Origin of the sequence: Paenibacillus enshidis (assembly GCF_042136365.1) — a bacterium.
GTDB classification, from domain to species: Bacteria; Bacillota; Bacilli; order Paenibacillales; family Paenibacillaceae; genus Paenibacillus; species Paenibacillus enshidis.
In genome coordinates this window covers 1-115,343 of sequence record NZ_JBHHMI010000008.1, presented here as the reverse complement: position 1 = coordinate 115,343, position 115,343 = coordinate 1, and the positions used below count along the sequence as shown (strand labels likewise).

General features: G+C 48.8%; 114 protein-coding genes, 1 tRNA gene, 2 rRNA genes, 3 pseudogenes and 1 CRISPR repeat array. Of the genes and pseudogenes, 28 read left to right on the top strand and 92 right to left on the bottom strand.

What is annotated here, in order from left to right; genetic code table 11:
• Positions 1-35: 35 nt before the first annotated feature.
• The 13 genes and pseudogenes from cas2 (ACE41H_RS11620) to ACE41H_RS11560 all read right to left on the bottom strand — a co-directional run bounded on the left by cas2 (ACE41H_RS11620) (position 36) and on the right by ACE41H_RS11560 (position 14,455).
• Positions 36-326: a CRISPR-associated endonuclease Cas2 gene (cas2, locus tag ACE41H_RS11620; RefSeq protein ID WP_375355517.1), complete on the bottom strand. Its 291-nt coding sequence runs from the start codon at positions 324-326 to the stop codon at positions 36-38.
• 8 nt (positions 327-334) lie between these two features.
• Positions 335-577, bottom strand: a pseudogene (locus tag ACE41H_RS11615) (subtype I-C CRISPR-associated endonuclease Cas1); the annotation flags it as partial.
• A 206-nt stretch (positions 578-783) separates the two neighbouring features.
• Positions 784-1,395 carry a phosphotransferase gene (locus ACE41H_RS11610; RefSeq protein ID WP_375355414.1) on the bottom strand — a complete coding sequence of 204 codons (612 nt, stop codon included), beginning with the start codon at positions 1,393-1,395 and terminating at the stop codon, positions 784-786.
• Between the two features lie 198 nt (positions 1,396-1,593).
• Positions 1,594-3,188: direct repeats of the CRISPR family, unit length 33 nt; unit sequence ATTTCAATCCACACGCTCCATGAGGAGCGTGAC.
• A gap of 182 nt (positions 3,189-3,370) precedes the next feature.
• Entirely contained in the window at positions 3,371-3,661 is a 291-nt protein-coding gene (cas2, locus tag ACE41H_RS11605) for a CRISPR-associated endonuclease Cas2 (RefSeq protein WP_375355517.1), read from the bottom strand.
• A gap of 8 nt (positions 3,662-3,669) precedes the next feature.
• Complete coding sequence (gene cas1c, locus ACE41H_RS11600; RefSeq protein WP_375355413.1) at positions 3,670-4,701, bottom strand: type I-C CRISPR-associated endonuclease Cas1c; 1,032 nt, start codon at positions 4,699-4,701, stop codon at positions 3,670-3,672.
• Positions 4,698-5,357, bottom strand: a complete 660-nt coding sequence (gene cas4 / locus ACE41H_RS11595; RefSeq protein WP_375355412.1) for a CRISPR-associated protein Cas4 — start codon at positions 5,355-5,357, stop codon at positions 4,698-4,700. The genes cas1c and cas4 overlap by 4 nt, the downstream gene beginning before the upstream one ends.
• Complete coding sequence (cas7c, locus tag ACE41H_RS11590) at positions 5,344-6,210, bottom strand: type I-C CRISPR-associated protein Cas7/Csd2 (RefSeq protein ID WP_375355410.1); 867 nt, start codon at positions 6,208-6,210, stop codon at positions 5,344-5,346. The genes cas4 and cas7c overlap by 14 nt, the downstream gene beginning before the upstream one ends.
• A gap of 15 nt (positions 6,211-6,225) precedes the next feature.
• A complete protein-coding gene (gene cas8c, locus ACE41H_RS11585; RefSeq protein ID WP_375355408.1) occupies positions 6,226-8,148 on the bottom strand; it encodes a type I-C CRISPR-associated protein Cas8c/Csd1 in 1,923 nt (640 codons plus the stop codon).
• Positions 8,149-8,868 (bottom strand): type I-C CRISPR-associated protein Cas5c, encoded by a 720-nt coding sequence (gene cas5c, locus ACE41H_RS11580; RefSeq protein WP_375355407.1) that lies wholly within the window; start codon positions 8,866-8,868, stop codon positions 8,149-8,151. It abuts the gene before it with no gap.
• A gap of 205 nt (positions 8,869-9,073) precedes the next feature.
• Positions 9,074-11,554, bottom strand: a complete 2,481-nt coding sequence (gene cas3 / locus ACE41H_RS11575) for a CRISPR-associated helicase Cas3' (RefSeq protein ID WP_375355406.1) — start codon at positions 11,552-11,554, stop codon at positions 9,074-9,076.
• A gap of 258 nt (positions 11,555-11,812) precedes the next feature.
• Positions 11,813-12,061 carry an SHOCT domain-containing protein gene (locus tag ACE41H_RS11570; RefSeq protein ID WP_375355404.1) on the bottom strand — a complete coding sequence of 83 codons (249 nt, stop codon included), beginning with the start codon at positions 12,059-12,061 and terminating at the stop codon, positions 11,813-11,815.
• Between the two features lie 123 nt (positions 12,062-12,184).
• A complete protein-coding gene (locus ACE41H_RS11565; RefSeq protein WP_375355403.1) occupies positions 12,185-12,880 on the bottom strand; it encodes a response regulator transcription factor in 696 nt (231 codons plus the stop codon).
• A 147-nt stretch (positions 12,881-13,027) separates the two neighbouring features.
• Positions 13,028-14,455, bottom strand: coding sequence for a sensor histidine kinase (locus ACE41H_RS11560; RefSeq protein ID WP_375355402.1), 1,428 nt, complete (start codon positions 14,453-14,455; stop codon positions 13,028-13,030).
• A 187-nt stretch (positions 14,456-14,642) separates the two neighbouring features.
• On the opposite strand from ACE41H_RS11560, the gene ACE41H_RS11555 reads away from it, so the two are divergent.
• On the top strand, positions 14,643-16,220 hold the full coding sequence (locus ACE41H_RS11555) for a multicopper oxidase family protein (RefSeq protein ID WP_375355401.1): 1,578 nt from the start codon (positions 14,643-14,645) through the stop codon (positions 16,218-16,220).
• Between the two features lie 156 nt (positions 16,221-16,376).
• Here the strand turns inward: ACE41H_RS11555 and asnB are convergent, their stop codons facing one another.
• The 9 genes from asnB to ACE41H_RS11510 form a co-directional block, all read right to left on the bottom strand.
• Positions 16,377-18,272, bottom strand: a complete 1,896-nt coding sequence (gene asnB, locus ACE41H_RS11550) for an asparagine synthase (glutamine-hydrolyzing) (RefSeq protein ID WP_375355400.1) — start codon at positions 18,270-18,272, stop codon at positions 16,377-16,379.
• A 506-nt stretch (positions 18,273-18,778) separates the two neighbouring features.
• Positions 18,779-19,657 carry a carbohydrate ABC transporter permease gene (locus ACE41H_RS11545; RefSeq protein ID WP_375355399.1) on the bottom strand — a complete coding sequence of 293 codons (879 nt, stop codon included), beginning with the start codon at positions 19,655-19,657 and terminating at the stop codon, positions 18,779-18,781.
• Between the two features lie 14 nt (positions 19,658-19,671).
• Complete coding sequence (locus tag ACE41H_RS11540) at positions 19,672-20,562, bottom strand: carbohydrate ABC transporter permease (protein ID WP_375355398.1); 891 nt, start codon at positions 20,560-20,562, stop codon at positions 19,672-19,674.
• A gap of 36 nt (positions 20,563-20,598) precedes the next feature.
• A complete protein-coding gene (locus ACE41H_RS11535; protein ID WP_375355397.1) occupies positions 20,599-21,873 on the bottom strand; it encodes an ABC transporter substrate-binding protein in 1,275 nt (424 codons plus the stop codon).
• An 85-nt stretch (positions 21,874-21,958) separates the two neighbouring features.
• Positions 21,959-22,837, bottom strand: coding sequence for a helix-turn-helix transcriptional regulator (locus tag ACE41H_RS11530; protein ID WP_375355396.1), 879 nt, complete (start codon positions 22,835-22,837; stop codon positions 21,959-21,961).
• Between the two features lie 99 nt (positions 22,838-22,936).
• A complete protein-coding gene (locus ACE41H_RS11525) occupies positions 22,937-23,251 on the bottom strand; it encodes a type II toxin-antitoxin system RelE/ParE family toxin (RefSeq protein ID WP_375355395.1) in 315 nt (104 codons plus the stop codon).
• Positions 23,248-23,511, bottom strand: a complete 264-nt coding sequence (locus tag ACE41H_RS11520; RefSeq protein WP_375355394.1) for a type II toxin-antitoxin system Phd/YefM family antitoxin — start codon at positions 23,509-23,511, stop codon at positions 23,248-23,250. Before ACE41H_RS11520 ends, ACE41H_RS11525 begins: the two co-directional genes overlap by 4 nt.
• A gap of 215 nt (positions 23,512-23,726) precedes the next feature.
• Entirely contained in the window at positions 23,727-24,119 is a 393-nt protein-coding gene (locus ACE41H_RS11515) for a hypothetical protein (protein WP_375355393.1), read from the bottom strand.
• A 220-nt stretch (positions 24,120-24,339) separates the two neighbouring features.
• Positions 24,340-25,224 carry an SDR family NAD(P)-dependent oxidoreductase gene (locus tag ACE41H_RS11510; RefSeq protein ID WP_375355392.1) on the bottom strand — a complete coding sequence of 295 codons (885 nt, stop codon included), beginning with the start codon at positions 25,222-25,224 and terminating at the stop codon, positions 24,340-24,342.
• Positions 25,225-25,369: 145 nt separating this feature from the next.
• Between ACE41H_RS11510 and ACE41H_RS11505 the strand changes: the two genes are divergently transcribed.
• Complete coding sequence (locus ACE41H_RS11505) at positions 25,370-25,831, top strand: MarR family winged helix-turn-helix transcriptional regulator (RefSeq protein WP_375355390.1); 462 nt, start codon at positions 25,370-25,372, stop codon at positions 25,829-25,831.
• A gap of 580 nt (positions 25,832-26,411) precedes the next feature.
• Entirely contained in the window at positions 26,412-27,065 is a 654-nt protein-coding gene (locus ACE41H_RS11500) for a transcriptional regulator (RefSeq protein ID WP_375355389.1), read from the top strand.
• A 285-nt stretch (positions 27,066-27,350) separates the two neighbouring features.
• Here ACE41H_RS11500 and ACE41H_RS11495 read toward each other — a convergent pair.
• Positions 27,351-27,423, bottom strand: a tRNA-Ala gene (locus ACE41H_RS11495).
• Between the two features lie 99 nt (positions 27,424-27,522).
• On the bottom strand, positions 27,523-27,990 hold the full coding sequence (gene nrdR / locus ACE41H_RS11490) for a transcriptional regulator NrdR (RefSeq protein WP_375355388.1): 468 nt from the start codon (positions 27,988-27,990) through the stop codon (positions 27,523-27,525).
• A gap of 107 nt (positions 27,991-28,097) precedes the next feature.
• Here nrdR and ACE41H_RS11485 point away from each other — a divergent pair, with 107 nt between their 5' ends.
• Entirely contained in the window at positions 28,098-28,325 is a 228-nt protein-coding gene (locus ACE41H_RS11485; RefSeq protein ID WP_375355386.1) for an alpha/beta-type small acid-soluble spore protein, read from the top strand.
• 59 nt (positions 28,326-28,384) lie between these two features.
• Here the strand turns inward: ACE41H_RS11485 and ACE41H_RS11480 are convergent, their stop codons facing one another.
• The 15 genes from ACE41H_RS11480 to citZ all read right to left on the bottom strand — a co-directional run bounded on the left by ACE41H_RS11480 (position 28,385) and on the right by citZ (position 45,181).
• A complete protein-coding gene (locus tag ACE41H_RS11480) occupies positions 28,385-28,948 on the bottom strand; it encodes a lytic transglycosylase domain-containing protein (protein ID WP_375355384.1) in 564 nt (187 codons plus the stop codon).
• Positions 28,945-29,541, bottom strand: a complete 597-nt coding sequence (coaE, locus tag ACE41H_RS11475) for a dephospho-CoA kinase (RefSeq protein WP_375355383.1) — start codon at positions 29,539-29,541, stop codon at positions 28,945-28,947. Before coaE ends, ACE41H_RS11480 begins: the two co-directional genes overlap by 4 nt.
• Before the next feature lie 18 nt (positions 29,542-29,559).
• Positions 29,560-30,249: a sporulation membrane protein YtaF gene (gene ytaF / locus ACE41H_RS11470; RefSeq protein WP_375355382.1), complete on the bottom strand. Its 690-nt coding sequence runs from the start codon at positions 30,247-30,249 to the stop codon at positions 29,560-29,562.
• 102 nt (positions 30,250-30,351) lie between these two features.
• The gene (gene mutM, locus ACE41H_RS11465) at positions 30,352-31,188 is read right to left on the bottom strand and encodes a DNA-formamidopyrimidine glycosylase (RefSeq protein WP_375355380.1); all 837 of its coding nucleotides are present in this window, start codon (positions 31,186-31,188) and stop codon (positions 30,352-30,354) included.
• 64 nt (positions 31,189-31,252) lie between these two features.
• Positions 31,253-33,904: a DNA polymerase I gene (gene polA, locus ACE41H_RS11460; RefSeq protein WP_375355379.1), complete on the bottom strand. Its 2,652-nt coding sequence runs from the start codon at positions 33,902-33,904 to the stop codon at positions 31,253-31,255.
• Between the two features lie 198 nt (positions 33,905-34,102).
• On the bottom strand, positions 34,103-34,762 hold the full coding sequence (gene phoU, locus ACE41H_RS11455; protein WP_375355378.1) for a phosphate signaling complex protein PhoU: 660 nt from the start codon (positions 34,760-34,762) through the stop codon (positions 34,103-34,105).
• Between the two features lie 28 nt (positions 34,763-34,790).
• Positions 34,791-35,570 (bottom strand): phosphate ABC transporter ATP-binding protein PstB, encoded by a 780-nt coding sequence (gene pstB / locus ACE41H_RS11450; protein ID WP_375355377.1) that lies wholly within the window; start codon positions 35,568-35,570, stop codon positions 34,791-34,793.
• Positions 35,571-35,729: 159 nt separating this feature from the next.
• Positions 35,730-36,908, bottom strand: coding sequence for a methyl-accepting chemotaxis protein (locus ACE41H_RS11445; protein ID WP_375355376.1), 1,179 nt, complete (start codon positions 36,906-36,908; stop codon positions 35,730-35,732).
• A 180-nt stretch (positions 36,909-37,088) separates the two neighbouring features.
• Complete coding sequence (locus ACE41H_RS11440; protein WP_375355374.1) at positions 37,089-37,820, bottom strand: response regulator transcription factor; 732 nt, start codon at positions 37,818-37,820, stop codon at positions 37,089-37,091.
• Positions 37,821-37,925: 105 nt separating this feature from the next.
• Positions 37,926-39,737, bottom strand: a complete 1,812-nt coding sequence (gene pnpS / locus ACE41H_RS11435) for a two-component system histidine kinase PnpS (RefSeq protein ID WP_375355372.1) — start codon at positions 39,735-39,737, stop codon at positions 37,926-37,928.
• Between the two features lie 218 nt (positions 39,738-39,955).
• Entirely contained in the window at positions 39,956-40,825 is an 870-nt protein-coding gene (locus tag ACE41H_RS11430; protein ID WP_375355371.1) for an SDR family oxidoreductase, read from the bottom strand.
• A 265-nt stretch (positions 40,826-41,090) separates the two neighbouring features.
• Positions 41,091-41,513 (bottom strand): hypothetical protein, encoded by a 423-nt coding sequence (locus ACE41H_RS11425; RefSeq protein WP_375355370.1) that lies wholly within the window; start codon positions 41,511-41,513, stop codon positions 41,091-41,093.
• Positions 41,514-41,678: 165 nt separating this feature from the next.
• Positions 41,679-42,620 carry a malate dehydrogenase gene (gene mdh / locus ACE41H_RS11420; RefSeq protein ID WP_375355369.1) on the bottom strand — a complete coding sequence of 314 codons (942 nt, stop codon included), beginning with the start codon at positions 42,618-42,620 and terminating at the stop codon, positions 41,679-41,681.
• 11 nt (positions 42,621-42,631) lie between these two features.
• Entirely contained in the window at positions 42,632-43,924 is a 1,293-nt protein-coding gene (icd, locus tag ACE41H_RS11415) for an NADP-dependent isocitrate dehydrogenase (protein ID WP_375355368.1), read from the bottom strand.
• A gap of 144 nt (positions 43,925-44,068) precedes the next feature.
• Positions 44,069-45,181 carry a citrate synthase gene (gene citZ / locus ACE41H_RS11410; protein WP_375355367.1) on the bottom strand — a complete coding sequence of 371 codons (1,113 nt, stop codon included), beginning with the start codon at positions 45,179-45,181 and terminating at the stop codon, positions 44,069-44,071.
• Positions 45,182-45,494: 313 nt separating this feature from the next.
• On the opposite strand from citZ, the gene ytvI (ACE41H_RS11405) reads away from it, so the two are divergent.
• Positions 45,495-46,613: a sporulation integral membrane protein YtvI gene (gene ytvI / locus ACE41H_RS11405; RefSeq protein WP_375355366.1), complete on the top strand. Its 1,119-nt coding sequence runs from the start codon at positions 45,495-45,497 to the stop codon at positions 46,611-46,613.
• A gap of 33 nt (positions 46,614-46,646) precedes the next feature.
• Here the strand turns inward: ytvI (ACE41H_RS11405) and ACE41H_RS11400 are convergent, their stop codons facing one another.
• From ACE41H_RS11400 to ACE41H_RS11375, 6 genes are all read right to left on the bottom strand, one after another.
• Positions 46,647-47,039, bottom strand: a complete 393-nt coding sequence (locus ACE41H_RS11400) for an FxsA family protein (RefSeq protein ID WP_375355365.1) — start codon at positions 47,037-47,039, stop codon at positions 46,647-46,649.
• 3 nt (positions 47,040-47,042) lie between these two features.
• Positions 47,043-47,519, bottom strand: coding sequence for an acyl-CoA thioesterase (locus tag ACE41H_RS11395; protein WP_375355364.1), 477 nt, complete (start codon positions 47,517-47,519; stop codon positions 47,043-47,045).
• A 301-nt stretch (positions 47,520-47,820) separates the two neighbouring features.
• Complete coding sequence (pstB, locus tag ACE41H_RS11390) at positions 47,821-48,576, bottom strand: phosphate ABC transporter ATP-binding protein PstB (RefSeq protein WP_375355363.1); 756 nt, start codon at positions 48,574-48,576, stop codon at positions 47,821-47,823.
• Between the two features lie 18 nt (positions 48,577-48,594).
• The gene (pstA, locus tag ACE41H_RS11385) at positions 48,595-49,491 is read right to left on the bottom strand and encodes a phosphate ABC transporter permease PstA (RefSeq protein WP_375355362.1); all 897 of its coding nucleotides are present in this window, start codon (positions 49,489-49,491) and stop codon (positions 48,595-48,597) included.
• The gene (pstC, locus tag ACE41H_RS11380) at positions 49,491-50,426 is read right to left on the bottom strand and encodes a phosphate ABC transporter permease subunit PstC (RefSeq protein WP_375355361.1); all 936 of its coding nucleotides are present in this window, start codon (positions 50,424-50,426) and stop codon (positions 49,491-49,493) included. The genes pstA and pstC overlap by 1 nt, the downstream gene beginning before the upstream one ends.
• A gap of 108 nt (positions 50,427-50,534) precedes the next feature.
• On the bottom strand, positions 50,535-51,479 hold the full coding sequence (locus ACE41H_RS11375) for a phosphate ABC transporter substrate-binding protein (protein WP_375355360.1): 945 nt from the start codon (positions 51,477-51,479) through the stop codon (positions 50,535-50,537).
• Between the two features lie 183 nt (positions 51,480-51,662).
• On the opposite strand from ACE41H_RS11375, the gene ACE41H_RS11370 reads away from it, so the two are divergent.
• Positions 51,663-52,550 carry a LysR substrate-binding domain-containing protein gene (locus tag ACE41H_RS11370; RefSeq protein WP_375355359.1) on the top strand — a complete coding sequence of 296 codons (888 nt, stop codon included), beginning with the start codon at positions 51,663-51,665 and terminating at the stop codon, positions 52,548-52,550.
• A 74-nt stretch (positions 52,551-52,624) separates the two neighbouring features.
• On the opposite strand, the pseudogene ACE41H_RS11365 reads toward ACE41H_RS11370, so the two are convergent.
• The 7 genes and pseudogenes from ACE41H_RS11365 to ACE41H_RS11335 all read right to left on the bottom strand — a co-directional run.
• A pseudogene (locus ACE41H_RS11365) lies at positions 52,625-52,888 on the bottom strand (aminoglycoside 6-adenylyltransferase); the annotation flags it as partial.
• 72 nt (positions 52,889-52,960) lie between these two features.
• Entirely contained in the window at positions 52,961-54,376 is a 1,416-nt protein-coding gene (gene pyk, locus ACE41H_RS11360; protein ID WP_375355358.1) for a pyruvate kinase, read from the bottom strand.
• 111 nt (positions 54,377-54,487) lie between these two features.
• On the bottom strand, positions 54,488-55,480 hold the full coding sequence (locus ACE41H_RS11355) for an acetyl-CoA carboxylase carboxyltransferase subunit alpha (RefSeq protein ID WP_375355357.1): 993 nt from the start codon (positions 55,478-55,480) through the stop codon (positions 54,488-54,490).
• Position 55,481: 1 nt separating this feature from the next.
• Positions 55,482-56,375: an acetyl-CoA carboxylase, carboxyltransferase subunit beta gene (gene accD / locus ACE41H_RS11350; RefSeq protein ID WP_375355356.1), complete on the bottom strand. Its 894-nt coding sequence runs from the start codon at positions 56,373-56,375 to the stop codon at positions 55,482-55,484.
• 158 nt (positions 56,376-56,533) lie between these two features.
• The gene (locus ACE41H_RS11345; RefSeq protein ID WP_355318100.1) at positions 56,534-56,722 is read right to left on the bottom strand and encodes a glutamate decarboxylase; all 189 of its coding nucleotides are present in this window, start codon (positions 56,720-56,722) and stop codon (positions 56,534-56,536) included.
• 245 nt (positions 56,723-56,967) lie between these two features.
• On the bottom strand, positions 56,968-57,465 hold the full coding sequence (locus tag ACE41H_RS11340; RefSeq protein WP_375355355.1) for a phosphatidylglycerophosphatase A family protein: 498 nt from the start codon (positions 57,463-57,465) through the stop codon (positions 56,968-56,970).
• A gap of 133 nt (positions 57,466-57,598) precedes the next feature.
• Positions 57,599-61,222 carry a DNA polymerase III subunit alpha gene (locus ACE41H_RS11335; RefSeq protein ID WP_375355354.1) on the bottom strand — a complete coding sequence of 1,208 codons (3,624 nt, stop codon included), beginning with the start codon at positions 61,220-61,222 and terminating at the stop codon, positions 57,599-57,601.
• A gap of 187 nt (positions 61,223-61,409) precedes the next feature.
• Here ACE41H_RS11335 and ACE41H_RS11330 point away from each other — a divergent pair, with 187 nt between their 5' ends.
• Both ACE41H_RS11330 and ACE41H_RS11325 read left to right on the top strand, forming a co-directional pair.
• Entirely contained in the window at positions 61,410-61,736 is a 327-nt protein-coding gene (locus tag ACE41H_RS11330) for a YtrH family sporulation protein (protein WP_375355353.1), read from the top strand.
• 12 nt (positions 61,737-61,748) lie between these two features.
• On the top strand, positions 61,749-62,225 hold the full coding sequence (locus ACE41H_RS11325) for a sporulation membrane protein YtrI (protein ID WP_375355352.1): 477 nt from the start codon (positions 61,749-61,751) through the stop codon (positions 62,223-62,225).
• A 33-nt stretch (positions 62,226-62,258) separates the two neighbouring features.
• On the opposite strand, the gene ACE41H_RS11320 is transcribed toward ACE41H_RS11325, so the two are convergent.
• The 3 genes from ACE41H_RS11320 to ACE41H_RS11310 all read right to left on the bottom strand — a co-directional run bounded on the left by ACE41H_RS11320 (position 62,259) and on the right by ACE41H_RS11310 (position 64,816).
• Positions 62,259-63,593 carry a DRTGG domain-containing protein gene (locus ACE41H_RS11320; RefSeq protein ID WP_375355351.1) on the bottom strand — a complete coding sequence of 445 codons (1,335 nt, stop codon included), beginning with the start codon at positions 63,591-63,593 and terminating at the stop codon, positions 62,259-62,261.
• Positions 63,594-64,019: 426 nt separating this feature from the next.
• Complete coding sequence (locus tag ACE41H_RS11315) at positions 64,020-64,286, bottom strand: hypothetical protein (protein ID WP_375355350.1); 267 nt, start codon at positions 64,284-64,286, stop codon at positions 64,020-64,022.
• 185 nt (positions 64,287-64,471) lie between these two features.
• On the bottom strand, positions 64,472-64,816 hold the full coding sequence (locus tag ACE41H_RS11310; protein ID WP_375355349.1) for a YlbF/YmcA family competence regulator: 345 nt from the start codon (positions 64,814-64,816) through the stop codon (positions 64,472-64,474).
• A 255-nt stretch (positions 64,817-65,071) separates the two neighbouring features.
• Here ACE41H_RS11310 and ACE41H_RS11305 point away from each other — a divergent pair, with 255 nt between their 5' ends.
• From ACE41H_RS11305 to ACE41H_RS11285, 5 genes are all read left to right on the top strand, one after another.
• Positions 65,072-66,439 (top strand): YheC/YheD family endospore coat-associated protein, encoded by a 1,368-nt coding sequence (locus tag ACE41H_RS11305; RefSeq protein WP_375355348.1) that lies wholly within the window; start codon positions 65,072-65,074, stop codon positions 66,437-66,439.
• Between the two features lie 57 nt (positions 66,440-66,496).
• Positions 66,497-67,663, top strand: a complete 1,167-nt coding sequence (locus ACE41H_RS11300) for a YheC/YheD family endospore coat-associated protein (RefSeq protein WP_375355347.1) — start codon at positions 66,497-66,499, stop codon at positions 67,661-67,663.
• 62 nt (positions 67,664-67,725) lie between these two features.
• Positions 67,726-69,096, top strand: coding sequence for a YheC/YheD family protein (locus ACE41H_RS11295; RefSeq protein ID WP_375355346.1), 1,371 nt, complete (start codon positions 67,726-67,728; stop codon positions 69,094-69,096).
• On the top strand, positions 69,093-70,202 hold the full coding sequence (locus ACE41H_RS11290) for a YheC/YheD family endospore coat-associated protein (RefSeq protein ID WP_375355345.1): 1,110 nt from the start codon (positions 69,093-69,095) through the stop codon (positions 70,200-70,202). Before ACE41H_RS11295 ends, ACE41H_RS11290 begins: the two co-directional genes overlap by 4 nt.
• Positions 70,203-70,304: 102 nt before the next feature.
• Complete coding sequence (locus ACE41H_RS11285) at positions 70,305-71,477, top strand: YheC/YheD family endospore coat-associated protein (protein ID WP_375355344.1); 1,173 nt, start codon at positions 70,305-70,307, stop codon at positions 71,475-71,477.
• Between the two features lie 27 nt (positions 71,478-71,504).
• On the opposite strand, the gene ACE41H_RS11280 is transcribed toward ACE41H_RS11285, so the two are convergent.
• From ACE41H_RS11280 to ACE41H_RS11235, 10 genes are all read right to left on the bottom strand, one after another.
• Complete coding sequence (locus ACE41H_RS11280; protein ID WP_375355343.1) at positions 71,505-72,191, bottom strand: HAD family hydrolase; 687 nt, start codon at positions 72,189-72,191, stop codon at positions 71,505-71,507.
• A 100-nt stretch (positions 72,192-72,291) separates the two neighbouring features.
• A complete protein-coding gene (locus ACE41H_RS11275) occupies positions 72,292-73,614 on the bottom strand; it encodes a stalk domain-containing protein (protein WP_375355342.1) in 1,323 nt (440 codons plus the stop codon).
• Positions 73,615-73,863: 249 nt separating this feature from the next.
• Positions 73,864-74,193 carry a hypothetical protein gene (locus tag ACE41H_RS11270; protein WP_375355341.1) on the bottom strand — a complete coding sequence of 110 codons (330 nt, stop codon included), beginning with the start codon at positions 74,191-74,193 and terminating at the stop codon, positions 73,864-73,866.
• Positions 74,194-74,204: 11 nt separating this feature from the next.
• A complete protein-coding gene (locus ACE41H_RS11265; protein WP_375355340.1) occupies positions 74,205-74,477 on the bottom strand; it encodes a GrpB family protein in 273 nt (90 codons plus the stop codon).
• Positions 74,478-74,605: 128 nt separating this feature from the next.
• Entirely contained in the window at positions 74,606-74,746 is a 141-nt protein-coding gene (locus ACE41H_RS11260; RefSeq protein ID WP_375355339.1) for a DUF6886 family protein, read from the bottom strand.
• A gap of 504 nt (positions 74,747-75,250) precedes the next feature.
• Entirely contained in the window at positions 75,251-76,126 is an 876-nt protein-coding gene (locus ACE41H_RS11255) for a metal ABC transporter permease (RefSeq protein WP_375355338.1), read from the bottom strand.
• 1 nt (position 76,127) lies between these two features.
• Positions 76,128-77,042 (bottom strand): metal ABC transporter permease, encoded by a 915-nt coding sequence (locus tag ACE41H_RS11250; RefSeq protein WP_375355337.1) that lies wholly within the window; start codon positions 77,040-77,042, stop codon positions 76,128-76,130.
• Entirely contained in the window at positions 77,039-77,776 is a 738-nt protein-coding gene (locus tag ACE41H_RS11245) for a metal ABC transporter ATP-binding protein (protein WP_375355336.1), read from the bottom strand. Before ACE41H_RS11245 ends, ACE41H_RS11250 begins: the two co-directional genes overlap by 4 nt.
• Before the next feature lies 1 nt (position 77,777).
• Complete coding sequence (locus ACE41H_RS11240) at positions 77,778-78,740, bottom strand: metal ABC transporter solute-binding protein, Zn/Mn family (RefSeq protein ID WP_375355516.1); 963 nt, start codon at positions 78,738-78,740, stop codon at positions 77,778-77,780.
• A gap of 208 nt (positions 78,741-78,948) precedes the next feature.
• Entirely contained in the window at positions 78,949-79,530 is a 582-nt protein-coding gene (locus tag ACE41H_RS11235; protein ID WP_375355335.1) for a CGNR zinc finger domain-containing protein, read from the bottom strand.
• A 172-nt stretch (positions 79,531-79,702) separates the two neighbouring features.
• On the opposite strand from ACE41H_RS11235, the gene ACE41H_RS11230 reads away from it, so the two are divergent.
• Both ACE41H_RS11230 and ACE41H_RS11225 read left to right on the top strand, forming a co-directional pair.
• Complete coding sequence (locus tag ACE41H_RS11230; protein ID WP_375355334.1) at positions 79,703-80,755, top strand: 1-aminocyclopropane-1-carboxylate deaminase/D-cysteine desulfhydrase; 1,053 nt, start codon at positions 79,703-79,705, stop codon at positions 80,753-80,755.
• On the top strand, positions 80,752-81,270 hold the full coding sequence (locus tag ACE41H_RS11225) for a DinB family protein (protein WP_375355333.1): 519 nt from the start codon (positions 80,752-80,754) through the stop codon (positions 81,268-81,270). The genes ACE41H_RS11230 and ACE41H_RS11225 overlap by 4 nt, the downstream gene beginning before the upstream one ends.
• Positions 81,271-81,429: 159 nt before the next feature.
• Here ACE41H_RS11225 and ACE41H_RS11220 read toward each other — a convergent pair whose 3' ends face one another.
• Positions 81,430-81,834, bottom strand: a complete 405-nt coding sequence (locus ACE41H_RS11220; RefSeq protein WP_375355332.1) for a nuclear transport factor 2 family protein — start codon at positions 81,832-81,834, stop codon at positions 81,430-81,432.
• Positions 81,835-81,865: 31 nt separating this feature from the next.
• Complete coding sequence (locus tag ACE41H_RS11215) at positions 81,866-82,102, bottom strand: DinB family protein (RefSeq protein WP_375355331.1); 237 nt, start codon at positions 82,100-82,102, stop codon at positions 81,866-81,868.
• Between the two features lie 212 nt (positions 82,103-82,314).
• On the opposite strand from ACE41H_RS11215, the gene ACE41H_RS11210 reads away from it, so the two are divergent.
• Positions 82,315-83,226, top strand: coding sequence for a LysR family transcriptional regulator (locus tag ACE41H_RS11210; RefSeq protein WP_375355329.1), 912 nt, complete (start codon positions 82,315-82,317; stop codon positions 83,224-83,226).
• Positions 83,227-83,399: 173 nt separating this feature from the next.
• On the opposite strand, the gene ACE41H_RS11205 is transcribed toward ACE41H_RS11210, so the two are convergent.
• From ACE41H_RS11205 to ACE41H_RS11185, 5 genes are all read right to left on the bottom strand, one after another.
• Complete coding sequence (locus tag ACE41H_RS11205; protein ID WP_375355328.1) at positions 83,400-83,615, bottom strand: hypothetical protein; 216 nt, start codon at positions 83,613-83,615, stop codon at positions 83,400-83,402.
• 119 nt (positions 83,616-83,734) lie between these two features.
• Positions 83,735-84,292 carry an RBBP9/YdeN family alpha/beta hydrolase gene (locus tag ACE41H_RS11200; protein WP_375355515.1) on the bottom strand — a complete coding sequence of 186 codons (558 nt, stop codon included), beginning with the start codon at positions 84,290-84,292 and terminating at the stop codon, positions 83,735-83,737.
• Positions 84,293-84,519: 227 nt separating this feature from the next.
• Positions 84,520-85,023 (bottom strand): VanZ family protein, encoded by a 504-nt coding sequence (locus ACE41H_RS11195; RefSeq protein WP_375355327.1) that lies wholly within the window; start codon positions 85,021-85,023, stop codon positions 84,520-84,522.
• A 597-nt stretch (positions 85,024-85,620) separates the two neighbouring features.
• The gene (locus ACE41H_RS11190; RefSeq protein WP_375355326.1) at positions 85,621-86,127 is read right to left on the bottom strand and encodes a hypothetical protein; all 507 of its coding nucleotides are present in this window, start codon (positions 86,125-86,127) and stop codon (positions 85,621-85,623) included.
• A gap of 398 nt (positions 86,128-86,525) precedes the next feature.
• Positions 86,526-87,953, bottom strand: coding sequence for a helix-turn-helix domain-containing protein (locus ACE41H_RS11185; RefSeq protein ID WP_375355325.1), 1,428 nt, complete (start codon positions 87,951-87,953; stop codon positions 86,526-86,528).
• A 213-nt stretch (positions 87,954-88,166) separates the two neighbouring features.
• Here ACE41H_RS11185 and ACE41H_RS11180 point away from each other — a divergent pair.
• Positions 88,167-89,241 (top strand): annotated as a pseudogene (locus ACE41H_RS11180) (SDR family oxidoreductase).
• A gap of 23 nt (positions 89,242-89,264) precedes the next feature.
• Here the strand turns inward: ACE41H_RS11180 and ACE41H_RS11175 are convergent.
• The gene (locus tag ACE41H_RS11175) at positions 89,265-89,654 is read right to left on the bottom strand and encodes a winged helix-turn-helix transcriptional regulator (RefSeq protein WP_375355514.1); all 390 of its coding nucleotides are present in this window, start codon (positions 89,652-89,654) and stop codon (positions 89,265-89,267) included.
• Between the two features lie 209 nt (positions 89,655-89,863).
• On the opposite strand from ACE41H_RS11175, the gene ACE41H_RS11170 reads away from it, so the two are divergent.
• The 3 genes from ACE41H_RS11170 to ACE41H_RS11160 are packed head-to-tail and all read left to right on the top strand — an operon-like array spanning position 89,864 to position 91,474.
• Positions 89,864-90,178 carry a PadR family transcriptional regulator gene (locus ACE41H_RS11170; protein WP_375355324.1) on the top strand — a complete coding sequence of 105 codons (315 nt, stop codon included), beginning with the start codon at positions 89,864-89,866 and terminating at the stop codon, positions 90,176-90,178.
• 18 nt (positions 90,179-90,196) lie between these two features.
• Complete coding sequence (locus ACE41H_RS11165; RefSeq protein ID WP_375355323.1) at positions 90,197-90,841, top strand: hypothetical protein; 645 nt, start codon at positions 90,197-90,199, stop codon at positions 90,839-90,841.
• Positions 90,842-90,862: 21 nt separating this feature from the next.
• On the top strand, positions 90,863-91,474 hold the full coding sequence (locus ACE41H_RS11160) for a DedA family protein (protein ID WP_375355322.1): 612 nt from the start codon (positions 90,863-90,865) through the stop codon (positions 91,472-91,474).
• Between the two features lie 71 nt (positions 91,475-91,545).
• Here ACE41H_RS11160 and ACE41H_RS11155 read toward each other — a convergent pair whose 3' ends face one another.
• A complete protein-coding gene (locus ACE41H_RS11155; protein ID WP_375355321.1) occupies positions 91,546-92,181 on the bottom strand; it encodes a DUF1349 domain-containing protein in 636 nt (211 codons plus the stop codon).
• A 118-nt stretch (positions 92,182-92,299) separates the two neighbouring features.
• On the opposite strand from ACE41H_RS11155, the gene ACE41H_RS11150 reads away from it, so the two are divergent.
• Positions 92,300-92,428 (top strand): DUF6199 family natural product biosynthesis protein, encoded by a 129-nt coding sequence (locus tag ACE41H_RS11150; protein ID WP_375355513.1) that lies wholly within the window; start codon positions 92,300-92,302, stop codon positions 92,426-92,428.
• 480 nt (positions 92,429-92,908) lie between these two features.
• A complete protein-coding gene (locus tag ACE41H_RS11145; RefSeq protein WP_375355319.1) occupies positions 92,909-93,208 on the top strand; it encodes a DUF1259 domain-containing protein in 300 nt (99 codons plus the stop codon).
• 91 nt (positions 93,209-93,299) lie between these two features.
• Here the strand turns inward: ACE41H_RS11145 and ACE41H_RS11140 are convergent, their stop codons facing one another.
• The 8 genes from ACE41H_RS11140 to ACE41H_RS11105 form a co-directional block, all read right to left on the bottom strand.
• Positions 93,300-93,869, bottom strand: a complete 570-nt coding sequence (locus tag ACE41H_RS11140; protein WP_375355317.1) for a manganese catalase family protein — start codon at positions 93,867-93,869, stop codon at positions 93,300-93,302.
• A gap of 30 nt (positions 93,870-93,899) precedes the next feature.
• Entirely contained in the window at positions 93,900-94,187 is a 288-nt protein-coding gene (locus tag ACE41H_RS11135; RefSeq protein ID WP_375355316.1) for a spore coat protein CotJB, read from the bottom strand.
• A gap of 2 nt (positions 94,188-94,189) precedes the next feature.
• Positions 94,190-94,414 carry a spore coat associated protein CotJA gene (locus tag ACE41H_RS11130; RefSeq protein WP_375355512.1) on the bottom strand — a complete coding sequence of 75 codons (225 nt, stop codon included), beginning with the start codon at positions 94,412-94,414 and terminating at the stop codon, positions 94,190-94,192.
• A 236-nt stretch (positions 94,415-94,650) separates the two neighbouring features.
• Positions 94,651-95,682, bottom strand: a complete 1,032-nt coding sequence (gene ytvI, locus ACE41H_RS11125) for a sporulation integral membrane protein YtvI (RefSeq protein WP_375355315.1) — start codon at positions 95,680-95,682, stop codon at positions 94,651-94,653.
• Positions 95,683-95,702: 20 nt separating this feature from the next.
• On the bottom strand, positions 95,703-97,049 hold the full coding sequence (locus ACE41H_RS11120) for a hemolysin family protein (protein ID WP_375355313.1): 1,347 nt from the start codon (positions 97,047-97,049) through the stop codon (positions 95,703-95,705).
• A 154-nt stretch (positions 97,050-97,203) separates the two neighbouring features.
• Entirely contained in the window at positions 97,204-98,337 is a 1,134-nt protein-coding gene (gene yfkAB, locus ACE41H_RS11115) for a radical SAM/CxCxxxxC motif protein YfkAB (RefSeq protein WP_375355311.1), read from the bottom strand.
• A 109-nt stretch (positions 98,338-98,446) separates the two neighbouring features.
• Positions 98,447-99,556: an HD-GYP domain-containing protein gene (locus ACE41H_RS11110; RefSeq protein WP_375355310.1), complete on the bottom strand. Its 1,110-nt coding sequence runs from the start codon at positions 99,554-99,556 to the stop codon at positions 98,447-98,449.
• Between the two features lie 43 nt (positions 99,557-99,599).
• Positions 99,600-101,039: a bifunctional metallophosphatase/5'-nucleotidase gene (locus ACE41H_RS11105; protein ID WP_375355309.1), complete on the bottom strand. Its 1,440-nt coding sequence runs from the start codon at positions 101,037-101,039 to the stop codon at positions 99,600-99,602.
• A 165-nt stretch (positions 101,040-101,204) separates the two neighbouring features.
• Here ACE41H_RS11105 and moaD point away from each other — a divergent pair, with 165 nt between their 5' ends.
• Positions 101,205-101,936 carry a molybdopterin converting factor subunit 1 gene (moaD, locus tag ACE41H_RS11100; RefSeq protein WP_375355308.1) on the top strand — a complete coding sequence of 244 codons (732 nt, stop codon included), beginning with the start codon at positions 101,205-101,207 and terminating at the stop codon, positions 101,934-101,936.
• Positions 101,937-102,015: 79 nt separating this feature from the next.
• Positions 102,016-103,074 carry an HD-GYP domain-containing protein gene (locus tag ACE41H_RS11095; protein WP_375355307.1) on the top strand — a complete coding sequence of 353 codons (1,059 nt, stop codon included), beginning with the start codon at positions 102,016-102,018 and terminating at the stop codon, positions 103,072-103,074.
• 67 nt (positions 103,075-103,141) lie between these two features.
• Here the strand turns inward: ACE41H_RS11095 and sufB are convergent, their stop codons facing one another.
• The 6 genes from sufB to ACE41H_RS11065 form a co-directional block, all read right to left on the bottom strand.
• Positions 103,142-104,539, bottom strand: coding sequence for a Fe-S cluster assembly protein SufB (gene sufB, locus ACE41H_RS11090; RefSeq protein ID WP_375355305.1), 1,398 nt, complete (start codon positions 104,537-104,539; stop codon positions 103,142-103,144).
• Between the two features lie 89 nt (positions 104,540-104,628).
• Positions 104,629-105,051, bottom strand: coding sequence for a Fe-S cluster assembly sulfur transfer protein SufU (gene sufU, locus ACE41H_RS11085; protein ID WP_375355303.1), 423 nt, complete (start codon positions 105,049-105,051; stop codon positions 104,629-104,631).
• The gene (locus tag ACE41H_RS11080; RefSeq protein WP_375355302.1) at positions 105,041-106,264 is read right to left on the bottom strand and encodes a cysteine desulfurase; all 1,224 of its coding nucleotides are present in this window, start codon (positions 106,262-106,264) and stop codon (positions 105,041-105,043) included. Before ACE41H_RS11080 ends, sufU begins: the two co-directional genes overlap by 11 nt.
• Positions 106,261-107,571, bottom strand: a complete 1,311-nt coding sequence (gene sufD, locus ACE41H_RS11075) for a Fe-S cluster assembly protein SufD (RefSeq protein ID WP_375355301.1) — start codon at positions 107,569-107,571, stop codon at positions 106,261-106,263. The genes ACE41H_RS11080 and sufD overlap by 4 nt, the downstream gene beginning before the upstream one ends.
• Positions 107,572-107,594: 23 nt before the next feature.
• On the bottom strand, positions 107,595-108,377 hold the full coding sequence (sufC, locus tag ACE41H_RS11070; protein WP_375355300.1) for a Fe-S cluster assembly ATPase SufC: 783 nt from the start codon (positions 108,375-108,377) through the stop codon (positions 107,595-107,597).
• A 257-nt stretch (positions 108,378-108,634) separates the two neighbouring features.
• Entirely contained in the window at positions 108,635-109,105 is a 471-nt protein-coding gene (locus ACE41H_RS11065; RefSeq protein WP_375355299.1) for a Dps family protein, read from the bottom strand.
• 134 nt (positions 109,106-109,239) lie between these two features.
• On the opposite strand from ACE41H_RS11065, the gene mtnK reads away from it, so the two are divergent.
• Both mtnK and mtnA read left to right on the top strand, forming a co-directional pair.
• Positions 109,240-110,463, top strand: a complete 1,224-nt coding sequence (mtnK, locus tag ACE41H_RS11060) for an S-methyl-5-thioribose kinase (RefSeq protein ID WP_375355298.1) — start codon at positions 109,240-109,242, stop codon at positions 110,461-110,463.
• Positions 110,460-111,533 (top strand): S-methyl-5-thioribose-1-phosphate isomerase, encoded by a 1,074-nt coding sequence (gene mtnA, locus ACE41H_RS11055; RefSeq protein ID WP_375355297.1) that lies wholly within the window; start codon positions 110,460-110,462, stop codon positions 111,531-111,533. The genes mtnK and mtnA overlap by 4 nt, the downstream gene beginning before the upstream one ends.
• Before the next feature lie 76 nt (positions 111,534-111,609).
• On the opposite strand, the gene ACE41H_RS11050 is transcribed toward mtnA, so the two are convergent.
• Positions 111,610-111,912, bottom strand: a complete 303-nt coding sequence (locus ACE41H_RS11050) for a YunC family protein (protein ID WP_375355296.1) — start codon at positions 111,910-111,912, stop codon at positions 111,610-111,612.
• Positions 111,913-112,120: 208 nt separating this feature from the next.
• Here ACE41H_RS11050 and ACE41H_RS11045 point away from each other — a divergent pair, with 208 nt between their 5' ends.
• On the top strand, positions 112,121-112,654 hold the full coding sequence (locus tag ACE41H_RS11045) for a hypothetical protein (RefSeq protein ID WP_375355295.1): 534 nt from the start codon (positions 112,121-112,123) through the stop codon (positions 112,652-112,654).
• 58 nt (positions 112,655-112,712) lie between these two features.
• On the opposite strand, the gene ACE41H_RS11040 is transcribed toward ACE41H_RS11045, so the two are convergent.
• Positions 112,713-113,096 (bottom strand): DUF423 domain-containing protein, encoded by a 384-nt coding sequence (locus ACE41H_RS11040; protein WP_375355294.1) that lies wholly within the window; start codon positions 113,094-113,096, stop codon positions 112,713-112,715.
• A gap of 151 nt (positions 113,097-113,247) precedes the next feature.
• On the opposite strand from ACE41H_RS11040, the gene ACE41H_RS11035 reads away from it, so the two are divergent.
• On the top strand, positions 113,248-114,096 hold the full coding sequence (locus tag ACE41H_RS11035; RefSeq protein ID WP_375355293.1) for a DegV family protein: 849 nt from the start codon (positions 113,248-113,250) through the stop codon (positions 114,094-114,096).
• A 211-nt stretch (positions 114,097-114,307) separates the two neighbouring features.
• Here ACE41H_RS11035 and rrf read toward each other — a convergent pair.
• Both rrf and ACE41H_RS11025 read right to left on the bottom strand, forming a co-directional pair.
• Positions 114,308-114,424 (bottom strand): 5S ribosomal RNA (rrf, locus tag ACE41H_RS11030).
• A gap of 191 nt (positions 114,425-114,615) precedes the next feature.
• Positions 114,616-115,343: ribosomal RNA gene (locus ACE41H_RS11025) — 23S ribosomal RNA — on the bottom strand; the annotation flags it as partial.

Sequence of the window (115,343 nt, the reverse complement as noted above, 5' to 3'; positions counted from 1 at the left end):
TCCCAGGGATTTCATGTGCGCTTCACATTCGCACCTCAGAGAATGAGGGGGCTTTCCATATCATATGACTCTTTCGCTCCCATATGATCAACCTTCGTCTTGTAGTTTTCTCCCAAATTATAGAATCGCAAACTATCCGTATCCTTATCTATCAGCTCTTCCAATTCATACTTCAACTTGCGCAGCTGAGTGGAGTCGAGGATACATTCAAACACCGAGTTTTGCACACGTTGACCGTGGTCTACACATTTCTTGGCTACTTTAGTCAGACGGCGCCTGCCTTCTTTATCCATTGTGCTGACATCATACGTTATCAGAACCAGCAACACAACACCTACTTCCACAAAAATGGCGGATATTCATCAAGATCCCCACGGATATGCCGGGCCAGCAACAAAGCTTGAGCGTAAGGAACAAGACATCAAGGTATTTTTTCATTCAAATAAGGGTGTATGATCTTGTCCTGTTTCCGTTCCTGCCATGCTTTGATCACTACTTTCCTCGTCTCATCTTCCATAATAACAGCGCCGTTCTCCTTTTGGTAGAAGCCCTTGGCATTAATAATCTTCTTATTAATCTATTGGTATTTTCCATCAGGTATTCCCCTATTCTTGGCTTCTGAACTAGGACTGTGAAAACCGGGAAGCTATCGCCGGCGTACTTTGATAAGACTAAATACTTCGTTCCTCAGACTCGAATGGTTCTTCGCACGAGAATACTTCATGGAAAAATCCCTTATAAGGAATTTCTTCTTCAAGGCATTTTATACAATATGACAACTCCTCATCGCACTTCGTCTCTACGCCGTTGTTCCGCATTACTTCGAATGCATCTACAATATTTTCCATTACCGTCGTTGTAATCAAAATGGACCATACCGAAAGACTCAGGGTTCTTGTCCAATCCTTCTAAGGTTTTAAGGAGCCCTGGCATCTTCTCCTTAAGCAAGGATAACGTATCAGGTATCAATTTATCAATATACTCGACATTGTATTTATCAAAAAAACTATACCGGCGATGGACTGGAGCATAACCTTTCGACAATTGATGCAGCTTCCCCAGAACTTTACCGCAGTTATAGTAGTATTCCGTAATAGGAACTCCTTCGCGATACTGATAATGATTTTCCACAAGCATTTTCCCCTTAGCCTTTTCGAACAGGCAGACAAAAAAGGTATGGTTACTATGAGTTATCTCTTCCAGTAGATTCCCCTTCCGGGAGCTGACCACATTCGAGACACTACCGCCATGCTTGAATAGATATTGGATATATTCAACTTCACCCAGCAGATCCTCCCGCCTCCTGTCATTTAGAAAGGCAATTCTGAGTATTTTTGCACTTAGTCTTCCAACTCGTACAACTCTGATATTAGTGGAAGTAAATAAGCTTCGCATATTTCAGCAACCTCATTATGAGTCATACTATCTCCTCCAACTGACTCCATTTTCATCCAAGACGGGAATTTGTCTATATAGCTATATTTCAAGGCTCGTGTTTAAGAAATTTAACTTATAACCTTACCTGCAGTAATTTCATTTAACCTTTTAACCAATAATTGCTCGGGCACTTTTTTTAGTAAGGGACCTAGCAATATTTCAATCCACACGCTCCATGAGGAGCGTGACCCGTACAATACCCGGATATCACCGCACGCTTTTTATTTCAATCCACACGCTCCATGAGGAGCGTGACCGGCCTTCTCACCGCTTCACACCCCCTTTCTGTATACAGTTTCAATCCACACGCTCCATGAGGAGCGTGACGCGAACGGTATAACGGCGCCCTCGTCCGTTTTATCGTTTCAATCCACACGCTCCATGAGGAGCGTGACGGCGATTGATCCGAGCAGCCCGAAGATTCCTATGAGGTTTCAATCCACACGCTCCATGAGGAGCGTGACTGCAAACTCTTCCGCCTGACCCCGATTTTGGTAGTTTCAATCCACACGCTCCATGAGGAGCGTGACGAATCGTCCGGATGCCTGGTTGTGTCTGTCTGGCTGTTTCAATCCACACGCTCCATGAGGAGCGTGACCAAAACGGCTGACATTGTTGGTACCATCGGCGATTTCAATCCACACGCTCCATGAGGAGCGTGACGACGAGGTTTCGGCACGTTTGCATCTGATTGATGATATTTCAATCCACACGCTCCATGAGGAGCGTGACACACAGGCGCGTTGTGGCAGTCATTTTCTCGCGGGATTTCAATCCACACGCTCCATGAGGAGCGTGACAGGGCTGGCGAACATAATCGTCGCACGAATCTTGCATTTCAATCCACACGCTCCATGAGGAGCGTGACGTGGATTCCTAGCGCTTTGGCGAGCGCCTTGATGATTTCAATCCACACGCTCCATGAGGAGCGTGACAACGAGCGAAAGTATCTTGGCATCTTTGACAGACTTATTTCAATCCACACGCTCCATGAGGAGCGTGACCACCAATTCCAAACCTGTCCGCTTACCTGTCACCATTTCAATCCACACGCTCCATGAGGAGCGTGACCGCCCGCTCTCCGCAGCTCTTCCATTTGCTCTTATTTCAATCCACACGCTCCATGAGGAGCGTGACCCGTTGGAACTGCTCGTACATTCGGACCCATTCACGATTTCAATCCACACGCTCCATGAGGAGCGTGACAACCCAATGCAGTGATACTAAAGGACAAGCGGCATACATTTCAATCCACACGCTCCATGAGGAGCGTGACTTGTCCTTTAGTTTGCTGAGGGATGCGACGAGCTATATTTCAATCCACACGCTCCATGAGGAGCGTGACGAGTTCGGCTAATCATGGACTTGTATGTCCATGTGCATTTCAATCCACACGCTCCATGAGGAGCGTGACTGGCTGCTTGTGTCCTGAGCTTTGCAAGGAGCTGCCATTTCAATCCACACGCTCCATGAGGAGCGTGACGTTGTTGCAATTAGGTCCTAAAACGGAACAAGTGATTTCAATCCACACGCTCCATGAGGAGCGTGACGGCAACGTACAAAACGGCTTTCAGGTACTGGCCATTTCAATCCACACGCTCCATGAGGAGCGTGACGCCGAATCCTCATATGAGGAAAAGGCTCGTGCAATATTTCAATCCACACGCTCCATGAGGAGCGTGACAACTCAACTGGATTCGATCCCGTGTGATCGCGTGATTTCAATCCACACGCTCCATGAGGAGCGTGACAGCGAAAATGTAGGGGATTCATCTGCTTTAGGCATGAATCTCCTACAAATCCTTATAAAACAATGCTATAAAAGTTTCAATTCACAGTTGACTTTTCAACATCCAGCTTAAAAGGGGATGGTTTCGACAAATTTCGAGGTGCGAATGTCCCAGGGATTTCATGTGCGCTTCACATTCGCACCTCAGAGAATGAGGGGGCTTTCCATATCATATGACTCTTTCGCTCCCATATGATCAACCTTCGTCTTGTAGTTTTCTCCCAAATTATAGAATCGCAAACTATCCGTATCCTTATCTATCAGCTCTTCCAATTCATACTTCAACTTGCGCAGCTGAGTGGAGTCGAGGATACATTCAAACACCGAGTTTTGCACACGTTGACCGTGGTCTACACATTTCTTGGCTACTTTAGTCAGACGGCGCCTGCCTTCTTTATCCATTGTGCTGACATCATACGTTATCAGAACCAGCAACACAACACCTACTTCCACAAAAATGGCGGATATTCATCGAGATCCCCACGGATATGCCGGGCCAGCAGCAATGCTTGAGCGTAAGGAACGAGGCCCCAAGGTATTTTTTCATTCAAATAAGGGTGTATGATCTTGTCCTGTTTCCGCTCCTGCCACGCCTTGATCACTACTTTTCTCGTCTCATCTTCCATAATAACAGCGCCGTTCTCCTTCCGGTAGAAGCCCTTGGCATTAATGAGCTTCTTATTGATCAGAGAAAGCACAAAACGATCAGCATACACACCCCGCAACTCCTCCATCATATCCAGTGCCAACGACGCACGCCCCGGCTTGTCCCGATGCAAAAAACCAACATACGGATCCAGTCCCACGGATTCGAGCGCCCCCTTCATATCGTTAGAGAGCAGTGTGTATGTAAAAGACAATAACGCGTTAACATTATCCAGCGGCGGGCGTTTGTTGCGGCCATGGAAGAAAAACTGCTCCTTCTGCTGCAAGATCAGATCATCAAACACCGAATTGTATTGAACGGCTGCCGCGCCCTCCAAGCCGCGTAATATATCCAGAGCTTCCACGCCGCGAACCAAGGCCATCATCTCTGTCAGCGAGGCCGTGACCCGCTTCACTCTGTTCGTATCGATACGCAGCGGATAATCTCGAATCGCCCGCTCCAATATCCACTTATGGTTATACAATTTGCCAACGATCATATTTCTTGCCATTAGCGCGCTTTGGCGCTCATCATCCGAAATCCGGTATTGCTCTTTGCGCAGCACGACATTTCCACGATCCTCGCCAATAACGCGCGCCAGAAACCGTCCAGTGCGGGTCATAAAGGTCAGTCCGATATTGCGGGTTGCACAAGCTCCCATCAAAGCCGGACTCACACCTGCATACCCGAATGTGCATACCGCCTCAAAATTGTGCAGCGGAAATCGGCCAATCGCTTTCTCTTCCTGCTTGACTACAATATTCTCACCATCCAGCGACAAGTACGTGTCCGGTATCGTCACAAAAAGAGTATTTAACAGTTTTTTCATTCCTTAATCCTGCTTTCAATATAGCTTGAGACCGTTTTCCGAGCCAGCATCTCCGGCAAACATACCAAATTCAAAGAGCAGCTCTGACAATGAGGCCCTGCCTTTGCTTTTGGTGTATGCTTCCTGTCATAATAATGCCGCATCTCCTGTACACTCTGTTTGACCAGCTCCCGGTCTGCCGCAGTAATGGGCACTTCCACCCGATGCTTGATTTCATCATAATAGAAATAACCCAGCGACAGATCACACACGAGCATCTCTTCCAGACAGATCAATTGGGTAACGAGCTGCGAACGGTCAGAAGCATTGCGCTTGGGCTTGCCTCTCTTATATTCAACGGGATAAGGAAGGTACAAGCCTTCCTCCCCTGCCAAGGGTACGCCTGATGGATCACGGATAAATTCCACCACATCACATATGCCTGTCAGACCAAGCTCTCTGGAGTGGATAGGCATGGCACGAACGATGAGCTTGTCCCCTCTTTTCTCTCGAATCAGCGGCTGATCCGCCTTCTCGTGCAGATGAGAGCCTTCAATAGTCCGGACGTTCTCCGCCCACTGCTGTTCAATATGAATCAACGCCCACTGCCGTCTGCAAAAGTTAAAATGCTGGATACCCGACAGCAGCAGGTAATCGTCTTCGTCATAGACCTTCATACTGCTGGCATTCCAGTCCATCAAGCTGCTGAAGGGTGAAAGTATAATCCTCAAATTTCGTTGCTTGAGCAACATCAGGATTCAGCTTATAGTCAAGCGAACGATGAACCTTGGCCGACGAATATTGACCCAGCTTGCTCTTGTGCTGCCACCAATACAACTGGTGAACCTCCATGCTGCCATCGGGACGTGCGGAGGATGTATCATTTGCGAACAGAGTACGCAACGCTTCCTTCAGTTTCTCGGCATCCTCGATGGTGAAGCCTGTTTTTTCGGCCAATTGCGTATTAATACTGCCATAGAACACATACACGCCAAAATCCACCCGATGCTTCATGCCCATTGTATCCGAGCTTTTCTTGTCGGGGTCCCTCTGCGTGACGGCATTTACACTTTTAGTAATTTGCATGCTGGAAATATCAATGGGATCGATGCTTACAGCAGTATGGATGGATACCGGACCACGAATACCGATCGATACATCCGAATCTTTGAAGGCAAACACTTGACCAAAGCTGCGAACGTCGATCCATGATTTGCAGGCTCCCTGGGCGTAAAGCTCATTGTTCTGCTTTTTCCCTTTGGCAAACTCCTGAATGTCAGAGTTGGCATCCGCGCGATCCTTAATACTGCGATAACCGTCATCGCGCCGTTCATCGGATTGAACAAGTATGGACTCCCCCATATCTTGCCAACGGTTGCGAATCTTTCTTTTGATACACACATCGGAAATTTCACCACGGCCGTCATAGCTTTGGCGAGGGCGATTGCCGTTTAACGGGTCGCCATTGGGATTCGCATTATGGACGGACAAGACAACAGCAAAATCTATTTTATGATCGAGAATAGTCATTGGATTCGCTCCCTATTAATTGTTTTTTTCTTGGTCATCTTGGTTCAAAGCGGCTTGCGCTGCAGTCGCAGCTTCCTTATCTTTCTTGCTCGTGTACAAATCCTGACGTTGACTGTAGAAGCCCAGCAAATAAAGCCCACTCAGCGGTTCGTCGGTAAATTTCTCCATTTTAAATTTAGATCCGACCTCATCAATTAACCCACTGTACCAGGAAGCATCCGTCCCCATCCGCGCCTGATAAGGCTGCAGACTGGACTGAATAATCGCCCACGTTCGTCTCGGATGCCGGGCAAAAGCGTTCATGTACCGTATCGCATTTGTCGCCCGTTTCTCTTCTTTGCCAAGCGCGTTTCTCTCCAGCACATCAGCAATGGCCAGGAGTCGGCCGAACAAGTAGTCACGATCATCTGTTTCTGTATTCAAAGCCACTTTAAAGCCCTCCTTCTCATATTTCTTGTTAATAAGCGCACAAGCAATGCTCAGCGTCTTCTCCCATTCCCAAGGCTCCATACCTGCCGGATTGGAAGCGCGGCTGATTGCGCTGCGTACAATATCAAGCGGAATGCTGCGACGATCCACAATGCAAGGCAACATCCGCTCCATCAGCCCTTTGACCACCTTATCGCTGGCTCTCGGACCGTAAGCGGCAAAAGCGATATCCCTCGTTGCCGGTGCACCGGGGAAGGTGATGATTTTGCCTTCATCACTTTTACGCCGATGCTCCCAGAAACAGGTTTCATGCCAATGTTGCAAATTATCGAGGAACGCCCCCCTCTTCATTTCGTTGTAGTAGACAATAGACATGCGTCCAGGAGTTGCCGCATCGAGAACCATAATGATCACATTGGACTTATAATCGCTCTCATAGCGGTGGCCGTTGATTCCTTTGCGAATCTGATTGGCATACTCCTTATGCGTGCTGTCCCCGCCTGCATCCTCTTCCTCGGACTCTGGGAACAAAGTGAATGCGTCCTCATGCGGGTCCGGGACCTCCAACTGCTCTGTTCCCCATACCAGGAACACCCTTCCATCCTTCTGAACACCCTGCTTCTCGATCAGCCATTTAAGCGCATTATGCGCCTTCTGCGACACATCATAGCTCACGGCTGCCGCTTCGCGGCTCGTCCGGAACCGCCCGCGATAAGTGAAGCCCGTCGAATCATTCGCCGAGATCAGCTTTGATTTGTCTCCCGAATTACGAATCCGACTTGCATGTTTATCTGCATAAGGCAGCCGCTCACCGGTCACATAACATAACTCGATTTCCTGAAGACTTGTATTATAGAATTGAATGAATGACTCTTGAACAGAGCGATCCCTCCACAGCCTCGATTCTGCTTCACCTGGAATTTGTACCGCAAAACGGATGAATGCAGAGCTTTGATCAGAGGCGATCACCTTAAAAATGGTCAGTTGTCCCTTCAGCTCTGCCTCTAACTCTGGTGTCAGCTTATCCCGCAGCCTGTTGTTCTCATCGACCCAAAGCTTTTGATCACGGATCAAATCCGCCATCAACGTCCCTTTACGCAAATACTCGTAGACGCTTTTCACCTTGGGGTGAGAAGACGGCGATTCGCACCATTCACGAAGCTGTGCCATATAATCGGCGTGAGGCGTGCCTTTCACCTCTCCGCAGTAGGTCGTGAAATCGCCAGCTACATAAACGAGTTTATCGAACAGCGGATATGGGACTGGAGCGCTCGTCCGGCTGGCCGAAGCCTCAGTGCAAGGAATAATCGTATTGCTTTCACTTTTATCCACAATCGCGGCATACTGATAGTTCCCGTTTCCATCCAGAAAAACCTCAATATGTGCGCTTTGCGTCGTATGTGATATAGGAATCAGCGCGTATTCACGGTCAAATCGATTTTTCTCGAATTGTCCGATGAGTTCGGCATGGTTCTCATACGTTTGATTCAAATTTGCAAGCCAACTCATTTACACCCTCCCATCTGGAAAACAATCATCGTGTAGTTCATCCGCAGATTGCGTGTTGACTGCGTTGAACGTCTTGACTGAGCCTGCGCCAGTCTTACGAATCATCGTACATTGCTCAGGTCGAATAAACGTAATGATGCCTTTCTCCATTTTGGCGCGCCATAGGCGGATTTCCCGCTCGGTTCGTCCTGTCTCATCCGGATAACTGATGCCATGCACCATCGTGCCAAAGTCGATCTCCGGCACTTCATCGTAAGCCCCTGTTCCCTCATCGAAATCGCATGGCTCTACATAACCTTGGCATTCACGCGTCCCCAGGAAAATATCTCTGCGTCCGCCAACCTGAACACAACGTTTGGCAATGTTATGGTGTTTGAACTCATTACGGTCATGGGCGAGATCCTCTCTAAGCAGGTTGAACTCAAAATGAGCCCTGACTCTGTAGCGAACGTCCCGTAAATATGTGTAATAAGCAAGTGTATTGCCGCCGTTATATTCAATGGGGCGTATGCCTTTGGACTCCGTCTGTATGACGTTCATCACCCGAACTTCATCAATGATCCATGTCAGAGTCGGTTTCCAGTATACGGAAGAAACGATCCCCTTCAGCGATTCATAGGTCGGCACCTGATAACTAAATTTTTCGCCTCCAAGTTTCGTCAGCGGGTCCGTAAATAAGGCATAGTTACCGGATACCTCAAATTCTATTTGATTACGCAATTCGCCTTTCTCCTTTCTTATGTATTATTATTTTAATTTTCAGAACCCTTGAATTCATCTTATAGCATGTTCCAAATAAATACAAGTAAAAAAAATTGCCGGTACATGCTCTTATATGCTAAACTCATTCTGTCGCTGCGAAGCGTGGATTGAAATTTATGAATTATCATTTGAGAACCCGCCATTATAGCGGGTTTTTGAATTTTCACAACACCGCGTCCTGCCATACACCTTCGCCCTCAGACTCTACGCCAAAAAATTCGTTATACGCCGGTTCGCGTAAGGCGAGCACATGACCATGCAATAGCGGATATAAGTCGCCGTTCTTCTCTAGCTTTCTTCTGTCATGATCGTAGATGTTCACGACATACTGCTGCGACTGCTTCAGGAGATCTCCCAGCTTGCGTATATCCAGTTCACCATTCAATTCACCATTCAAATCAGCAATTAGCTTCTTGGCTGCTGCATCATAAGGAACAAGCACCGCTATCGCCCGATTGCTGATCGCTTCGAAATGTTGCTCGGCTGTCGCCAAGGCGGCAGGGGTGATGACGCCGGGAAGCTTGCCATGCTTATTCTTGTAAGCATCCAGATAATAACGATTCGCCCCTAATAGTTGAAACAAATTTTGATCCAGCCGCTTGATCCGATACTGCATTTCATCCTTCATTTGCGCAAAATAGTATTCAAAATATTGCTTAACCGCAGCAGCCGACAGCAGATCATGGCCATAAAGCTCGGGCTGTACCTTGAACTCCGCCAACAGCCGTGTAGTCTGGTCAGCCCCGCATTGAATTTCCTTGAGCTGTTTCAAGCTCTCATCTGCCGATTTGATAATGTACACTTGACGCAATGCATCCTTGCCATGGCGGTTGCACCGCCCCGCTGCCTGAGCGATGGAATCCAGTCCCGCTAACGAGCGCACCACACATTCGAAGCTGATGTCCACCCCGGCTTCAATGAGCTGCGTGCTTACACACACCACCCGTTCCTCGGCCTCAAGCGCTTCCCTCATCTGCTTCAGCACTGCCTTCCGGTGAGCCGCGCACATATTCGTGCTGAGATGGAAGAGCTTAAAACCGCCTTTCCCTAGACCATCATGCTCATGCAGCTCATCGTACAGCTTGCGTGCCGCCGTTTTCGTATTCAGAATGATGAGCGTGCTGTTGACCTCATCCATTCGTTCCAGCACAAACTCGCCCAGTTGATCAGCCTTCCAACCCAGCGGTGTCGTCCGGTCCACAATCTCAACACGCTTGAAGCTTTTGCCTACCTCGGCCAGATTACCGATCATCTCAGGCTGTTCAGATAATCGCAGGCCATGCTTGACGAAATCCAGCGCAGGCTGCGTAGCTGTACATAACAACAAACTCGAATTGCCCAAAATATGCAGGAAATTCAAAGCCGAATTAAAGAGCGAAATACAATGAATAGGAACCGACTGTACTTCATCAAAAATAATGACCGCATTAGACAGCTGATGGAGCCTACGAACATTCCGCGTACCTTTGGCATAGAACGTATTCAGAAATTGCACCATCGTTGTAAAAATAATGGGGCGATCCCAATTGTCTCGAGCGAGCTTCAGCTTTTTCCGGTGAAAGTCGTAGGCCTCATCCTCCATCTCGTCCCTGTCGCTGGAAACGTATGTATCCGCTGCCCGATCCTTCTTGTCTTCATCAATTACATTGGAATGGTGCTCCAGAATCATATCGTCTTCCTTGATGATTTGTCTGATCTCGTCGGCGTTCTGTTCAATAATTGTCGTGTAAGGTACGATATAGATAATTCGTTCCTTGCCATGTTCGATCGCATGCTTTAATGCATATCGCAGGCTCGCCAGTGTCTTGCCACCGCCCGTCGGAATCGACAACGTATAGATGCCAGAAGGTTTAAATGCAAATTCTTCACATTGCCGAGACATTTCACGTCGCAGACGGTTAATAGGATGGTCCGCATTCTTGCCCGTCTCCAGCTTGTGGAGATGCTGCTGTAAAGCGTCGTACGCTCTTCCAAAAAACGCGGCCTGCTCTATGGGCTGTTCCGGCCCCGTCCCCTCTTCAAAAATCCGCGTACTCGTCCGATCCGCATCGATCAGACAACTGAACATATACTTAATGAGCAAGGAAGGCGTAATTTCGGATAACTTATGTTGTTTGACTATACCCAGCAAATGATTGACTTCTGCCGCAGCACTTGCAAAATAACGATCCAACTCTTCCACAGGTACAAGACTCAGAAACTCCCGCTCTGCCTGCTCGTATTCTTTCAATTCCGTCTCAACGACCCTTTTCATAAAAGGCGAAGTCTGCTCTGCACTGACAAAGTCCCGCAACCCTCCATGATGTGAAATGATGCAATTCGCTATCCATTCTGCCGTTGCCTTGTCCAACCCCTTCGTGGAGCCTGCATGATAACGACGATAGATGAATCTGCCTCCGGCAGTGGAATGGTCCACCGAACCTCGCTTGGGCGGCGCATGCGGGTTAGCGGCAGCTTGCTGAATATAATTGTAGAATTCATTCGTATTTTTGCCGAAATCATGCAGCCATCCTGCTATTCCCGCCAGGTGCTTAACTCCGATTTTCCGGCCACGACGCTCGCTGTACTCCTTCACCTCCCGCAAATGTGCCTCGACTGTCTGAATAGTCTTATCCTGCTCACGGATATGCGCGATATAATCCATTTGGCCCCCTATCATAAAACTATTGTCCTACTAAAATAAGGAATATAGTCTTATTGACGTTATTCGACGAACGATGTCGATCTCCTTCCAGAAAGACATTAATTTTGGTAAAAATCTAATGATATATCATTTACTCATAGAAAAAAGCCGCTAAACACAAGGAAATCCTTGTGTTTAGCGGCTTATTAAATTAATTACAAGCAAGGGGTACGCACGGATTTCAAGTTGGGCTACGCACGGAGGCTCAGGTTCAACTCTTCAATACTGGTTTTTGAGCATACTTGCTTTGTGCAGATATTCTTCATCGCTGATTTCTCCATTAGCATAATGCTCTTTAAGAATCATAAGCGGTTGATCTTCGGTTTTGCTTTGTCTCATTAATTTTCGTGTCACAATGTAAACAGTGATTCCTGCACTAATCACCAATAGAAGTAAACCACCAAACATCAAGAAGCACATATTGCTCATCATCGAACCATCCATCATCATGGAATTGTTATTCATCATATCGTTTTCCTCCTCTAAGATTTTAGTCTATACTATAGTCTGAATATGTGTGTAATTTATGAAAAAGATTCGGTATTCTTTAGCTATTAACCAGTCCTGCTTTTTCATAGTTCACCTCATAATTCATGTTAAATTCGCCCACCTGTATCCTACTCCCCATACGGTTTGAATGGGATTATAAGTTAAACCGGCAATCTGAAATTTTTCTCGTATATTTTTGATATGGGTATCTACTACCCTGGGATCTCCAAAAAAATCGTTTCCCCAGAGCTGTTCAACGATAGATGCCCTGGAAAACGTTCTTTGGGGGTTTTGTGCCAAAATCATGACAATATCGTACTCTTTGTGTGTTAATTCCACGGGTAAATTCTTGACTACAACCTGTAATCTCTCCGGGTATATGACTAGATCTAGAAATTCTATTTTTCGTTCTCTCTTGATTGCAGAGGCAGCTTGGTCAGCACGACGAACTAAGGCATAAATTCGTGCAATAAGTTCTTCGGGATCTACAGGTTTAACCACATAATCATCTGCGCCCGTTTGAAATCCTTGCACTTTATCTTTAATATCACTGCGAGCCGTCAGCATAATAATAGGAGTTGTACTGGATTGACGAATTTTTCCACAAACTTGCCATCCGTCCATATCGGGCATCATAATATCCAGTAAAACAACATCAAACTTGTTTTTAGCAAAGAGAGTTAATCCTTCTGTTCCATTATGAGCCTCAGTCACCTCAAAACCCTCTTTGCTCAAAACAATACGTAACAAATTTCGCATATTCCATTCATCATCGATGACTAATATGTTGGGACTCATGTCTACACCGCCTTTTTAGTTGATAACTGGTGCATTGGTGCAATGGTGGGTTTCAACTATAGTTCATTGTTATCCATCTTGCACTCGAAGAAGTATAAACTATATTTATGAAGTTTCTGTGGAGATGGAGGAATCTCCACAGTTAGCTTAGCTGTTCAGATCTCCGATTGGAAACATCACTTTAAAAACAGTACCTCTTCCTACTTGGCTGTCCACCTCAATTTTTCCGCCTTGTAATTGAACCAGATGTTGAACAATCGATAATCCAAGGCCCGTTCCACCGAGCTGCCTGGATCGGGATTTCTCCACCCGATAAAACCGCTCAAAAATATAGGGGAGTTCATCCTTGGGAATACCTGGCCCTGAATCCGATATGGCCACGATACCTTGCCTACCCTCTTGTGTTAATGTAATCCGGATGCTGCCTGTGGCCGTATAGCGAATGGCATTCTCCAATAAGTTCAGGAGAATTTGCTCAAACCGGACAGGGTCAATATAAAAGGAAGATACCTTTTCAAAGTGAGAACTCAACTCCAACTCCTTCTCATGAGCTTTTAATCTGACCTTATCCATAGATTGGCGAATAATCTCTGCCGGATCCGTCAGTTTCATATTTAGTTCAATCTTTCCTTCCTCCATTTTGGCTAATTCAAAGAGGTCATTGATAATGACGGTAAGGCGATGCGACTCTTCAGAAATGATATGTAAGTATTTTTGTTGTTCTGCCTCATCCTCCACATATCCTTTGGATAGAATATTTGCATATCCTTGCATATACGTTACAGGCGTTCGAAGCTCATGTGAAATATTCGCAAAAAACTCCGAGCGAGTATCCCGGTACCGTTTTAATTCCTTCGCCAGATCGTTAATGGCCTGTACTAGCGAGCCAATTTCATCTTTTGACGGAACGTGGAGCTGTGTATCCAATTCTCCCTTGGCAATTTTTCGAGTGGCCTCTTCAATTTTCACTAAGGGATCAGATAATTTTTTTGATAGAATGAAGATACAGCCCAATGCCAATATCAAAGTACCGACTCCTGCCAACACCAACAGCCACCGAATGGTTAAAATGGAGTTTTCCATACTTTCCAGGGAACTAATCACATAGATTCCCTTGATCGTAGAATCTGATGGAATATTCACGGGAATCCCATGCAGCAAATACAGTTGATTCTGATAAATGAATTCCTTCTCAAACTTCCTGCCCTCAAGCAAATCCTCATTGCTCCACACATCTGGCCAATGTTGAACACTTCGGTCATTTCCAGCATCTGATAAATAGGTGAATTCCCCTTTGTTATTTATTAAAAAAATCTCAACCCCAGTAAACTCTTCCATCGTTTCAAATGGGATGATTTGTTCCTCCAGCATGGAGGATAAATGGGCAGCGAGTTCATTGGCTTCTTCATGAGTCTGTGTGGAGTAAAAATTTGTAAAAATCTGATTAATGACAACCCCAAGCAATAATAGGATCACCATAAACAAGCCGAAAATGGTACATCCCCATTTCAAATAGATCCGGTTCCACTTCATTCTGGCATCATCCTTTTCATCTATCCATTCACCAACAACCATACAACGAAGGCACTCTTCGATACAATGCTTAAATTGTTCATGGGACATCGTACTGAAATTATCCAACATTTCAACTTTTGGTATGACAATGAAGGTTGATTTTTTAGGACACTCCATAAATTCCACACAATTGGATGATATTCTTGAGCCAATTACAACTTTACCAAGATCTTAAGGAGAGTAGACAATGAGAAAAAAGTACAAAACATATATGGTTATCGCCGTGATGACCTCGTTATCCCTTCTTTTAGCAGCATGTACAAATGCGGTAACTGGTGGGATGGATCACTCTCAAATGGATATGGGAGACGGAAAAATATCTGCCGAGGACATAAAAAAGAGTAGTGCTCCGCTTGTGGAAACACCACAAGTACTGTCTGGCAACAAAATCAATTTAAGTGCGTCTGAAGGCCAGCTGGATGTAGGCAATGATAAAACGATTCCTGTATACACATTCAACAATTCCATACCCGGACCACAAATCAGAGTCAAAGAGGGAGAAAAAGTATCGATCACCTTGACCAATAATTTACCCGTACCCACGACCATCCATTGGCATGGACTGCCGGTCCCTAATGCCATGGATGGAATCCCAGGAGTGACCCAAAATGCCATCCAACCGGGAGAGGCGTTCACCTATTCTTTTACAGCGACTACCCCAGGAACGTATTGGTACCATTCTCACCAGGATGCCGTCAATCAATTGGATAAAGGCCTCTATGGCAGTTTTGTGGTTGAAGATGCCTCGAAATCCTCGGATCGGGATTTTACGTTGATGCTGGATGAGTGGGCAAGTTCGGGAACGACCAGTATGGACGGGATGAACATGACCGATATGGATGGAATGGACATGTCAAACACAGAGAGTTCAGGAGGCGAAGAAGCTGCTCACGATATGAGTATGTACGATCTGTACACCATTAATGGTAAGACGGGAACCGCTACGCAAACCTTAACAGTTAAGAAAGGAGAAAAAGTACGTCTACGGCTTATCAATGCCGGATTTTTAACCCATCCAATGCACTTGCACGGTCATGATTTCCGTGTTGTTGCTTTGGATGGTCAATCGTTAAATGAGCCTACTGCATTAAAGGATCAATTGATATCCATCGCTCCCGGTGAGCGGTATGATATTGAATTTGTGGCAGACAATCCTGGTGAATGGCTTCTCGAGGAACACGGAGATGATCCAAAGGTTGAGGGCATGCGTGTAAAAATAGCTTATGAAGAACATGATGGGACATCAAACGATGCCGAGAATTCCAGCACGACCTTGCCTACATTTGATATGACTTCTTACGGTAAAGCAGACAAAAAAGGATTGACCCCATATCAATTTTATGATGTGAGATATACGATGGAACTTGGAACGAAAGAGCAGGACGGGGAAACCGTATATACGCTGAATGGCAAGACTTACCCAGATACCGAAAATATTGTTGTTAAAAAGGGAGATAAGGTATTGGTACGTATGGTAAACAATTCAGCAACAGATGATCATCCGATGCACTTGCACGGTCACTTCTTCCAGGTATTAAGTAAAAACGGAACGGATCTCACAGGTTCACGGGTTTTAAAAGATACCGTTAATTTAAAGCCTGGTGAGGAAGTAATCGTAGCCTTTATAGCTGATAACCCAGGAAACTGGATGTTCCATTGTCATGATCTTCATCATGCCTCCGCTGGTATGGTGACAGAAGTAACATACTCCGATTTTAAATCTACATTTGTAAACGATCCGAAAGCTGGGAATAAACCAGAGTAAGATATGGAAGGGGGCTGTCCTAGCCCCCTTTTCAATTTTGTTAAGCCAGAAGATTGCGATTTCCGGTTGTTCTTAGGAATGCTTCGTTCTCGGAGCCGTCTCACCCACGCACGAAAAGAGTGCCCCCGGTCAAGATCCTTTGGGGACACTACAAAATCATGAAATAATCTTTTTCTTAGAAGGAACCGAAAACGATTGTGTTTGATCCTCCATATAAAGCTGGTGCCACATCATAAATACCAGTACGGTCCACAATTTACGGCTCATATCCAATTTTCCTTCCTTATGGATCTCGAGTAATTGAAGAACATATGATTTGTTGATCCATCTATCCACGTCTGCTGTCATGATCAGGTTTTTAGCCCATTCATACCATTCCTTTTTCAGCCATACTCGGGTAGGTACAGGAAACCCGAGTTTTTTTCGCTGCTGCACATCAGGCGGGACTACATCTTTCATCGCTTCCCTGAGCAATATCTTCGTTGCGGCAGGTGTAACTTTATACTTGGTAGGGATTGTTGCAGCCCATTCAAACACTTTGGTATCCACAAAAGGAACACGAAGTTCCAAAGAGTTGGCCATCGACATTTTGTCTGCTTTCATTAAGATATTACCTCTCAGCCAGGTGTGAATATCCACATACTGCATCTGGGTAACTTGATCATACTGTTTAGCTTGTTCATAAAGTGGCTTCGTTACCTGCAGCGTCGAATGACAAGCTCCAGCTTCGGACAGCCATGGGGACAGCACCTGATCCTTTTCGTGGTCCATGAATATTTTCGCATTTCCAAAGAATCGTTCTTCAAGCAAAAGGCTACCTCGTTCCAAAAAGCTCTTACCTTTCATGCCAGCAGGCATCAGTTTGGCAAGATGCCCAACTGCCTTTCGCATACCGACCGGAAGATCTTGAAATATACGCAGTGCATAGGGTTCTTTATAAATATGATAACCCCCAAAAAATTCGTCAGCCCCTTCACCCGAAAATGCCATTTTTACGTGCTGACTAGCCAATCTGGAGACAAAGTAAAGACCGACCGCTGATGGATCTGCTAAAGGCTCGTCCATATGCCATATTAAAGAAGGTAAAATATCCATATACTCTTGAGCATTAATACAAATTTCGTGATGTTCTGTCCCTAAATAAGCCGCCGTTTTCCTGGCCTCCTCCAATTCGCTATATCCCGGCATGTCAAATCCCACCGAAAATGTTTGGGTAGGCTCCAGCCGATGCAGCAGCCCCACTAAGCTTGCGGAATCAATGCCTCCCGATAAAAAAGCGCCTCTGCGGACATCTGAATTTTTGTGTATACGTACAGATTCCGATAATATGGAACGAGTCTCCTCAGCTAAATCGGAGAAGGATCTATTTTCATTCGGAGCAAATTTCACTTCATAATACGGTTTGATGGTCACTCCTTTTTCCTGGATAATCATATAATGACCAGCTTTCAGTTTATAAATCCCTTTAAACATAGTCGCTGGTTCAGGCACATATTGAAACGTAAGATAGTGATATAACGCATTCTCATCGACTTCCCGATCCATCCTACCGGAAGCCAGTAATGATTTTATTTCGGACCCCACCATATAACCAAATACATTCTCACTGTAATATACAGGTTTAATGCCAAATTGATCCCGTGCCACAAAGAGAAGCTCTTTTTTTCGATCCCATATCGAGAATCCAAACATCCCCCGCAAATAGTTTACACATTCAAATCCAACTTCCTCATACAACCGAAGCAGTACTTCCGTATCTGAATGGGTATGAAAGATATGCCCCTTTTGTACCAACCAATCCTTTAACTCTTTATAGTTATAGATCTCCCCATTGAAGACAAGCCAAATATCCTGATTATGATTTGTCATGGGCTGAGCCCCGTGCTCGATATCCAGTATGCTCAGTCTTCGAAAACCCAAACCGATGTGATCATGGATATACAGATCCTCATCATCAGGGCCACGATGGGCGATTATATCCGTCATCTTTTGTAGCATATTTCTATTTACAGGCACTTGATATTTGTTAAATAGGCTTACGAATCCACACATTAGGCATAATCTCCTCTAATCAATATGGCAAGATTGTACCCGTAAATTATGTGGAATGTGTGAAGTAAGCTTCATTGTCTATGATATATATCATGGAAAAAGCGACAATTAATTCAAAAATTACTGACAAAGATATTAAGACGGAATGCTATTAAATAATCAGTTTCCCGACATATATAAACTACAATTTGTAGTTTAATAGCTAAAAAAAGAAGGCGGCTACGAGCAGCCGCTTCCAACAATGACACTGAGTATCAGCACTATGAGAGATGAGATCAGCAACGGCATCACCTCTAGTACCGGAATACTACTTCTTCTTACGCCATTCATTTAAGCGGGCCTGCAGGAGATTCATGAGTTCAGGATCAGCTTCCTGTACCGCATCAACCATATGGTTCACGATTAAGTCGCCATAATCATGAATCAGTCCCTCAGTAACTTGCCAGATTGCAGGAATGCTTCGTTCTTGGAGCGCCTCGGTAGCGCCCAAGAGGGAACCCGAGTCGCTACCCCTTCACCGCCCCTAGTGCCACACTGCCGATAATTTGCCTGGAGAAAACCGCAAACACAATAATGATCGGCACAATGGAGATCGCAACGCCCAAATAAAGCAGCCCATAATCCATCCCGTAGTATCCTTGAACAAGCGCGACCAGCACGGGAAGCGGGTATTTCTCCAGCGAAAAGAACAGCACCAGCGGTGTAAGAAAATTGTTCCAGGAGCCGATAAACGTAAATATGCCCAGAGCTGCAATGGCAGGGCCCAGAATGGGCAGCACAATGTGATTAAAGGTTCTGAACTCCCCGGCGCTGTCCACCCTGGCGGATTCAATAATTTCGTCCGGGACACTGCTGTCGATAAACTGTTTGATAAAAAATACATTGAAAGCGTGTGCCGCAGCTGGCAAAATAAGCGCCGTATAGCTGTCGAGCAGGCCCAGTGTGCTGAACAGGCGATACATCCCGATGAGAGCCAGTTGCCCCGGCACCATCATGGTCGCAAGGAGAAACAGGAACAGCCAGTTCCGTCCCTTGAATTTGTACTTGGCGAACCCGTAAGCCGTCAACGCGCCGATATACAAGGACAGAACGGTCGAGGCCCCGGCAATAAACAGGCTGTTGGCAAAGCCGCGCCAAATATTGATTTTGGAAGCCATATTGGCATAGTTTTCGATGAGAAACTGTCCCGGAAGAAATGTAAATGTTGATGCGATTGTAGCATTGTTATGGGTGGCGTAAATGATCATCAAATAAAACGGAATGATACACAGGATGGCAAGCCCGATAAGAAAAATATATATGAGCACTTTACCGGCCGTCAGCCGCTTGGCGCTTGCTGCACTCTGATAAACCGGGCTTTGCTCCAGCGTTTTGGCAGTTTGCATACAATCCCCCTCCCTTATGATCTGCTTTTCCGCTGCGTCATGACAAAAGACACGACGGAGAGCAAAATAATGATGACGAACAGACAAAATGCAATCGCCGCTCCGTAACCGAATCTCGTGCTTTGGAATGCGACGTTATACAGATACATAATGCTTGTCATCGCCGCCCGGTCCGGGCCTCCCGTCCCGTTCGTCAGGGTGAACGGCTGATCAAAGATCTGGATGCCCCCAATGATCGAGGTAATAATCTGAAACAGGATGATGGGCCGTAGCATCGGAACGACAATATGCAGGAAAATATGCTTTTTCCGCGCGCCGTCGATAGCAGCCGCTTCCTGCAGAGCCGGGTCGATGCCCTGCAGACCCGCAAGATAGATAACCATGGAATAGCCGAAATATTGAAAAAACAGAATGGCAGACACAATAAGTCGCATGAACCAAGGATCATTTTTCCAGTTGATCGGTTCATGAATCAATCCTGTTTGCACAAGAAAATGATTCAAGCCCCCCGACTGCCAGTCAAAAATGAGACTGACGAGCAAGCCGAGCGAAGCCGCCGTAACGATGTTGGGAAAGAAATACACCGCTCTAAAGAAGTCCCTGCCCTTCAGGAGCTTGTCATTAAGGATAAAAGCAAGCACAAGCGATACTGTAAGCTGTGGCACGACGGAAATACCCCAGATAAACAGCGTGTTAAACAGCGTTTTATAAAACAGCGGGTCCTGTAGAACCGCAACATAATTGCCGAGACCGACGAATTGGGGCGAAGTGATCCCATCCCAGTTGGTAAAGCTGATATACAGGGAATACAGGATCGGATAGAGTCCAAATATGAGGAAGATGATGAAAAAAGGAGCGATAAAGTAATAACCGTAATGGTCCTTGCGTATGGATTTGGCAAACATGGATTTGTACCCCCATCATCGGATTCGAATGGCCGTCTACTTGACCTCAAGCTCGGGAAATCTTAATTTCACGTCGCGTTTGATCCTCTCTACCGCTTCTTCTTTCGTCCGGATGTCGTTGTTGAGATACAACTGGAGCACATTTTTGAATATATCGTTGTTAATGATCGTGTCGTATTTGGTCCTTTCGTATACGGGAACCTTTCTTGCTGCTTCCGAGAAGAATTCGAAATGGCTCTGTCCCCCCAAGTAATCCGAGGTTACTGTCTGCGCAAGCCGGTCATTGACGATCATATTGCTTGTAAAATAATCCTGCTCCCTGGCCAGCTCGGACAGAAATTCATGATCGAAGTTATAAAACTTGATGAATTTCCAGGCGAGATCCTTTTTGTCACTGTTGCTGTACATCGAGATATAGGTTCCTCCCGCGCTGAAACCCGTCGGACCTTGGGCCAGTCCCCATAACCCTGCCGTGTCCGGCGCATTCGCCTTGAACGTATACTGGAGCGCCCAGGTGGCGCCGGGATAGAACATGACTCCGCCATTTTGCATGGACGCGGCCACACCTGCGCCGCCATCCTCAAATTCGGCCAGCACCTTCCGCTGCCTTGCCTCCCGCACCAGGTCAAGCACCTGTAAATATTTCTCGTCCATCACAAATTTGCCGTCTTTCACCCACGGAATTCCGTCATACGAGTTCAAAATCGCATTCCAGTTGGTCAGCGCATGGACTTTATTTCCACTTTCCTGCTGCACACGCTCGCCGATCTCGAATATTTTGTCCCATGTATCGATTTGTGCGCTGACCTTTTCGGGATCATCTGTCCCCAAGTACTGTTTGGCCAAATCGCGCCGGTAATAAATGGCTCCAGGAGTGGCCTGATAACCGATGGCTTTTACATTGCCCTTACTGTCCTTTTCATTGCCTTGCACAAACGGATACTGCTCAGGCAGCAAATCGTCCGCCTTGTACGGGGCCTCCGACAGGTTCTGCAGATAAGGAACATCGATCATTTCCCTGATGTTGGCGTTCTCGATCATGAACACATCAGGCGCTTTGGAACGGGTCTGCAAAGCGGATTTCAATTTGGTGATATAAAAATTGCCCGGGATATTCACAAAATTCACCTTGATATCCGGGTATTTTTGCTCAAACTTCTCAATCGCATAACCGGCCTCATCGGTAAAACTCCATACGGTAATCTCGTTGTCGGCCTCGTCTGCCATAGCCTGAAGCTGGCAGCCGGATAACACAACAGCTATGCCTAGAAGCAGCACAAGCGGAAAATAGTTCAGTCCAAACCTCTTCATGAGCGCCCTCCCCTATTAAGTAAACGCTTACAATTTATTCGATTATATTGATTTTGAAGAGGGCTTTCTCCTCAAATATTGTTATTCATCCATCATATTTTGCGTTCATGGTCTTGTGTTTCTTCCGGAATTCGGTCGGCGTGCAGTCATTGTATTTTTTGAAAAGGCGGTTATAGGAATTCATATTGTTGAAGCCATGATCGATGGCAATGTCGAGGATGGAGGACTCGCTGAACAGCAGCGCCCACTCCGATTTAATGATCCGAAGATGATTGAGGTACTCCATCAAAGTAACTCCCTTGATGTCCTTGAACAGCTTGCACATATAAAATTTGCTGAATTTGATATGCTCTGCAATGTGCTCCAGCTTAATCGATTCAGAATAATGCTGCTCCAGGTAGCTGCATACGGCTTCGATGAACTCAAACTTTTTGGCAGGCATAGCTTGTAATCCGTGATCCGCTGCTTCAGCGCAGGGTGCTTTTGTTCTTAGCAGGCACACGATCAGATCGTATAATCTTGCAATCATGGCCCACCTGTATCCGGCATCCCGGTTTTTGGCTTCAGCCGAGAGCGCATCGATACAGTGCTTCATCTCCCATTCCTTACTCAAGCATGCGGGCATGACCGCTGTTTTGTTAAAAAGCTTCTTCGTATCCAGCAGATCATGCTCGGCAATAAAGCTGCCGGAGATCAGCTCCATGCGAAACAAAATAATCGTCAGCTTTTCCGTTCCAGGCAGAAAATAATGCACATCCCCTGGCCTGATGATCATCCCGTCCCCCTGCTCCAGCTCATACACCTGATTGTAGACGCCGATACGCCCCCTTTTCCCACGGACGAACACCATTTCAACCTCTTCATGCCAATGAGCGGCAAAGCTAAACTGCTCGCCTGTATGAATAACGTGTATAGGAAAACCTTCCGGCATATGACCTGTTTCCAGAAAAGTCGGTACAGCCATCTAATCCATCCTTTCTTGTTTTGTGCGTAAAAGAGAAAAGCCAATAAACACCAAAAAGGTTCAAGTGTTTATTGGCTTCTACGAATATGCCGCTGTCATCTACAATATTCTGTTCCACTCCCGCTTGCCATAAAGAATCCTAATGACCGTTACTGAGCTATTCGTCTCATCAATTACATAAAAAACAATATATTTTTCAACTAATAACATACGGATTCCTTGTGAAGCTAACCTACCATCCTTAACTAAAGCGTACCTAAAAGGGGATTTTTCCAATTCGAGTATCGCTGACGAGATTTTTGCAATCCATTTTTGTGCAGTCGCGGGCTCTTTCAATTCCAAAGCAATATATTTGGCAATTTCCCGTAAATCATGTTCAGCTGGTTCAGTAATAAAAATATTATAGGTGTTCACTTTATGACATCCTTTTGAATATCGTCAACAGCGTCCCTAAAAGGTCTCACTTTGTTTTCTTTTCTGGCATTCGTTCCCTCATCAAGCAACTTGTATAGCTCGAATTTGCCGACAAGCTTCTCATATGACTCTATACTCATAACGGCCAAATCACCTTGACCATTCTTCGTAATATAAACAGGCTCTTCGTATTGGTGGCAAAATTCGGAAATTTCATTATATTTATTCCTTAAATCTGAACTCGGTCTGATGGTGGGCATTTCATCACCTCACTAATTGGTATCGTTATTATATCTAAATAACGATACGCACGCAATAACTCTGAACCGTTTCTGAAACACGCACCGACATCCACCCGGATGAAGCTGTCGCGCTCGGTGCCTCTGTGCAGGCAGGTCTGAAGTCCGGAGTATGGAGCTTATGTAAAACCAGGAAAGCTCAAGTAAACGAGCTTTCCTGGTTTTTGGTGTTCGTATTAGGCAGACACTGCGCGAACCTGAGCGAAGCTCACAAAAACGATAGATCCTGCTGTCAGACCAGAGGTAAGTGGAGTCGTTACCGTAGCCTCAAATCCATTGCCATCCACACTGATGATACGTCCTTGAAATGAGGTGCCGTCCAGAATCACCGTTACCGGTATACTTGCAAGAGCCCAAGCATACAAGCGTTGCTGTATCGACGGTCCTGTAAAGGGCCGCGAAGAACCCGATTGCTGTTGAGCAGGACTATAGACGTTTTGGTTTTGGTTTTGGTTGTAGTACGGAGCGCTCCCGAAACACTTGATTTTAACACTTCCTTTTGCCTTAACTTTCTTATTAGCCTGTCTCACAATTTGACTATAGTTTTTGACACGCATTTTTCTTGCCATAGTATTTCTGCCTCCCTTTATTTGAGATATTGTATTCTATGGCAATAGGACAAGAGAGTCTTGGACAAATTATAGTAGAAAATAGTGGAATTTCAAATAATAGATATAGATTCCCGATAATCGCGAACTATATTCCGCCACAGCCGGGATCATCTACACAGATCTTGTGCAAATTTCCGATGGATAGTTATTTGGTAATCCCATCTCCTGGCTATTACTATTAAATCACCGTTTCAAGGAAACCCTTTTGCTGAAGCAAATCAATGGTAGCTTTCCACAATTTATTTTGCATGGAAATATCGGCGCCAGGATGTACAGGTGTTATAACATGCCCGGACCCAACATTGAAGTATCCTCCTGTCACGTTCTGATACTCTGGATCAACAATTAACCGGGTAATAATGTCGGCCCCTCTCCGTGGATCACCAATATGCAAAAACTTCAATATTCGCTCAAGCATGGCTGCAAACCAGAGTTCGCGTCCGAGACCTGTAACATTAAACCCAGGATTCAGCGCATTTACGTTTATCCCTGCTCCTTCCCATTGTCGTGCCAGAGCGCCGGTAAACATAATGTTTAACAGTTTGGTTTTACCATATATAGCAGACGAGCCTCTGGCCGTAAAAGGAGAAACATCCGTTAAATCCTCAGGGATTGTAAGTTCCCCATGGTTCCGTGATGCCTCGGAGGCAACATTGACAACTCTAGCATTCCCCGCTGCACGCAAAGAATGGTATAGAGTGTGCGTGAATAACCAAGGTGCCAAATAGTTTACGGCTATCATCTCAGCAAATCCTTCGGACGTTACCCTTTGTTCAAACGCATGCACTCCCGCATTATTCACAAGCACGTCTATTCTCGGGTATGCAGCCGATATCTCCTGACCCATTCGTTTGACATCCTTCATCAAGGACAAATCTCCGTAAAAAAAGTCAACTGATGCTGAAGGCATCTGTTCATGTATCATTTTCCCGGTTGCTTCAGCACGCTCCCTGCTTCTGGCTGTCAAAACAAGATGGACCCCACGCTTGGCCATTTCAACCGCCACGATCTGCCCCAGACCACTTGTGGCTCCGGTGATTACAATCATCGGTTTTGTCGTCATTAGACTGCTCCTTTCCCGTAATTCCGCCTTAAGCTTTGACTTATGGCGGACACCTTTATATAATTGACATAAATCAACTATATTGAATTGATTGATATATGTCAACTAATTAAATTATACAAATTGCAGAGGTTAGGTGAAACAGATGAATGAAGATCAATATAAAAATACGCGGCGCACACATTTGGAGCTGCTGCTCGGTGAACAACTCAATGCCTTAATTACTTCAATGCACGCGCTAAATGTAAAAATCGCCGCACGGTTTGATCCTTCCCTGCAGCCTGCCGCTTTCCATCTTGTCCGTTGGCTTTATTCATACGGACCTACGAGCGCCTCTGTATTGGCGGAGGCAACAGCTATGGACCGCAGCTCCGTCAGCCGCCTCGTCAAACAGCTGGAGCAGTTGGAGTATGTGAAAAGGGAATCCTCTCCCGAGGATCGCCGGGGAATATTTCTGTCCCTCACGGATCTGGGGCGGGAAAAAACGAAAGAAGCTCTTAAGGAAAAGGAAATCGCCTATTTTGAACGCATTTCCAAATGGAATGAAGATCAGCTTGAATATTTTATCGACATGCTCAAGGATTTTAATGGATTGGATAGGTCATAAGCAAAAAGCGCGGGGGCAAATCATCGAAAGTGCCACCGCTCATCCATTGTGGTTAGTCGCACTATCCAGGTTATAGTACATTTTAACGGTTACCGCAGCGGTTATTACAAGATAATAATCGCTTCTGAAAATCTAACGGTTCTGGTTGACGTTATTTGAGCAAATATGGAGTGTTCTTTAGTGAAAACAGCCAGATAAGCTCGCTGGTAACCTTTAGAATTTGAAACGGAGCATTTTGAGCTGAATAAGCGCTGTTACACCCGTTATAGTTTGAAAGCAACTTTAGGGCGGCGGCACGTAGATGATTTAGCAAAGCACCTCATAACTGAATTGTGAAGTGCCCCCTTCATTCCCCGTCTAGGGAGATCGGGCTCTGGCCTGACATGTAAGCGCTCTCCCGTTATGGTTAGCTGTACTATTCAAAAGAAATTTGTTCACTTGAAGATTCTTTCTGGTTATGCTACATTGTAATCAAATTACGGTGTGAAGCACATACCGCTTCAATACGTCTTGTTCATCAGAGCATTGACGTATTAAAGCGGTTTTTATTTTTGAATTAATCGGATCGGATGTGAATTCTATGAGCATATTTGATGAAGTTTATCAGAAATGGATGGAACAGCAGATTGCTGAAGAGAAAAGCCCCAGAAGGCGGGAAATGCTGCGAAAGGGATTAAGCCGCGGATCGATCGATTTTTTGCGCTTGATCTGGTTTCCTGTTATAGGCAGTCTGAATCACTTATACCCAGAATACGAGATCAGGGACTTTAATAATGGATATCGCTATCTTGACTTTGCGTACTTGCCCGGCAATGTCAAAGGTTGTATTGAAATTCAGGACTATCGAAGTCACGCCAGAGATATTGAGGTTAGTCGATTCAAGGATTTGTGCATGAAGCAATCCCTACTGGTTCTTGATGATTGGCTCTTCCTTCCAATCGCTTATTTGTCAATTCGGGATGACCCAGGGGTCTGCAAGCAGCTCGTTCTTTCCTTCGTTGGAAAGTTTCTAGCCAGCTCTGTGCCGTCCGGACTCGGCTGGGCGGAAGCCGAAACCTTGCGGTTTGCTCACAGACTGCTGCGTCCTTTTACGCCAGTCGAGTTATCAGGCCATTTGCTGCTTTCAGAACACCGCGTCAGAGTTATTCTTCGCGGCCTGATCGAGAAGAAACTGCTTGAGGTGGCAAGTGGAAAACAGCGATATCGCTCTTACCGACTTACGGTAATAAAGTGAATACAGTGCGATATTTTTTAACGGTTGTCCCTGCGGTTATGGCAGAGCAATAATCGCTTTTGAAAATCTAACGGTTCTGGTTGACGTTATTTGCGCAAATATGGAGAGTTCTTATTGAAAACAGCCAGATAAGCTCGCTGGTAACCTTTAGAATTTGAAACGAGGCATTTTGAGCTGAATAAGCGCTGTCACACCCGTTATAGTATGAGAGCAACAATCGAGCTGCTCGCAGATGATTTAACAAAGAAACCTCATAACCGAATTGGTCATGAGGTTCTTTAATTATGGAGCCTAGGGGGATCGAACCCCTGACCTCATCGCTGCCAGCGATGCGCTCTCCCAGCTGAGCTAAGGCCCCAAATTCTTATTCAATTTGTCATCCGCTTGCGGCGACTCCTATATCATATAAAATTCAAGCCCCACTGTCAATACTTTTTTCACCGCCTGAGGCCGACGTTTATTCGTCGGCCGTGTCCTTGGAGAGTAGTGTTTTCAGTTCCTTCATGAACATATTGATGTCCTTGAACTGGCGGTATACCGATGCAAAACGGACATAGGCCACCTCATCCACCGGGTACAGCTGCTCCATGACCAGCTCGCCGATATTACGGCTTTCCACCTCGGCTGCTGCGGTATTGCGCAGCGAATTCTCCACCTGTGAAACGATCCGCTCCAGATGCTCAACAGAGACCGGCCGCTTCTCACAAGCCCGGATAAGACCACGCAGTATTTTGTCGCGGCTGAATTCCTCACGGCTGCCGTCCTTCTTAATGACCATCAGCGGTGTTTCCTCCACCATTTCGAAGGTGGTAAATCGCCGGCTGCATTGCTCGCATTCACGGCGGCGACGTATGGATTTATTCTCATTCGCTGGTCTTGAGTCCAGCACTTTGGTGCCTGCATAGCCGCAAAATGGACATTTCATAAAAACTCGCTCACTTCCTTTTACCAATAACTTCCCTGCTATCAGGAGTAATAAAATCTGTCTGTCTACACATAATACTTGTACCAACACGGAGGAGGTGAACAGCAATGGGACAAGGTGGTAACAATGGAAACTCCAACAACCTGGTGGTGAAACAAGCTTCCGGTGCGTTGGAACAGCTTAAATACGAGGTTGCTCAGGAACTTGGTATCGCTATTCCACAAGACGGCTACCAAGGTAACATGACTTCTTACGAGAACGGTTCGATCGGGGGTTTCATCACGAAACGTCTGGTGACAATCGCTGAGCAGCAACTGGCAGGTCAATTTCGTTAATTCTTAACCTCTTAAAACGGCGGGACAGGTCAAACGGCTTGTCCCGTCATTTTCCTCCATTAAAAGTGACCGTATATTTTCGTGTACTGTCTGTAATAATGGATGACCCGTTGTACATAATGCCTTGTTTCCCCGAACGGAATCTGCTTGATCGTCTGTTCCCTGCCGTCCCAAGTCCCCTCCCGCAGCCATTCTTTGACCTTTCCGGGGCCTGCGTTATAAGCGGCGATCATCGCTACCGGATTATTCTGAAACTGTTCTCCCAGCCTGTGTACATACCAGGTACCGAGCTTTATATTCATATCAGGCTCGTCCCTTATGAGTTCAAGCGAACTCTTGGGAACACCTGTTGTATCCATGATCCATTGCGCCGTGTCCGGCATCAGCTGCATCAGACCAAGCGCTCCCCTGCGTGATTCCCTGCTTGTCTCATAATTAGTCTCCACACGGATAATAGAGGCAATAAGGAATGGGTCCACATCATACATTTCGGCATGCTCTCTGATTTCATCCTTGTAATGAATCGGATAAAACCAGGACATCCAATTGGAGCTGAGAAATAAAAAAAGCACAAAAGCAACAAACAAAACAAGCAGAACCCTTTTTTTACGCATAATCGTCATGAAAATACCTTCCGCTCACACAACTCATCCAACTGCCGTTCTGTAGAGGCCATATCACGGCTGTTATCGACTACGATATCCGCCAGACGTTTCTTCTCCTCAATCGGCATCTGTGCATCAAGCCTTTGGCTGGCTTGCTCCTCCGTCAGTCCGTCACGCTCCATCAGCCTTTTCAATTGAACTTCCCGCGGAACGTAAACAACCAGAACCTTATGAAAAAGCTTGTCCAGCCCGGACTCATACAGAAGCGGAATATCCACAACGATTAGCTTGTCCGGAAACTCCGTCTCATAAGCATTCATCCGCCGTAAGATCTCCTGCCGAATGGCAGGATGGGTAATATCATTCAACGCTTGGCGCTCTGTGGGATTGGCAAATACAATCGCTCCCAGCTTCTTGCGATGCAGCGTACCGTCTTGATTCAATACTTCTTGCCCGAAATGACGGACAACAGCTTCCAGCACAGGATGCCCCGGAAGCATCACTTCCCGGGCAATGGCATCGGCATCGACCAGCAGCGCACCCTTGGCTGCCAGCAGCGCCGATACCGTGCTCTTCCCGGTGGCAATGCCTCCGGTCAAACCAATAATCATGTATTCACCCGCTTTCGGCTATAACAATTTCATCATGCCCATAATAATTAGCAGTAATGCAGGCAGTACGCTGAATACCTTCATAAAGCGGAATGCCGCCAAACGGAAACCCGCCTTCATGCCCATGATCAAAAACAGACCGCTGAATACTGCTATGGTTAGCGCCGTGAGCAGCGAATTGTAGCCCAGCATGGCCGCTCCCAAACCGGCTCCGAAGGAATCGAGGGATAAGGCCATTCCTAGCCATATCGCTTCTTGCGCAGAGATGCTTCCGGACCGGTCCGTATCGGCAGCAGACGGGCTGCGCAGAATATGAATGACCAGCCCGATTTTGCGCAGCTCCATGGAGAACAGCATTTTACCCGAACCCTCAGCAGCTTCGCTTTCCAATTCCTTTTCGTGCAGGATGGCTTCCCTTGCCTCTTCCTTATTGGCCCCGCTTTGTACCGAATGGATCAGCGACCAGCAGCCGATGCCGATCAGAATGACAGCGCCGAGAAGTGATGTAAAGACCGGCGATAAAAACCGCATCAGCAGCGTTCCGGCCTGCATGGACACCATAATAATCAAGCCGGAGCAAAGGCAAATGATCAGAATGGAGCCTATCGGTATCCTCATCTTCCTCAGCCCGTATGTAACCCCTACACCAAAGCTGTCCAAACTTAACGCAAAGGCAAGCAGCAGCAGGGAAAACCATGCAAATTCCACTTCCGATAACCTCCCTGTGACGGAGCCGGCTCTTTTCAGGTCCGGTCTCACGCTCTCATATCTCAGGGATAGTATATGGGGTGGGTATGCGGGAAGTGCATGCTACATTGCTGGCACAGGCTGACAGACAGGACAGTAATGAGTTCCCCGCCCGGCAACGACGGTTTTCTCTACGGCCGTCCCGCAGCGGACGCAAGGCTCCGCTTTTCGTCCATAAATTTGCAGCTGATGCTGAAAGGAGCCGGATTGTCCCTGTCCGTTCACATAGGATTTGACGGAAGATCCGCCGGCAGCTACAGAGTTGGACAGTGTGTCCACAATAGCCATGTGCAGCCGGGTGATTTGCTCCATACTGAGCGATTTGGCCGGTTGGGCAGGATGGATACCCGCACGGAACAACGATTCATCTACATAGATATTCCCGATTCCTACGATATATGACTGATTCAGCAACGCGGCTTTGATCGAAGTCGCCCTGCTTCCTACCGCACTACGCAGCGCCTCTGCGGTAAAAGCTTCTTCCAGCGGCTCGATGCCCAGTTTGTGCAGCGGTGCTGAAACCAGGTCTTCGCCGGTTTTGAACAAATGCATCGTGCCAAATTGTCTGACATCTTTATACCTCAGTTCGGTCCCATCCGTAAAATGAAAGATGACATGCGTATGCTTCTCTACAGGCTCATTCTGATGATAAAGCCCATACCGTCCTTCCATCCGCAAATGGGACACCAAGACCAGCCCGTCCAGCAAAATACGCAGAAATTTGCCACGCCGCTCCACAGCGGTCACGGTATGCCCGGCAAGCTCCATGGCAAATGCGTGAATATCGTCAGGCCGCTGGATAATACGCGGCAAATGCACGGTTACTTGTTCGATTTGCTTTCCTGCAACAAGCTCGTTTAACGTTCTTTTGACTGTTTCCACTTCCGGCAGTTCCGGCATGTTGACTTCACCTCATGCTTTATTATAACGAAGAACCGCCTTTATGTTGAGCAGCCCGTACCGTTTATTTCGCTTCATACCAGTTGCTGCCGTAGCTTACCTCCGCTTTCAGCGGCACCAACAGCTTCAGCGCCGATTCCATGATCGACGGAACCAGTTCCTTCATCATTTCCAGTTCATCCTCCGGCACCTCAAATACAAGCTCATCATGAACCTGCAGCAGCATGCGGCTGCGCAGCTTGCGCTCACTCATCGCCTGGTCCATATGCACCATGGCCAGCTTGATAATGTCGGCTGCGGTTCCCTGGATCGGCGTATTCATGGCTGTCCGCTCGGCGAAGGAACGGAGATTGAAATTGCTCGCATTGATTTCAGGCAGGTACCGTCTGCGTTCCAGCAGCGTTTTCACGTAGCCGTCACGCTTGGCGTCCTTTACAATCTCGTCCATATAACGGCGTACGCCCTGAAACACATCAAAATATTGATCGATGAACCTGGATGCTTCCTTCCTCGTAATGTTCAGATTCTGGGAGAGGCCGTAATCACTGATCCCGTACACGATGCCGAAATTAACAGCCTTCGCGGAACGCCTCATATTGGCATCAACCGTTTCCGGGGCAACGCCGAATACGTCCGAGGCCGTTTTGGTGTGAATGTCCATGTCATTCTGAAAAGCTTCCTTGAGCCGTTCATCATCGGAGATATGCGCCAATACACGAAGCTCAATCTGGGAATAGTCTGCCGCCAGAATCAACCAGCCGGGTTCGGAAGGAACGAATACTTTACGAAGCTTCCTGCCTTCTTCCAGACGAATCGGAATGTTCTGCAGATTGGGGTATTGGCTGCTGAGCCGCCCAGTCGCTGCGACTGTCTGACGGAAATACGTATGCACCCGGCCTGTTTTGTCCGAAATTTCCTTGAGCAGCCCTTCCACATAGGTAGATTGCAGCTTGGCAATCGTACGATATTGTAAAATATTTTGCACAACATCGTGGTAAGGTGCCAGCTTCTCCAGCACTTCAGCATCCGTTGAATAACCCGTTTTCGTCTTTTTGACGACAGGCAGCCCCAGCTTGTCAAACAGAATCTCTCCGAGCTGCTTCGGCGAGTTCAGATTAAACTCCACCCCGGCAAGCTCATAAATTTCTTGAACCAGCCTTGCAATCTGCTCTTCGAATTCCTTGCCCAGCGCTTTAAGCTCGTCCACATTGACCAGAACCCCCTGCTTCTCCATATCGGCAAGGATTCGCGAGAGCGGCATTTCCAGCCCGAAGAACAGCTCCTTCATTTCATTCTCTTCGAGCTGCTTCTGCTGAGATGGAATCAGCTCCTGTATAACCGCCGCTTTGCGCGCAAGGTGATCTGCCAGAACATCCTCCTCGGGCACCTTGTACTTAGCCCCTTTACCGAAAACTTCCTCATCCGGACGTATGGACGGCAGGCCGTATTTGGCAGCAAGCCCGGTCAGCGTCTGATTGGCATCTGTCGGATCAAGCAGATACCCTGCGAGCTGAACGTCAAATTCGGCACCCGCAAATTCAACTCCATGCCAGTGCAGGGCCAGGTCGGCCCGGTGCAGGTCATATCCCCGTTTTTTGCGTTGCGGATTGGACAGCCAGGAACGAATCGAACCTGCCTCCTGCGAAGCCATCAGTTCAAACGGGATGAAGAATTGACGATCCAGTGTGCCCAACACCAGCGCAATAACCTGCGCCTGATGAGGGTTGTCTCCGTAGGTTTCGACGTGGACGACCTCAACGGCATCCAGTGCTTTTTCCACTTCTTCAAGGTTGTCTTCGCGGACAATCAGCACGTCCGCAACCGCCTCTGCCATGTCTGCGGAGCTGCCGCTTTCAGCGGACAGGGACAGTCGCTCCAGCAGCGACTTGAATTCCAGCTTGGCCAGCGCAGCGCCCGCCTTTTCCGTACGCAGTCCGCCGAAAACAATGTCATCCCATGTCTTGTCCAAGGGAACATCGCGGTATATGGTGGCCAGCTTTTTACTCATGCGTGCGTCTTCAGCGTGCGTTTCAATACGCTCCTTCATCTTGCCCTTCAGCTCATCCGTATGGGCAAGCACCTCCTCAACCGAGCCGTATTGATGCAGCAGCTTGAGCGCCGTCTTCTCGCCGACTCCCGGAATGCCTGGAATGTTATCGGAAGCATCACCCATCAGTCCTTTGAGATCGATGATCTGTTCCGGCTTCAGTCCGTAGCGCTCCTGAATCTCGGCCGGACTGTAGACTTCAACTTCTGTAACCCCTTTCCGTGTCAAGCCGACCGTGACATGACCGGAAGCAAGCTGCAGCATATCCTTATCGCCCGTAACAACGATCACATTGCGTCCCGACTCGTCCGCCCGCTTCGTCAACGTTCCGATAATGTCGTCCGCTTCATAGCCCTCAAGCTCGAACTGCGCAATGCCGAACGCCTCCAGCAGCTCCTTCAGCAGGGGAAACTGCTGGGACAGTTCCGGAGGAGTTTTCTCCCGTCCGCCCTTATAATCCTGATAGCCTTCATGACGAAACGTCACCTTGCCCGCATCAAAAGCCACCATGACATGTGTAGGTTTATGCTCCTCCAGCAGCCGCAGCAGCATCGTCGTAAAACCGTACACCGCATTCGTCTGCTGCCCGCTTGAATTCGTGAGCGGCGGCATGGCGAAGAACGCCCGGTATATAATACTGTTTCCATCTATAAGAATGAGTTTGTCCATTCCAGCACCTCGCATGTTCCATTTGCTTCCCTTATCTTAACACAATCCCCTTCCAAGCCAAAAAAACGTCCTGCCGATTATATCCAATCATCGGGGATCAGACCGGTCAGAGATGAAAAGGAAAAAACGGCTATCCTGCACCAGGGATGGAATACATCCATCTTCCCTGGTAGCAAAAATAACCGTTTTGCAAAATAATTACTGATTAAGATCCGGACGATGGCCTGTTACAAGGTAGACCGTATTCTCCCCGATGTTCGTCGCATGATCGCCGATCCGTTCGATGTACCGTCCGACAAGCAGAAGCAGCATGGCCTGTGAAGCCTGGGCAGGACTATTCATCATAAAGGAATAAAGCTCCGTGATCATTTTGCTGTACAATGCATCGACCTTGTCATCCTGTTGAGCCATTTTGTAGGCCAAATCTGTATTTTCGTCCAGATAGGAGGTAATGGCATCATCAATCATATCCTTGACGATTTCAGCCATCTGCGGGATGTCAACCAGAGGCTTGATCAGCTCCTGTCCTTCCATCCGCAGGGTAACCTTGGCCACATCTGACGCCAGATCCCCCATCCGCTCCAAATCGGTTGAAATTTTGAATGCGACGATGATTCGTCTTAAATCCTTTGCCACCGGCTGCTGCTTAATGATGAGGCTTGACCCCATATCCAGAATGTTCTCCTCCATCTGGTTTAGAGCAGCGTCATTCTTGATGATTTCCTGGGCAAGCTCCGTATCATGGGTCTTCAGACTGGTGATTGCGTGGTCGAGCGCCTCGGATACATGCTGCCCCATCTGGCGCAGCTGTTCGCGGAGTTCCTCAAGCCCTTCGTCAAATTCTTTTCTGCGGATCATCTGCAGATGCCCTCCCTCTGTGCTTCGCTCAGCCGAACCGGCCGGAAATGTAGTCTTCTGTACGAGAATCCTGAGGTGTGGAAAACAAGGTTTCGGTAGGCTCAGCCTCAATCACTTCGCCATTCAGGAAGAATACCGTTTTGCCGGAAACGCGGGCCGCCTGATGCATATTGTGCGTTACCATCACAATGGTATACCGGTCTTTCAGCTCCTGAACAAGCTCCTCAATCTTGGCTGTGGAAATCGGATCAAGCGCGGAGGTCGCCTCGTCCATCAGCAAAATATCCGGTTGCACCGCGAGCGCCCTCGCAATGCACAGACGCTGCTGCTGCCCGCCGGACAGGCTGAGCGCAGAACGTCTCACGAAATCCTTCACTTCATCCCACAGGGCGGCATGGCGCAGGCTCTGCTCAACCAGCTCGTCCAGCCGCGCCTTGTCGCGGATGCCATGCAATCTCGGTCCATAGGCCACATTGTCATAAATGGATTTGGGAAAAGGATTCGGCTGCTGGAACACCATGCCGACCCGTTTACGGAGTTCCTCTACCTCCATGCCGCTGTCGTAAATGTCCAAATCGCCTAATTGCACTTTCCCCTCCACCCTGGTGCCGGGAATCATATCATTCATCCGGTTCAGCGTCCGCAGCAGCGTGGATTTCCCGCAGCCTGATGGACCGATAAATGCGGTTACCGTTTTGTCGGGGATATCAAGATTTATATTTTTGAGCGCATGAAATGATTCATAATACAAATTCAAATTTTCTATCCGTATTACAGTCTCATTTAGCTTAATCGCGGTTTCTGTCATGGGATTTGATCTCCTTCACTTACAGATATGGATTTCCGTACCTGTACAGTTCCTGTATCTGTCCACAGGCAATATGAGCAATTATAAACGATCTATGTAAATGAAATCCTTTGTATTTGTTAACGCAATGTAAAATATTAAACCATTCACCGTTTCGCATCATGGCTGTGAGAGCATGGCCCCCAGTTCATCGGAAACGCGTGAAGCTGCCGCAGCAGCATCTTCGGCCATACGCGACAGCCCCTGGTTGCGGCGGCTGACGTTCTCCATATTAGCCATCAGCCTGGAGAAGGCTTCACTGCCTGCATCAATGTGCTCGGCTCCCAGTTCAATTTCCCGCAGGCCATACTGTGTGAGGGACACGTTCTCTCCAATCAGCGAACCGATTTCACCCAGAAGTAAGGCAATATCCTCTGAAAATTGGCGGGTCTGCTGAGCGAGCTTGCGGACTTCCCCCGCCACAATCTGAAATCCCTTTCCATGCTCGCCGGCATGAGCCGCTTCAATCGACGCATTGATGGCAAGCAGACTGCTCTGATCCGCAAGGCTGCGGATGGAAGAGGCCATGCCGGAAATGGAATGGATGTGCCGTTCCAGCACGCCTGTCTGCTCAAATTGCAGCCTCATTTGTTCCGCAATCATTTGATAGGAAGAGATAACCTCCTCAAGACGCCTTCTGCCCGTTTCGGCCAGCCCGCTCATTTCCCGCGTCGCCTCTGCGCTTTCAGCGGCCTCCCGCGCCATCTGCAGCGCATTATCTCCGATTCTGGCGACACCGTCGGAGCTCTTCACCACGGCCATTCCGCTTCTTTCGTCCGCTTCCTTCTGCAGTCTTCTGGACAGCTCCATCAAATCCCGCAAGGTTAAAATGCCGAGAAGACAGCCTTCGTCCATCACGGCTACACAGTCATAAAACTTTGCATCAGGCCTGAGCAGCGCTTTGTTCAACACCTCCGCAGCAGGATCGGCTGCGTCAACGATCAGTGCATCCGGATCGGCGAACATGGCCGCAGGTTTGTCATAATACAACTCGGCGGCAAATCTGCCCGCCAAATGGCGGTTGAACGCTTCACGCATAATGACCCCTGCAATTTCCTCTTCATTGCGAACAAGAACAACACAGGGAGCCGCCGGATTCTCTCTAAGTATGTCCAGCAAAGCCAAGCAGGAAACTTCCATTCCGATCACGGGAACAGAACGGCAGGCCGTATATTCGATCAGCTTACCCGCATGGCCGTTCTCTTCAGCCTGGCCGGTATGATCACCGTCCGAAAAGTCATCCGTCTGTATCGTCTCTATCCTCTGTGTCGTTTCCAGCTCTGGTGCCATGATCATCATTAAAGTCCCCTTTGCAGCTAAATACTATTATGATCAGCTCATCTTATAGGTCGATAGAACCATCATAAACGTATTTGGTAAACGGAAAGGGACTATTGTGTTAACTGTTTGTAAAACGATTGCAATACTTCCGTCAAAAATCCAACCTGGTACCTATCCGCAGAAAAAATCCCCAACCTTTTATACTAAATGTTGGGGACTTCTTTTTCTATTCACAACCAATTTATAGCCGACACCGCGTATGGAGTCGATATGCACCGATTCGGGCTCCAGCTCTAACTTCTTGCGTAAAGAGCTGACATGAACATCCACCGTCCGCTGTCCGCCGATATAGTCAAAGCCCCACACCGCGTTCATCAGATCATCTCTCGTAAGCACAACACCGGGTTTTCTTGACAGGTACAAGAGCACCTCGAATTCCTTCGGTCTGAGATTGATGGACTGTCCGCCCAGAATCACCTCATATTTTTCGGGGTAAATCTCCAGCTCCCCGAGCACGATTCTGGAAGCGTCACTTTGATCAGGCAGCACGCCTTCATCCCCGCTCATCGAACGGCGCAGCACGGCGTCCACACGGGCCAGCAGCTCGGATACACCAAAAGGCTTGGTAATATAATCATCCGCCCCGGATTTCAGCCCCTGCACCACTTCAGCTTCTCCATTTTTGGCGGTCAGGATAATGATCGGTGTGGTCACTCCCTGGGTGCGAAGCTTGTTCAGAATATCGAGGCCGTTCATGCCAGGCAGCATCAGATCCAGCAGGATTAAATCAAAAAATTCTCTCGAGGCTTTCTCAAATCCGGCGGTTCCATGGTCCTCCGTCTCCACCTCGTAACCTTCCTGTGTCAAATTGTAAGTAAGCAGCCTGGCCAATGTAGGCTCGTCTTCTATAACCAAAAGACGTTGTGCCATGATTCTATCCCCCATCTCCCGTTACATTCTTTCTTAATGTAATAACACATGTATGTCTGACTCGAATTTATTTTATCACGGCATTGTTAACGGGGTGTAAAAAAATCATTCTTGCTGCTCCTCCACCTGCTGCAGCAGTGGCAATTCGACCGTAAATGTCGTGCCAAGCCCAAGCTCACTGTCGACCGTGACGCTTCCGTGATGCAGCTCAACCAGATGCTTGACGATCGACAGACCCAGTCCGGTTCCGCCCGAACTGCGGGATCTTCCTTTATCCACACGATAAAATCTTTCAAAGATGCGCGGCAAATCCTTCTTTGGAATGCCGATGCCGGTATCACTGACGGTAAACACCACTTTTTCGGGTTCACTATCCTGTGAAAGCTCTTTGACCTTCAGCTTCACAATTCCGCCTTCATGGGTGTAATTTACCCCATTTGAAATCAAATTCAGGAATATTTGCCTTAATTTATCCTCATCCGCTTCTATAAATAGTTCCTCAGGCACTTCCACCTGCAGGCTGATATGCTTCTTCTCCGCCACCTTGGCCAGCGTGCCATTGATCATATCGAAGAATGAGGACAAATGAACAGGCTCGCACTCCAGCGGAGAACGTTTGGATTCGATTTTGGAGAGGTCCAGAATATCGCTGATCAAGCGGTTGAGCCGTTCACTTTCATCATAAATGATCTGCAAAAACGAGCGGGCTGTCTCTTCATCCTTCACTCCGCCACCCAGCAATGTTTCGGCAAAGCCTTTCACCGCCGCAATCGGTGTTTTCAGTTCGTGCGATACGTTGGCTACAAACTCGCTGCGCATGTTCTCCAGTCTGCGGATCGCGGTCACATCCTGCAGCAGAAAGAGCATGCCGCGGTAGCTGGCTTCATCCTGCATCGGCACACCGTCGAGCAGAATGAGCCGTTCCCCCGGGTTGAATACACTGACTTCCTCATGCATGCGTTCCCGGTTTTGAATACTGTGCTCCACCAGCTTGGTCAGCCCGTAATGCTGCTTCAGCTCATGATAGGCCCTGCCGGTTACCCGGCTGCTGCTGATTCCGAGCATTCGCTCTGTCTCGCGGTTTACCAGCGCAATTTTGCCTTGCGCATCAATCATCAGAATACCACCTGTCATGTTGCTCATCACCCGCTGCAGCAAATCCTCGTTATCCCGGATCGTTTTCATCTGCATTTGCAGGCTGTCCGCCATCCCGTTAATCGCTGCCGCCAGTTGTCCTACTTCATCATTGCGCTTCAATTCCACCCTGGCATCATAATCAAGCTTTGAAATGCGATTCGCTACCTTCGTAATATGCTCCAATGGAGAAGTCAGATTGCCGGCGACACGGTAGCTGACCAGAGAAGCAGCGAGGAACAACAACAGCAAACCGATAATCATGGCTATCCAGGCACGCTGCATGCCTTCGTCGATAGCCTGCAAACTCATCGAGACGCGGATAAATCCGTCAAAACCGCTGTCCGTGCTGACTGGTTCCGCCACATACAGCATATTCTGCTTCAGTGTATCGCTGTAACGAATCGCGCTCCCGCTACCTTTTTCTTCTGCCAGACGTATTTCATCCCGCAGCGCATGGTTGTCCATCTTGCCGATATCCATCTCCGAGTCGCCTATAACTGTTCCATCCTTATTGATGAAAGTTATACGGGAATTGATCAGCCCAGCCAGTTCCCTCGCTTTCTCCGTATAATAAGCTGTGTAATCAGCGGCCGGCTCACTGCTTGTGCTGTGAAATTCAAAGGTGCTGCGCAGGAGATTTATTTCCCGGGCCATATTTTCCTCCAATGCCTTGATATGCGATTCTTTGAAAATCTGCCCCATCGTCAGTCCTGCCGCAATCACGGATATTCCGATCAGCGTCAAAATAATGGCGGTCAGTCGAAAACGGAATGATTTCATAAGCTCTCCCTCAGCAGTATGCTATGTGCGTATTGTAAAGCTTATTTTACTGTATCAGCGATCTGCCTTCCATACCGCAACTGTTAACGGAGTGTTAAATTTGATTTGTCATGTGTAATCAGACACAAGGAAGGACCGTCCCTCAGCCGGATGGCCTGAAAAACGGTCCTTAAATTTAGAGTTCACATCAACAATGGTTGGCAGTCTGACCCTTTTCATCAACCGTTTACGACTTCACCGCCATTGACATGGATGACTTGACCGCTGACATAGGAGGAGTCCGAGGATGCCAGGTATACATACGCCGGAGCCAGCTCTTCGGGCTGTCCGGGACGCTTCATCGGCTGGGTAGCGCCAAACTGGCTTACTTGCTTCTCATCAAAAGTGGACGGAATCAGCGGAGTCCAGATTGGTCCCGGTGCAACAGCATTTACACGGATGCCCTTTTCCACTAAATTCATGGACAACGAGCGGGTAAAGGCAGTAATAGCCCCTTTGGTCGAAGAGTAATCAAGCAGCTGCGGGTTGCCTTTGTACGCTGTAATTGATGTTGTATTGATGATCGTACTGCCCTGCTTCAGCAGAGGCATGGCCGCTTTGGTCAAGAAGAACATTCCGAAGATGTTGGTGCGAAATGTCCGCTCCAATTGCTCGGCAGTAATGTCTTCAATGGACTGCTGTGGATGCTGTTCGGCAGCGTTGTTCACCAGAATATCCAATTTGCCCAGATTCTCCACCGTTTGTTGCACAGCCTTCTTGGCAAATTTCTCGTCTCCAATATCACCGGCAATTAGCACGCATTTCCGCCCCTCCTGCTCAACCTGACGCTTCGTTTCCTCCGCGTCACTATGCTCGCTCAGGTAGACGATGGCTACATCTGCGCCCTCCTTCGCATAGGTTACGGCAACAGCGCGGCCGATCCCGCTGTCACCGCCTGTTATAAGTGCCACCTTGCCCGTCAATTTGCCCGCCGGCTTGTAAGCCGGCGTCTCGAACTCCGGCTGCGGCGTCATTTTGGATTCAATCCCCGGACGCTGGTTCTGGTGCTGTGGCGGCAGGGTTTGCTGATTGCTTTGCTGTTTGGACATGATTCATTCTCCTTTCGTAAAGTCAGAATGATGGAATCTTCCCATAGGATGTACATAACTCTGTGTATTAACTCTGCCCGGCACTGTACTTTTACCACACTTCGGCCGGACTTAAACACGTTGGTCTGGAGCTTCCACTTTTATGCTGTTCCGAGACGCTCCAAGAACGAAGCATTCCTACAATCGCTGTTGATGAAAAAGAAAAAGAGCGAGTGTCGATGCAAACCAACCCTGCACCGATACTCGCTCAAATTTTGCCAATACATTAAATAATCCGGCGGTATACCATGAAAAACAGCATCAGCAGCATGCAGACCGCCAGCAGAACACTAAATGTTCTGAGCTTGGCCCTCTGAGTGGATATATCGCTGCCTTTGCTGATTCCCTCGATTGCAAGGCGCAACGGTTTGCCCATCATGCCGCCCAGCCCCGCAATAATGAGAAGCAGCAAGAAAACGATCACCATCCACGCAATAGAGTAGTCTTCGCCGGTCAGCATATATCCGCCAGTCAGCAGTTGGATAATGAGCGCATACTGCGCAAACCGGTTCAGCGTCCGAATTGCGCTGACTACTCCTTCCTGCGCGGGAGCCGACATGTTATTAAGCTTTCCGACCAAGAAAGGCAGAATGAGATAAAAGCCCATAGCCAGAGCTCCAATGATATGCAGCAAATAGATAACCCTCATGAAATAACCTCCCTATATTTTGTAATCATTTCGTGGTATGTAGAGTCTTACGATTCATGAACCTCAAACGTATACTATTATACCGGGAAGAAAGCAAGAATCTCAATCCGAAAAAAAGAATCCTCCCATGTAGAGAGGATTCCCGGCTTAAAACGATATCAACAATTATACCGAGATTACTTTAACGACACTGCGGACAGATTCGGCCGATTGATCAAGCGCTGCCTTCTCCTCTGCGGTCAGCTCAAGCTCGAAAACTTTCTCGATGCCGCTGCCGCCCAGCAGAGCCGGTACGCCGAGGAACAGGTCTTCATACCCGTACTCGCCTTCCAGGTAGGCGATCACCGGAATGATTCGTTTCTTGTCCTTCAGAATCGCTTCAGTCATTTGCACAAGGGAAGCTGCGGGCGCATAATATGCGCTGCCGTTGCCCAGCAGATTGACGATTTCTCCGCCACCGACACGTGTCCGCTGCACGATGGCTTCAATACGGTCAGCCGGAATGAGCGTGTCGATCGGAATGCCCCCGACACTGGAGTAACGGACAAGCGGCACCATATCATCACCGTGGCCTCCTAACACAAAGCCGCGTACATCCTCTACCGAAACATGAAGCTCCTGCGCGATGAATGTGCAGTAACGAGCTGTATCGAGCACACCTGATTGGCCGATGACACGGTTTTTAGGAAAACCGAGCGTTTGATACGCAGTGTAGGTCATCGCGTCAACAGGGTTGCTGAGGATAATGACAATAGCCTCAGGACAGTAGGTCTTCACATTCTCGCACACCGATTTCACGATGCCTGCGTTCGTATTGACAAGATCATCGCGGCTCATGCCTGGTTTGCGGGCAATTCCGGCGGTAATAATGACAATATCCGAACCGGCGGTCTCCGCATAATCGGAGGTGCCGATAATATTGCTGTCAAACCCTTGCACCGGGCTTGCCTCCAGCATATCCAGCACTTTGCCCTTCGTCGGGTTCTCCAGCTGCGGGATGTCCACCAGAACAATATCGCCCAGCTCTTTTTGCGCGAGCATCAATGCAGTTGTTGCACCGGTAAAACCGGCTCCGACTACAGTGATTTTTCTCCGTTTAATGGCCACAGTACCGCCTCCTACATATGGCTGATAACTTTGTCTGCGAACTCAGAGCATTTTACTTGAGTGGCCCCTTCCATCAGGCGGGCAAAATCATACGTAACCGTTTTATTGTTGATTGCGGTTTCTATACCTTTGTAAATCAGGTCAGCAGCTTCCTGCCAGCCCAGATGCTCAAGCATCATAACACCGGAGAGAATAACGGAACCCGGATTCACTACATCCTTATCCGCATATTTCGGAGCCGTTCCGTGTGTAGCTTCGAAAATGGCATGGCCTGTCACATAGTTGATATTGGCGCCAGGGGCGATACCGATACCGCCTACTTGTGCAGCCAGCGCATCAGACAGGTAGTCACCGTTCAGGTTCAGGGTAGCGATCACATCAAACTCGGCCGGACGTGTCAGCACCTGCTGTAGCGCAATATCAGCGATAGCGTCCTTGATGATGATCTTGCCGGCTTCTTCAGCCGCTTGCTGTGCAGCATTAGCCGCATCCGTGCCTTCTTTTTCTTTGATTTCGTCGTACTGGGCCCAAGTAAACACCTTGTCTCCGAACTCCTGCTCAGCTACTTCATAACCCCAGTTTTTGAAGGCACCTTCGGTGAACTTCATGATATTTCCTTTATGCACGAGCGTCACGCTCTTGCGGTTATGCGTGATGGCATATTCGACAGCCGCGCGCACCAGACGCTTGGAGCCTTCGGAGGAAACCGGCTTGATGCCGATGCCCGACGTTTCAGGAAAGCGGATTTTATTGACTCCCATTTCCTCCTGGAGGAATTTAATGACCTTTTTCACTTCTTCGGAGCCTTCCTTGTACTCGATACCGGCATAAATATCCTCTGTATTTTCGCGGAAAATAACCATATCCACCAGCTCAGGGCGTTTTACCGGGGAAGGAACACCGTCGAAATAGCGAACAGGACGAAGGCAGACGTACAGGTCCAACTCCTGACGCAGGGCAACGTTCAGCGAGCGGATACCGCCGCCGATCGGAGTTGTGAGAGGGCCTTTGATCGCCACGATGTATTCGCGGATCGCTTCAAGTGTGTCATTCGGAAGCCATTCCCCGTATGTATTAAATGCCTTCTCTCCAGCAAACACTTCATACCATGCGATTTTCTTCGAACCGCCGTACGCTTTCTCAACCGCAGCGTCAAGCACGCGCTTGGAGGCTTTCCAGATATCGCGTCCTGTACCGTCGCCCTCGATGAAAGGAATCACCGGATTGTTTGGCACCTGCAGTTTTCCGTTATCAATTGTGATTTTTTCACCTTCAGTAGGGAGATCAAACTTTTCCAATTTCATGAGTTCCAGTTCCTCCTTGTATGGTTAATGTTCGCCTCTGCCCGGACTAATGGGCAACCAGCATAGAGGGGGCAGGAAGAGTGACTTATATCATTGCCTCCCGGCCCCTCGCATCTCTATTGTACATGATTAATTTCCCGGATGTCACCGCAGTTCAGGGGAAATGTATTTCTGATTTGTCGGACCTGTGTATTCCGCACGAGGACGGATAATCCGGTTATCCTCATACTGTTCAAGAATATGCGCCGTCCACCCTGATACACGGCTGACAGCGAAGATCGGTGTAAACAGTTCACGCTCGATGCCCAGTTGGGTGTAGACTGACGCGGAATAGAAATCCACATTCGGCTTCAGACCCTTCTGGGAAGTGACGAGTTCCTCAATACGCACGGACATTTCATACAGCGTCGTGTTTCCATTCTGCTCGCCAAGCTCGCGTGACATCTTCTGCAGATGCTTCGCACGCGGATCGCCATTTTTATACACACGGTGTCCGAAGCCCATAATTTTATCGCGGTTAGCCAGCTTTTGCTGAATGAACGGCTCCACTTTGTCCAGCGAACCGATCTCGTCCAGCATTTTGGCAACTGCCTCATTGGCTCCTCCATGCAGCGGCCCTTTGAGCGCACCCACAGCGGACGTGATGCCGGAATAAATGTCCGATAATGTGGCCACAGTCACGCGGGCGGCAAACGTGGAAGCGTTCAGTTCATGGTCTGCATGAAGCACCAGCGCCTGATCCATTGCCTTCACAGCGGTTACGGTAGGCTCTTCCCCGTCCATCATATACAGGAAATTCTCGGCGATGGAAGCGCCTTCTTTCGGTTGAATCGGTTCCAGTCCCTTACGAAGACGTGCAATCGCTGCTACAATCGTTGGCAGCTGTGCCTGCAGTTTAATCGCCTTAAGCTCATTGGCTTCACGGGACATATCGTCCGCTTGACTGTCGAACAGGGCCAGTGCAGATACGGCGGAGCGAAGCGCCGCCATAGTGTTCATATCTTTCGGGTACAGCTTCATTTGCGAGATGAGTTCATCGGGAATCGGGGCATAGCGGCTCAGTTGGGCATGCAGATCGCTAAGCTGGGACGCACTCGGCAGCTTGCCAAACCACAGCAAATAAGCTACTTCTTCAAAAGAGGCGTTAACGGCCAGATCATCAATGTTATAGCCACGGTAAGTGAGAACGCCATCTACAATGGAGCTAATGGAAGAAGTCGCAGCCACGATTCCTTCCAGACCTTTAGTCGCTGTCATATTACATCTCTCCTTTGTCTAAAAGCTTTGTAAAGGACTTGCAAATGAAAACAGTTTCAAAAGTAAAGATGACATGGGATAGCCTCAAAAATGTTAACGTCATATGTCAATAATTTTAATCTCTTATCACTATACCGGATTTTGTCGGTTCTGTGAACATCAATCAGCTAATCCTGCGCATTCAAATATTTTATCAGTCCTATAAACATTTTTTGAAACCCTTTTCATTTTCAAAGTTTTCTAGGTTTGAGACATATTTTCAGAGGCAGGCGCATACAGGTATACATCTAACAAAAAAAGGAGAAATAGAACGGTGAACCGACTTATACTAAAACGTATTTTACGGGCATTATGGGTCGTAACAGGAATCCTATTGTTCCTTCTTGCTGTGTACTGGCTCTTTCCGCTCGTGTATCCCTTCCTGCTGGCGTGGCTGGTGGCTTACGCGATGAATCCGCTCGTTCTGTTTCTTCACAAAAAGGCCAGGCTTCCCCACTGGCTGGCAGTCACCCTTTCGCTGTTTGTATATCTCGGAGCCATTCTGCTGGTGCTGTCCGCCGCGGTCACACGCATCGTGAAGGAGCTTATTGAACTGACCAAAACGTTTGACATTCATATTGCACACTTCAAGAGCCTGTTCGTCTCCTGGACGAAGAGTGATATCATACAAAATATTATCATTGAAATGAATGAATTCCTCCGCGAAAATCCCGATTATCAGCAGACCATCAACAATAATATCGATAAAACGACACAAAACGTAAGCAGCGCAGTCACCGATCTGGTTACCCGTTTTCTCAACGGAATTCTGAGCTTTCTCACCGCCCTGCCAAATATGGGGGCCGTTCTCATGGTCATCGTGCTGGCTGCTTTTTTCATCAGCAAAAACTGGGAACGGCATAGCCGCACATTTTCCGGGCTTGCTCCGGTCGGTCTGCGCAAGACGGTCGCCGATATTTGGCTGGATCTGCGCAAGGCCCTGTCCGGATATTTGCTGGCTCAATTCATTATCATTTCCATAACCGCAGTTGTCGTTATTGTTGGTCTTATCATTTTACGGGTGGATTCCGCTTTCACCATCGGGCTGATGATCGGTCTGATTGACCTGCTGCCTTATCTCGGTGTAGGTATCGTCATGATCCCATGGGCCATATATGCGTTTATGTCGGATAATTTTACGCTTGGGCTAGGACTTTCCATCCTTTATATCGTCATACTGATTGCACGTCAGATCTCCGAGCCCAAGGTGCTGGCCAGCAGTGTCGGACTCGATCCGCTTGCCACCCTGATTGCCATGTTTGTCGGGCTCAAGCTGTTCGGTGTACTGGGGCTTATTATCGGACCCGTCTCCCTCGTTGTGCTGGATGCGTTTAACCGTGCCAACGTGCTTCGCGATTTGCGCAACTACATTCTCGCCGGCAGGATCAGATAAAACTGTTATACTGGAAAAAACGGCGGCATTACGTCAAAACCGCCTGAACGTAATGCTGCCGTTTTTCATTTTTTTCTCCATCCAGCGGTACAGCAGCTTTCTGTAAATAGGCCGCGTGAGCGGGAAGATTAAAGTAAAACCGATGATATCGGTGATAAATCCCGGAATAACCAGCATGCTTCCGCCCAGGAAAACACATAATCCGTCAAGCATTTTATTGCCCGGCATTTGCCCCTGGTTCATTTGCAGCTTGGCATCGGCAATGACCTTGCGGCCTTCAAACTGCAGCATGGCAAATCCGATGATGGAAGTCATGATAATCAATAATATCGTCTTTCCTGCACCAATTTGCTGACTTACCCACAGAAAACCATACAGCTCCAATGCTGGAATTAATAATAGTAATAGCCAGTAGGGCCTGCGCATGCTTTACTCCTTTCTATCTGCAACCAGCTTCTGCAGCGACTGATACACTTCGGGCATAGCTTTATCAAGTCTGACCGGCTTCCAATCCCCGTTCAGCCATACATGCTGTGTTAAGCCTGTAACGAGCAGTTCACTCTGCTGTAGCTCCTGTTCGTCTGCCCCCATGCGTCTAACTTCGTAAGCAAAGCTCAGGCGCATTCTTGTCAGCTCCGTAATTTGTGTATATACGCTCACCAGATCATCATATTTGGCCGGTTTATGATACTTCAGACTTACATCAATGACCGGCAGCATCAATCCTTGCTCTTCCATACTGCGGTAGGTGAAGCCGGATTGCCGGATCATTTCGGTACGCCCGATTTCGAACCAATTCAAATAGTTGGCGTGATACACAACACCCATCTGATCGCATTCGGGATAACGCACGCGAATCTGAACGGATGACAGGCCGTGTCCCGCTTCCTGCCTTTCTCTGGCCATATCGTGCTTCTCTCCTGTCTGGGACTTCTTTCTTTAAGAGGTTGTTCAAAAAGTCATCTTTTGATCACGAAGAAAATCAAGAAGTGGACTCGACATCGAATCTTGAATTCAGCCGGGCCCTCCGGTGCTCACGTACCCAAACGTACGCTCCGCTCCTCAGTCCCTAGCTTCATCCAACCTTCTCGGTGCTGAAAACCTGACTTTTTGAACTCGCACTTTAAAATAAAATGTCCTAGTTCCATTAAACCACATTTCAGCCACAGGAACAAAAAAGGCCTGCCTCGAAAGGCGGCCTTGTCATTTAGCCGAAACGTCCCATGATATATTCCTGGGTCAGCTCATTGGTCGGATTCGTGAAAATATCCTTCGTTTTTCCGCGCTCAATCAGATTGCCCACATAGAAGTAGGCCGTGAAATCAGAAATACGGGCTGCCTGCTGCATATTATGAGTAACGATAACAATGCGCAGTTCCTTCTTCAGTTCCGTAATCAGTTCTTCGATCTTGCCTGTGGATACCGGATCCAGCGCAGAGGCCGGCTCATCCAGCAGCAGAATGCTCGGATTGACCGACAGCGCGCGGGCTATGCAGAGACGCTGCTGCTGACCGCCCGACAGGGCAAGCGCCGAGCCATGCAGCCGGTCTTTTACTTCGTCCCAGAGGGCAGCTTTGCGCAAGCTGGTTTCCACAATTTCATCCAGGTCCTTTTTCCTCTTGATGCCCCTGTATCTTGGTCCGAATGCAATATTATTATAGATCGATTTATAAAACGGATTCGGCTTCTGCCAAACCATTCCAATCTCCTGGCGGAGCTTGATTACATCTGTACCCGGATCGTTCAGATCCTTTCCGTTCATCCAGATATGGCCTGTCGCATAGGCCCCTGCAATCTCATCATTCATCCGGTTCAGGGAACGCAAAAAGGTCGATTTTCCGCATCCCGACGGACCGATCAGGGCCGTGACCGTTTCGGCGGGAAATTCCATACTGATTTTTTTGACAGCTTCAAAGGTTCCATAATATATGCTTAAATCCTCGGTACTGAAAGGCTGGGCCATGTGTCGGTTCATCTCCTTTTAATCCATACGCTTCGCAGCAGTCATTTTTTTGTATGCCACCTTGCCAAGCCAGCGGGCCGACAGATTGAATGCCAATACAAGCAGCACCAGCACTGCTGACGCTCCGGCAGCAATGTCTGCGGAGTCAGGCGCAATCCCCTCACTGTTCACCTTCCAGATATGAACGGCCAGCGTTTCGGCAGGACGCATCGGGTTGATCGGCGATCTCGGGCTGAGCGGATTCCAATCCGTGAAATCAAGCGGAGGCGTGGTCATACCCGCTGTGAACAGCAGAGCCGCAGCTTCGCCAAAGATACGGCCGGCCGCCAGAATGGTGCCGGTAATCAAGCTTGGCAACGCAACCGGCAGCATGATGGAAGTGATGATTTTCCATTTGGACAGGCCCAGAGCAAGCCCTGCCTCTTTTTGCTCCTTCGGCACGGCCCGGAACGCCTGTTCCGTCGTACGTACCATCAGCGGCAGGTTAAATACAGCCAAAGCCAGCGCACCCGACAATAACGAGAAGCCAAAATTAAACGTATTTACAATCAGCAGCAAACCAAACAAACCAATCACGATCGACGGGAACGAAGAAAGCACCTCTACCGTCAGACGGATGAAATCCGTAAGACGTCCCGGCTTGGCATATTGCGCCATGTAAATGCCGCCTCCCCATCCCAGGGGAATAGTAATAATCAGCGTCAATATAAGCAGAAATACGGAGTTGAACAATTGAGGACCGATGCCCCCGCCTGCACGCAGCGTTTGCGGAGCTGCGGTCAAGAAATTCCAATCAATATGACTGATACCACGGAACAATATAAAACCGATAAGACCAATCAGCACGGCGACGATCAGTAAGGCAAAGAAACAAATGATAAACGTAGCGGCTTTATCTATGGATTTAGCTTTCATTAAATACGGTTTCTCCTTTCAAGCACCCTGACGAGCAGCACGAATACAAATGTCATCAGCAGGAGAACTAGCGCCATGCTCCATAAAGCATCGTTTTGGAGCGAGCCCATCGCGGTATTCCCCATACTGAGCGTAATCACACTCGTCAGCGTTGAGGCTGATTCCAGCAGGGAGTGCGGAATGTGCGGAGCGTTGCCGATAACCATTTGCACGGCAAGGGCCTCACCGAATGCTCTGGCCATGCCGAGGATGATGCCTGTCATCAGCGCCGGCAGCGTCGTCGGAATGATAACCCGGGCAATCGTCTGCCAACGGGTTGCGCCAAGGGCAAATGAGGATTCACGAAGGCCCTTGGGCAGGGCTGCCAAAGCATCTGCCATAATACTTGTAATCGTAGGGAGAATCATAAGGGACAAAACAAGGCAGCCGGCAAGAATTCCGTTACCCTGACCGCCAAACATATTGCGCAGCAAGGGCACAAGCACAGTCAAACCGACGAACCCGTATACGACGGAAGGAATGCCTGACAAAAGCTCAATCGCCGGCTGTAATATGCGTTTGCCAAACTTAGGTACGATCTCTGTCATGAATAAAGCCGCACACAAACCGAGAGGGCTTGCAATCAGAGCCGCCATAATAGTAACCGCAAATGATCCCGTAATAAAAGGAAGAGCGCCAAATGAAGCCGGTTGGCCGTCCGGGCTCCACTTTGTGCCAAAGAAGAACTCGCGCAGACTCACTCCGTCAAACGCAAAGGTAGCCACTCCCTTTGAAGCGACAAAATAGACGATCGATATAATAACTGCAATCAAAAAAACGACACAAACCGACGTAAATATACGGCCGGTCCATTCTTCCCAGTAGTGCTTTTCTCTCATCATGCCACGGGTTCTTTTACTTTGCTCCATGTAAGTCTTCCCTTCAATAGGTTCCATCTTTAACTCCTTTTAACCGAAGAATAGAGGCTGGACGCATGTCCGCCTCTGTTCTCCGAGTGATGACTAGTTGTTCACCGTACATGTGTCCGGCTCATGAAGTGTTTATTATTTTTTCGTTACGTTGCCGTCAACGTCACGAGTAACCTGCATGCCGCCTACAGGAATGTAGCCAAGATCCACAACATCAGCTTGTTGCACTGTATCGGACAGAACATAATCCAGGAAAGCTTTTACATGTGGCTGGGGCTCGCCTTTAGTGTACATGTGCTCGTAAGCCCATACTGGATAATCGCCTTTTTCCACATTCTCAACATTAGCTTCAACGCTGTTATATTTCAGGGATGTAACGGTGTCATCCAGGTAAGACAGAGCCAGGTAACCGATGGCGCCAGGTGTTTCGGCAATCAGTTTTTTAACTGTACCGGAGGAATCCTGCTGGATGGAACCCGGAAGGTCTTCCGTTTTTGTGCCAAGAGCGTATTTCTCGAAAGTCGCACGAGTACCGGAGCTGCTAGGACGGTTAACGATCACGATTTCCTGATCCGCACCGCCAACTTCTTTCCAGTTCTTCACTTTGCCGGTGAAAATATTTACCAATTGTTCTTTAGTCAGGTTGTCCACGCCAACTTTTGGGTTAGCTACAGCAGCCATCGCTACAACAGCAACCTGGTGGTCAACAAGTTCTTCTGCACCGGATTCGAGCTTCTCTTGAGCAAATACGTCGGAGTTGCCGATATCCGCTTGTCCGCCGGATACCTGAGTCAGACCCGTGCCGCTACCGCCGCCTTGAACCTGAACGGAAATACCTTTATATTGATCTTCAGCCATGAACTTCTGTGCAGCTTGCTCCACCAACGGCTGCAGCGCAGTCGAACCAACAGCCAGGACATTTCCGCTCAGAGCTGGTGTCTCTGGTGTCTCTGCAGTCTGACCACCGTTGTTTGTTCCTCCTGTCTCTCCGCCTTGTGCAGCATTATTGCTTGAACCACATGCAGCAAGCAGGAACACCATAGTAAGTGTCATCAGAACGAACGGCCATTTTTTCAACATGATAAATTGTCCTCCCCTTATTAGTGACGGTTTTTTTATTTTTGTCCATCAACTACTTTTACATTGTAGGTTTCGAATGTTAGGTTAAAAACATAGTTTTGTAAAAACAGTATAAAAAAACGATAGATTTTATCGATTTTTTGTATACAATAAATCTATACTGATTTTAGGCGGGGATTAGCTTTGAATTTGCTCAAATATCAGATTCTGGTACTTATGGACAAGTATCATAAAGTGACTGAAGTCGCACAGGCATTAAACATGAAGCAGCCAACCGTATCCTTCCATATGAAGAGTATGGAGAAAGAAATGCAGACACCGCTGTTTCACTCTGCCAGAGGGCGAATCCTGCTTACGGAAGCCGGAAGAAAGCTGCTTCCTTATGCCAGACAGATCCTCTCCCTGGAGTCCGCAGCCACGCAGGCACTGGCTGATCATGCAGGACAGGCGGGAAAGAGAATCCGAATTGCTGCTGATGTTGTTCCCGGGAATTATATCGTTCCCGGATGGGTAACGGAATATACCAAAACAAATCCGGAGACCTATATTTTGCTTGAAATTCATCCGGCGGATACGATCAACCGGCTTCTTCAGGAGGGGGAGATTGATTTTGCTTTCGTCCATGATCCGCTCCTCTCCGATTCAATTGCCTGCCATCCAGTGTTCCGGGATCAAATGGGGATCATCACTTCCGCTTCGCATCCGCTTGGCTCGAACAGTTCATCTTTAAAAGAAGAGCTGCTGCACGAAGCTTTCGCCATCGCTTCTCCGCCGTCATTCCTGCACAGCTATGCAAAGACATGGTTTGAGCGAAGCAGCATCTCGATGGCCTCCGTAAATGTCGTATTGGAGACTGGGTCCCTGGAAGCGGTCAAGCATGCGGTGTCAGCCGGGGCCATGATCTCCTTTTTTCCGGCATGTGGCATCCGTCATGAGCATGAAGGACTGGTCTGGCATGCCTTGCCCGGCGTCCGGCCGGCTTATTATGAAATTTATATGATGCACGGCAATCATCCGCTATCTGAGTCTAAAGAAGCATTCAAGAGCTATATTCTTGGCCAGACGGGGTAAACAATGGGAATGTAATGCTTTTAGATTCGGCAGAAACATCGAAATTTGGAGGCAATAAAGATTCGAGGAATGAAATACCCTTGCTCTGCTCCAATGTGCCAGGCCATCATTCGAAGCAAATTAGGACGCACGATCTCATTCAGATGGTCAATGGCAAACAAAATTTCTTTCCGCACCAATCCTTTGACTACATATGTCGAAGTCATCCAGAATTCGTTGCAGCAATCGTCAAATTTTCCGGCCGTCGGCTTTTGAATCCAGTATTGGCGGTCATCCGCCCGTTCTTCATTTTGAATCAAGCTGTCTTTATCCAGCAAAACTTCAACCAAACCGTCACTGCATTAAAAAAGCTGCTCCTCAGTGCAGAATAAAAATTCTGCAGCGGGAACAGCCTATAATTTACCTGTCGCTTATACCTGAGTTACTTTAATCAGGTTTGTGGAGCCAGAGCGTCCAAGAGGAACACCTGCCGTGATGACAACAAGGTCTCCTTCTTTCACAAGGCCGGTTTTCAATCCGCCTTCAATAGCGTTGTTAAAGAGCTCATCCGTTGTGTCCACAGATCTTCCCTGAACAGCCACCACGCCCCAAGTGAGGGCCATCCGGCGGAGAGTCCGCTCATCGGTCGTAACGGCAATGATCGGGGCCTGCGGACGATATTTCGAAATCATGCGGGCTGTCGTGCCGGACTCGGTGGAAGTAATGATCGCTTTCGCATGCAGATCAAGCGCCGAGATAGACACCGATTGGCTGATCGCTTCCGTAATGCTGACTTCCTGCGCCGTTCTTTGTTTCTTGAACAGCTGGCGGTAGTTTAGTGCGGATTCCGCTTTCTCGGCAATGCGCGACATCGTCAGCACCGACTCTACCGGATATTTACCCGCAGCCGTTTCACCGGACAGCATGATAGCGTCCGTACCGTCGAAGATCGCGTTGGCCACGTCACTTGCTTCCGCACGGGTAGGACGCGGGTTGCGCTGCATGGAATCCAGCATCTGTGTCGCCGTGATTACCGGTTTGCCGGCAATATTACATTTTTCAATCATAAGCTTCTGTACGAGCGGAACTTCCTCGGCAGGAATTTCAACCCCAAGATCACCACGCGCAACCATCAGTCCGTCGGACGCTTCCAGGATTTCATCCAGGTTGTCTACACCCTGCTGGTTTTCGATCTTGGAAATGATCTGGATATGGCCTGCATTATGCTTCTTAAGCAGCTCGCGGATTTCCAATACGTCGCTCGCTTTGCGCACAAAGGAAGCAGCGATAAAATCAATACCCTGTTCGATACCGAACACAATATCTGCGGCATCCTTTTCCGTAATTCCAGGCAGGGAAATGCTGACTCCCGGTACGTTGCAGCCTTTCTTGCTTTTGATAGTACCGCCGTTGACAATACGGCATTTAATTTCAGTTCCCGCTACTTCAACTACAGTGAGACCGATCAGACCGTCGTCGATCAGAATCGTAGAGCCAGGCGTCACATCGGAAGGAAGGTCACGATACGTAACGGAAATGCGTTCCTTCGTGCCCAGAATTTCTTCCGTCGTCAGTGTGACGTATTCGTCCTGAACCAGTTCAATCGGCTCAACTTCGAGCTTCCCGGTCCGGATTTCCGGCCCCTTTGTATCGAGCAGCACAGCAACGTTTTTGTTCAGCTCCTGGCTGGCTTGGCGGATGTTCTTGATACGGTTGCCATGCTCCTCGAAATCACCGTGGGAGAAGTTCAGACGGGCCACGTTCATGCCGGCCATAATCAGCTTCTTTACATTTTCCAACGACTCGCTGGAAGGACCAATGGTACATACAATCTTTGTTTTGCGCATATTAGGTTTCCTCCGTTTTCACAAGGTCAGTCTATATCTTTTTCCAACAATTAAATCTACTATAGTTTTCTCTATTTGTATAGGAATTTCGTCATAATTAATGTTTGTCCATTATTGCTCATCCACAACCGTACTGGACGTTTGGACCTGCGCAAATGTAAATTCGCCGATTTTACGGAATTTGCGGTAGCGGTCTTCCTTCAGCTCCTCGGCGTTCATAGCCGACAGCTGCTGCAGGTGCACTTCCAGAGCTGATTGAATCGCCTGCGCAGTCTGCTCATAATCCCGGTGAGCGCCGCCCTGCGGCTCAGGAATAATTCCTTCGATCACTTCCATGTCCAGCAAATCATGTGCGGTAATCTTCATCGCTTCGGCCGCCTGGTCCGCTTTGGAGGCGTCTTTCCACAGAATCGAGGCAGCGCCGTTAGGGGAAATCGCAGAATAAATGGCATGCTCCAGCATCAGAACCCGGTTACCGACAGCCATGGCCAGTGCGCCGCCGCTTCCGCCCTCGCCAATAACCACACAAATAACAGGCACCGAAAGCTTCGCCATTTCCCGCAGGTTACGGGCGATCGCTTCCGATTGACCTCTCTCTTCAGCCGTATTTCCGGGATATGCCCCTTTGGTATCGATAAATGTAATAATCGGCCGCCGGAACTTGTCCGCCTGCTGCATGAGACGCAGCGCTTTGCGGAATCCTTCCGGATGCGGGCTGCCGAAAAAGCGGGCGATATTGTCCTTCGTATCCTTCCCTCGCTGCTGCCCGATAACCGTGACCGGCGTTCCGTTCAGACGGGCCAGTCCACCTACGACCGCCAAATCATCACCGAAGAGGCGGTCTCCATGCAGTTCCATGAAGTCTGTGAACACCAGTTCAATCAGGTCCAGCGAAGTCGGCCGCTGCTGGTGCCGGGCCAGGTGCATTTTCTGTGCGGCGGTAATGTTGCTGTATATCTCTTCTTCCAGCTTGCGGTACCTTTCCTCAAGCCGGTTGATTTCCTCTGTGAAATCGATCCCTTTCTCCTGACCGAACTGCTGCAGCTCCTGAATCTTTTGCCGCATCTCCACAAGAGGTTTTTCGTAAGGCAATTCTCCTGCCAATCTAGTTCGCCCCTTTCGTGCTGTGAAGTTCCAACAGCTTGGCCAGTGTAGCACGCATGTCCTTGCGGTGTACCACCATATCGAGCTGACCGTGCTGCAGATTAAACTCGGAGGTCTGAAAATCATCAGGAAGCTTTTGGCGAATCGTCTGCTCGATGACAATCCGGCCTGCGAAGCCGAAAACAGCGCCCGGCTCAGCAATGTTAATGTCTCCAAGCGTAGCGAAGCTTGCCGATACGCCGCCGGTAGTCGGATCAGTGATCACAGATATATAAAGTCCCCCCTGCTCGTCCAGCCGGGCAAGGGCCGCACTTGTCTTGGCCATCTGCATGAGGCTCAGAATGCTCTCCTGCATCCGCGCGCCGCCGGATGTCGAAAAGATGATCATCGGCAGCTTATGTTCGATGGCATGCTCAATAGCACGGGTTATCTTCTCGCCTACTACAGAACCCATGCTTCCAGTGAAAAAATCAAAGCTCATAACGGCGGCGACAACAGGCTGTCCGTCTATCGTTCCGCGCCCGGTAACCACTGCCTCGCGCAGCCCCGATTTCAGCGTCTGCTGCTCAAGCTTGGTGCTGTAACCCGGAAATCCCAGCGGATCGACCGAGATCATGTCTGCGTCAAACTCCGTAAAGCCTTCCTCGTCCAATGTCATTTTAATCCGTTCCAGCGCATTCAGCCGCATGTGGTAACCGCAATTCGGACATACTTTCAGATTTTTCTCTAATTCTTTGCTGTATTGGATTGTTCCGCATTTTCCGCATTTGGTCATCAAACCTTCGGGAATCTCCCTTTTGGGCCGTTCCTGTGGCTCCTGGTCGCCGCTCTGCAGCGCCCTATCGGACGGAATTGTCGCGTATTTCCTCTTTTTCTGAAATAAATCTTTAAACACAACTACACCTCTCCAGCCGTTAATTTGTCGGCCGCAACCGATAAAGGTCATCGTGTCGCCTATGCGGCACCTGAATTACGATATGATATCAGCCGCCGACGCCTGCAGGCGTCACCGTTATCCATGCTCTTCTCATGCTCACTGCCGCCGTTTCGGACTCAGGGGTGCAAAATGGAATTAAGCACTTCCTGAACTTCTTCGACTTCTCCGGAAGGGACGAGTATCTCAAACTGCTGCTTAGAAGCGCTGATCGCGCGCGTCTTCACAAGAAAGCCTTCCTCGGACAGTTTAAGCTTGATCCTCTCGGCCAGCTTGGCCGTAGGCGCAATATAAATCACCGTCCACACCTCTTAACCCCCCAAGTATTATGTTCTGAGTCCGTATAATGAAACAATGATACCATACCTTTCTTTTTTCCCGCAAGAAAGACCCCCCTGGTGAAGGGAGGCCCTCAAAGCCGATAAACATAGGCAATACAGGCTGCAAGCGCGCTCTGCCGTTATTTAAAAAATTAAGAAAAATGTCCATCGGCGTACTTTCACAGAAGACAGACCGCGTTTAGCGGAAGTTCTTCTTGCGATTATAGAATTGTTCAGCTCCGCTCCGGGGTTGGATAGTGCCTGGCTCCTGCATTCCGGTGCGCAATTCTTGCGGAGGCTGCCGCCGCCAAGCCTGCGACAAGGTCATCTAAAAATACGTGCACGCCTTGCTCCTTGTTGTTCAGAAGCTTCATAATGCCTGTTTTATCTTTATCCACATATCCGAAACTTGTCAAGCCGATCATGCCGTACACGCTGGTGATGCCGAGAGCAAGGGTTTCATCGACCCCAAACAACGGTTCGTCAGCCTCCATCATCTCCTGCAGCGGCGGGGGCAAGAGCCTCTTCTCCGCCAATTCATCCAGTGCGATGCCGGTATAAAGCGTATACTGTACTTCCCTTTTCTGCAGGACGGCCCTGACGCTCTCGGCACATTCCTCTAATGTCAAATCTGGATAATAGCCATGCTGCAAATGAAAAACAATTTCTGCAATGGATTCGATCCCGACCCCTCTGCGTTTTAGCAGCTCCTCTACATACACCTGTGACATTAGACTCCCTCCGTTTCACCGCAGCCGCAATAGTTCGGCTTTGCGAGCAAGCGAAAAATTTTGAAACAGTTTGCCAATGTTCTCAAGTGTATGCGGAAGAAAGCCAAATAGTTCTAAAATCATCCAATTTGAGTCATTTAACCCGGACCGTGTCCCTGCCGAGCAGCGCCTCCAGTTGTCCGATCAACTCATGTGACGGCTGGATTCTGTATGCCTGGCTGAGTGCCAGCAGCTTCTGACTGCTCTCGTAGAACAATATGGTTTCAAGCGGGCCGCTGTGCTCCTGCAGCACCTCTTTGAGCTGCGCCAGCAGCTCTGCATCCTCCTCGGCCTGCCGAGTAATTTTGACAAATACACGCGGGGCAGAGGCACTATGATCAGAAGCGGCAGCGGCAGCCCTAGACGGCGCGGTCTGGACCGCCGCACTACCGGCCTGTGGGCGCGTATTGGTTCGTGCCGCACCGTTTGCGGAGCCTGCGGCCGGCGCCCCTGCAGCGCCGGGCAGCCGGCGCTGCAGCCGCTTGAGCTCCTCCCTGCCAAGCGGTCCAACTTCGTCGGCAAGCAGCTTGAAATGCTCATCCTGCTGCTGAACCTTCGCACGCACGGCGAGCAAAGCCCCCTTTTCCACAAGCCGCTGGCTGCGTCGCCACACTTCGGGAAACAGTACAACCTCACAGCGTTCGATCTGGTCCTCCAGCTCGATAAAGGACATGGGTTTACCCTGCTTCGTCGTGATCGTTTTGACCGAGACAACCATGCCCGCCGTGACCACAACCGCCTCGTCCTCCGCTTCGGCAAGCTCCATCAGCCTGTCGGCAGCGGCCGCTTCCAGATCTTCCTCGAAATCGTCCAGCGGATGGCCGGATAAATACAATCCCAGCAGCTCACGTTCCAGCTCCAGCTGCTGGCTTCCGCTGAATGGAAGCACCTCCGGATACGGGATGTCCCAGTTCGGTGTCTCCACAAAATCAAACAGCTGAATTTGCAGATCATCCCGTTCCTTGCGCCATTTCAGGGCTGCCTCCACCGTTTCGTCGAGCATGGCGAGAAGCTGTGCGCGGTGTCCCGGCAATGAATAGAATGCGCCCGCCTGAATCAGCGATTCGATTACCCTTTTGTTGCAGACGCGCAGATCCACACGGCGGCAGAAATCCAGCAGGCTTCCGAACGGCTTCTCGGCCCGGACCGCCAGAATGCTTTCCATTGCCTGGGTCCCGACGTTCTTGATGGCTGCAAGGCCGAAGCGAATGTTGCCTGGTCTTGACATACCCTCATTCGCTGAATCGTCCGGGTCGTTCGGGACTACAGGCGTAAACAGCACTCCGCTTTCATTGACATCCGGCGGCAGCACCTCAATCCCCATGCGCCTGCATTCCACAACGTATTCCGCCACCTTGCGGTGGCTGCCCATCACAGCGGCCAGCATGGAGGACATGAAATGCACCGGGTAATGGGCCTTCAGGTATGCCGTCTGGAAAGCCAGCACACCATAGGCGGCGGCATGGGCCCGCGGAAAACCGTAGTCGGCGAAACGGACGATCATATCATACACAGCCTCTGCCTCGGCTTCCGAATATCCCTGCTTCAGACTGCCCTGCACAAAATGTCCGCGTTCCCGGTCCAGTACCTCACGCTTCTTCTTGGACACCGCCCTACGCAGCAAATCGGCGTCTCCCAGTGAAAAGCCCGCCATCCGGGATGCGATCTGCATAATCTGTTCCTGGTAAACGATAATACCGAACGTATCCTTGAGGATCGGCTCCAGATCGGGATGCGGGTATTGAACCTCCGTTTTCCCGTGTTTGGCCTCGATGAACCGCGGGATAAACTCCATCGGACCCGGTCGGTACAGCGCCAGCACGGAAATGATATCCTCAAAGCCTGAAGGCTTCAGTTCCTTAAGAACACGCCGCATTCCCGCCGACTCCAGCTGGAATACGCCTGTCGTATCTCCATGTCCCAGCATGTCATAGGTAAGGCTGTCATCATCACGGATGTTGCTGAAATCGGGATGCTGGCCATACTGCTCCCGAATCCACTGCTGACAGCGCTCGATAATGGACAAAGTCCGCAGACCGAGAAAGTCCATCTTGAGCAGACCGATCGATTCCAGATTTTCCATGGAGTATTGGGTCAGCGGAATGCCTTCCCCGCCCTCCTGCAGCGGAACCGCATCCGTCAGGGGAGATTGCGAAATGACCACACCCGCAGCGTGGGTCGAGGCATGGCGCGGCATGCCCTCCACCTTCATGGCCATATCCAGCAGATTGCGGGTCTGTGTTTTTGTCTCGTACTGCTCCTTCAACTCGGGGCTGATCTCAAGCGCCCTGCTGATATGGATGCCAAGCTGCCCCGGAATCAGCTTCGCCGCTTTATCCACTTCACCGTATGGCACATTCAGCACCCGACCCACGTCGCGTACGGCGGCCCTGGCGGCAAGCGTTCCGAAGGTAATGATCTGGGCCACATGTTCACGTCCGTATTTCTCTGCCACGTAAGCAATCACTTCGTCCCGCCGCTCGTCGCTGAAATCGATATCGATGTCCGGCATGGTGATCCGTTCAGGGTTCAGAAACCGCTCAAACAGCAGCTTGTACTTGATGGGGTCAACATTCGTGATTTCCAGCACATAAGCAACGAGGCTGCCTGCCGAGGAGCCCCTTCCCGGCCCGGTTACAATCCCGTTCCGATGAGCAAATGCGATAAAATCCCATACAATCAAAAAATAGTCGCTGAATCCCATGTTCTCGATCGTGCTAAGCTCATATTCCAGTCTGGCCTCCAGTTCCCGCCGCCCTTCCGGGTCTGTCCATAGCGGGCTGGAAGCATAACGCTTCTCCAGACCCGCACTGCACAGCTGCTGTAAATAGGCGGCAGGCGTCATTCCCGCGGGAAGAGGACGGTAAGCCGGCAGGATCGATTTACCGAATTCCAGCTCCACATTGCACTGACGTGCAATTTTCACCGTGTTCTCAAGCGCTTCAGGAATGTGGGGAAACAACCGGGCCATTTCCTCCGCGCTCTTGAAATAAAGCTGATCCGTCGGAATTTGGAAGCGGCCTTCATCCTCCACGGTTTTCCCTGTTCCAATGCAGATCAGCACATCCTGAACCTCCGCATCCTCACGGGTCAGATAGTGAATATCATTGGTCGCCACAAGCGGAATGCCCATATCATGGGCAAGCGCAACCAAAAGCATATTCACCCGCTTCTGTTCAGGCAGCCCGTGATCCTGCAGCTCCAGATAAAAGTCGTCTCCAAAAATATCCAGGTAACGTCTTGCCGCCCGCCGCGCTTCCTCCTCACGGCCGTGAAGCAAGTGCTGCGGCACCTCGCCGCCCAGGCAGGCGCTCAGGCAGATAATCCCTTCACGATGTGCAGCAAGACTTTCCATGTCTATGCGTGGCTTATAATGAAAGCCTTCCAGATGCCCGATAGAGCAAAGCTTCATTAAATTACGGTAGCCCGCCATATTTTTGGCGAGCAGTATCAGATGGTATATGGGCTGATCCTTGCGGCTGCCGCGCTCCTTGCGGGAGCCTGCCGTCAGGTAGGCTTCACACCCGATAATCGGCTTGATGCCATGTTCAATGCAGGCCTTGTAAAAAGGGATGATGCCGTACATAACCCCGTGATCCGTCAGGGCCAGCGCCTTCATCCCGCCTGCCGCGGCTTGTTTAACCAGGTCCAGGGTACGAGCCGCGCCGTCCAGCAGACTGTATTCACTGTGAACGTGCAAATGCACAAAAGAGCTCATACGCTTCTCTTCCTTTCCCCGTTGTATATGCAAAAGTCTATCACTGATTTTCAACCGTTTAATGGAACTATTTTATCATATCCTGCAACAGCCCGCCCATAGAATAAAGTACAGCCCTGAGCGGACAAGTGTGCATCCCGGGACTGAATCAAACTGGCTTCGCCAAGTCGAAAGGAGCACGGGCCGAATGAGCACATTTATCTCCAAAGCCATTCTGGATTTCTTCATTGCGTTTGGGATCGTACTGGGAGGTGCCTTGCTGGGCGGAATGGGGGCGGTTGTCTCGCTCCAGCCGCCTACGCAAACCATGCTGGATGTTGCCGGACGCATTAAAATATGGGCGCTGGCGGCCGCCGTCGGCGGCACCATTGATCCCATGCGGGTCATTGAGAGCAATATGCTGGACGGGAACCTTTCTCCGGCCATCAAGCAGATTCTGTATCTGATCTTTGCCTTTCTCGGCGCACACATGGGCACCGAACTAGTCAAATGGGTGTGCAGCAGCCGCGGCTGAGCTGGGTGGCTTATGAATAAATTATTACAGGCAATCCGGTCGTCCGCCCTTATCGTGCTCGGCATGGTGTTCGGAGCGATTATTTACAACACGGTGTGGCACAACCGCTTCAATGAGCTCTGGGCCATGAATCAGGACCTGCGGCTGCAGCTGCAGCAGGCGCAAGAGGACAACAAGACACTGCAGCAGCTCAGCGACAGACAAACGGTTATTAAAAAAATTAAAATTACCGCCGAGCAGGCTTCCGCAGAAAAAATCGATTCTGTCGACATCAAGGAAATCATTCAGCAGCTGTATGACGATATGGAGGTGCTGCGCGGCAGGGACATTTTCGAAATTGACAGCGACAGCCGCTTGGTGCGCACCCTGCTGAACCGCAAAATCTATACAGTTCGTGAAAAGGAGTATGCCGTCCAGATCAAAACGATGCTGATCATGGAGAACGTGCTGCAAATCTGGATTGAAGTCCGTCCCTATATCCGGAGCTGACCTGCCTGTCCCTCCATTGAAACAGAACCGCTGTCAGCCCGGATCTATGGAGTGCATCGTCATGACTCCTTTGCACACCAGACTGTTCTCCCGCAAAATTTCAATTTCAAGCCTGCACAAGCGGCGGCTCGTTTCCAGAATAGCCGGACGGATCAGCACCGAATCCTCAATCTGGACAGGCCTGATAAAATATGTGGTTATATTGTCAAGCACATGGTCACTGCCCGTCACATCCTTGGCTGTGCGATAGGCCGCCTGGGTCATCATGTCGATCAGCACGCCTTCAGAGATCGTTCCAAGATTCGTAGCCATCTGCGGGATAATAAAGCCACGGAACATCAGTTCTCCGTTCGCTCCCCTTTCCTCGACAAAACCGTTCCAGATCAGATGATCGAACGTCTCTCCGAGCTGCGGCTGCTTTTGCGCGCTGCGTAGCGCCTCCAGCACCTCACGCCTTGTAACGGCACCCACCAGCTTGCGGCTGCGGTCCACGACAGGCAGGTAGTGAATGCCCTCCCACGTCATAATCTGCGCTGCGGAAGCCAGTGAGGTTTGCTGAGACACTGTAACCGGATTACGGATCACCACCTTGTCAATCGTCTGCTCCGGCATAAGCCCCTCCACATCGGCACGGCTGACGATACCGACGAGGCGGTTCCATTCGTCCACGACCGCAAACCGGTGCTCACCGGCAGACCGGGCCAACCGTTCGAAATCCCCTGCTGTGCTGCCGCCCTTCAGGGTGTGCAGCTTAGGCTTGTGGGCGGTAATATCTTCAACGAGCATAATTTTCTTCTTGATCAGCCGGTCAAAGATCGCCCTGTTGATCATGGAGGCTACTGTAAATGTATCGTGGCGTGAAGAAATGATCGGCAGGTTCAGCTTATCCGCCAGCAGCTTGACGTCGCGCGTCGTGCCGAAGCCGCCGGTGATCAATACCCCGGCTCCCTGCTCAAGGGCCAGGAAGTGCGCATTATCCCGGTTGCCCACAATAAGGAGGCTGCCCGGGTCGATATAACGAGCCATCGCTTCTTCCCGCATGGCTCCAATCACATATTTATGCAAGGGCTGCTCCAGCCCCTCGCTTCCGCCCAGCACATGACCCTCCACAATTTTGACCACATCGGCAAAGGTCAGCTGCTCGGACATCCCGCGCGGCCTTTTCTCCACACGCACCGTGCCAATCCGTTCCTTCGTGATGACAATTCCCAGATTTTCCGCTTCCTTGACGGCACGGTAAGCCGTTCCTTCACTGACCCCAGTCTCCCTGGCCAGCTTCCGCACGGATATTTTGGACCCGATCTTGAGCTCCTCAATATGCCGCAGAAGCTGCTCATGCTTCGTTACCGTTTCATCATAACCCTCCACAACTGTTTCACCCCCACGCTCGATCTGTACTAATCTGTATCTATTATAACCACTCCGCACAGCAGAAGTAAAACCAGGAAGGGATGCCTTAAAGTAATATTTCATTCAGTGAGATTACCTCTCCTATTAAGAAAGTAAAAAAAGTCAAGAACAAGGAAAAAATCTACACCTTGTTCTTGACCATTTAACCCCAATGCAGAAGTCCCTGGAAGTCCATTTTTGACCGCCGCAGCAACTCCTTATTTTTCAAGTGGGAATAAGCACGCAGTCAGCGGAGAGGACGAAGCAATTCCGGAAAAGCGGAGCGTTCGCCTTTGGCCCGAAGGGTCAACAGCGATTGTAGGAATGCTTCGTTCTCGAAGCGCTTCAGAGCACACAAAAGGGGAGCCCCCAGGTCAATAGGGACTTTCGGGACTCCCCCACGCATCATCTTCCGCGCTCCTTGTCCAGTTGCAGCTGCCACTGCTGTAGCTTCGCTCTGCGGACTCTTTCCAGCGCTTTGCGCTTCTCGTCGTCTACGCCAAGCAGGAAATGAAGATTAGCGCCAATGACCATCAGCGCAAACAGCACCCAGACAATGCCGAATCCGTTGACAAGGTTCAAGCCTCCGGTCAACGAAATGCGCGGAACGGCAATGAGCACCATCGCCAGGGCTACCAGCACATAGACACCATGTTTCCACTTATTGTTCATACCACACCGGTCTCCTTCCTTACCCCGCCATCAGAATGAACCTGATTGCGAATCTATGTATCTAGTCTATGAGGAAGGAAGCGCAAATATGAGACAAACTTATAGAGGTAGTTCAAAAAGTCATCTTTTGATCACGAAGGAAGTCAGGAAGCGGACTCGACATCGAATCTTGAATTCAGCCGAGCCTAAATAGAAGGTCCGTACAAATGCTGCATGCTGCCTGTAATAATTTTGTTGACATCTTCAATAATGACGCTCAGGCGCTGTTCCGCGTCAAAGAGTCTGCGAATGCTCAGATTCATGCTCAGCACCTCAAACAGCTTTTCCAGCTTCTCCATCTCTCCCTGATCAGGCATGTCGCCGCTCATCATACGCTGTTGCATATCCATCTGCTTTTCCCGAAAATTATCCAGCATCCGCTTCGCTTCAGGATCCGCATCAATCAACTTCATAGCGGAAGTAATCTCCTCTACCTCCGTACTTTCTTTCAGTGCCTTGGCCAAATCGTGGGCTTTGTCATAAATATTCATGATTCGCATTCCTCCAAGTTTTTTATAAGAAAAACGCCTATCGACGTACTTTCACAGAAGACCGACCGCCTTTAGCGGAAGTTTTTCTTGCGATCTCAGGAAGCTTGTGCTTCGAGGCTTATACTTTCTGAGATCTTAAATAGCGGCTAATCACCAAGGGATATATGTCCTCATATGATGAACTACATGCAATGTACTGAAAGCAGCCCTTGCCTCCCTCAGACATCGAAGTTGCAGCCCGGAAGGAGATCCATGATGTCCAAAAAAAAAATAACGGTTCAGGTTATGGGATCGGGCATCTTGCAGGATGACGTCCTTATGGTTGGTGAAAAACTGCTGAAGCAGTTGAAGCTTCAGACAGGGGATTCTGTTCAATTGGTATTCGGCTCATTCCGCCGGGAAATAACTGCAATCTCTGTCCCACGGTATGACGGAATACAACTCGGCAGCGGAACCGCCCACAGTATGGGAATCCTCTCAGACTGTACGGTACGTATCCAATATAGGCCGAAGGACAGGACACTCCGGCTGGGCCCGCTGATCAGCGTCCTTATCAGCCAGGATTATCCCGAGCAATATGACAAACCTTTTGGTAAGATAACTCAATTTTGCCGAGAATTATCCAGTGCATGCGACAAACAGGGCGCATATGTGTACTTTTTTACACCCGCTCATATTTTAGGCAATCCAGGCCGGGTCGAGGGCTGGGTATTCAGCAATGGCTGGAAAAAGACTGAGTTTCCGACAGCCGATGTCGTCAATAACCGCCTGACTTCCCGCAAGCTTGAGAACAAACCTAGCGTACAGCAATTCATGAAAGAAGTAAAATCCCGTTACGGCTCCCATGTGTTTAACGAAAAATTTCTCGATAAGCACGAGGTATTTGACGCGTTAAAAAGCAGCGGTTTACTGCGGCGGTATTTACCCGAATCCCATCTACTGGACAGCTTTGCTGTTTTCAAGCGGATGTGCGGGCAGTACAGCCAGGTATTCGTCAAACCGGTGCGCGGCAGCCTCGGTAAAGGGATTATACGCATCAACAAAAATGCTGACGGTTCGTTCACTATGCTGACCACCACCACAGGCTCGCCGCTCAAACAGAACTATCCTAACGCCACCAAGATGTATACCAGCCTGTCAGGCAAGATGCGGACCACCAGCTACCAGATCCAGCAGGGGCTTACGCTGATTCACCATAATTCGCGCCCCGTGGATTTTCGCGCCCTGGTGCAAAAAAACGGCAGTGGCGCATGGAATGTGACCTCAATCGTTGCGCGCATAGCCGGAGGCAGCCATTTTGTTTCCAATCTGGCCAGAGGGGGGACTCTCAGCACCGTGAAGGATGCGATTGCCAAGACCACCCTTTCGGCTGCCGCCAAAGCAAATGCCCAGACGAAGCTCAAGACGGCAGCGCTGAAAATTGCGGCAGGGATCGACCATGCGATCCCCACCCACTTCGGTGAATTGGGTATTGATTTGGCTGTCGATCATTCAGGGCGCGTCTGGCTGATTGAAGTCAATTCCAAGCCATCCAAAAATGACAACACCGCCCTCGGGGATGTGAAGATTCGCCCTTCCGTTCTGAAATTGCTGGAGTATTCCTGCCATTTGACCGGTTTTTAAGCTGTGTAATCCGGTCCGTCGTTTTCCGGAAAATCGTCCGATTAGGAGGCACTCCGTATGTTGGATTTACATGCTGTTTCCAAACCGATGCTGGGCGTGCTTGTCAGTACGGCCAGGAGCTCCATCCCCATTGGCGAGCCGGGCTTCTGCCGTAGGCTGATCCGAACGGGCAGACGGCTCGGTATACATGTCGCTGCCTTCAATGCAGAGGGCATTCACCCGGAAGCCGGACGGATCGACGGCTTCGTGCACCGTGACGGGGCTTGGCACACCTGCAGCTTCTCCCTGCCGGAAATTATTTATAACCGCTGCTGCAATTACCGGGAAGGAAGGACGGCCCGGTCCCGGCTGCGGCGCCTGGCATCCAGACTCGGACGGCCATGTACCTTCCTATCCGGCAGTCTCCCGGGCAAATGGCAGGTTCATGTTACGCTAAGACATGATCCTCAGCTATCCGGCTGTCTGCCCCTGACCGTACAGTTCAGCAGGGACCACCTTCGGGATCTTCTTTCCAGATATCAGGGTGTGTTTCTGAAACCGCAATCCGGCATGCAGGGAAAAAGAACGCTTTGTTTGCAATATCAAGAGGATTCCGGCGAAGCCCCGCTCTCTCTTCGGGGACGTAACCGCAACAACCGGCCATTTTCCCACACTTTCTCCAGTTTTGATCAAGCATATGACTGGATTGCCGCATTTATTCGGGAGCAGCCGTATATTATTCAGCCGTTGTTGAATTTACACAGTTCCCGAGGTCATCCTTTCGATGTCCGTGCTCTCGTGCAAAAGGACGGAAAAGGTCAATGGAGACTGACCGGGATCGCTGTCCGGGAAGGTGAACCAGGAGGCCTGACTTCCAACCTGCATGGCGGAGGAAAGGCCCGGGAAGCTGCAGATTATTTGCATAACCAGTTTGGCGCAGACAAAGCAAGCAGTGTTCTGCAGAAAATCAATCAACTGTCCATGTATATACCGCCAGTATTGGAGTCCCGGTACGGCCGGCTCGGTGAGCTGGGCATAGATTTTGGCATTGACCGTTCGGGGCAGTTGTGGATTCTGGAAGTTAACTCCAAACCGGGGCGGGCCGTTTTTACAGAGATTGGAGATCAAGCGGGTGCTGCTGCTGCAGTAGCCCGTCCGCTTCTCTATGCACGGCATTTAATGCAACGGCAAGTCCCGGCTGCGATCCGCACTGGCACACTTACAACATCCCAAGTTTTCAGCTAAGCTGACCCGGCTGGCATGCATGGCCGCAGTTTCATGCCCGGCCGGGATAGGAGGATAAATAAATGAGGTTGACCCCTTGTAATGTTCATTTCACGGCACAGCCCGATCGAGTCGTTTATATCTCCAGTGCGCTGTATAAAAATTTAAATCTCTCGGGAAGCAAGTCGGTTCAGCTCAAGCTCGGGAAAGGCCGGATTCCGGCAACCGTCAAACGGATTAATAAACCGGGAAGGCATTTATACCTGACTTCCGGTGTACGCAATGCAATCAGGATTCCCAAAGCAGGAGCCATCTATCTGAAGAATGAAGACGGAGTAGTGCAGCTGGGACCTCTGATCGGTGTGCTGTCCGATGGCCGAGGCTCCTCCGCCAGTCCCTTCGGAGCACGAACCGGATTCATTAAGCAGCTTCTGAAGGCAGGAAGCAAACAATTTTACATCTTCGCTTTCACGCCGAAGGACATCAACTGGCAGGCGGAGACGGTGTTGGGTTATTTTCTGACAGAGAATGGGACATTTACCCGTAAATCGGTCCCTCTGCCTGATGTCGTATACAATCGGCTTCCGAGCAGAAAATATGATTTCTCCGCTTCCACCAATCTGCTGCGGGAGCGCTTTATACGCCGGAAAATTCCGTTTTTCAATTGGAGCTTCTTTAACAAATCCGACATTTACCGCATACTGGAGAGAGATCAGGTAGCCGCGCGCTATATTCCGGAATATCACGTGAATCCCGGCAGGGAAATGATACTGGAAATGCTTGAACGGCATCAGGTAGTTTACTACAAGCCGAGCGCCGGCAGTCTCGGAAAAGGAATTTACCGTCTTTCCATGCTTCCCCAGCGCGGGTTTTACGCACGCTACCGCAAAAATAAAAGCAATGCGCTGCTCCGGTTTACCTCTTTTAACTCTTTATACAGAATGCTGCATGCAAAACTGGGATCGTCCATGCGCGGATATGTTGTTCAGCAGGGAATCCAGCTGATTGAAATCGACGGCTGCCCGATCGATTTCCGGTTTCACATGCACAAGAACGGCTCCAACAAGTGGGTTGTCGTCGGCATCGGAGCCAAAAAGGCCGGCCGGGGCAGCGTTACCACTCATATTAAAAACGGGGGGTCTCTTCTGACGCCTGAGAGGGCTCTCTCCCGTTCCTTCGGCGACCGGCACGGAGAGGTGCTCGAAAAAGCCAAAAAGACAGCCATCTTATTAGCGGAAGCGATTGAACGCCAGCATTCCCATTTGCTCGGGGAAATCGGCTTTGATCTGGGCATTGATCAATCCGAGAAAGTGTGGATGTTTGAAGCGAACTCCAAGCCCGGACGATCCATCTTCCAGCATCCTTCGCTGCGTTCGGAAGGCAGGTCGTCCGTTGAACATATACTTGAGCACTGTCTCTATCTCAGTAAGTTCCGTAGGAGGGAGGAATCGTGATTACCAAGAAACAGGATAAACCGATTGTCGCCATTCTAACCATGCATGATAACAAACGGATGTTCCGCGGAAACCAGGAAAATTTCCAGGAGATTTTGGAAACCGGAGCGCGCATGGGTCACCTGGTCTATGTCGTTACTGTCAAAGATCTTGATCCGGGAAAAACCTCCGTGAGAGGCTACAGCTACAATAGATCTACAAAACAGTGGGAGCCGGGGTACTTCCCCCGCCCCCAGGTTGTATACAACCGGATTCCCGACCGGCTGGATGAGCATAAACCCTGGGTGCGCAGCCGTATCGAGGAACTGCAGCAGGCCAAGGACATCACTCTCTACAATCCCGGCTTCTTCAATAAATGGACTTTGTTTCAGGCATTAAAAACTTCCGGAAAAACGCGCGGGCTGGTCCCTGCCACGAAAAGGCTGCAAAATTCGGGAGTTCTCCTGAAAATGCTGCAGTCCTATCCCTGCCTCTACCTCAAGCCGGAGAGTGGAAAGGCTGGAAAAGGTATTATGAAGGTGAATTGCAGCAGGAGAACTCCCACTTCCTATCGGCTGAATATTCAGACTAACCGCAAAAGCGCTATTTTTAAAACATCCAATTTCAACAGGTTGTGGTCACGAATTCAGCGTAAAACAGGAAGCACCCCATACATTGTCCAGCAGGGGATTGAACTGGCTACCAACCGCAACCGTCCGTTCGATCTGAGAGTTTTGGCCCAAAAAAACCGTAGGGGCATTTGGCGGATAAGCGGGGTCGGAGCGCGGCTGGCTGGCAGCCGCAGTATCACGACTCATGTTCCACGCGGAGGCAGCATCGAGGATCCGCAAAAACTGCTGACCAACCTCTTTGGGGCGGAAATGACCGATGCCCACCTGCAGCGCGTTCAGGGAGCGGCGTTGCAAATTGCGCGGCAGATTGAAAGCAACGCGAACGGAATTGTGGGAGAAATGTCGATGGATCTCGGAATCGACCGTGCCGGCAACCTGTGGTTTTTCGAGGCCAACGCCAAGCCGATGAAGTTTGATGAACCTGACATTCGGAAGAAATCTCTGGAACGAATTTTTTATTTTAGCTCCTATTTGGCCGAACAGCAAAAGGATTAAATCCGGGAGGTGATCAAGCTTGATACACATCGTTTCTGTCAGAAGATATCCTCCCGACGAATGGTACTCTGTAGAATTCAGTACCAAGGCAGGTGAATAGCTATGCAGCAGCCCGTCTTAGGCATTATGACACTCTACCTCAACAAGAGGAAACAGTTCGAAGACCGGCGGGTTTATCAAAAAATGATTGAGGAAGGCCGCCGTCTCGGCCTGGATGTCTTCGTCTTTACACCAGCGGATGTCCATCCGACACGCAAGCTGCTGCTGGCACATATTTACGAGCCGTTCAAAGGCAGATGGACCCGAAAATGGCGCGAGTTCCCCCATATGATCTACGACCGCTGCCGGATTCAAAAGGGCGGGCGATTCCAGCAGCTGAAAGAATTCAGACTAAAGCACAGCCGCCTGATCTACCTGAACCGTCCGCTCCGCAACAAGTGGACGATTTACGAGGTGCTTTCCAGCATGGCTTCCTTCAAGCAGCACCTGCCGGAAACCGTGCTTTACAAAAGCTATAAAGATATAGAAGCCATGCTGAAAAAAGCGCGTCTGTTGTATTTAAAGCCTATTAACGGTACCGGAGGGCGGGGAATTCTCCGTATTGAAAAGACCGGCACAGATGACAACTTTTATATAATCCAGGGGCGGAACATGAGACGCCAGATCATTCCCCGCAAACACATCCACCGGACACGGCTGCAAGCCTGGATAAGATACTGGAATCTGGATCAATATTTAGTCCAGGAAGGCATACCTAATGAGCTGGAAAGCGGACGGGTGCATGATTACAGAATGCTTGTACAAAAAAACAGCCGGGGTAAATGGGAGGTGACCGGCTGTGCGGGGCGCATCGGTCCGGTGCGCAGTATCACTTCCAATCTGCATGGAGGCGGCCGGGCCGTTTCCATGCAGGTCCTGCTGGATCACTGGATCAAAGACGAAGAATTACGAGGGCGTATTGAGGAGAATGCAGGCAAGCTGGGCATTCAGATTGCTTCATTTCTTGAGTCAATCTATGGCGGACTATGTGAGCTGGCTTTGGACCTGGCGATCAATAAAGAAGGACAGATCTATCTGCTTGAGGTCAATCCCAAGCCTTCACGGGAAGTGTTTGCGCGAATCGGGGAAAAGGATACTTACAGAAAGGCCATTGTCCAGCCGCTTGAATATGCATTATGGGTATATCGCTCAACTCCGGCTGCAAACGTGCCGAGGAAAAGAATTAAAACGTTCAAACCTGGTATCGGGAGAAAAAAGAAGAAGGGTCCCGCTTGAAACGGGACTCTTCCTCCGGAAACAGAGTCATTGCGCGTCCTTGTACAGACGAAGCAGCTCCGTAAAATCGTTAATGATCACATCAGAGCCCTTCAGCTCATCTTCCCTGCCGAAGCCGGCATAGGCACAGCCGATAACCGTCTGTCCGTTTTCTTTGCCGGCCTCCACGTCAGAGGAACGGTCTCCCACCATCCACGCGCTTGATACGCGGTGTTTTTCCAGAAGCAGTTCAACCAGATGGACCTTGGAAAGGGTATTGTACTCCCCGGCGCTGTACAAGCCTTCAAACAATGGCACCAGCTCATGTGCTGCCGCCACCCCTCTGACATAATCCTCAAGTCCGTTGCTCGCTACAAACAGCCGGACTCCCTGGTCATGCAGCGCCTCCAGCGTCTCCTTGACTTGTGGATACAGCTGGTGGCTTCCATGCTGCAGGCCTTCGATTTCCAGTTCCAGCAGCAGCTCATCCGCCCTCGCTCGGGCAGCGTCACTCGCTTCAGGCATCACGCGCATCCATATATCACTTAGCAGCATGCCAAGGCTGTTCAGCATTCTCTCCTCCGGCGGGGTCACCCCTTCAAACAGCCCTTCCGCGCGCAACGTGCTGAACAGCTTGTGGTACGCCGGCAGCAGCAGTGTCTCGGTCTGAAACAAGGTGCCGTCCATATCGAATATCATCGCTTCCGGCTTCTTCAGGTGCTTTGCAGTATCCATCCTCACTTATCCATCCTTCCGTATTCCATAGCAGTGTTAGCATCCCCTGTAATCATAAGCAAAAACGGAGAGCCGTGTAAACTAAAGAAGAAGCACTGCCTTAGAAACGGTCGAAGTAGCTGCCTGTGTCATCCTTGTTGTAAACATATCCGTACACATTCGCATCAGGGAAAAATTTGAACGCATCATCACGCAGGTCAGACTTGAACGACGATTGGCGGTAGGAACTCAAGCTGTCCCAATCCTTCTTGGTTACGTACACTTTTACCGTTATTGAATCATCTGCTTTCCCCTCCAGCTTGAAGCTGAAAGTTGCTCCATAATAACTGCCGAAATCATTGGTCAACTGGCTCCCGATGTCCTCAATATCCACATCGGAGCTCAGATTCACCTCTCCTCTGCTGCTGACGGTGAAGGACGATAGTTTAGAGGAATCATAGATTTTGCCCGTTATTTTAGCATCTTCGTATTCAGCCCGCAGATCATCAACGATGTTCTGCAGATATTTTCTCTGCGTGGCGGTCGAAAGCTCGCGCCAGCCGTCTTTATTCACATCGATTCTGACAGTAATATCGTCTTCGTCACCACTCAGTGAGATCCGCGATGAAGTTTTTTTGTATCTGTCATATTCATCCTTGAGCTCGTCCTCCATCTCGTCCAGATCCATCGCCGGGCTGCCGCTTAGGCTGACTTTACCGCTGCTGCTGACAGAGAAGGATTCCAGCTTGCCAGAATCATAAATGCCGCCGGAAATATCCGCGTCTTCATATTCATTCAGCAGGTCGTCCACAATGTCCTGAACGAAATCCTTTTTCACGCTGCTGGTCAAATCTCTCCATTTAGACTTATTGACATCAATTCTGACGGTAATATCGTCCTCATCCCCTTTGAGAGAGATTTCGACATCCGTTTTTTTGTAGTCCCCATATCGGTCGTTCAGCTCTTCCTCCATATCATCGAGGTCGACGGTCTTGCTCTGCTGCGCTTTAAGCTTCTCAATATCTGCCTGCAGCGACGTGATTTGGGCATTCTTACTTGAAATGGAGGTTTTGGTGGTGGTCAACTCCTGGTTCAGGCTATTAATCTGGCTGTTTAAAGCCGTTAGCGTGGAATTATCCCCCGTCCCGGCCGGCCCATTGTCAGCGATAATAACCCGTTTATTGGTCCCATCCCAGGTTACATTTTTATTCAGGGCCGCTCCTACCAGGCGAAGCGGAAGATAGGTTGTGCCATTAATCATAAATGGCTCGCTTCCGGCATCATAAGAAATTGCAGTACCATTATATGTAATGCCGATATTGTTATACACCGCCTCAAGGGCCTTGGTGGCTTGGGCCGCATATGCAGACTGGCTGAAAATCACTCCGGAAGCGGTAAGTACGGATACTGCGGTCAGGGCAATGGTTTTTTTCTTGGATTTCATGACTGTCGTCTTCTCCTTCTATCAATTTTGCTCTCATCCTACTGCTTGATAGATACAGATGCCCAATGTTGATTTTGGGCTTAAAACGCAGCTTTTCTCCCCAAACAGAGAAAAAATGGATAGGCTTATTCTACTAGGGTAACATTAATAGGATGATTTGATAACCCTTTAGGTCATTTTTCTGGTTAAAATCTTCCTGTTTTTTTGGGGTTTTCTGCAAAAAAAGACTCTACCGCAGGCGGTAAAGTCTCATAACTCTGTTCTGAATTCAAATCGGTCTCTGAAGTAGAATCCACCGTTTATTTTTACGGCTTCAGGTGTAAACTTTTCAATCATTCCTCCGCTGTTGACGACTACACTTGGAACATTATCCATCGGCATGACTACATGAACCTTAACTTGGGATACAGAAGCTGCAAATAATTCCAAATCTGACTGTAATATCTTGTATGTAGAATTCATTTCTATCACCTCAATTCCTGATAGAAATCTACATTCGACATCTTTCTCCGAATCCCTCCTTTTGAACCATGAAAAAAGAACTGATATTAAAAAAAATTTAGGCATAATTTCTTTCAACTTTGTATCTCTTACATATCAGACCTGCCAGGCGCCCAACCGACCGCTTGCGACCAGAGATAGGCCCTGTGTAAAATATCCCAAACTATTGGCCCTTTTCCTTCGACATACTTTGGGCGTTCATTCTTATAAAGCTTCATGAGCCGGTGCTTTTCCCGGGCATACCTCAAGCCGTCCTCCGGATGTGTCCGCAAATAGTCCCTGAAGACCAGGGTTATTTGTTCCGCCAAGCTTCCCGCTTGCCGTACATGGATGTGGGTCCTACGTACTCCGCACCGCCACATCTCCCAGCGACTCTCTTAATTGGCTTGCCGTCTCCACAAACAATCCTTTCCACTCCGTTTGATAAGGTGAGATTCTCCATTGGTCTTCCATGATTCCGCTCCTTTCAGGCCGTTTCAACGCCAATATTTTAAAATCCGCCTTTTGCATTCGCAAATTTATGGACCTCATCGATGGCCCAGACGACGGGCGACATATTTCTTCGGTTTTCCTTCACTCTGGGTACAAATACATCAATCGAGCTTTGCTCGCTAAAATGATATAGCTTCATAGACCTCACCCCCCAAAATTTACCTGTTACTCTTATTAGATATGAAGTAAACCGATTTTTTTCGAAACTTATATGCGGAATTCACATGCAACTCGCTCTTTTACACTCGATGGACGGTACGTTCTATCCCGTGTTACACTACGTTTAGGAAGTAGAAGAATGGGGTTCTAAGGGAGAGAGATGTTTAAATGGTCAAATTACAATTCAAAAGGATACATAAAAAAGTACCGACCAGAAACTGAATCTGAATTAAAAAAGATCGTAGCATAGAAGCTACGACCTTTTTAATTCTTTTAAGAAGGACAGCCGGGGTGACATTCCCGGATCTCCTAACCATGATTTTGAACAACGATAAAAATAAATCATGGGGCGTTAGCTGCCTGTTCCAACCTCAGATCCTTCTCATCAAGCAGTATATGCATTATTCCTTGTTTCTATATTATAAATAAGAATTTTACACTTGCAACATCTGAATCTGCCGGAGCCCCTGACCAGTAGTTAATTTCACATCTCCACATCCACAGGACGCACCAACCTGGCCGCAAGCCCGTAGCGTGGGGAGAACAGAAAGCTGACCATAAAAACGATCCCGGTCGAAAACGCCATCGAGCCCGAAATCGATGTGTCCAGCCACAGCGCTATATAATATCCCATAAATGCGGACAGCACTCCGAACAACCCGCTCAGCCCCATCATAAGCAGCAGACGGTCCGTCCACAAATAAGCGGCGGCGGCCGGCGTAATCAGCATAGCCACGACCATGATGGCGCCAACGGCATCAAATGCGGCCACCGTTGTGATCGAGACGAGCGACATAAATACATAATGCATCAGCACGACGGGAATGCCCAGGCTGGCCGCCAGCGCAGGGTCAAACGAGGTTATTTTCCACTCCTTATAGAAGGCGAGAATGGCTACCAATATGGTAATCAGGACTAGTGAAAGCAGAAATACGGCCTCCGGCACTTCCCCAATCCACGGCAGCTCCATTAGCTCCCAGGGGATAAATGTGATTTCCCCCATCAGCGTATGCTGTATATCCAGATGGGCATTGCCCACCTGTGTGGCAATCAGGACGACACCAATCGCGAATAAAGCTGTAAACACAACCCCGATGGAGGCCTCCTGCTGCACTCCCCGCGCATGAAGCCATTGGACAAACAGCGAGGTAAGCAGCCCGGCTGCTACGGCACCGATCAGCATGTGTACCCCGCTTAATTCGCGCGTAACGAGGTAGGCAACCACGATGCCCAGCAGCACGGTATGGCTGATCGCATCCGCCATCATGGCCATTCTGCGCAGGATCAGAAGCACGCCGATAAAGCCGCAGGACAGCCCGACCAGAGAAGCCGTCATCAGTATCCATCCGGTATAAGACATATTATGCTCCCCTTTCAACAGACTCGCGGGCAGGCGTCTGCCTCGTCAATTCCATCTTTTGAGCACGCTGCTGCAGGAAAGTGACAAGCAGCCCTCTACGTGAGCCAAATGCCAATGAAACGACAAACAGGGAAGTGGCTGAGAGAACGATAAATGGCCCTGTCGGCCATCCGTCGCCCAGGGTGCTGATCAGCGTGCCCACAATGCCTGAGCCACCCCCGAACAAAGCGGCTAAACCCAGCATCGCCGCATAGGAATGGGTCCAATAACGGGCGCTTACACCGGGGATAATCAGCAGGGCTGCCATCAAAATGACGCCTGCTGCCTGAATCCCGATGACGATCACGAGCACCAGCAGGACCATATACACCGTATTCATCAGACGGCCGGACAGCCCAAGCCCGCCGGCAAATTGCGGATCGAACAAAAACAGCTTCCATTCCTTCCAGCCCACAAGGGCGGCAATGAAAACGAGCAGCGTAACGCCAATCATCGTATATACATCCTGCCTGACCATAGACGCGGACTGGCCGAAAATAAAGCTGTCCAGTCCGCTTTGCTGCCCGCCCGGCATCCTGTTGACGAGCGTGAGCAGCATAATGCCAAGTCCAAAAAAGACGGACAGCACAATGCCCATCGCCGCATCCTCCTTGACCCGGCTTGAGGTACGGATCCAGTGAATGAACAGTGCGCCAAGCAGGGCGCTTACCGCCGCCCCGCCAAGCATGAACGGCAGGCTTTTCGTCCCCAGGACAGCAAATCCGGCGATTACGCCAGGCAGGGCGGCATGGGATAACGCATCACTCATCAGGCTTTGTCTCTTCCAATAGGCAAAGCAGCCCACAACACCGGCCGCCATGCCCAGCATCATCGTGCTCAGGAGCACCCATTGCGTGTTTGCAGAAAGTATCATCATCCCAGCTTATCCCCCATCCAGCGTAATACGCCGCCATAGGTTCTCGTGATATTGGCTTGATTGAATACCTCCGCTGTCTGCCCATGCGCAATGACGGTCCGGTTCAGCATCAGCACATGATCGAAATACTCCTCAACCGTCTGCAAATCATGATGAACGACCATGACCGTCCGTCCTTTGCTTTTGAGCGTGTTAAGAGTATCCATAATGACCTTTTCCGTGGCCGCATCCACCCCTGCGAGCGGCTCATCCAGGAAATACAGGTCAGCATCCTGCACGAGCGCCCGTGCAAGAAACACCCGCTGCTGCTGCCCGCCGGACAATTGGCTGATCTGGCGGTCTGCATAACTGCCCAGCCCCATTTCCTCCAGGGCGGACATGGCCAGCTCCCGGTGCTCGCGCTTGGGCCATTTCAGCCAGCCAATTTTGCCGTACAACCCCATCATGACGACATCCAGCGCGTTCGTGGGAAAGTCCCAGTCCACCGTGCCCCGCTGCGGCACATACCCAATCCTTGATTTGACGTGGGCATAGGTTGAACCAAAACATGACACCGTTCCTGACAAACGGGGGTGGAGCTCCAGAATGACTTTCAGCAGAGTGGATTTGCCCGCCCCGTTTGGTCCTACAATCGCCGTCAGGGTTCCTGGCTGGACCTTGAACTTTACATTGTTCAGCACTTTATTTTTACGGTATGAAGCGGTCAGATGATCTACTCTCAATACACTGTCCATGTTAATCTCCCTTTCCGCTCAAAGCTTTATGGATTGTATCCACATTGTGACGGTACATGCCGAGATACGTGCCTTCTTCCGTGCCCGCCGCTCCCATGGCATCAGAGAACAGCTCGCCGCCAAGAGAGACCTGCAGCCCCTTCTGTCTGGCGCCTTCAATGACCGCGTTGACGGAGGCCGGGTTGATGCTGCTTTCCACAAATACCGCAGGTACGTTATGCTCCAGCAGAAGATCGACGGTACGTTCGATATCCGACAGCCCGACTTCATCCTCCGTGCTCAGCCCCTGCAGTCCCACCACCTTAACATCCAGCAAGCGTCCAAAATAGCCGAAGGCATCATGCGCGGTGATGAGCACTCTCTTTTCCTCAGGAATGTCTGCCATTTTGTCCTCTGCTTCCTGTTTCAAGCGGTCCAGCTCTGCAAAATAGGCCTTTTTGTTCGCTTCAAAGTATTCCGCATCCGCTGGTGAGGCCTTCTTCAGCTCTTCCGCTGCTGCTTCAAGCGCCTGCTTCCACAAATCAATATCAAACCAGACGTGCGGATCGATAGCTCCCCCTGTATCCTTCAACAGTTGTTCCTCCGGAATGGTATCCCCAATCCCGACTACAGGCTTGTTCTTCCCTAACTGCTCAAACACCTTGATCATATTGGCCTCCAGGTGCAGACCGCTGTACAGGACCATTTCGGCGCTATCAAGCTTCTTGATATCCCCTGGCGTAGGCTTGTATAAATGCGGGTCCACTCCGGGCCCCATCAGACTCTCCACCTGCACCCGGTCACCCCCGATCTTCGAGACAGGTTCGGAAATTTGCGCAATGGTTGTCACGACGTGCAAGGGTTGCCCCGGGTCACGCGCCTCTGACTTCCCCTCAGATGAAGAACAAGCCGAGAGTATCAGCGACAATCCCAGGGTCAAGCCAAGCAAAGCCACCTTCCGCTTCTGAGTATGCTTTTTTTTCATCATTCAAGATCTCCTTCTTTATGATATTTTGTACATATACAATAAAATTTCTTATGTACAATAAGTTTCCTATAGGAAACAATTATGCTTAAATACAAGTTATTTGAATAAGTTCATTTTGTCAATAGCTTTCGAGAAAAATTAAGAAACAAAAAAACGCCTCCGGATGAAACCGGAAGCGGTTAATGTATAATGCTCTGATTGGGCACTATTCGGTTGGCACAGACTGCTTGTGCCGCTCTGCTTTCATGCGGTTGCCGCAAATTTTCATCGAACACCACTTACGTTTGCCTGTGCTGTCCATGAACAGCCAGATACACTTGGGGTTGGAGCAGCGGCGGACACTTTGCAGTTTGCCTTCCGCGTAGAGAGTCAACGTTTGATAAGCAATGACCGAAATGAGGCCAAGCGGCCCTTTCTCCAGAGGGATTGCTGCTAGACTTGAGCCGGCATATTTAAAAATGAGGGGCGCCTTCTCCAATACCGCCTCCAGCCGTTCAACCCAGCCCGCCTCCGGAACTCCGTGATCCGCCATCTCCTCCAGTCCCTTTCTCAGCATAGCTCTGAAATCCCGAATGACAGGCAAAGCTTCCTCCAACCACTCCCGGGTCACTTCCAGCCCCTTCAATGTATGTGAGCAGTACCCCTCAAGCAGTTGATTAGCGTTCATCTCCTGTATCCATAACTTTAGATTGTCCGCGCTGGAGAGAGAATCGACAAGCCTCCCGCGCTTCATCTCCTCGGTGTTAATTAAGTTGAGAGGCAATTCCTGCGACTGAAATCTGAACATCGGATCGTTCCTTTTTTCTTCCCATTGTACTATACCGTTTAAAGCGATTCAAACAAAATAACCCTTAAAAATATATTGACAGGTTAGTTATTAGCAAAGTAAACTTCATTTAAAATAACCCTTTAAATTATGATTATTGGGTTATTTCAAGTGAATATTGGAGTGTGAGGCGATGGTAAAAGATTCGTGGATTCACCTGCCGCGAATAGCGCTCGGAGTGTGGCCGACGCCCCTTCAGCATGCCGCGGTTCTCTCAAAACGGCTTGGACGGCCCCTTTATGTCAAAAGGGAAGATATGGCGGGCATCGGCGGGGGCGGCAACAAAATCCGCAAGCTTGAATATCAGCTCGCACAAGCGCTGAAGGAGCAGTGTACATACGTCATCACTACAGGCGCAGTGCAATCGAACCATGCCCATCTTACGGCTGCTGCAGCGCTAAAGCTGGGATTAAAGCCCATCCTGATTTTATCCGGCAATCCGGGGGATGAGCTTGGCGGAAATCTATTTTTGGACCGGCTGATGGGCGCACAGGTTGAATTTATTTCCCATGCTGACGGCCGTCCATCGCTGGATCTGATCAACAAAGTGATGCGGCAAAAAGCAGAACAATTAAAGGAAGTAGGAGAGAAAGCATACATCGTGCCGGAAGGGGGGACCGACGCGCTCGGTTCCGTGGGGTATGTCTTGGCCATGCAAGAACTGGTGACGCAGTTAAGTGAGACTGCCCCACATCGACAGCGTACGCTGGTCGTACTCGCCACAGGCACTTGCGGTACCCATGCCGGATTGGCTGCCGGACGAAGGCTTTTTTCTGCAAAACCAATCGACATCGCAGGCATCAGCATCAGCGGAAATGCACAGATCAAACAGGAAAAAACGAGGCGAATTGCCAATGAAACGTTGAGCCTGCTTGGCAGCGAGTCCAACGTACAGGAAGACGAGATTGTCATTGTGGACGAATATATGGGCGAAGGTTACGGAAAAGCCACACCTGAATGCATAGAAGCGATATCGCTTGCAGCCAGCACAGAAGGATTGTTTCTTGATCCGGTTTATACGGGCAAGGCATTTGCCGCCCTGTTTGACTTGGCCAAGCGTGGAGCACTTGATCCTTACGATGCGGTCGTCTTTATGCACACCGGTGGCCTTCCCCTTTTGTTCAGGAGTGAAGAGGAAATCGCGGCTTATTTATTTTCCAAAAAGGAATCCGGAGGTAAATCATGAACAACAAACAGAGTGACATGCCGTCAACCGCAGCAGTGGAAGTGGCGAAGGACCTGCAGGTTATCGCGGCAGGCCTGCTGGAGGACATCTTTAAAATTATTCGCCGGCTGCCCGCAGAAGCGCTGAATTGGGTTCCGCCGCAGATGAACAACAGTCCTTATGTTTTGGTGAATCATTTGCTTGGCTCCGCCGGATATTGGATCGGGGATGTCGTCGGGGGCATTGCATCGGACCGGGTCCGGGCTAATGAATTTGGCGCTCAAGGAACACATGAAGAGTTGGAGAAGCTGCTTGCGGATACCAGTGCCAAAATAAATCGTACACTTGAAAATTTATCTGAAAAGGACCTGCTCCCTCAACCGATCGATCTCAGCCGCGGTGTATTATGCTGGGGTGATCTCCCTCCGGAAGGGCGCACCTCCGTCTGGGTTGTCGTGCATGATCTTTGCCATGTTGCATACACATACGGGCAATTGGAACGGATCAGCAAGCTTTGGGAACTTCAGCACGGCTAATCAGGCATGTCCAATCAGCTGATACATATCCGAGAATTGTGCGGGGCCTGCTGCAAATCACAATGCTCCAACCTCAAGCCAAGCCAGTAAAAAATGGGAGTCGTTCCGCATAAGAACGATTCCCGTTTTTTTAACTCCAGTTTATCTTGAGTGAATGCATTAATTCGATTCCCCTCTAAAAGAAGCCTCCAGGGCACCCGTATCTTCAAAACCCCGGAAGTACTTAATCTTGCCGTCTTCCACTTCGCACACGACAGCCCAATAGCTTTCAAATATTTTATTGGTCGGTCGCACCCGATGCTGAAATCTTCCCCAGGCAAAAGCTGTGATTTCATCACCAAGAATCTTGCGGATCTCAAATTCTTGGGGTTCGAGGTCTCTCTGAAACTTGGACAGTAGCGTCCTTACGCCTTCTACCCCATAATACGTCCCATAAAAATGATGTCTGTCCGTCTCTTGCTCGAATGCCGCGATAAACTCTGCATCTCTGTGAACATAGTTGAGTGCCTTGTCCATATCCTGCAAATTTTGAAAATACTGTTGTAACACTTGGGCAGCTTTCATATAACATCGGTCTCCTTTTTCAAGATTGAGTTTACCTTATTGCGTTGCTATAAGCTGGCCGGAAATGATACCCAGGTGAATTCCCTCGTGAATCAAAGCAAAGTGTGGAGTAACGATCCATCCAATAGATCATGTGACCAACATTCCAGCGGATTGTGTTGTTAAAGCCCTTGGGCTGCACGTCCAGCTGCTCCTCAGAAACTGCTTGAACCTGACCAATGACAACCTGACGGAGCACTTTACTTGTGTGGATAATTGCCTGACTCATAAGAGACGCCTCCTCTTTGGTGTTGCTGTCTTTAGTTCCAGTGTAGTCGTCCTCTCAATGTGCAACAATCACACGATTCCGATCCAATGGATCGGTATTACTAATGGCTCAATAGTCAGCTAGTGAAAATAATCCGAGTCTTCGTTATACTGGAGGCAAGCAAGATCTGCTTTTGCGCGAAACAAAACAACAGATAAAGGAGCATCGGCGGAATGGAACTTAGACAGCTCCAGTACTTCGCTGCCATATGCAAGGAGATGCACTTCTCCAAAGCGGCAGAAAATCTCTGTACGACTCAGTCGAATCTCAGTCAGCAAATCAAGTTTTTGGAGAATGAGCTGGGATTTCCGTTGTTTGACCGCATGGGGAGACGGATTGCTTTAACGGATGCGGGGCAGATTCTTTTGGAGCAGAGCAAGCTAATTTTCGAGCGTATAGACTATATTCAAGCGGCCATATCGGATCTGAAGCAAATCGAGGGGGGAAAACTGGACATCGGCATCCTGCCCGGAGACGGAGATCTTTTATTTGACGCTCTGCTGATCGACTTTCATCGGTCGTATCCCAAGCTGTCGATTAAGGTCACGGAGACGACGGATGTATACGAACAGGTTGTTGACGGCATTCGGGATCTCGGCGTTACCACAGCACCTGACAAACCGGATGACCGGATATCCGTTATGCCGCTGTTCCATGAAGAGTTTGTATTGGCTGTAAGGTCGGACCACCCTGCTGCAAAATTGAAAGCCATTCCTTTTGAACAATTACAGCACATGAAGATGGTCATGTTCGGGCCGGAGCACCAGATTTCGAAGGTTATGAACGCCTGCTGTCAGCAAAAGGGAATTACACTCGACAGCCCCATTATAACTTCTACTCTATCAACTCTGCTTTCCCTGGTCGAACAGGGTGTCGGAGCATGCATTCTCCCCCGGCTGTTAGTGGACTATCTTAATAGGGAGCAGATCACCGCCGTTACACTGCTGAATCCCACACCAAGTCAAGATATTTGCATCATCTATCGTGCAGACAGGTTTATGGGCAAAGCAGCGAAGTTGTTCATTGAGGTATTGCAATCTTATATCCAAAACGTCATGGAGCACAGCAGCCGATCCTTAGGCTGAGCGCTTCTACTTTCTCATGATCAATTTGCTGAGCACAAAAAAACCACTGTAAGAAATCATGTTACATGTAAGAATCATACAGAAGGAGGTTTTTTCCATGATGGATTTTAGAAACCCGTCTGACCAATATGATCCTGAGGCCCATAAGAAAAAGCACCCCGCAGGATGCTTCGTCAACGCAAAAAACGGACTGCCCAGAAGCCTATAATCAGCAACAGGCCGATGCCGCCAATGACGCCGGTGGTCTTGTTATTACGCTGCTTGTTCAGCTTTCGATTCATAAATACGCAGATGATGAGCCATACAACCACCATGCCGATAAGCAACCACACTTTATTTCCTTCCAAACCTTCCAAGTCGTTCGCAGTTGTTAACCTTAATATGTTCACGGGACCCCCCTGCTCCAATTAAAATTTGACATTAGGGAGGTTTTCCCAATTGGCCTGAAACTATACGATGCCTGCTGCACCTGACCAATTTCACTCAGAACGTTAGATAAACTGCGTAATTATTTGCGGGTTAAAAGCTCATATACGAGCGGAAATGTTGTAAAACCATCGCTGCCCAGGAAATGTCCTCCTTGGTCAAGCTCATGAAAGTCAGCGTCTATATTCCGGGCCAACTCCTTACTGAATTCCACAGGGACGATCTCATCATTTTTGGAAGCAACAACGATCGGTGTCCCGGCAACAGCCGCTTTGATTTTGTCGAAATCAAACGGCTCTCTTGTAAATTCATCCAATATGGGCAGGCTAGGCAAGGGTTTAGTAAAACCGGAAACAAGAACAATACCTCCCGCCTGCTCGGATGGGCCCAATTTCTCCAAAAATCTTAATACAGCAGCGCAGCCCAAGCTATGAGCAACGATGTAAGTTCCTTTATGGATATCCCGGACATTCAGCGAAATTTCTTGTGTCCAATCCGCAAGCTCAGGCTTCGACGGACTCGGCATTTTTAAAATATCCGCACCTATGCTGTCCGAAGCCAGCTTGTTTTGGAGCCACTGAAACCAGTGATCTGCCGGGGATGCACTATAACCATGAACAATATACACGTGATCAATAATAGCAGTTACCTCCTTCCATTTTTAATGATTTTAATATCGTACCTATTTGTTAACAAGTACTTACCTTTGGGTAAGTCACTGTCTTACTAAGACTATAGGATTCAAATCAGAAGTTATTTTGCAACTAAAAACCCCTCGCAAAATGAAATTTCATTAATTTTGATGATTTACTTATTTAAGCGTAAGCGTCACTACTTGAAAGTGGGGAATCCCACAGAATATTTAAGTTAATTATCAAAAGAGCGATTTTCAAGAAAAGTACGCTCTAATTTATAATAAATTCGATTTCCCATATAACCGATCAAACAGCCTGTCATATTTAAAATTACATCAGCTATATCAGCTGACCCCAGGCAAGTTATGAATTGTGTAAATTCTATAACTAAGATAATAAGTAAACAACTCAACATTGTATTAAATAAAGACGACTTTTTTCTAAGAAAGGGAATCAAAAAACCCATAGGAAAAAATGCAACTATATTGCCAAAAAAGTAGAAAAGCTCATGTGCCATGCCACCATATTGAAAAGAATCAAAAATTGCATTTATTGTTCTCAAAGGGTTGAGACTGATATTCCAGTATCCCATATTTCTCTGTAATATGATTGCCTGAACTCTCGAAATAACCCCCAACCAATTTCCCGTAAACTTAAGAATCACAAAATTTATTATCAGTAATAAATAAATCAAGAAAATGAATCTTACCCTTTTATACGTAAAAACGATAGACATACTTCCCTCCTAAATACCTTGTACATCATCAATCCATGAATGGATAAAGACGCTTTAATTTTATTCTTGCACCATACGTAGTAAACTGATCTATTCATAACTTTTGGTTTTGGTTTCGAGTATGCTCCCATGCCAACAGTTCTTGGGCCAATTCAGGCATGAAAGGGATGCGCGCCCTCGATCTCCGCCATATTCAATCAACTTCTATCCATTTTTTGATGTGTAATGAATCTCTAACCACTTTCTAAACGTCGATCGGTTTGGGCTCGAAAGTCTGGTAAAGCGAAGAATGACATGTGCGTTTAATTTGTTCGTAGCAGTCCGTATCGTAGAGCAACCAAGTAGACTTTCAGTATATCCTCCATTACTTCGGCAAACAATGCATTCCATTGTGAGGAATATGCCAACAATTAAAGAAAGGAGCTTGAGTTCGTTTTTTTAAATTTGGGGCCATCTTACTTAGATGGGATCTGTGATATCCCTCGTTACTTTCTTAGATTCGAGAGAATACTAGTCTACTCTTGAACTTAAACCAATGATAAGAGCTACAAACCGAAAATTAAAGGTTTGTAGCTCTTTTCAAAAGATATTTAGAGTTTATTTAGAAATAGACCCATTGAATTTATAAAGATTCCCGTTATTTGGTACTGCAAAAGATACATAGTATTTATTGGAAGCAGACAACCCTGTAAATTTGGCAACTCCAATTTTTCGTGGGTCGATTGTTTTGTAAGTCACAACATTACCAGAACTGTTATGTACAACAATGGAGAGGTTGTACCCATCAGCTACATCTTTGATAACTTGCCAGTTATCTACCCTTACTGTCATGGAGGATACACCTGTTAACCACTTATCTGTAAATACCTCGTAACCTACCTTTTCAACTTGGTAATTGTAATCACTAATACTTAGGTTATGAGTTGATGCACTGCTTTTTGGAGGATCTTGGCCAAAGATGGTAATTCCATCTGAAGAGGCAGCGGGAGGTGTAGTAGGTAATACATGAACATCATCACTAGCAAAAGCACTTCCACCTGCAGTTAAAATAAAAGCCATAGATCCTGCCAACAAGCTACTTGCTATTTTGTTTGTTTTTTTCATATAAATACCTCCTAATCTTGTTATATCCTAATAATACCATCATATCCCAATAAATGCGATACATTTTGTATTTTTTTCACAAATTGTTCACATTTAACCGAAATAATCAGGTATAGTATTTTCAGAACTAATTCTCTCTGATTATATTTTGAGCAGGTGAGCAGATAGGGAAGCTCGATAGGCTCCTCTTTCAGAATCTCTTTGATACGATTGAAGCACCAACAGGATTTCCCCATGGTTTGCCCGTTAAAATAAAAAAAGACCAGCTTTTCAGGCTAGTCTTGTATGTACTGAACTACGCTGCTTTTCTCTTTTAACCTCCTCCATGGGACTCAAACGGTTTGATAACAAAATCATTTATGATTGTATGAACAGAGTTTGTTAATATAAGTAAGAAGCTACATGCTAAAAGCAGCAATCCCCATTTTCTTTTCACTCTCGTACACCTCCATGATTAATTTTTCATAGGTTGTCGCCTGCTCCTTTGATACATACTGTTTGTAACATTCAAACAAACCTACGCATTTAATTATACAGGATTTATTTTTTATTGAAGCAGATATCTCTAAACTACGAATCAAGCATTTAAATCCAATAGAATGCACTCCATTACGCAAATAGTAGTCAGCTAGTTCGTTCGATAGTCGAGCAGTCTGCTCATTTATAAGCTGTTTTGAGTATATAACCCCAATCGCCTCACGATGCTGCAAATAATGTTTTATTTGCACGTCGAAACGATCCAGAATATCATCCACATTAATATCGTATTGATTAGCTGTTTCTATAATATTTAATAAGGAGACGATGATCTCATCTTCTTTGGGTTCAATAAATTCAACATACTCTGAAAGTATGCTAATGTCCCCTCCTAAGAGTTTATATACGTAAGTATTTGCATGTGCCCAATCTTTGAATAAATTCATCCAATGAATCGTATCCTCGTCCTTTTCTTTGACCCAATTTAAATCGGCGTAGGCTTTCACGTATTTCAATGCCTGCGTATAATCCCTTCGAGCCTCATAAACAATGGCTATTAGCAAATTCGAATAGGCCAAGTAAAAAAACGGCGGTCTGCTGAGCCTTCTCTGTAGTTGTGATTCCTCTCTATCCCGCTGGAAGGTAAAATAATGTATCTTCGCTTTCTCCCCCATTTTCCGGGCCATTTCTTCAACCTTATTCCACCTGCGCAGTGATCGGTATGTATTCGCTAGTTCTTTTAATGCATCCAGTTGATCTATTTCAGCCAGACGTTCAACATATGGCTCAAACTGGATGGCCGCCTGATTGTTGAGCTCCTGGTCATCACCTAACCGGATTGTAAATAAACGAAATTGGCACAGGGCCAGACGCTCGGAATGCTGACTCTTTTCACTCATCGCTATGCTTTCGAACAAAATAGCTGCTGCTCCACATTGATCACACTTAAAAAAGTCCTCGGCAACTTCAAACAGCAAAGGAGAGTATGTCAGATTATCCAATAACAACCCAACGGTCCGGCGGATGCATTCCAGCTTGTCCAATGCTGCGCAGCGGTAGAGGAAAGGCCTGATTCTGCGCCAGTTCGGTTCGGCCTCGTTTAGATACTCCTCAATATACTGCTCATAGAAATGGCCTTCAGGCAAACCCAGAGTCGCCGTAATCCTGTCCAATTGAGTCACAGCCATGACCCTGTGTCCGTGGAGGAGAGAACTCATTGTTCCCGCGTTGATTCCAGCCATTTGGGCCAATCGGGAAGTGTTCAAATCCCCCTGTTTCATGAATCGTTCCAGTTCCATGCGAATCGTGGTTGTATTGTGCAAAATAAACCACCCCTTAATCTGTTGCATTCGTATAATATTTCCTGTTCTTTGCTCTGGTTCAGTATACCACTTTCTGGAATGCTTGTGTATCTTTTTTAAGTTTTTTTTCAAAATTCTTTTTCAAGCCTTTCCCAGACCATTATTACTTTTAGGTAACTATATGACTTTAAAGTGCGTACTTTTAAGTTCACTTTCTTTGTCTCACAATCAAAGCAGAAGAAACCTGGGAGGGAAACATTGATGAAACAGGAGCACTCAGAAAAAAACAGTAAAACTGCATTGGTAGTCGGGGCAAACGGTGTCATTGGACGGAATCTTATTGATTATCTCTTGACGCTCCCTGACTGGAATATCATCGGGGTGTCACGGCGCGGCGGTAAAGATAGCGGTCGGCTGCGGTATGTAGCGGCTGATTTACTGAATGAACAAGAGACACAGGAAAAATTGAGCATTCTGGATGAAGTAACTCATATTTTCTACGCGGCTTATCAGGATCGCCCGACGTGGGCCGAACTGGTTGAGCCGAACCTGTCCATGCTTGTGAATGTGGTAAACGCGGTCGAACCGATTGCCCCGAATCTGCAGCATATCAGCCTTATGCAGGGCTACAAGGTATACGGAGCACATCTCGGGCCATTCAAAACACCGGCACGGGAAACGGATGCCTATCATATGCCGCCTGAATTCAATGTGGACCAGCAGCAATTCCTCGAACAACGGCAGCCTGGAAGCAGCTGGACCTGGTCGGCACTGCGTCCGTCGGTCGTGTGCGGGTTTGCTTTGGGCAATCCGATGAACCTTGCCATGGTTATTGCCGTTTATGCTTCCATATCCAAAGAGCTGGGCTTGCTGCTCCGCTTTCCCGGAAAGCCGGGGGCTTATCACAGCCTGCTGGAAATGACGGATGCCGGGCTGCTGGCACGCGCAACGGTCTGGGCGGCAACCGAGCCCAGCTGCGCGAACCAGGCCTTTAATATCACAAACGGTGACCTTTTCCGCTGGAACGAGCTTTGGCCGAAGATTGCCGCCTTCTTCGAGCTTGAGACTGCCCCGCCGCTGCCGGATGAAGCTGGAGGCGGTTATGGCTGATAAGGAAATGCTGTGGAATGCTATGGTTGAAAAGTATGACTTGGAGAAAAACAGCTACCAGGACGTTTCTTCCTGGGGCTTCGGTGATTTCGTATTTTCATGGGATTACGACTTTTTTGCCGACGGGTCCAAAGCACGCCGCTTCGGTTTCCATGAATTCGTGGACACAGAAAGAATGTTTACAGACATCTTTGCAGATTTCCGCCGCCGCAAAATCATACCTTAATTATCAATATCGGTCCTCTATCATTAGGGGCCGGTATTTTCTTTATCCTCTACTTGTGGTGGTGTGAAAAGTATACTTACTTTATCGCCGTACACCCTTTCAGCATGTATATCTCCCCATCTGCACATGAGATGAAGAAGCTCTTTCAAGCTCCAGCCATATTCCGTCAATTCGTATTCGACCTTGGGCGGAACCTGGTTGTACGAAATACGTGCGACAATGCCAGCCTCTACCAGCTCACCGAGCTGTTGAGTCAGCATTTTTTGTGTGACGCCAGACATTAACCGCATGAGTTCGCCGTTACGCTTTTTGCCGAAGGTCAGGTGAAAAAGAATTACAGGCTTCCATTTGCCGCCGATCACCTCAAGAAATGCTTCGACCGCTGTGTTATAAATTTTAATCGGCTCCTGCATCACCTTAACTCAGCCTCCTTTGACTTCACTTTACCGACTGGAGCATCGGTTTGCAAGCCAACCGTTCGATAAGACATACCTTGGCTAAAGATATTGAAGCGAATGACTCGGATCACTTTTTCCAAAAAGTATATTGCATTATTAAGTAATATAACTTATGATTTTTATGTACTCAATAATATTGAGTAATAAGTTTGGAGGTAATGTCAATGAATGCGGAAATGCTGAAAGGAACCATCGATCTCCTCATTCTGTCTGTATTGGTCAGGCAAGATAATTACGGTTACGAAATCTCCAAAGCCATTAAAGAACAGACGGAAGGAGCCTTCGAAATTCAGGAGGCTACGCTGTATCTTTCTCTGAAGCGCCTGGAGAAGCAAGGGGCAATTTCTGCATATTGGGGGGATCAAAGCCACGGCGGGCGGCGTAAATACTATACCGTAACTGAAGATGGCCGAGGATTGCTTGCAAAATTCATTTCGGACTGGAAGAAGACAACCGAGATTGTAAATCGGTTCATTTGAACTTAGGAGGTGAGAAAAATGGTGAATCTTTCACGGAAAGTTTTTAGTTTGGGAGAAATCAGATACACCTGGGTATTGCTGCTTTCTATTATCATTTGTATCGTTACATTCTTTTGCGATGAGCATTTGAGTCCCGACGACCAAATTTGGCTGGCCGTTTCGTATTATGCTTCCTTCATCTTGGCGACCATTTGGAGCGTGGCGAACTATGCAGAACATATTCAAATGAACAGCCTGTACCGCAAACAAAACAACATCGGTGCTTACGTATCCCAGCTCGCTCTCAACAAAGAGGATAAATTGGAGCTTCAAAATTATTTGGAGGATTTTGCAGCAGATCTCGAACAGCAAGGAAGGTCAAAAGAAGACGCGGCCAAGGAGGCAATTAATCAGTTCAAAGTCAAAGAGTTTCTCTCAATGTCCAAGCATACCCAACCTTTCGAATTGCATGGCCATCATTATTTGATAGGGCTCGCTTTGCTTATGCTGTTCTCGGCACTTCTGCTGTTCATTCTCGACCAAGCCATTGCCCCAGGCACATTGATTCTGTTCATTATGCAGGTCGTGTTGGCGGTTTACGGAGTTTGCTTCATCACGTTATTTATGCTGTACAGAATTGTGGACAAACTCATTTACCGTAAACTGAAACAGTATTTTTCTTAAGAAACTAAGGAGTGTGCTGAAATGGAACATTGGATTATTGAAACTATGGACGCTTATGGCTACTTGGGCATTTTTCTGCTTATTGCTTTGGAAAACCTGTTTCCTCCCATTCCTTCAGAGGTGATCCTTACCTTTGGCGGGTTTATGACCACTACGTCGGGGCTAAGCGTAATCGGAGTGATCGCTGCCGCTACCGCCGGATCGGTAGCCGGAGCTATCTGTCTTTACGGTGCTGGAAAAATACTGTCTGTTAACAGGCTGGAAACCCTTATCATGCGTTATGGAAAAGTTTTTCGTTTAAAGCCGGAAGACATCAGGAAAGCATATGCGTGGTTCGACAAATATGGGGCTTGGGCTGTATTCCTGGGCCGGTTAGTGCCACTAATCCGCAGTCTGATCTCTATTCCTGCCGGGAGTGCAGGAATGAGCTTTCCCCCGTTCTTGGTCCTTACCACGCTCGGATCTCTGATCTGGAATACTGCTCTTGTGTATATAGGCTCGGCAGTTGGCGCTTCCTGGGAAACAATCGTAGGATACATGGACCTTTACTCAAATTCCGTGTATGCCCTTCTGGCACTGGGGATGCTTGTGATATGTTTTCTGTTTGTGCGCAAGCGAATTATTAAAAGCTGAGGATTGCCGATAATCCGGACAAAAGATAGCGGATGTTTGCCTAAACGCCAAACGTGCCGCTATCCCACCTTTTATAGATAAGCTTCTTTCGTATCATCGGAGATTTCTTCTATCGACAGAAAATCGAAGTAAACAACCTGTCCTTTCCCCTGAGGACTGCACGCATATAATCCAGCCAAAACGGGCTCATTGTCCGGTATATCCATATGAGCTATGCGAATCTGGTTCCAATCTTCTCCGTTCCACGAGAAATCCACATAGCAGTTCTGAGCAATCTTCGATATTCTGAAATACAGATTAACATCTGTGTAATCTACATTTTGTGTTGACCAGTCCGAGTATCCGTGATTTGTAACTACAGCCCCCAATTTGCTAGGGCCATCAGGTATGTACTCTAAAGAAGTTTTAACCCACACATCCTCCAAATAGCGAATCATCAGGCCAGCTTGATCATACTTTGACTTGGGAAAAGCTTGCACCTTTGTTGTCATTCGAAAATTCTGGTTTGTTTGGATAGATAGAAAATGTCCATTGTCTGCCTGAAAGCCGTAATGGGTCCGCTGCCAGAAATCCGTTTCTGCATCCGTTTCTAAAACAAGCTGTGAATGAGCTTTGTCTAAAAACCACTCATTTGGTTCGCACCGCCACTCAAGCTGGCTATTCAAGTTTTCGTTGTCAAACTTCTCATTCAGAATCCATTTTTTCATATTTCAGGTGCCTCCTATGTATTTAATATGGAACCCATTCCCAATTCACGCCGTAGTTATTACCAAAAGGGGAGAGTCAAAATGTCCATTTCCAGTGGAATCATCTTGATCCTTCGGTCTGATCAGCATTGCATTAGGTTTACTGTCCTTCCAGAAACCCTCAATCGGATGGTATATCAATGAAGGCTGGAAAGTAAAAGGAGACTCCGAACCCAGCGAAACTTATTTAAGCGTGATAAGGTTTTGAGGAATCGTGTCTATGATGCTTGGAGGAGTTTTCCTTTTTGCGGGTATTATGCATATTGTAGCATCTGTTTAATGATTAGAGTTATTTTACTTTAAAAAAACGGAGGGTTTACGATGTCCATGAGATCAAAAATCACTTCCAGAGAGTTTTTGCAAAAGCCATTATGGAGTGCCCTGGATTGGTTTATTGCCATGCCGGGAACCATTATTCGCACCATTGCCAACTTGTTTTGATCACTCCCGGTTCCTATGAACAAGGCTGGCCATGATGCCGGCCTCTCGGCTTTCATGGATTTTGCTCTTCAGCGGGATGCAGGCCTGCTCATGAATAGACCGGTGCTCGCTTCCTCCCTTCTCGAGCACTCTACTTTATAGCAAACTGAAGAGGGATGATCATGTTGAAGATTTCCAAGTCGCTTTGCGACCGATTAGCCGCCATTCTGGGTGGCACAGGGAGTCTGACGGCAAAAGCTGCTCGATTATGGTTGAGAGAACGCTGGGTGCCAAAATCCTTGGCAGAAACTACGAAACCGAGCATGAAATCGTCATTCAATCTCTTAAAAACGGAAAGACCCTGAATACAGGTGAAATTACCCTCTTGCAATCTGAAGTGCAGCGCTTTGTCAATGCCGCCCGCAGACGCAAACTGAAAATTACCGCCATACACAACCATTGGTTATTCGAAAAGCCAAGATTAATCTACCTTCACCTTGAAACCGTTGAAAACCCAATTGTTTTCGCCAGAAAATTAAGATCTGCTCTAGATGTTCTGAAGAAGTAACTTTCAGTAATCGCATTGCCTGAACAGCAAAACCCACCGAGGCGATCAACCTTTAGCGGTGGGTTTTGCGCTTGTTGCGTCTTTTTCCTCGTCAAAACACCTTCTTCGCTTCCCTCTCTGACTTTAGAATTTCGACCGCCTCGCGGAAGCGAAGGGAATGGATGATCTCCCGTTCACGGAGGAATTTCAGTCCATCCTGCAGATCCACATCATCCGTCATGTCGATCAGCCATTGATATGTAGCCCTTGCCTTCTCTTCGGCCGCAATGTCCTCATATAAATCCGCTATCGGATCGCCCTTGGCTTGAATGTATGCCGCTGTCCAGGGAACCCCGCCTGCATTTTCGTAAAACAGAGCCCGGTCATGCGCCACATAATGGGGATCCAGACCGGCCTCCTGCAGATCCTCCACCGTGGCGTCCTTGGTCAGCTTATAGACCATTGTGGCAATCATTTCCAAATGGGCGAATTCCTCGGTGCCTATGTCATTCAGCAGTCCAATCACTTTGTCAGGGATCGTATAACGCTGATTCAGATATCGGAGCGCTGCCGCCAGCTCTCCGTCGGCTCCCCCATACTGCTCCAGCAGCAGTTTGGCCATACGGAGATCGCACTTGCTGACACGGACGGGATACTGCAGCTTTTTTTCATAAATCCACACGTAACCATCTCCTCCCTTTGGATTCCCGGTTTAGACCTGCCATGGCCAAGGCGCTTTACTCCATTCCCAGGGATACTTGGAGTAGGCATGGCCGAAATTTTGCAGCGGCCCATACAGCAGCTGAAAATGATGGGCCACCTGCATGCGGTCGCGTGTCAGTTGGTTGTACTGTTCAATCGCCTGCAAATCATTGGGATGGGTGTTCAGGTACAGATTGAGCTCCACCAGGACAAAATCAAGCTCCTGCAGCCGCTCAAGCAGCTCATAGTATTGCTTGTCACCGGGTTCCGACTGCTGGATCTGCTCTTCATCGCTCATCCTCAGTCAGCCTCCTTTGCATTCATCTTCGATGTATACGAGCTGTACAAGTCAGGCCATAGGGTGCCCTTCCTTAGCGCCTCCCTGGGGCTGAACTGGGGCAAACCCGGGGGCTGAAAATGAATGAACAGGTTGGGTGGAAGACTGTACGTTTTAAGCCTGATCGGCGGACAAGGATCAAAGGGGCCGATAAATGGGGCGTACACTCCTTCTTGCGGAAACTGCATCGTGTTCATCGTATGCATAACACTTGAGTCCTTCACAACATATGCCTCCTTCCTTCTCTTGAAGCTGAAACCGAGTGCACTGAACGGCTTGCCGGTTATTGGACCTCTCTTTTCAAACGTATGCGGACACCGGGCAAAGCTGAACTGAAATGTTTGCAGCAAAAGCAGGAAGCAACAAAAAAGTCCCCGCCAGCCTTTCGGCTTTTGAGGACCCTTCGTGGACAGCAAGCTGTCCTTTAAAATTTGATTTTGATCTGAAAAAGGCCAGCTTTCCTCATAGCTGAATATATAATGATGACAAGAGGACCGATGAAGAAGCCGACGACGCCAACCAGCTTGAAGCCGACATATAAACTGATCAGGGCGGGCAGCGCCCCGATGCCGACCGCATCGCCGATGACCTTTGGCTCAATGACTCTGCGCAGCACCGTAATGGCGATGAACAGAATGATCAGCCCGATGCCTGTGAAGATATCGCCAGTAATAAACAGGTACACGGCCCATGGCACAAGCACGGAACCAACGCCCAGGATCGGCAGGAGATCCACGAGCATCACCAGCAGCGCAATGGCCAGCGGGTAGTCAACCCCCAGGATCAGCAGGCCGATCAGCGTTTCTACATAAGTCAGGATGCAGAGAATAATCTGGGCGCGCAAGAAGCCGAAGATCGACTTCTTGAGGCTTGCGAGCACGTCGCTTACCTGATCACGCGATTTTTCCTCAAAGAAAGACAGTACCGACGCCCGCATCGTATCCAGACTGAAGGAAAACAGATAAACCGCTACACAGAATACAATAAAAAAGATGAACATGTTCGGTATTTCCTTGGCAAACGAGAGCACACCGGATGAAAGCGCATTGACCAGCGACATCGCGTAGTTGCTCACATTTTCCATGAAGGTCTCAATACCGTTTGCCGTCTCCGCAGGAAGCTGTTGGAACAGGCCTTCGGCCTGCACGACTGTATTTTGTAAAAACTCATTGGCGGACTGGAAGTAGGCGGGAGCGTTTCTCCAGTATTCGACCAGCTGTGTAAACACCTGAAGCCCCAGTATGTAGGCCAGTACGAGCAGCAGCACCAGGAATGCCGTACTGCTGACCGTACATGCTATCACCCTGCTCATTTTCAGCCTGTTCATCAGAAAACCGACCATCGGCTCCAGAAAGATGGCGATGATAAATGCGAGCAGAAAGGGGGCCCCGACGGTAAAAGTACCGTACAGCAGAACGAGCCCCGATGCAATGAAAATCAGTTGTTTCCCCGACATGATCCACTCCCTCTAATAACTTAATGCGCCTCGCCTGCAGTTTCATCCTCCAGCCTCGGTACAGAGTGAATTTTAACCCTTAAAATGCGCAGCTTGGTCGAATCCTCAATCTCGATTTTAAAGCCATCCAGCAGAATGCCTTTCCCTTTTTGCGTGTTGCCTTCAAGCTCTTTGTACAGCCAGCCTCCTATCGAATCCACTTCATCATCCTCGATCTCTGTTCCCGCCACCTCATTGACCTCCTCCAGAAGCAGCCGGCCGTCTACCGATATCACGTCCCCGACGATTTCCACCGACGGTCTTTCATCCTCGAATTCATCGTACAGATCGCCCACAATTTCCTCAAGAATTTCCTCCGTGGTCAGTATGCCGGCCGTTCCGCCATACTCATCCATGACAAGTGTCATTTGCACATGATTTTTCTGCATCAGACGCAGTACCTGACTGATCTCCATTGACTCCGGCACGCTCAGAATCGGTCTTGCGATCGCGGCCAGGTCCGGCTTATCACCGCATTCCGGCAGGAAAATATCCGCGATGTGCACAAACCCGATAATCTGATCCTTATCCCCCACAGCCACCGGATAACGTGTATGCCGTGTCTCGTTGATGATCTTCAGATTTTCCTCAAAGGAAAGGTTGGTGTACAGGCAATCCATATCCGTTCTGGGCTTCATGACTTCACGGGCCAACAGATCGGAGAAATCGAAAATATTGTCCATCAGCTTGATTTCATTGCTGTCCATGACACCACTCAATGCGCTTTGATTCATCAATATGCGGATTTCCTCTTCCGAATGCGCCGCTTCCGCCTCGCTGACCGGCTGAATGCCGAACAGACGCAGCAGCCTGTTGGCGGCTGCGTTCAACACCCAAATGACCGGGAAGAATATCTTGTAAAAAAACAGCAACGGGGCAGACAACAGCAGGGCAACGCCCTCTGTCCGCTGAATTGCAAGCGACTTGGGAGCAAGCTCACCCAGCACAATATGCAGAAACGTAATGACGCAAAAGCCGATCACGACTGAAATCGTCGTAATCAGTGTCTCATCGGCAATTCCCAGCCGATACATGGTTGGCTCCACCAGCAGCTCGGACACAGCCGGCTCGCCAAGCCAGCCGAGCCCCAGAGAGGCTAAAGTAATACCGAGTTGGGTAGCGGATAAATAGGAATCCAGTCTGCTGTTCACCTTTATGGCATACCCTGCCAAACGGTGCCCCTCGCTTTCCAGCTGGGCTAATCGCGATTGGCGCATTTTCACAAGGGAGAATTCAGCGGCTACGAATACCCCGTTCAGAAATACAAGCAGCAGCACCAGGAACAGATTTATGAACAGCTCTCCAAAATGAAACTCGGTATGGCCCAAGGTTTATTCCTTCTTTCCGTCATATTCTGTAGTGGTAACAATGATAAGAAAAACGTCTATCGACGTAATTCACAGAAGCCAGACCGCGTTTAGCAGAAGTTTTTCTTGCGATATTAGGAATATTATTCCATGAAGTTTATGCTTTCTAATATCTTCAAATAACTGCCTGTTTCGTTTTAAAATCAACATATTTATAGTACATGTCCGCAACGAGCAGGTTCGGGCCGCAGCAGTTGGCCGCGGCACAGTGGCAGTTCACCGTCTGATAGAGCGGATGCTCGTTGATCCAGCTGCCGAAGATGTCGTCCAGCTTCTGTTGATGGATATTGCCAAAGGCCGGGATATCCGCAAAATCGGTTACATACACATTACCTGTGAACATATTCACGTTAACTCTGTTGCGCCCGTCCGGATCGTTGCGTACTGTGACGTTCCGCTCAGTCCGCATCCGTCGCAGCAGCTCCTGATCCTGTGGATTGCCGGAGCAGGCGAAGAAAGGCAGCGTACCAAACAGCATCCACAGCTCAGGATTGCGGTGATCGAGCAGGCGATGGATCGCGGCGCGCATATCCTCCAGCGAAAGAACCGGCAGGGATGCCGCAAAATTGGATGCATACATCGGATGTACCTCATGCCGCCGGCAGCCCATTTCCTGAATGAGCTGATGGATTTCCGGGAGCTTTGCATGCGTTCTGTAATTGATCATGGATTCCGCGGAAATGAACATGCCCATGCTGCTCAGCTTGACGGCATTATCCATCATCTTCTCATACAGCCGGGCCGCCGCTGCCCTTGGGGCCGGACGGCTCGTATTCGCGAAGCCCACCTCGTAAAAGTTGTCCGCATCCGTGTAGTTATGCGATATGTGCATCACGTCCAGGTACGGCAGCATTTTCTCGTATCTGCCAATGTCCAGCGTAAGATTGGAGTTGATTTGCGAACGGACTCCGCGCTCCCTCGCATACTTCAGTAGCGGGACGATGATCTCGTCAACAGTTTTCTCCATCAGGGCTGGCTCGCCCCCTGTAATGCTGATTGTCTGCAGGTTCTCCACCTCATCCAGCCTCTTCAGCATCAGCGATAAAGGCAAGAAGGGCTCCTCCTTCATCACCAGCGAATCACCGACAGCACAGTGTTCGCAACGCATATTGCATAAATGGGTAACCGTCATTTCCACACTGGTCAGCGTGTGCCGGCCAAATTGCTTTAAAGAATCGATCGGGTCCCACGGATCGTACTCCGGGGATAGCGGTTTAAGCGAATGGCTCGCGCCATTTAGTCCTGACATTTAGTTTTCCACCTTATTTCTTCTTGTTATGCTGATTTCATATAAAAAAAATCACTATATATTATCATAACACGAAGCGGGCGGCGGCTGCACAGTTCAAGGCCGTGAATTATCCCAGGCCGGCCTGCTCCTCCGCCTTCTTCATACCTCCCGCTTCCGTGATGATCACGGATAAAACCGCAGACAGATCGATTTCATAAGGAGCTGCCAGCTCCTGCCCGTCCTGATCCTTCAACACCCGGATTACGGGCCGGTGCGGAATCCGGGGATCAATGCGCACGACGATGCCCTCTTCGCCCGTGCTTAATACGACAGGCAGCCCAAGCGGATAAATAGCCACACAGTCGCGGAATTTTTCCAGCATATATTGCTCGTACAGGGTTCCTGCACCCGTATAGAGCGCTTCTACCGCCTGATGGGGGAGCATTGGTGCTCTATAGCTCCGGTTCGCTGTCATGGCATCATAGGAGTCTGCAAGCCCAACCCATTTGGCATATTCATGAATTTCCCCGTTATGCAGCCTGTTCGGATAACCCGTTCCGTCGATCCGTTCATGGTGTTGCAAAGCGCAAATTGCAGACAGCAGAGAAATATCAGGCACCTTTTTTAATATCTGATATCCGATCTGTGCATGCTTTTGCACCTCCAGATACTCTTCACGGGTCAGCTTTCCCGGCTTCAGTAAAATATCGGGGGAAAGCTGCGTTTTACCGATATCATGAAGCAAGGAACCGATGCCCAGCTCCAGCAGTTGCTGACGGTTATAACCGTTAGCCTTGCCAAGCACCAGGCTGTACAGGCATACCGTTAGGGAATGCTGGTACAAATTTTGGTCCGTGCTGCCCAAGTCATTAAGCATAATCATCGTATCCTGCCTGCTGCCGATATCCTCAAGAATCGACTCCATGATACCGCCAAAAGCTTTTCCCAAATGAGATACGGATTTTTGCAGAGTGAAACCGGAAAGCTCCCTGAACTGCTTCCGGATTTCCTGCAAGGCCTTCTGCCTCGTCTTCTCCTGAATCATGTCAGGGATATCAATATCGTCAGTTTGGGGGTCATGAATATACACATATGCAATTCCCACCTCGCCAAGTCGCTTGATCATCCGGTCATTCAGCTCTACCTCTTCCGACAATAGAACCAGTCCGTCCTCATTGTATATTTTTTTGCCGAGCTTCATTCCCGGACGTAATGAATCAACCGCTAACAGCCGCATAGCAATACCCTCTTCCGCACCAATGATAACTGTGTCCTGTAGCTTATTGTTGAACCGCAATCCAGCGGCAAACCATGCTTTCCTTCAGAGCATTCGGGCGCTGAAGCTCATTTCCGATCAGATCCCTTAAAAATTCCGGTAAACGATAATCCAGCTCCGTCCCTGCAGCCAGGCTTTCATACCCTATTTTAAAGGAAAACATGTCCAGTGTGCCCACGTTATAGCTCTCTTCATCCGACAACAGGCTGCCATTCAGTCTGATTTCAATGATTCTGTCAAACGGATTTCGCTGCAGGTCATATGTGACTTGAATCCCGTCTACACACAGACTGCCCAGCACCTCGCCCCTAAACCCGAAGCCTATAATCTTTTTATCGGCAAATTCGGGCAAAAGTGATTGCTCCAGCGCAAGACGGATGGCCGAGCCCTGTAAATTCATCGTACACGCATTGATCGGTGAAGGGCATAGCTGATGCAGAAGTCTCTTCGAAATGCTGCCTTCGGGCAATGGTCCAAGCAACTGCCCCGAGTTGACTATGGCGAGCTGAGCCCCCGTAAAATGACGGACCGCTTGGGCCATAATATTGCCAAATTCCGATTCCCTGTCATAGGCAATAGAGCAGCTCTGGTCTATAATCGCTACAGTTTCCTGCAGACGGATATCCGCCCGCTGGCGATGAACGGCTATGGCTGCTGCCACGTTTTCATCCAGTATCGAAGTGTTCAGGGGCAGGCATTCTCCGGCGATCACCTTAAAGGGCTCCTGATCTCCGTTGCGACCCAGAACCACCTTGCCCATCAGCATTCCATGCTTGCCTGCGGCGCACAGGGCCGTGCCGCCAATCATGAGGGGCGCCTCCAGCACGTGATGCGAATGTCCGCCGAGGATGACATCAATGCCATCGACTTCCCTGGCCAGCCTCTCATCTGTATGTAACCCCAAATGGGACATTACAATCACAACATCCACGCTGCCGCGGATGGCTGCTACCTGCTTCTTCAGACTCTCAACCGGATCTCTGGCCTCCCAGCCCAGTATCCGGTAAAAGGTGGAATAGGGCGCCGTTGCGGCGACCAGCCCGATACGAATACCATCCTTGTTTAATACCAGGAACTCTTTCATCCAGGGCGGGGCGAATCCTGTCGATATCTCTCGAATATTGCCGCATACGACAGGACATTGAATGCCTGCATAAGCCTGTTCCAGCATGTCGGGGGTGAACGTCAGTCCCTCATTATTGCCGATCGTTACCGCATCATACCCTGTCAGGTTGATCACATCCACGTTGGCCCCTCCGTAGGTACCTTCCGTTTCCGGGGCCATTCTGTCCATATGATCACCGATATCAAGGAGGAGCACCGCTCCTTCAGAGATCCGCTTCTGCTCGGCAGCCATGGCAGCAAGTGAAGACATGTTTCCGAAACGGCTGTGGATATCATTCGTGTGCAGGATCGTTAAAGTTTGTTCATAAGCGGATTCCATATCCGTTCCTTCCTCCTATACCGGGTCCGGTTCTTAACATGTATCTTGATCAAGTTATGAAGAATATAGGATATCTAATTGTTAAGAATAACATTTTACTAGGCAATATGATATATTGAAGAAGCTAAAAATTTGCAGCAATCCATTAACCGAGGTGAATCATCCATGAATATAGAAGTGCTGCTGTTCGCGGGGCTCGCCGAACGTATCGGTTCTTCCCGTCTTGTGATCAGCCTGGAGCCTGCTTCTGTCACTGCCGGTCATATCAAGACACAGCTCGCAGCCGATTATCCGGAAGCCGCAGCCGCAATACAATCGTCTTTTGTAGCCATAAATCAGGAATTTGCATCCCCTGAAACCCCTATCAACGAAGGCGACGAGGTTGCAGTCATTCCGCCGGTTTCCGGTGGCGATGGCCTGGGCGGCCATCCCGTCTATACGAGCAGGGACGGATGGCATATCATTACTGAAAACCCGCTTTCACAGGATGACATTACAGCCAAAGTCATTACGCCGAATCATGGCGCAGCCCTTGTATTTGTCGGTACGACAAGGGAGATGACAGCAGGTCAACGCACCGTGCATCTGGAATATGAGGCTTATGTTCCCATGGCGCTGAGCAAGCTGTCCGAAATCGGCAAGGATATCGCCGACCGGTGGCCCGGCACGCTTTGTGCAATCGCGCATCGAACCGGCAAGGTAGACATTGCTGAAGCCAGCGTCATCATCGCTGTATCCGCCCCGCACCGTGATATGTGCTATGAGGCCAGCCGTTATGCCATTGAAGCTCTCAAGCATAAGGTCCCGATCTGGAAAAAGGAGATTTGGGAAGACGGCTCCGAATGGAAGGGCTCACAATTAGGACCTTGGAACCCCACATTACCACCACAAACCTAGTAAGAAAGTCGTTGTCATGGGATTTTTTTCTTGATATAGTATTCTTATTACTTCAAGAAAAAAAAGGTGGTAGAACTGATTGAGAGTCCACGTCACCGATGCCCAGCCAGGAGACCGTCTACAGAGCGATACATACAACGACAACGGTGTGCTAGTCTTGACCAAAGGAACCACACTTAGACATGATGATATTCGTAAACTGTTGATGCACAATATTGAATATATCGATATAGAAGCAGGCGCTTCCAAGAGCGTACACAACTTTGCCCCGGATGAACCGGCCGCCCCTGATTCACTCGCGCACATCGTTCCTCTATTCACCGATGCCATCGATGGTGTGGAGGCCATGTTTTTATCCGCCTCAGCTTCAGGCCAATTCAATTCTCACCGGGTGGATGAGCTGTTTGCTCCTATTGTTGACGAGTTAGCCCAACAGAAGGACGTCGTCTCCATGCTGCTGTTATTGGGTCAAGGAGACGAGTATACCTACAATCATTCCCTTGAAGTGGGGGTTTTATCTTATTATCTTGCCGTTTGGCTCGGATACTCCCAGGAGGAGGCTTATGCAGCCGGCAGAGCCGGTTATTTGCATGATATCGGCAAATGCATGGTCCCGGCTCATATTTTGAACAAGCCTGCCAAATTAACGGAAGAAGAGTTCCGGGAAGTCAAGAAGCATACTCAATACGGATATGACCTCATCCGAAATTCAACGTCGGATGAGATTGCGGCAGCAGTGGCGCTTCAGCATCATGAACGTGAGAACGGAACAGGATATCCTCACGGTTTGTTTAAGGAAGAGATTCATCCTTTTGCACGAATTACGGCTGTTGCGGACGTATACAGCGCCATGACCTCCAACCGTGTCTATCAATCCAAGCAGGAATTGCTGGCCGTTCTGAGGGAACTGCACGCCATGAGCTTCGGTCATTTGGACCCGGTTGCCACCCAAACCTTTATCCGTCATATGCTTCCTAATTTTATCAAGAAGAAGGTGCTGCTCACCAACGGGCAGACTGGCACGATCATTTTGAATAATCCGGTCGATTATTTCCGGCCGCTTATTAAGATGGATGACGGACTTTTCATCGATCTGGCCAAAGAACGGGATCTGGCTATTGAGGAAGTATATATTTAACATGGCTGAAAAAAACTGCCTACAGCAAATTTATGCTGTAGGCAGTTTTATATTGAGATAAAGCAACTTAACCGATGGAGCCTTCCATTTCAAATTTGATCAATCGATTCATTTCAACCGCGTATTCCATGGGCAGCTCTTTGGTGAACGGCTCGATAAAGCCCATAACGATCATTTGTGTCGCTTCCGCTTCGGACAAGCCGCGGCTCATCAGGTAGAAGAGCTGATCCTCAGACACTTTGGATACGGTAGCCTCATGCTCCAGCGTGATGTTGTCATTCATGATTTCATTGTATGGAATCGTATCTGAAGTGGACTCGTTGTCCAGAATGAGCGTATCACATTTGATGTTGGACTTCGCGCCTTCCGCCTGACGTCCGAAGGATGCCAGGCCACGATAAGTTACCTTGCCGCCATGTTTACTGATCGATTTAGACACAATCGTTGACGTTGTATCTGGAGCCAGGTGAATCATTTTCGCACCTGCGTCCTGATGCTGGCCTTTGCCTGCTACGGCAATGGATAGAACCATGCCTTTGGCACCGCGGCCTTTCAGGATAACGGCCGGATATTTCATGGTCAGCTTGGAGCCAATATTGCCGTCAACCCATTCCATCGTTGCATTTTCTTCCGCAACGGCCCGCTTGGTCACCAGATTGTAAATGTTAGGTGCCCAGTTCTGAATCGTTGTATAGCGGACACGCGCATTTTTCTTTGCAATGATTTCAACTACGGCACTGTGCAAGGAGTTAGTGCTATAGATTGGAGCCGTACAGCCTTCAACATAGTGAACGAAGCTGTCTTCGTCCGCGATGATGAGCGTGCGCTCAAACTGCCCCATGTTTTCCGAGTTGATCCGGAAATAAGCCTGCAGCGGAATTTCACATTTTACGCCTTTTGGCACGTAGATAAAGCTTCCGCCGGACCATACCGCACTGTTCAAAGCAGCGAATTTGTTATCAGCCGTAGGTACCACAGTTGAAAAGTATTCCTTAAAAATTTCAGGGTACTCTTTAAGCGCTGTGTCCGTATCTGTGAAAATAACGCCCTGATCTTCGAGATCCTTCTGCATATTGTGGTATACAACCTCAGACTCGTATTGTGCGGATACCCCTGCCAGGAACTTCTGCTCTGCTTCAGGAATACCCAGCTTGTCGAAGGTTTCCTTAATCTCGGCCGGAACTTCCTCCCAGGTTTTCCCTTGCTTCTCGGACGGGCGCACATAGTACTGAATATCATTGAAATCCAGATCGTTCAGATCGCCGCCCCATTGCGGTGTAGCCATTTTTTCAAACTGCTTCAGCGCTTTAAGACGGAATTCCAGCATCCACTCCGGTTCGTCTTTAATCCGGGAAATTTCTTTAACAATTTCCGGTGTCAGCCCCTTGCCGGTTTGGAAGATGGCTTTATGCTCATCGCGAAAACCGTACTTATACTCCTCTAACTCAGGTGCCTTTTTCGCCATTTCGTTCAACCCCTTCTGGATGGGAACCGGCAGCCTCTTGCATCCCCGGCTGTTCCCATTGCAGCTAAGCTGCATAAAATTTTTGAATCTTAATGCTCAAGATCGATACCCTTACGCAGCGCGTTCCAGGCAAGTGTCGCGCATTTGATGCGGGCAGGAAATTTATTTACACCGGACAGTGCCTCGATATCTTCGTATTCTTCAAACTCCGCAGGCTCCCCTTTCATAAGGGAGGAAAAGCGGTCCGCCAATTGAAGCGCCTCATCCAAGGACTTGCCTTTAACAGCCTCTGTCATCATGGAAGCGGAGGACAAGCTGATGGAACAGCCTTCGCCCGTATATCTGGCGTCTTCCACCAATCCGTCGTTCAGCTTCAGCTGCAAGGAAATCCTGTCCCCGCAAGTCGGGTTGTTCAGGTCCACCGTAACGGCATCCTCGTCAAAACGTCCCTTGTTGCGCGGATTTTTATAATGATCCATGATGACGCGCCGATACAGATCGTCAAGTTGCATCGCCAAAGTACTCCTTTGTCTGGATTAGGGCGCTAACCAATGAATCAATCTCTTCTTCTGTATTATACAGGTAAAAGCTCGCACGTGCAGTAGAACTTACCTTCAGCCAGCGCATCAGCGGCTGGCAGCAGTGATGGCCAGCACGGATTGCAATCCCTTTGCTGTCAAGCACTGTTGCCACATCATGCGGATGAACATCGCCAAGGTTGAAGGTAATCACGCCGACGTGGCGCTCTTTCGGACCGTAGATCGTGAGCCCTTCCACTTCGCTCAGCCGATCTATCGCGTAAGCAGCAAGGCGGCTTTCATGAGCGGCGATTTCGTCCATGCCGATGCCCTGAAGAAAGTCAATGGCTGCTCCCAGCCCGACGGCACCCGCAATGATCGGCGTACCGCCCTCGAACTTCCACGGCAGCTCCTTCCACGTCGAATCATACAGCCCGACATCATCGATCATTTCGCCGCCGAATTCCACCGGCTCCATGGCGTCAAGCAGTTCTTTTTTGCCATATAATGCGCCGATGCCTGTCGGACCACACATTTTATGACCGGAAAACGCATAGAAATCACAGTCAAGGTCCTGCACATCCACTTTCATATGCGGCGTGCTTTGCGCCCCGTCAACGACCATGACTGCACCGTTCCGGTGGGCAATCTCGGCAATTTCTTTAATCGGATGTATGACTCCAAGCACGTTGGATACATAAGCAATCGATACAATCTTGGTACGTTCTGTCACAGTTTGCTCCACGTCAGCCAGACGTATGCTGCCGTCTTCCTGCAGCGGGAGATACTTCAGGGTAGCCCCTGTCGCCTTCGCCACCTGCTGCCATGGAATCAGATTGCTGTGATGCTCTGCGGCCGTGATGACAATTTCATCACCTTCCTTGCAGTTCGCTCTTCCGTAAGAGGAAGCCACAATGTTCAGCGCTGTCGTCGTGCCACGCGTAAAAATAATTTCCTGGCTGCGCTTGGCATTAATGAAACGCGCAACCTTTTCCCGTGCCCCTTCATAAGCATCGGTGGCCCGGCTTCCTAGGGTGTGTACTCCGCGATGTACGTTAGCGTTGTCGAACTCGTAATAACGCTTGATCGCCTCAATCACGGAGACAGGCTTCTGGGAAGTGGCCGCATTATCGTGATAAATCAACGGATGACCGTTAATCTCTTGCTTCAAAATCGGAAATTGCTCGCGGAGTTCTGCCGCATTCATTGTCCCAACTTCCTTTCCACCAGACGCTGCAACTGCTGCTGCAAAGCTTCCAGCGGAATATCGGAAACAACGGGAGCAAGGAATCCGTAAATGATCAGCCGTTCAGCATCCGCACGGCTTACACCGCGGGACATCAGGTAATAGATTTGCTCCTGATTCACCTGTCCGACAGAAGCCGCATGGCCTGCGGTTACATCATCCTCGTCAATCAGCAGAATCGGATTGGCGTCCCCGCGTGCTTTGCTGCTGAGCATCAGCACCCGTTCCGTTTGCTGGCCGTCCGCTTTTGTAGCGCCCTTTTCAATTTTGGTAATCCCGTTAATGATCGCAGAAGCTTCTTCCCTCATAACCGCTCTTGTGATCATCTGGCTGTCAGAGCTTTTGCCAAAATGCTGCGCTTGTGTCGTGTAATTCAGCTTCTGGCTGCCTGAGCCGACGGCAATCACTTTCGCGTCAGAGTTCGAACCGTTGCCCTTCAAGACGGACATCGTATTGCTAGCCGTGTTGCCGTCGTTCATTTCACCGACAATCCACTCGATGGAAGCATCGTTATCCAGCACAGCGCGGCGTGTGGAAATGTCCGTAGCAGCCTCGCCGAACTGATGCACAGAAGCGAAACGCACCTTGGCGCCCCCCTTGGCGAACACTTCTACAACACCGTTATGGAAAATAGGAGCAGTCAAATCTCCCGAAACATAGTTATCTACATAAGTAACAGAACTGTTGCTTTCGACAACGATCAGGATATGAGGGACAAACGACGCAGAAGCATCATCCGTCAAAAATACAGCCTGCAGCGGAATGTCCTGAATTTCCACATTTTTCGGTACATACAGGAATACGCCACCGTTCCAAAGCGCCGAATGCAGGGCGGAAACCGCGTTCTCATCCGTCTCTACAGCCGTATGAAGATAAGACTGCACCAGATCGCCATGCTCACGTGCCGCTGTTTCCAGATCGGTGAAAATAACGCCTTTAGCCGCGAGTTCATCATTAAGCTGTGTATAAATCGCGCCGGAATTACGCTGAATCACCAATCCGCCGTTATTCTGCTGGCTCTCGACAAGCCCGGCAATGGAAGCAGGGGCATCTTTCAGGGAAGCCAGCTTCTGCACGTCCTGGTGCTTGCCATACTCACTAAGGCTCCAGCGGTCAATTTTCGTTTTCTCATATACCGGAAGCTCCAGCTTGCCCGCAAGCTCGAGTGCTTTAAGTCTTTGCTCGGCAAGCCAAGCAGGCTCGTTTTTTTGAACCGACAGGGCTCGAAGCTGCTCAGAGTCAACCGGAAGCATTGTTTGTATTGTCATCAGTTATCCTCCTCCGCTCCGGCTTACGCTTCTTGGCCTACAGTTTCATCAACAATTCCGAGTTCCTCTTTAACCCATTCATAACCTTCTGCTTCAAGACGCTCAGCCAGCTCCGGTCCGCCCGATTTTACAATCCGTCCCTGCATCATAACATGCACAAAGTCAGGCTTGATGTAGTTCAGCAGGCGTTGATAGTGGGTAATGATGAGGAAGCCGCGGTCTTCCGAGCGCATCTGGTTTACACCATTCGCTACGATTCTCAAAGCGTCGATGTCGAGACCGGAGTCAATTTCGTCCAGAACGACAATTTTCGGGTCCAGCAGCAGCATCTGCAAAATTTCGTTCCGCTTCTTCTCGCCGCCGGAGAAGCCTTCATTCAGATAGCGGTGCGCGAACTCAGGATTCATTTCCAGCTCCTTCATCTTGCCTTCCATCTGGCGGATGAATTTGATCAGCGAAATTTCCTTGCCTTCCTCCATACGTGCATTGATAGCACTGCGCAGGAAGTCCGAGTTGGTAACACCCGCAATTTCACTCGGATACTGCATAGCCAGAAACAGCCCGGCACGAGCGCGCTCGTCAACTTCCATTTCAAGCAGGTCTTCACCGTCAAGCAGAACCGTACCCTCAGTCACTTCGTACTTCGGATGCCCCATCAATGCGGAAGCCAGTGTACTTTTACCCGTACCGTTCGGACCCATGATGGCGTGGATTTCTCCGCCCTTCATTTCCAGATTGATGCCTTTCAGAATCTCCTTGCCTTCAATGGTCGCTTTCAGACCTTCAATCACGAAATTTGTAGCCATGTTAAGTTATGTCCCTCCGTTTATCGTAATAGCGGTCCGCAGAATAAATAGCTCGTTTTCCGCTTATTTATAATCATTCTAAACTGATTCTCAATGATTCTCAAGTTATTTTATAATATTCATATTTGCAATTGCAAACAATGCACGGATTTATAAACATATTTCCAATAAACAAAGCAGGCTTGACCGAATTTATCAGTCAAGCCTGCTTTGTTCAAGCATTAACACGCTTTTGATCTCGCGTACCTAAAAGACGATTAGCCGAGGTAGGAGCGCAGCATCCACATATGTTTCTCAAAATCCGTCTTGAAGCCTGTCAGCATATCTGCGGTTGGCTGATCCTCAGCCTTCTCCGCCAGTTCGATGCCTTCCTGGTATTCTTCGCATACGGTGGCAAGGTCCTCAATAATGGTCTGCACCATCGTATTGGCATCTTCCGTTCCGGAAGCTTCATTGATGGAGCTCAAATTCAGGTATTCCTTCATCGTTGCTGCAGGCGAGCCCTTCAGCGTCAGCAAGCGCTCCGCAACCTCGTCCATTTTCAGCGTCACTTCATCATAAAGCTCTTCAAATTTGGCATGCAGCGTGAAGAAGCTAGAGCCTTTTACATACCAATGGTAATTATGGAGCTTCACATAGAGTACATTCAGGTTGGCTACCTGGCGATTAAGAAGCTCTTCTACAGATTGTGCCTGTGTGCCTGCGGTGTTTTTAGTCGATTTAGCCATGTTCATCCCATCCTTTATCAAAAGTTATCCAACTCTTTTCGAAAAAAAAAGCTATATTAAATTTAGACCATTTTCGTTATACTGTCCATACCAAGTGAACCAGTAGGTTTTAGTACATTACGGAGGTGTCATCTTTGTCTGCTTATCATCCATTGTCCAATGAAGAAGCCATCGTTCTCGCCAAAACGATTCCCGGCTTTTTCCCGGAAGACGCCGGGCTTGACTGTCGGGAAATCGGAGACGGCAATCTGAATCTGGTGTTTCATATTAAAGATCCCGAATCAGCCAAGAGTATTATAATCAAACAGGCTCTGCCTTATGCGAAAGTTGTAGGCGAATCTTGGCCGCTCAGCCTGGACCGCGCCCGCATTGAACATGAAGCCCTTCAGGTGCAGCACCGCCTGTGCCCGGATCTGGTGCCCGAAGTGTACAGCTATGACGATGAGATGGCTTTTACGGTCATGGAGGATCTCAGCGAATATACCATCATGCGGCATGCCTTGATTGAAGGCAAAGTATTCCCGCATTTTGCGGAACATATCGGCACCTTTATCGCCAGAACCCTCTTCTTCACCTCCGATCTTGCGATGGAGCCGCGTACGAAGAAGGAGCAGGTAGGGCGGTTCATCAATCCGGATTTGTGCAAAATTACGGAGGATCTGATCTTTGATGATCCATACAGGCTGTCGGTTAACAACAATTACCCTGCTGCCATTGAGGATGAAGCGGAGATCCTTCGCACAGATACGGCGCTCCATCTGGAGGTTGCACTGCTGCGAGAGAAATTTTTGACCCGCACCGAAGCGCTTCTGCATGGAGACCTGCATACAGGCAGTATTTTTATCACGGAAGAGTCTACCAAAGTCATTGATCCCGAGTTTGCTTATTACGGTCCTATGGGCTTTGATATCGGAGCTGTCATCGCGAACCTGCTGCTTAACCTGGCTGCCCAGATCGGCTGGAAGCAGGATGAGACGGATCGCCGCAGCCATCAGAGCTGGCTCCTGCAAACCTCACTTGATGTATGGACCAGATTCGAAGCGGAATTCCGCAAATTGTGGGACAAGCATGCCGTTGATCCGCTGGCCCACGCGCCTGGCTATCAGGATATGTACATTCATAAAGTGCTGCAGGATACCGCCGGTTTTGCCGGAGCCAAAATGATCCGCCGCATCGTAGGCCTTTCCCACGTGGCGGACATCGATACTATCCCGGATGAGGCTGACAGGGAGCGTGCCCAACGCCTGGCGCTCTCCATCGGCAAAGCCTTGATCATGAACTGCAGAAAGATTCATTCCATCACCGAGATTGACGATATCGTCCGGACGGCTGCCGGGAACAGAGGTGGGATGATATGAACCAAACATTTGAACAAACCGCCGCGCCCGTGTCCCTGATTTGGAAAGAAGACCGGCTGATCATGCTGGATCAGCGCCTGCTTCCCGAATCCATCGTCATGCTGGAATTGTTTACGCCAGAAGAGGTGTGGGAAGGGATTCACAGCATGAAGGTGCGCGGAGCGCCTGCCATCGGCATGGCGGCTGCTTATGGTGTCGTGCTCGGGGCGAAGGCATATGGAGCTGCGGGTGCTGAAGGCTGGCTCAAGCATGTGCAATCCGTATGCGCTTATCTGGCCACCTCCCGTCCGACGGCCGTGAACCTGTTCTGGGCTCTGGACCGCATGAATAAACGCGCTCAGGAGCTCATACAGACCGGAACGGTTGAAGACTGGGACGCCGGGCTTGAACAGGAAGCGATAACGATTCAGGCAGAGGACGAGCAGGTGTGCAAAAGCATCGGAGAGCATGCCCTCCCGCTGTTCGAAGACGGCATGGGGGTGCTGACCCACTGCAACGCAGGCGGGCTGGCCACGGCCAAATACGGTACTGCTCTTGCGCCCATGTATCTTGCACAGGAGAACGGAATCCGTTTGAAGGTGTTTGCGGACGAAACCCGTCCTGTTCTGCAGGGAGCGCGCCTGACGGCATTTGAACTGCAGCAGGCTGGCATTGATGTCACTCTGATCTGTGACAATATGGCCGGCCTGGTCATGTCTAAAGGATGGGTTCAGGCAGTTATTGTAGGCACAGACCGCGTGGCAGCCAACGGAGACGTCGCCAATAAAATCGGAACCTATAGTGTTGCTGTCCTGGCGAAGGCGCACGGTATCCCTTTTTATGTGGCGTCCCCATTGTCAACCATTGACCTGAATACACCGACAGGCGCTGATATTCCGATTGAAGAAAGAGCTGCTGAAGAAGTTACCGAAGGGTTTGGCAAAAGAACAGCTCCACAAGGGATAAAGGTGTTCAATCCGGCGTTTGATGTTACTCCGAATGAATATGTCACAGCAATTATTACAGAGAAGGGCATTGTTCGTCCGCCCTACTCCGATAATCTCGCCGCTCTGTTCAAAGCAACTCGCTAATGCGGCAAAGTATTTTATGACACCGGAGCTGCTGGCTCCGGTGTTGTTGTACAGATCCGTATTCTGCAACTGCTGTCTATACCATTTTCAGTAGTGCCTCATAACCGGGCAACCCCGGTTGAATACCAAGTGCCTCCGCTTCGGCTGTAACGGACTCCATAGGAGCTTCCAGCAGCTCTTTAAGCGTGCGCACTCCTACGGCCCGGGCAGCAATAATTTTGCGGTCGGCAAGTCGATCATTCAACAAACCTACGTCCAGTGCTCCACACATAATATAGCCGCGGTCATTGGATATGGAGATCAGGGTGGTTTTAGGCAACTTCACTTCCACCCCAATGAAGGTATGCTCACCCACTTGAATAGGCTCCACATGAATCAACTTAAAAACACCTCCTCGTTGTACGGCATTTGTTCCAGTTTATGCATCAGTTTTTGGCAGGTGTGAACACATGTGGTTATAAAGTCGCAAATTATATGTAAAATTATATTAAATCGATACATTAGGACTATTCCGAATGGCATTTTAATGATATATTGAGAATCTGAAAAAACTTTAAAATTTGATTGAAACCAGGGCTGGAGGAAATATGGACAAGGTAACGCCAAAAGAGGAATCGAGTTATTTATTTAACGTGGATGTCTTAGTAAAAGGCAACTCCAATGCCGTCGCGCTTCAGTCCCTATTGGAAGTTCTCAACAGCTTTGAACGGGTTGCCGATTACCGCGTCGTTTCAGGTATTGAATTAGGCATGCTTATTGAAACCGCTCTGGAAATGAAAAAAAAGGCATTAAGCGAACATGCCAACACATCCCTGGCACAAGGACAAAAAAACAAGCTAAAGAAGCCTGACGCAAGCAAGACTGGCCCCAAAGGCAACGCATCATCACCAGGACAATCAGCCGGGAATCAGGCGAGCAGCATGCATGTTTTGATTAATGACTATATTAAAAAGAATTCGCTTGTCCGTTTGGTTGTGAACCGCTACGGCGGCCAGCGCAGCATCCCGTGCCGGATTATCAACAATGATCAGGACAGCGGAATGCTGAGTGTCTATCATGTGGATGAAAAGCAGGTTTATACCTTCAAAATCAATGAAATTGATGAGATTTACCCCACCTGAGCTGTGCATGCAAAAAAACAAACCGTTTGCGGAAACGCCGCAGACGGTTTGTTTTTGTTCAGGAATCTTTTTTCAAGCCAGCAGCAGTCAGCATGAGCAGCAGCCAGCCACCCATAAAGCATACTCCGCCAAGCGGCGTGATCGCTCCAAGAATGCGAATATTGGTAATACTCAGAAGATACAGACTTCCCGAAAATAAAATAATACCGGTAAACAACAGCCTTGCGGCCCATTTGAGCTTGGATGAAGCCCCCCATTGGCCTGCCGCCAATCCTATAATCAGCAAACCTGCCGCGTGTATCATATGATATTTGACACCTGTTTCATAAATCGTCAGATTATGCTCACCGATCCGTGGTCCAAGCGCATGTGCGCCAAATGCCCCGATGGCTACGGAAAGCATCATCATGAAAGCGCCAAGCATTACCCATCTGCGCTGCATCTGTACATCCCCTTTTAATCTGTTTAGATTATTGTACAAGGAAAAGAGCCTTATTTTCAATTCTGACGGTTTGTCTTGATTTTTTACGTATTTTTGTGGAAAATAAATATTTGATATTCGACATGATTTCCGTAATGCGAGAGGAGTACGTATGAATTCTATTAAAATATTTTCAGACAGCACAAGCGATCTCCCCAGGCAGTGGCTTGAACAATATGACATTGGAATCGTTCCGCTTTATACCGTTTTCGGCAGCGAATCACTGCGGGACGGAGTAGATATTACCACCGAGCGCTTATTCGAACGAGTCTCCCGCGAAGGAAGCCTGCCAAAAACGGCCGCCCCTTCGCCTGCTGATTTCATTCAACATTTCACACCTTATATTGAGCAGGGTATGGACATTTTATATATCAGCTTATCCTCCGAGCTTTCCTCTACTTATCAGAATGCGTTATTGGCAGGCAAGGAGTTTCCGGAAGGCAAAGTTCATGTCGTGGATTCCAGAAACCTGAGCTGCGGCATCGGACTGCTGGTCATGAAGGCCGTCATGGCGGTCAGGAATGGCCTGGACATTCCTGAAATCGTGCGGCTGCTGGAGGAAATGAAGCCACGAATCGATACAGAGTTTGTTATTGACACTCTGGAGTATCTGTATAAAGGCGGCAGATGTTCGGGCATGCAAAATTTGATCGGCAGCCTGCTCAAGATCCGGCCCGTAATTAAGGTGATAGACGGGAAAATGACACCGGCTTACAAGGTGCGGGGAAAACGTGAAAAAGCGCTGGAGCAAATGCTAAGCAACGCTCTCAGTCAAAAAGATAACATGGACCTGGAACTGGTCATTGTCGTGCATGCCATGGCTGAAGAGGATGCGTTGGAGCTGCAGAAAAAGCTGCAGGAGCAAACGGGAGCTGAAGTGGCTCTCGCAACGGCCGGCTGCGTGATCTCCAGCCACTGTGGCCCTAAAACCATCGGAATTATCTATGCTAAAAAAAGCTGACTTTATCTCTGTACTTGCATTTTAGTTCCGCCTAAGTGAGCGCAGAGATCTATAACAACAGCGTTTTCTAAAAAATATAGCGGCTTCCTGGAAAAGGAGCCGCTTTTTTAGATTCCAAACACCATGCCGCTTTGTGGCACCACTGATAGATTTTTAAAATATAAAAAACCGCTTATTATAAGGTAAACCTCATAATAAGCGGTTTTTTCTTGCCTGGCAACGTCCTACTCTCCCAGGACCCTTCGGTCCAAGTACCATTGGCGCTGGAGGGCTTAACGGTCGTGTTCGGGATGGGTACGCGTGGAACCCCTCCGCTATCGCCACCAGACAGGTTTTTTCCGGTTGAGTTACCTCCCGAAATCCTTCAGGAAAATAACCAACCTCAGAAAAGACATACAACTTCATGCTGCCGCGAGAAATTCGGTACATCACGTATCGTGTGTATGAATTTCACAACGTGCTACTTCAAGGGTTTACACCCTGAAAACCGGATCCGAAACGTCATTGCGTTTTATTCATTAGGATAAGCCCTCGACCGATTAGTACTGGTCAGCTCCATGCATTGCTGCACTTCCACCCCCAGCCTATCTACCTCGTCGTCTTCAAGGGGTCTTACATACTGGGAAATCTCATCTTGAGGGGGGCTTCACGCTTAGATGCTTTCAGCGCTTATCCCGTCCGTACATAGCTACCCAGCGGTGCTCCTGGCGGAACAACTGGTACACCAGCGGTACGTCCATCCCGGTCCTCTCGTACTAAGGACAGCTCCTCTCAAATTTCCTGCGCCCACGACAGATAGGGACCGAACTGTCTCACGACGTTCTGAACCCAGCTCGCGTACCGCTTTAATGGGCGAACAGCCCAACCCTTGGGACCTACTTCAGCCCCAGGATGCGATGAGCCGACATCGAGGTGCCAAACCTCCCCGTCGATGTGGACTCTTGGGGGAGATAAGCCTGTTATCCCCAGGGTAGCTTTTATCCGTTGAGCGATGGCCCTTCCATGCGGCACCACCGGATCACTAAGCCCGACTTTCGTCCCTGCTCGACTTGTAGGTCTCGCAGTCAAGCTCCCTTCTGCCTTTGCACTCTTCGAATGATTTCCAACCATTCTGAGGGAACCTTGGGGCGCCTCCGTTACACTTTAGGAGGCGACCGCCCCAGTCAAACTGCCCGCCTGACACGGTCCCTGTACCCGCTAAGGGCACCAGGTTAGAATCTAGATACGATCAGGGTGGTATCCCAAGG

Bases quoted from the DNA above. Each gene is read 5' to 3' on its own strand.
- ACE41H_RS11610 (WP_375355414.1), bottom strand. From the start codon at position 1,395: ATGCGAAGCTTATTTACTTCCACTAATATCAGAGTTGTACGAGTTGGA.
- cas1c (WP_375355413.1), bottom strand. From the start codon at position 4,701: ATGAAAAAACTGTTAAATACTCTTTTTGTGACGATACCGGACACGTAC.
- cas4 (WP_375355412.1), bottom strand. From the start codon at position 5,357: ATGAAGGTCTATGACGAAGACGATTACCTGCTGCTGTCGGGTATCCAG.
- cas7c (WP_375355410.1), bottom strand. From the start codon at position 6,210: ATGACTATTCTCGATCATAAAATAGATTTTGCTGTTGTCTTGTCCGTC.
- cas8c (WP_375355408.1), bottom strand. From the start codon at position 8,148: ATGAGTTGGCTTGCAAATTTGAATCAAACGTATGAGAACCATGCCGAA.
- cas3 (WP_375355406.1), bottom strand. From the start codon at position 11,554: ATGGATTATATCGCGCATATCCGTGAGCAGGATAAGACTATTCAGACA.
- ACE41H_RS11570 (WP_375355404.1), bottom strand. From the start codon at position 12,061: ATGATGAATAACAATTCCATGATGATGGATGGTTCGATGATGAGCAAT.
- ACE41H_RS11565 (WP_375355403.1), bottom strand. From the start codon at position 12,880: ATGAGTCCCAACATATTAGTCATCGATGATGAATGGAATATGCGAAAT.
- ACE41H_RS11560 (WP_375355402.1), bottom strand. From the start codon at position 14,455: ATGGTTGTTGGTGAATGGATAGATGAAAAGGATGATGCCAGAATGAAG.
- ACE41H_RS11555 (WP_375355401.1), top strand. From the start codon at position 14,643: ATGAGAAAAAAGTACAAAACATATATGGTTATCGCCGTGATGACCTCG.
- asnB (WP_375355400.1), bottom strand. From the start codon at position 18,272: ATGTGTGGATTCGTAAGCCTATTTAACAAATATCAAGTGCCTGTAAAT.
- ACE41H_RS11545 (WP_375355399.1), bottom strand. From the start codon at position 19,657: ATGCAAACTGCCAAAACGCTGGAGCAAAGCCCGGTTTATCAGAGTGCA.
- ACE41H_RS11540 (WP_375355398.1), bottom strand. From the start codon at position 20,562: ATGTTTGCCAAATCCATACGCAAGGACCATTACGGTTATTACTTTATC.
- ACE41H_RS11535 (WP_375355397.1), bottom strand. From the start codon at position 21,873: ATGAAGAGGTTTGGACTGAACTATTTTCCGCTTGTGCTGCTTCTAGGC.
- ACE41H_RS11530 (WP_375355396.1), bottom strand. From the start codon at position 22,837: ATGGCTGTACCGACTTTTCTGGAAACAGGTCATATGCCGGAAGGTTTT.
- ACE41H_RS11520 (WP_375355394.1), bottom strand. From the start codon at position 23,511: ATGCCCACCATCAGACCGAGTTCAGATTTAAGGAATAAATATAATGAA.
- ACE41H_RS11515 (WP_375355393.1), bottom strand. From the start codon at position 24,119: ATGGCAAGAAAAATGCGTGTCAAAAACTATAGTCAAATTGTGAGACAG.
- ACE41H_RS11510 (WP_375355392.1), bottom strand. From the start codon at position 25,224: ATGACGACAAAACCGATGATTGTAATCACCGGAGCCACAAGTGGTCTG.
- ACE41H_RS11505 (WP_375355390.1), top strand. From the start codon at position 25,370: ATGAATGAAGATCAATATAAAAATACGCGGCGCACACATTTGGAGCTG.
- ACE41H_RS11500 (WP_375355389.1), top strand. From the start codon at position 26,412: ATGAGCATATTTGATGAAGTTTATCAGAAATGGATGGAACAGCAGATT.
- nrdR (WP_375355388.1), bottom strand. From the start codon at position 27,990: ATGAAATGTCCATTTTGCGGCTATGCAGGCACCAAAGTGCTGGACTCA.
- ACE41H_RS11485 (WP_375355386.1), top strand. From the start codon at position 28,098: ATGGGACAAGGTGGTAACAATGGAAACTCCAACAACCTGGTGGTGAAA.
- ACE41H_RS11480 (WP_375355384.1), bottom strand. From the start codon at position 28,948: ATGACGATTATGCGTAAAAAAAGGGTTCTGCTTGTTTTGTTTGTTGCT.
- coaE (WP_375355383.1), bottom strand. From the start codon at position 29,541: ATGATTATTGGTTTGACCGGAGGCATTGCCACCGGGAAGAGCACGGTA.
- mutM (WP_375355380.1), bottom strand. From the start codon at position 31,188: ATGCCGGAACTGCCGGAAGTGGAAACAGTCAAAAGAACGTTAAACGAG.
- polA (WP_375355379.1), bottom strand. From the start codon at position 33,904: ATGGACAAACTCATTCTTATAGATGGAAACAGTATTATATACCGGGCG.
- phoU (WP_375355378.1), bottom strand. From the start codon at position 34,762: ATGATCCGCAGAAAAGAATTTGACGAAGGGCTTGAGGAACTCCGCGAA.
- pstB (WP_375355377.1), bottom strand. From the start codon at position 35,570: ATGACAGAAACCGCGATTAAGCTAAATGAGACTGTAATACGGATAGAA.
- ACE41H_RS11445 (WP_375355376.1), bottom strand. From the start codon at position 36,908: ATGATGATCATGGCACCAGAGCTGGAAACGACACAGAGGATAGAGACG.
- ACE41H_RS11440 (WP_375355374.1), bottom strand. From the start codon at position 37,820: ATGGCACAACGTCTTTTGGTTATAGAAGACGAGCCTACATTGGCCAGG.
- pnpS (WP_375355372.1), bottom strand. From the start codon at position 39,737: ATGAAATCATTCCGTTTTCGACTGACCGCCATTATTTTGACGCTGATC.
- ACE41H_RS11430 (WP_375355371.1), bottom strand. From the start codon at position 40,825: ATGTCCAAACAGCAAAGCAATCAGCAAACCCTGCCGCCACAGCACCAG.
- ACE41H_RS11425 (WP_375355370.1), bottom strand. From the start codon at position 41,513: ATGAGGGTTATCTATTTGCTGCATATCATTGGAGCTCTGGCTATGGGC.
- icd (WP_375355368.1), bottom strand. From the start codon at position 43,924: ATGAAATTGGAAAAGTTTGATCTCCCTACTGAAGGTGAAAAAATCACA.
- citZ (WP_375355367.1), bottom strand. From the start codon at position 45,181: ATGACAGCGACTAAAGGTCTGGAAGGAATCGTGGCTGCGACTTCTTCC.
- ACE41H_RS11400 (WP_375355365.1), bottom strand. From the start codon at position 47,039: ATGCGCAGGCCCTACTGGCTATTACTATTATTAATTCCAGCATTGGAG.
- ACE41H_RS11395 (WP_375355364.1), bottom strand. From the start codon at position 47,519: ATGGCCAGAGAAAGGCAGGAAGCGGGACACGGCCTGTCATCCGTTCAG.
- pstB (WP_375355363.1), bottom strand. From the start codon at position 48,576: ATGGCCCAGCCTTTCAGTACCGAGGATTTAAGCATATATTATGGAACC.
- pstA (WP_375355362.1), bottom strand. From the start codon at position 49,491: ATGAAAGCTAAATCCATAGATAAAGCCGCTACGTTTATCATTTGTTTC.
- pstC (WP_375355361.1), bottom strand. From the start codon at position 50,426: ATGGAACCTATTGAAGGGAAGACTTACATGGAGCAAAGTAAAAGAACC.
- ACE41H_RS11375 (WP_375355360.1), bottom strand. From the start codon at position 51,479: ATGTTGAAAAAATGGCCGTTCGTTCTGATGACACTTACTATGGTGTTC.
- pyk (WP_375355358.1), bottom strand. From the start codon at position 54,376: ATGCGCAAAACAAAGATTGTATGTACCATTGGTCCTTCCAGCGAGTCG.
- ACE41H_RS11340 (WP_375355355.1), bottom strand. From the start codon at position 57,465: ATGTCACAGGTGTATGTAGAGGAGCTGCTAAAACGCAGAGGGGTCGGG.
- ACE41H_RS11335 (WP_375355354.1), bottom strand. From the start codon at position 61,222: ATGAGCTCTTTTGTGCATTTGCACGTTCACAGTGAATACAGTCTGCTG.
- ACE41H_RS11330 (WP_375355353.1), top strand. From the start codon at position 61,410: ATGAGCACATTTATCTCCAAAGCCATTCTGGATTTCTTCATTGCGTTT.
- ACE41H_RS11325 (WP_375355352.1), top strand. From the start codon at position 61,749: ATGAATAAATTATTACAGGCAATCCGGTCGTCCGCCCTTATCGTGCTC.
- ACE41H_RS11315 (WP_375355350.1), bottom strand. From the start codon at position 64,286: ATGAACAATAAGTGGAAACATGGTGTCTATGTGCTGGTAGCCCTGGCG.
- ACE41H_RS11310 (WP_375355349.1), bottom strand. From the start codon at position 64,816: ATGAATATTTATGACAAAGCCCACGATTTGGCCAAGGCACTGAAAGAA.
- ACE41H_RS11305 (WP_375355348.1), top strand. From the start codon at position 65,072: ATGTCCAAAAAAAAAATAACGGTTCAGGTTATGGGATCGGGCATCTTG.
- ACE41H_RS11300 (WP_375355347.1), top strand. From the start codon at position 66,497: ATGTTGGATTTACATGCTGTTTCCAAACCGATGCTGGGCGTGCTTGTC.
- ACE41H_RS11295 (WP_375355346.1), top strand. From the start codon at position 67,726: ATGAGGTTGACCCCTTGTAATGTTCATTTCACGGCACAGCCCGATCGA.
- ACE41H_RS11285 (WP_375355344.1), top strand. From the start codon at position 70,305: ATGCAGCAGCCCGTCTTAGGCATTATGACACTCTACCTCAACAAGAGG.
- ACE41H_RS11280 (WP_375355343.1), bottom strand. From the start codon at position 72,191: ATGGATACTGCAAAGCACCTGAAGAAGCCGGAAGCGATGATATTCGAT.
- ACE41H_RS11275 (WP_375355342.1), bottom strand. From the start codon at position 73,614: ATGAAATCCAAGAAAAAAACCATTGCCCTGACCGCAGTATCCGTACTT.
- ACE41H_RS11265 (WP_375355340.1), bottom strand. From the start codon at position 74,477: ATGTGGCGGTGCGGAGTACGTAGGACCCACATCCATGTACGGCAAGCG.
- ACE41H_RS11260 (WP_375355339.1), bottom strand. From the start codon at position 74,746: ATGAAGCTATATCATTTTAGCGAGCAAAGCTCGATTGATGTATTTGTA.
- ACE41H_RS11255 (WP_375355338.1), bottom strand. From the start codon at position 76,126: ATGTCTTATACCGGATGGATACTGATGACGGCTTCTCTGGTCGGGCTG.
- ACE41H_RS11250 (WP_375355337.1), bottom strand. From the start codon at position 77,042: ATGATGATACTTTCTGCAAACACGCAATGGGTGCTCCTGAGCACGATG.
- ACE41H_RS11245 (WP_375355336.1), bottom strand. From the start codon at position 77,776: ATGGACAGTGTATTGAGAGTAGATCATCTGACCGCTTCATACCGTAAA.
- ACE41H_RS11240 (WP_375355516.1), bottom strand. From the start codon at position 78,740: ATGAAAAAAAAGCATACTCAGAAGCGGAAGGTGGCTTTGCTTGGCTTG.
- ACE41H_RS11235 (WP_375355335.1), bottom strand. From the start codon at position 79,530: ATGTTCAGATTTCAGTCGCAGGAATTGCCTCTCAACTTAATTAACACC.
- ACE41H_RS11230 (WP_375355334.1), top strand. From the start codon at position 79,703: ATGGTAAAAGATTCGTGGATTCACCTGCCGCGAATAGCGCTCGGAGTG.
- ACE41H_RS11225 (WP_375355333.1), top strand. From the start codon at position 80,752: ATGAACAACAAACAGAGTGACATGCCGTCAACCGCAGCAGTGGAAGTG.
- ACE41H_RS11220 (WP_375355332.1), bottom strand. From the start codon at position 81,834: ATGAAAGCTGCCCAAGTGTTACAACAGTATTTTCAAAATTTGCAGGAT.
- ACE41H_RS11215 (WP_375355331.1), bottom strand. From the start codon at position 82,102: ATGAGTCAGGCAATTATCCACACAAGTAAAGTGCTCCGTCAGGTTGTC.
- ACE41H_RS11210 (WP_375355329.1), top strand. From the start codon at position 82,315: ATGGAACTTAGACAGCTCCAGTACTTCGCTGCCATATGCAAGGAGATG.
- ACE41H_RS11195 (WP_375355327.1), bottom strand. From the start codon at position 85,023: ATGTCTATCGTTTTTACGTATAAAAGGGTAAGATTCATTTTCTTGATT.
- ACE41H_RS11190 (WP_375355326.1), bottom strand. From the start codon at position 86,127: ATGAAAAAAACAAACAAAATAGCAAGTAGCTTGTTGGCAGGATCTATG.
- ACE41H_RS11185 (WP_375355325.1), bottom strand. From the start codon at position 87,953: ATGCAACAGATTAAGGGGTGGTTTATTTTGCACAATACAACCACGATT.
- ACE41H_RS11175 (WP_375355514.1), bottom strand. From the start codon at position 89,654: ATGCAGGAGCCGATTAAAATTTATAACACAGCGGTCGAAGCATTTCTT.
- ACE41H_RS11170 (WP_375355324.1), top strand. From the start codon at position 89,864: ATGAATGCGGAAATGCTGAAAGGAACCATCGATCTCCTCATTCTGTCT.
- ACE41H_RS11165 (WP_375355323.1), top strand. From the start codon at position 90,197: ATGGTGAATCTTTCACGGAAAGTTTTTAGTTTGGGAGAAATCAGATAC.
- ACE41H_RS11160 (WP_375355322.1), top strand. From the start codon at position 90,863: ATGGAACATTGGATTATTGAAACTATGGACGCTTATGGCTACTTGGGC.
- ACE41H_RS11155 (WP_375355321.1), bottom strand. From the start codon at position 92,181: ATGAAAAAATGGATTCTGAATGAGAAGTTTGACAACGAAAACTTGAAT.
- ACE41H_RS11145 (WP_375355319.1), top strand. From the start codon at position 92,909: ATGGTTGAGAGAACGCTGGGTGCCAAAATCCTTGGCAGAAACTACGAA.
- ACE41H_RS11135 (WP_375355316.1), bottom strand. From the start codon at position 94,187: ATGAGCGATGAAGAGCAGATCCAGCAGTCGGAACCCGGTGACAAGCAA.
- ACE41H_RS11130 (WP_375355512.1), bottom strand. From the start codon at position 94,414: ATGCAGTTTCCGCAAGAAGGAGTGTACGCCCCATTTATCGGCCCCTTT.
- ytvI (WP_375355315.1), bottom strand. From the start codon at position 95,682: ATGTCGGGGAAACAACTGATTTTCATTGCATCGGGGCTCGTTCTGCTG.
- yfkAB (WP_375355311.1), bottom strand. From the start codon at position 98,337: ATGTCAGGACTAAATGGCGCGAGCCATTCGCTTAAACCGCTATCCCCG.
- ACE41H_RS11110 (WP_375355310.1), bottom strand. From the start codon at position 99,556: ATGCGGCTGTTAGCGGTTGATTCATTACGTCCGGGAATGAAGCTCGGC.
- ACE41H_RS11105 (WP_375355309.1), bottom strand. From the start codon at position 101,039: ATGGAATCCGCTTATGAACAAACTTTAACGATCCTGCACACGAATGAT.
- moaD (WP_375355308.1), top strand. From the start codon at position 101,205: ATGAATATAGAAGTGCTGCTGTTCGCGGGGCTCGCCGAACGTATCGGT.
- sufB (WP_375355305.1), bottom strand. From the start codon at position 104,539: ATGGCGAAAAAGGCACCTGAGTTAGAGGAGTATAAGTACGGTTTTCGC.
- sufU (WP_375355303.1), bottom strand. From the start codon at position 105,051: ATGCAACTTGACGATCTGTATCGGCGCGTCATCATGGATCATTATAAA.
- ACE41H_RS11080 (WP_375355302.1), bottom strand. From the start codon at position 106,264: ATGAATGCGGCAGAACTCCGCGAGCAATTTCCGATTTTGAAGCAAGAG.
- sufD (WP_375355301.1), bottom strand. From the start codon at position 107,571: ATGACAATACAAACAATGCTTCCGGTTGACTCTGAGCAGCTTCGAGCC.
- sufC (WP_375355300.1), bottom strand. From the start codon at position 108,377: ATGGCTACAAATTTCGTGATTGAAGGTCTGAAAGCGACCATTGAAGGC.
- ACE41H_RS11065 (WP_375355299.1), bottom strand. From the start codon at position 109,105: ATGGCTAAATCGACTAAAAACACCGCAGGCACACAGGCACAATCTGTA.
- mtnA (WP_375355297.1), top strand. From the start codon at position 110,460: ATGAACCAAACATTTGAACAAACCGCCGCGCCCGTGTCCCTGATTTGG.
- ACE41H_RS11045 (WP_375355295.1), top strand. From the start codon at position 112,121: ATGGACAAGGTAACGCCAAAAGAGGAATCGAGTTATTTATTTAACGTG.
- ACE41H_RS11040 (WP_375355294.1), bottom strand. From the start codon at position 113,096: ATGCAGCGCAGATGGGTAATGCTTGGCGCTTTCATGATGATGCTTTCC.
- ACE41H_RS11035 (WP_375355293.1), top strand. From the start codon at position 113,248: ATGAATTCTATTAAAATATTTTCAGACAGCACAAGCGATCTCCCCAGG.